The sequence below is a fragment of the Hydrocarboniphaga sp. FW305-C-57 genome (assembly GCF_058783045.1).
This window is the reverse complement of the sequence record NZ_JBYSYG010000009.1, coordinates 112724-214911: the sequence shown is the minus strand read 5'-3', so window position 1 is coordinate 214911 and position 102188 is coordinate 112724. Positions and strand designations below refer to the sequence as shown.

At 65.7% G+C, this 102188-nt stretch carries 91 protein-coding genes (1 of these 91 cut by a window edge); 48 read left to right on the top strand and 43 right to left on the bottom strand.

From position 1 onward, the window contains the following. Positions 1-188: 188 nt before the first annotated feature. A complete protein-coding gene (gene flgM, locus AC3WUM_RS18330; protein ID WP_492412010.1) occupies positions 189-503 on the top strand; it encodes a flagellar biosynthesis anti-sigma factor FlgM in 315 nt (104 codons plus the stop codon). A gap of 8 nt (positions 504-511) precedes the next feature. After that, positions 512-904: a hypothetical protein gene (locus AC3WUM_RS18325; protein WP_492412008.1), complete on the top strand. Its 393-nt coding sequence runs from the start codon at positions 512-514 to the stop codon at positions 902-904. 25 nt (positions 905-929) lie between these two features. Here AC3WUM_RS18325 and AC3WUM_RS18320 read toward each other — a convergent pair whose 3' ends face one another. The 7 genes from AC3WUM_RS18320 to AC3WUM_RS18290 form a co-directional block, all read right to left on the bottom strand. Continuing rightward, entirely contained in the window at positions 930-2501 is a 1572-nt protein-coding gene (locus tag AC3WUM_RS18320; RefSeq protein ID WP_492412006.1) for a long-chain-fatty-acid--CoA ligase, read from the bottom strand. A 247-nt stretch (positions 2502-2748) separates the two neighbouring features. Beyond that, entirely contained in the window at positions 2749-4101 is a 1353-nt protein-coding gene (locus AC3WUM_RS18315) for an MFS transporter (protein ID WP_492412004.1), read from the bottom strand. 40 nt (positions 4102-4141) lie between these two features. Next, a complete protein-coding gene (locus tag AC3WUM_RS18310) occupies positions 4142-6400 on the bottom strand; it encodes a TonB-dependent receptor (protein WP_492412002.1) in 2259 nt (752 codons plus the stop codon). Between the two features lie 215 nt (positions 6401-6615). Continuing rightward, positions 6616-8043 (bottom strand): MmgE/PrpD family protein, encoded by a 1428-nt coding sequence (locus tag AC3WUM_RS18305; RefSeq protein ID WP_492412000.1) that lies wholly within the window; start codon positions 8041-8043, stop codon positions 6616-6618. Position 8044: 1 nt separating this feature from the next. After that, on the bottom strand, positions 8045-8686 hold the full coding sequence (leuD, locus tag AC3WUM_RS18300) for a 3-isopropylmalate dehydratase small subunit (protein WP_492411999.1): 642 nt from the start codon (positions 8684-8686) through the stop codon (positions 8045-8047). Beyond that, a complete protein-coding gene (leuC, locus tag AC3WUM_RS18295) occupies positions 8683-10083 on the bottom strand; it encodes a 3-isopropylmalate dehydratase large subunit (RefSeq protein ID WP_492411997.1) in 1401 nt (466 codons plus the stop codon). The genes leuD and leuC overlap by 4 nt, the downstream gene beginning before the upstream one ends. A 3-nt stretch (positions 10084-10086) precedes the next feature. Then, positions 10087-10977 (bottom strand): isocitrate lyase/PEP mutase family protein, encoded by an 891-nt coding sequence (locus AC3WUM_RS18290; RefSeq protein WP_492411995.1) that lies wholly within the window; start codon positions 10975-10977, stop codon positions 10087-10089. A 205-nt stretch (positions 10978-11182) separates the two neighbouring features. Here AC3WUM_RS18290 and AC3WUM_RS18285 point away from each other — a divergent pair, with 205 nt between their 5' ends. The 4 genes from AC3WUM_RS18285 (at position 11183) to AC3WUM_RS18270 (ending at position 14012) form a co-directional block, all read left to right on the top strand. Then, positions 11183-11848 (top strand): GntR family transcriptional regulator, encoded by a 666-nt coding sequence (locus AC3WUM_RS18285; RefSeq protein ID WP_492411993.1) that lies wholly within the window; start codon positions 11183-11185, stop codon positions 11846-11848. A 254-nt stretch (positions 11849-12102) separates the two neighbouring features. After that, positions 12103-12780 carry an energy transducer TonB gene (locus tag AC3WUM_RS18280; protein WP_492411991.1) on the top strand — a complete coding sequence of 226 codons (678 nt, stop codon included), beginning with the start codon at positions 12103-12105 and terminating at the stop codon, positions 12778-12780. 30 nt (positions 12781-12810) lie between these two features. Next, on the top strand, positions 12811-13539 hold the full coding sequence (locus AC3WUM_RS18275; protein WP_492411989.1) for a MotA/TolQ/ExbB proton channel family protein: 729 nt from the start codon (positions 12811-12813) through the stop codon (positions 13537-13539). Between the two features lie 11 nt (positions 13540-13550). Continuing rightward, positions 13551-14012 (top strand): ExbD/TolR family protein, encoded by a 462-nt coding sequence (locus AC3WUM_RS18270; RefSeq protein WP_492411988.1) that lies wholly within the window; start codon positions 13551-13553, stop codon positions 14010-14012. A gap of 144 nt (positions 14013-14156) precedes the next feature. Here AC3WUM_RS18270 and AC3WUM_RS18265 read toward each other — a convergent pair whose 3' ends face one another. The 10 genes from AC3WUM_RS18265 to AC3WUM_RS18220 all read right to left on the bottom strand — a co-directional run bounded on the left by AC3WUM_RS18265 (position 14157) and on the right by AC3WUM_RS18220 (position 24688). Next, positions 14157-15476, bottom strand: a complete 1320-nt coding sequence (locus AC3WUM_RS18265) for a sulfite reductase subunit alpha (protein ID WP_492412025.1) — start codon at positions 15474-15476, stop codon at positions 14157-14159. Between the two features lie 114 nt (positions 15477-15590). Continuing rightward, positions 15591-16607 (bottom strand): FAD:protein FMN transferase, encoded by a 1017-nt coding sequence (locus tag AC3WUM_RS18260; RefSeq protein WP_492411987.1) that lies wholly within the window; start codon positions 16605-16607, stop codon positions 15591-15593. A gap of 44 nt (positions 16608-16651) precedes the next feature. Further along, entirely contained in the window at positions 16652-17485 is an 834-nt protein-coding gene (locus tag AC3WUM_RS18255; RefSeq protein ID WP_492411985.1) for a DUF4198 domain-containing protein, read from the bottom strand. Between the two features lie 32 nt (positions 17486-17517). Beyond that, entirely contained in the window at positions 17518-18102 is a 585-nt protein-coding gene (locus AC3WUM_RS18250) for a DUF2271 domain-containing protein (RefSeq protein WP_492412023.1), read from the bottom strand. 45 nt (positions 18103-18147) lie between these two features. Beyond that, on the bottom strand, positions 18148-18774 hold the full coding sequence (locus tag AC3WUM_RS18245) for a PepSY-associated TM helix domain-containing protein (protein ID WP_492412021.1): 627 nt from the start codon (positions 18772-18774) through the stop codon (positions 18148-18150). 35 nt (positions 18775-18809) lie between these two features. Then, positions 18810-19493 carry a Fe2+-dependent dioxygenase gene (locus AC3WUM_RS18240; protein ID WP_492411984.1) on the bottom strand — a complete coding sequence of 228 codons (684 nt, stop codon included), beginning with the start codon at positions 19491-19493 and terminating at the stop codon, positions 18810-18812. A gap of 107 nt (positions 19494-19600) precedes the next feature. After that, positions 19601-21970 carry a catecholate siderophore receptor Fiu gene (locus AC3WUM_RS18235; protein ID WP_492411982.1) on the bottom strand — a complete coding sequence of 790 codons (2370 nt, stop codon included), beginning with the start codon at positions 21968-21970 and terminating at the stop codon, positions 19601-19603. Positions 21971-22223: 253 nt separating this feature from the next. Further along, the gene (locus tag AC3WUM_RS18230) at positions 22224-22442 is read right to left on the bottom strand and encodes a hypothetical protein (RefSeq protein WP_492411980.1); all 219 of its coding nucleotides are present in this window, start codon (positions 22440-22442) and stop codon (positions 22224-22226) included. 24 nt (positions 22443-22466) lie between these two features. Continuing rightward, complete coding sequence (locus AC3WUM_RS18225) at positions 22467-23549, bottom strand: fatty acid desaturase family protein (RefSeq protein WP_492411979.1); 1083 nt, start codon at positions 23547-23549, stop codon at positions 22467-22469. Positions 23550-23569: 20 nt separating this feature from the next. Continuing rightward, a complete protein-coding gene (locus tag AC3WUM_RS18220; RefSeq protein ID WP_492411978.1) occupies positions 23570-24688 on the bottom strand; it encodes a ferredoxin reductase in 1119 nt (372 codons plus the stop codon). A gap of 168 nt (positions 24689-24856) precedes the next feature. Between AC3WUM_RS18220 and AC3WUM_RS18215 the strand changes: the two genes are divergently transcribed. The 3 genes from AC3WUM_RS18215 to AC3WUM_RS18205 all read left to right on the top strand — a co-directional run bounded on the left by AC3WUM_RS18215 (position 24857) and on the right by AC3WUM_RS18205 (position 30750). Next, positions 24857-25522, top strand: a complete 666-nt coding sequence (locus tag AC3WUM_RS18215) for a TetR family transcriptional regulator (RefSeq protein ID WP_492411977.1) — start codon at positions 24857-24859, stop codon at positions 25520-25522. A 215-nt stretch (positions 25523-25737) separates the two neighbouring features. Then, on the top strand, positions 25738-30066 hold the full coding sequence (locus tag AC3WUM_RS18210; RefSeq protein WP_492411976.1) for a M36 family metallopeptidase: 4329 nt from the start codon (positions 25738-25740) through the stop codon (positions 30064-30066). 87 nt (positions 30067-30153) lie between these two features. Next, entirely contained in the window at positions 30154-30750 is a 597-nt protein-coding gene (locus AC3WUM_RS18205; protein WP_492411975.1) for a DUF6438 domain-containing protein, read from the top strand. A 7-nt stretch (positions 30751-30757) separates the two neighbouring features. On the opposite strand, the gene AC3WUM_RS18200 is transcribed toward AC3WUM_RS18205, so the two are convergent. After that, complete coding sequence (locus AC3WUM_RS18200) at positions 30758-31663, bottom strand: alpha/beta fold hydrolase (RefSeq protein WP_492411974.1); 906 nt, start codon at positions 31661-31663, stop codon at positions 30758-30760. 28 nt (positions 31664-31691) lie between these two features. After that, positions 31692-32750 carry a phage shock protein operon transcriptional activator gene (gene pspF / locus AC3WUM_RS18195; protein ID WP_492411973.1) on the bottom strand — a complete coding sequence of 353 codons (1059 nt, stop codon included), beginning with the start codon at positions 32748-32750 and terminating at the stop codon, positions 31692-31694. Positions 32751-32976: 226 nt separating this feature from the next. Here pspF and pspA point away from each other — a divergent pair, with 226 nt between their 5' ends. The 3 genes from pspA to AC3WUM_RS18180 are packed head-to-tail and all read left to right on the top strand — an operon-like array spanning position 32977 to position 34348. Continuing rightward, positions 32977-33663: a phage shock protein PspA gene (gene pspA / locus AC3WUM_RS18190; RefSeq protein ID WP_492411971.1), complete on the top strand. Its 687-nt coding sequence runs from the start codon at positions 32977-32979 to the stop codon at positions 33661-33663. Between the two features lie 48 nt (positions 33664-33711). Beyond that, positions 33712-33936 carry an envelope stress response membrane protein PspB gene (pspB, locus tag AC3WUM_RS18185; RefSeq protein ID WP_492411970.1) on the top strand — a complete coding sequence of 75 codons (225 nt, stop codon included), beginning with the start codon at positions 33712-33714 and terminating at the stop codon, positions 33934-33936. Further along, entirely contained in the window at positions 33929-34348 is a 420-nt protein-coding gene (locus AC3WUM_RS18180; RefSeq protein ID WP_492411969.1) for a PspC domain-containing protein, read from the top strand. The genes pspB and AC3WUM_RS18180 overlap by 8 nt, the downstream gene beginning before the upstream one ends. 46 nt (positions 34349-34394) lie before the next feature. Here the strand turns inward: AC3WUM_RS18180 and AC3WUM_RS18175 are convergent, their stop codons facing one another. The 3 genes from AC3WUM_RS18175 to AC3WUM_RS18165 all read right to left on the bottom strand — a co-directional run bounded on the left by AC3WUM_RS18175 (position 34395) and on the right by AC3WUM_RS18165 (position 37902). Further along, positions 34395-35567, bottom strand: a complete 1173-nt coding sequence (locus AC3WUM_RS18175) for a hypothetical protein (RefSeq protein WP_492411967.1) — start codon at positions 35565-35567, stop codon at positions 34395-34397. Further along, positions 35557-36075 carry a sigma-70 family RNA polymerase sigma factor gene (locus AC3WUM_RS18170; protein ID WP_492411966.1) on the bottom strand — a complete coding sequence of 173 codons (519 nt, stop codon included), beginning with the start codon at positions 36073-36075 and terminating at the stop codon, positions 35557-35559. The genes AC3WUM_RS18175 and AC3WUM_RS18170 overlap by 11 nt, the downstream gene beginning before the upstream one ends. Before the next feature lie 105 nt (positions 36076-36180). Then, the gene (locus AC3WUM_RS18165; RefSeq protein WP_492411964.1) at positions 36181-37902 is read right to left on the bottom strand and encodes a vWA domain-containing protein; all 1722 of its coding nucleotides are present in this window, start codon (positions 37900-37902) and stop codon (positions 36181-36183) included. A 151-nt stretch (positions 37903-38053) separates the two neighbouring features. Here AC3WUM_RS18165 and AC3WUM_RS18160 point away from each other — a divergent pair, with 151 nt between their 5' ends. From AC3WUM_RS18160 to AC3WUM_RS18120, 9 genes are all read left to right on the top strand, one after another. After that, positions 38054-38689 (top strand): TetR/AcrR family transcriptional regulator, encoded by a 636-nt coding sequence (locus AC3WUM_RS18160; protein ID WP_492411963.1) that lies wholly within the window; start codon positions 38054-38056, stop codon positions 38687-38689. Positions 38690-38733: 44 nt separating this feature from the next. Beyond that, positions 38734-39549, top strand: coding sequence for a TIGR00266 family protein (locus AC3WUM_RS18155; RefSeq protein WP_492411962.1), 816 nt, complete (start codon positions 38734-38736; stop codon positions 39547-39549). An 8-nt stretch (positions 39550-39557) separates the two neighbouring features. Further along, positions 39558-40661, top strand: coding sequence for a M48 family metallopeptidase (locus AC3WUM_RS18150; RefSeq protein ID WP_492411961.1), 1104 nt, complete (start codon positions 39558-39560; stop codon positions 40659-40661). 49 nt (positions 40662-40710) lie between these two features. Beyond that, on the top strand, positions 40711-42078 hold the full coding sequence (locus tag AC3WUM_RS18145) for a DUF1329 domain-containing protein (RefSeq protein WP_492411959.1): 1368 nt from the start codon (positions 40711-40713) through the stop codon (positions 42076-42078). 131 nt (positions 42079-42209) lie between these two features. After that, entirely contained in the window at positions 42210-42863 is a 654-nt protein-coding gene (locus AC3WUM_RS18140) for a glycine zipper 2TM domain-containing protein (RefSeq protein ID WP_492411958.1), read from the top strand. A gap of 34 nt (positions 42864-42897) precedes the next feature. Continuing rightward, the gene (locus AC3WUM_RS18135; protein WP_492411957.1) at positions 42898-43188 is read left to right on the top strand and encodes a hypothetical protein; all 291 of its coding nucleotides are present in this window, start codon (positions 42898-42900) and stop codon (positions 43186-43188) included. A gap of 40 nt (positions 43189-43228) precedes the next feature. Continuing rightward, positions 43229-43927, top strand: a complete 699-nt coding sequence (locus AC3WUM_RS18130; protein WP_007185804.1) for a response regulator transcription factor — start codon at positions 43229-43231, stop codon at positions 43925-43927. 85 nt (positions 43928-44012) lie between these two features. Then, on the top strand, positions 44013-45374 hold the full coding sequence (locus AC3WUM_RS18125) for an ATP-binding protein (RefSeq protein WP_492411956.1): 1362 nt from the start codon (positions 44013-44015) through the stop codon (positions 45372-45374). Beyond that, positions 45374-46369: a CE1 family esterase gene (locus AC3WUM_RS18120; protein ID WP_492411954.1), complete on the top strand. Its 996-nt coding sequence runs from the start codon at positions 45374-45376 to the stop codon at positions 46367-46369. Before AC3WUM_RS18125 ends, AC3WUM_RS18120 begins: the two co-directional genes overlap by 1 nt. A gap of 10 nt (positions 46370-46379) precedes the next feature. On the opposite strand, the gene AC3WUM_RS18115 is transcribed toward AC3WUM_RS18120, so the two are convergent. The 8 genes from AC3WUM_RS18115 to AC3WUM_RS18080 all read right to left on the bottom strand — a co-directional run bounded on the left by AC3WUM_RS18115 (position 46380) and on the right by AC3WUM_RS18080 (position 54459). Next, the gene (locus AC3WUM_RS18115; protein ID WP_492411953.1) at positions 46380-47855 is read right to left on the bottom strand and encodes an amidase; all 1476 of its coding nucleotides are present in this window, start codon (positions 47853-47855) and stop codon (positions 46380-46382) included. Between the two features lie 8 nt (positions 47856-47863). Further along, positions 47864-48964, bottom strand: a complete 1101-nt coding sequence (locus AC3WUM_RS18110) for an SMP-30/gluconolactonase/LRE family protein (RefSeq protein WP_492411951.1) — start codon at positions 48962-48964, stop codon at positions 47864-47866. A gap of 88 nt (positions 48965-49052) precedes the next feature. Then, positions 49053-49526 (bottom strand): DUF4442 domain-containing protein, encoded by a 474-nt coding sequence (locus tag AC3WUM_RS18105; protein ID WP_492411949.1) that lies wholly within the window; start codon positions 49524-49526, stop codon positions 49053-49055. Further along, entirely contained in the window at positions 49523-50392 is an 870-nt protein-coding gene (purU, locus tag AC3WUM_RS18100) for a formyltetrahydrofolate deformylase (RefSeq protein WP_492411948.1), read from the bottom strand. The genes AC3WUM_RS18105 and purU overlap by 4 nt, the downstream gene beginning before the upstream one ends. Positions 50393-50492: 100 nt before the next feature. Then, entirely contained in the window at positions 50493-51803 is a 1311-nt protein-coding gene (locus AC3WUM_RS18095; protein WP_492411947.1) for a thioredoxin family protein, read from the bottom strand. Positions 51804-51821: 18 nt separating this feature from the next. Beyond that, positions 51822-52571 carry a hypothetical protein gene (locus tag AC3WUM_RS18090; protein ID WP_492411946.1) on the bottom strand — a complete coding sequence of 250 codons (750 nt, stop codon included), beginning with the start codon at positions 52569-52571 and terminating at the stop codon, positions 51822-51824. A 22-nt stretch (positions 52572-52593) separates the two neighbouring features. Beyond that, positions 52594-53643: an SAM-dependent methyltransferase gene (locus tag AC3WUM_RS18085; protein ID WP_492411944.1), complete on the bottom strand. Its 1050-nt coding sequence runs from the start codon at positions 53641-53643 to the stop codon at positions 52594-52596. A 27-nt stretch (positions 53644-53670) separates the two neighbouring features. Next, positions 53671-54459: a DUF1295 domain-containing protein gene (locus AC3WUM_RS18080; RefSeq protein ID WP_492411942.1), complete on the bottom strand. Its 789-nt coding sequence runs from the start codon at positions 54457-54459 to the stop codon at positions 53671-53673. Positions 54460-54495: 36 nt separating this feature from the next. Between AC3WUM_RS18080 and AC3WUM_RS18075 the strand changes: the two genes are divergently transcribed. Next, positions 54496-55029 (top strand): SET domain-containing protein, encoded by a 534-nt coding sequence (locus AC3WUM_RS18075; protein WP_492411941.1) that lies wholly within the window; start codon positions 54496-54498, stop codon positions 55027-55029. After that, the gene (locus AC3WUM_RS18070) at positions 55029-55424 is read left to right on the top strand and encodes an SET domain-containing protein (protein WP_492411939.1); all 396 of its coding nucleotides are present in this window, start codon (positions 55029-55031) and stop codon (positions 55422-55424) included. The genes AC3WUM_RS18075 and AC3WUM_RS18070 overlap by 1 nt, the downstream gene beginning before the upstream one ends. A gap of 3 nt (positions 55425-55427) precedes the next feature. Here AC3WUM_RS18070 and hslO read toward each other — a convergent pair whose 3' ends face one another. The 4 genes from hslO to gatC form a co-directional block, all read right to left on the bottom strand. Next, complete coding sequence (gene hslO / locus AC3WUM_RS18065; RefSeq protein WP_492411938.1) at positions 55428-56309, bottom strand: Hsp33 family molecular chaperone HslO; 882 nt, start codon at positions 56307-56309, stop codon at positions 55428-55430. Positions 56310-56493: 184 nt separating this feature from the next. Then, positions 56494-57942 carry an Asp-tRNA(Asn)/Glu-tRNA(Gln) amidotransferase subunit GatB gene (gene gatB, locus AC3WUM_RS18060; RefSeq protein ID WP_492411936.1) on the bottom strand — a complete coding sequence of 483 codons (1449 nt, stop codon included), beginning with the start codon at positions 57940-57942 and terminating at the stop codon, positions 56494-56496. 12 nt (positions 57943-57954) lie between these two features. Beyond that, complete coding sequence (gatA, locus tag AC3WUM_RS18055) at positions 57955-59409, bottom strand: Asp-tRNA(Asn)/Glu-tRNA(Gln) amidotransferase subunit GatA (protein WP_492411934.1); 1455 nt, start codon at positions 59407-59409, stop codon at positions 57955-57957. Positions 59410-59501: 92 nt separating this feature from the next. Then, entirely contained in the window at positions 59502-59789 is a 288-nt protein-coding gene (gene gatC / locus AC3WUM_RS18050; protein ID WP_492411932.1) for an Asp-tRNA(Asn)/Glu-tRNA(Gln) amidotransferase subunit GatC, read from the bottom strand. Positions 59790-59987: 198 nt separating this feature from the next. Between gatC and AC3WUM_RS18045 the strand changes: the two genes are divergently transcribed. From AC3WUM_RS18045 to lipB, 9 genes are all read left to right on the top strand, one after another. Then, a complete protein-coding gene (locus AC3WUM_RS18045) occupies positions 59988-61025 on the top strand; it encodes a rod shape-determining protein (RefSeq protein WP_007185788.1) in 1038 nt (345 codons plus the stop codon). Between the two features lie 195 nt (positions 61026-61220). After that, the gene (gene mreC / locus AC3WUM_RS18040) at positions 61221-62342 is read left to right on the top strand and encodes a rod shape-determining protein MreC (protein ID WP_492411930.1); all 1122 of its coding nucleotides are present in this window, start codon (positions 61221-61223) and stop codon (positions 62340-62342) included. After that, entirely contained in the window at positions 62342-62836 is a 495-nt protein-coding gene (mreD, locus tag AC3WUM_RS18035) for a rod shape-determining protein MreD (RefSeq protein ID WP_492411928.1), read from the top strand. The genes mreC and mreD overlap by 1 nt, the downstream gene beginning before the upstream one ends. Before the next feature lie 65 nt (positions 62837-62901). Beyond that, positions 62902-64923 carry a penicillin-binding protein 2 gene (gene mrdA / locus AC3WUM_RS18030; protein ID WP_492411926.1) on the top strand — a complete coding sequence of 674 codons (2022 nt, stop codon included), beginning with the start codon at positions 62902-62904 and terminating at the stop codon, positions 64921-64923. Continuing rightward, positions 64920-66056: a rod shape-determining protein RodA gene (gene rodA / locus AC3WUM_RS18025; RefSeq protein ID WP_492411924.1), complete on the top strand. Its 1137-nt coding sequence runs from the start codon at positions 64920-64922 to the stop codon at positions 66054-66056. Before mrdA ends, rodA begins: the two co-directional genes overlap by 4 nt. Continuing rightward, positions 66056-67087, top strand: coding sequence for a lytic murein transglycosylase (locus tag AC3WUM_RS18020; protein WP_492411922.1), 1032 nt, complete (start codon positions 66056-66058; stop codon positions 67085-67087). Before rodA ends, AC3WUM_RS18020 begins: the two co-directional genes overlap by 1 nt. Then, positions 67087-67983, top strand: a complete 897-nt coding sequence (locus AC3WUM_RS18015; RefSeq protein WP_492411920.1) for a septal ring lytic transglycosylase RlpA family protein — start codon at positions 67087-67089, stop codon at positions 67981-67983. Before AC3WUM_RS18020 ends, AC3WUM_RS18015 begins: the two co-directional genes overlap by 1 nt. Before the next feature lie 102 nt (positions 67984-68085). Further along, complete coding sequence (locus AC3WUM_RS18010; RefSeq protein ID WP_492411918.1) at positions 68086-69243, top strand: D-alanyl-D-alanine carboxypeptidase family protein; 1158 nt, start codon at positions 68086-68088, stop codon at positions 69241-69243. Further along, positions 69236-69907 (top strand): lipoyl(octanoyl) transferase LipB, encoded by a 672-nt coding sequence (lipB, locus tag AC3WUM_RS18005; RefSeq protein WP_492411917.1) that lies wholly within the window; start codon positions 69236-69238, stop codon positions 69905-69907. Before AC3WUM_RS18010 ends, lipB begins: the two co-directional genes overlap by 8 nt. A gap of 14 nt (positions 69908-69921) precedes the next feature. On the opposite strand, the gene AC3WUM_RS18000 is transcribed toward lipB, so the two are convergent. After that, positions 69922-70164 carry a hypothetical protein gene (locus AC3WUM_RS18000; protein WP_492411916.1) on the bottom strand — a complete coding sequence of 81 codons (243 nt, stop codon included), beginning with the start codon at positions 70162-70164 and terminating at the stop codon, positions 69922-69924. A 112-nt stretch (positions 70165-70276) separates the two neighbouring features. Between AC3WUM_RS18000 and AC3WUM_RS17995 the strand changes: the two genes are divergently transcribed. Genes AC3WUM_RS17995 through AC3WUM_RS17970 form a run of 6 tightly spaced genes read left to right on the top strand, consistent with a single transcriptional unit; the run spans position 70277 to position 74187 of the window. Beyond that, positions 70277-71101 (top strand): ABC transporter ATP-binding protein, encoded by an 825-nt coding sequence (locus AC3WUM_RS17995; RefSeq protein WP_492411915.1) that lies wholly within the window; start codon positions 70277-70279, stop codon positions 71099-71101. Further along, positions 71098-71865: a lipid asymmetry maintenance ABC transporter permease subunit MlaE gene (gene mlaE / locus AC3WUM_RS17990; RefSeq protein WP_492411914.1), complete on the top strand. Its 768-nt coding sequence runs from the start codon at positions 71098-71100 to the stop codon at positions 71863-71865. Before AC3WUM_RS17995 ends, mlaE begins: the two co-directional genes overlap by 4 nt. Positions 71866-71899: 34 nt before the next feature. Beyond that, positions 71900-72442 (top strand): outer membrane lipid asymmetry maintenance protein MlaD, encoded by a 543-nt coding sequence (gene mlaD, locus AC3WUM_RS17985; protein ID WP_492411913.1) that lies wholly within the window; start codon positions 71900-71902, stop codon positions 72440-72442. Next, entirely contained in the window at positions 72439-73089 is a 651-nt protein-coding gene (locus tag AC3WUM_RS17980) for an MlaC/ttg2D family ABC transporter substrate-binding protein (RefSeq protein WP_492411911.1), read from the top strand. The genes mlaD and AC3WUM_RS17980 overlap by 4 nt, the downstream gene beginning before the upstream one ends. Continuing rightward, on the top strand, positions 73089-73346 hold the full coding sequence (locus tag AC3WUM_RS17975; protein WP_492411909.1) for an STAS domain-containing protein: 258 nt from the start codon (positions 73089-73091) through the stop codon (positions 73344-73346). The genes AC3WUM_RS17980 and AC3WUM_RS17975 overlap by 1 nt, the downstream gene beginning before the upstream one ends. 34 nt (positions 73347-73380) lie before the next feature. Continuing rightward, positions 73381-74187, top strand: coding sequence for an MlaA family lipoprotein (locus AC3WUM_RS17970; protein WP_492411907.1), 807 nt, complete (start codon positions 73381-73383; stop codon positions 74185-74187). Between the two features lie 80 nt (positions 74188-74267). On the opposite strand, the gene purL is transcribed toward AC3WUM_RS17970, so the two are convergent. The 4 genes from purL to AC3WUM_RS17950 form a co-directional block, all read right to left on the bottom strand. Beyond that, the gene (gene purL / locus AC3WUM_RS17965; protein WP_492412019.1) at positions 74268-78095 is read right to left on the bottom strand and encodes a phosphoribosylformylglycinamidine synthase; all 3828 of its coding nucleotides are present in this window, start codon (positions 78093-78095) and stop codon (positions 74268-74270) included. A gap of 151 nt (positions 78096-78246) precedes the next feature. Beyond that, positions 78247-79023 (bottom strand): MBL fold metallo-hydrolase, encoded by a 777-nt coding sequence (locus tag AC3WUM_RS17960; RefSeq protein ID WP_492411905.1) that lies wholly within the window; start codon positions 79021-79023, stop codon positions 78247-78249. Continuing rightward, positions 79020-79355: a DUF1820 family protein gene (locus AC3WUM_RS17955; RefSeq protein ID WP_492411904.1), complete on the bottom strand. Its 336-nt coding sequence runs from the start codon at positions 79353-79355 to the stop codon at positions 79020-79022. Before AC3WUM_RS17955 ends, AC3WUM_RS17960 begins: the two co-directional genes overlap by 4 nt. 72 nt (positions 79356-79427) lie before the next feature. Then, the gene (locus AC3WUM_RS17950; protein ID WP_492411902.1) at positions 79428-81554 is read right to left on the bottom strand and encodes a pilus assembly protein TadG-related protein; all 2127 of its coding nucleotides are present in this window, start codon (positions 81552-81554) and stop codon (positions 79428-79430) included. Positions 81555-81671: 117 nt separating this feature from the next. Here AC3WUM_RS17950 and AC3WUM_RS17945 point away from each other — a divergent pair, with 117 nt between their 5' ends. Both AC3WUM_RS17945 and AC3WUM_RS17940 read left to right on the top strand, forming a co-directional pair. Further along, on the top strand, positions 81672-82493 hold the full coding sequence (locus tag AC3WUM_RS17945; protein WP_492411900.1) for a D-hexose-6-phosphate mutarotase: 822 nt from the start codon (positions 81672-81674) through the stop codon (positions 82491-82493). A gap of 6 nt (positions 82494-82499) precedes the next feature. Next, positions 82500-82961, top strand: a complete 462-nt coding sequence (locus tag AC3WUM_RS17940; protein WP_492411898.1) for a flavodoxin family protein — start codon at positions 82500-82502, stop codon at positions 82959-82961. Between the two features lie 29 nt (positions 82962-82990). Here the strand turns inward: AC3WUM_RS17940 and AC3WUM_RS17935 are convergent, their stop codons facing one another. After that, positions 82991-83881 (bottom strand): LysR family transcriptional regulator, encoded by an 891-nt coding sequence (locus AC3WUM_RS17935; protein WP_007185765.1) that lies wholly within the window; start codon positions 83879-83881, stop codon positions 82991-82993. 119 nt (positions 83882-84000) lie between these two features. Between AC3WUM_RS17935 and AC3WUM_RS17930 the strand changes: the two genes are divergently transcribed. After that, positions 84001-84483, top strand: a complete 483-nt coding sequence (locus AC3WUM_RS17930) for an SET domain-containing protein (protein WP_492411896.1) — start codon at positions 84001-84003, stop codon at positions 84481-84483. Between the two features lie 106 nt (positions 84484-84589). On the opposite strand, the gene AC3WUM_RS17925 is transcribed toward AC3WUM_RS17930, so the two are convergent. Further along, a complete protein-coding gene (locus tag AC3WUM_RS17925) occupies positions 84590-84910 on the bottom strand; it encodes a 2Fe-2S iron-sulfur cluster-binding family protein (RefSeq protein WP_492411894.1) in 321 nt (106 codons plus the stop codon). Positions 84911-85165: 255 nt separating this feature from the next. Continuing rightward, positions 85166-90037 (bottom strand): NAD-glutamate dehydrogenase, encoded by a 4872-nt coding sequence (locus AC3WUM_RS17920; RefSeq protein WP_492411893.1) that lies wholly within the window; start codon positions 90035-90037, stop codon positions 85166-85168. A 243-nt stretch (positions 90038-90280) separates the two neighbouring features. Between AC3WUM_RS17920 and AC3WUM_RS17915 the strand changes: the two genes are divergently transcribed. From AC3WUM_RS17915 to AC3WUM_RS17885, 7 genes are all read left to right on the top strand, one after another. Then, positions 90281-90772 carry a hypothetical protein gene (locus tag AC3WUM_RS17915; protein ID WP_492411891.1) on the top strand — a complete coding sequence of 164 codons (492 nt, stop codon included), beginning with the start codon at positions 90281-90283 and terminating at the stop codon, positions 90770-90772. A gap of 52 nt (positions 90773-90824) precedes the next feature. Further along, positions 90825-93446 carry a DNA mismatch repair protein MutS gene (gene mutS, locus AC3WUM_RS17910; protein ID WP_492411889.1) on the top strand — a complete coding sequence of 874 codons (2622 nt, stop codon included), beginning with the start codon at positions 90825-90827 and terminating at the stop codon, positions 93444-93446. Positions 93447-93648: 202 nt separating this feature from the next. Next, positions 93649-94923, top strand: coding sequence for an EAL domain-containing protein (locus AC3WUM_RS17905; protein WP_492411887.1), 1275 nt, complete (start codon positions 93649-93651; stop codon positions 94921-94923). A 95-nt stretch (positions 94924-95018) separates the two neighbouring features. Further along, a complete protein-coding gene (locus AC3WUM_RS17900; RefSeq protein WP_492411886.1) occupies positions 95019-96539 on the top strand; it encodes a glucan biosynthesis protein G in 1521 nt (506 codons plus the stop codon). A 97-nt stretch (positions 96540-96636) separates the two neighbouring features. Beyond that, a complete protein-coding gene (mdoH, locus tag AC3WUM_RS17895) occupies positions 96637-99153 on the top strand; it encodes a glucans biosynthesis glucosyltransferase MdoH (protein ID WP_492411884.1) in 2517 nt (838 codons plus the stop codon). A 207-nt stretch (positions 99154-99360) separates the two neighbouring features. Continuing rightward, the gene (locus tag AC3WUM_RS17890; RefSeq protein ID WP_492411882.1) at positions 99361-100170 is read left to right on the top strand and encodes a GNAT family N-acetyltransferase; all 810 of its coding nucleotides are present in this window, start codon (positions 99361-99363) and stop codon (positions 100168-100170) included. Continuing rightward, positions 100170-100943: a lysophospholipid acyltransferase family protein gene (locus tag AC3WUM_RS17885; protein WP_492411881.1), complete on the top strand. Its 774-nt coding sequence runs from the start codon at positions 100170-100172 to the stop codon at positions 100941-100943. The genes AC3WUM_RS17890 and AC3WUM_RS17885 overlap by 1 nt, the downstream gene beginning before the upstream one ends. Before the next feature lie 12 nt (positions 100944-100955). Here AC3WUM_RS17885 and scpC read toward each other — a convergent pair whose 3' ends face one another. Then, positions 100956-102188 carry the 3' portion of a succinyl-CoA:acetate CoA-transferase ScpC gene (scpC, locus tag AC3WUM_RS17880; protein WP_492411880.1) on the bottom strand. Its footprint extends 294 nt past the window's final position, so 1233 of the gene's 1527 nt are visible here — the last part of the coding sequence; the start codon falls outside the window, past its right edge; its stop codon occupies positions 100956-100958.

Sequence of the window (102188 nt, the reverse complement as noted above, 5' to 3'; positions counted from 1 at the left end):
ATGGCCCGAGACGGCAAAGCTTTCGAACTCCAACCAGCCTCAGGCATCTTGACCTGAAACACAGTTGCTCTCCCGCAAGCGGGAGAGGGGACCGCCACAACTCATCACGGCGTAACGCCGCCTAAAGTTCCGCCACCATCCGCCGATACGGCTTGCAGACGGCCCCAACGCCTTTTCGAGATCCGGTCATGAGCAACACCATCGATTCCTCCTCCGGCATCAAGCCGATGCTGACCGGCGCCAGCGAGCGCCTGGGCCAGGCGCGTCCGGCGACCGCATCGGCGGCCCCGGCTTCGGCGAGCGGATCGCGCGGCGACGACACGGTGCGGATCACGGGGGACGCCATGCAATTGCAAAGCCTGGAGAAATCCATCGGCGGCGAACCCGCCTTCGACAGCCAGCGCGTCGAAGCGCTGCGCGCCGCGATCGCCGAGGGCCGCTACCAGCCCGACCCGGAGCGCATCGCCGGCAAGATGCTCGGCTCCAATCCGCCGCTGGCCTGAGACGGGCCATGACGACGTCCGCACCGATCGAAACGCTGTTCGACCGGGCCATGCAAAGCCTGCGCGGCATGCTCGACCTGCTCGACGCCGAGCAGCACGCCGTCGCCACGCGCGATGCGCAGGCCCTGCTCAAGCTCAGCCGCGAAAAGGCCTCGCGCCTGCAAGGCTTCGCCGAACTGCAGCACCTGCTGCGCCGGCAGTCGCTGCCCACGCATCTGCCGCTGCAGGATTTCGAGATGCTGCTGAGCCGCTGCGCGGCGCAGAACAAGGCCAACGGCATGCAGATGAACCTGCATCTGGCCCAGCAGCCCGCGACGCTGCCGGGCGTGCGCAGCGAAGGCTACGGAGCGCGTGGCGAAACACGCTACGGCGGGCTGTCCACCTCGCTGGTCTCGGTCTGAGCTCCGCGGCCCGGCCGTCGCCGCGCTACTGCGCGCTGATGCCCGGCCGGCTGCCGCGCAGCTGGAACTTCTGGATCTTGCCGGTGGCGGTCTTGGGCAGTTCGGTGATGATGTGGAACTTCGACGGCGCCTTGAAGCGCGCCATGTTGTCGCGCGCGTAGGCCATCAGTTCGTCCTCGGTGGCCTGCGCGCCCGCGCGCAGCACGACGAAGGCATTCGGCGATTCGCCCCACTTGGGATGCGGCATGCCGACCACCGCCACTTCGAGCACCGCCGGATGGCGCAGCAGCACGCTCTCGACTTCGATCGAGGAGATGTTCTCGCCGCCGCTGATGATCACGTCCTTGAAGCGATCGCGAATCTCGACGTAGCCGTCCGGGTGGATCACGGCGGCGTCGCCGGTGTGGAACCAGCCGCCCGCGAAGGCCTTCTCGGTGGCTTCCTCGTTCTGGTAGTAGCCCTTCATGACCACGTTGCCGCGCGCGACGATCTCGCCCATCGTCTGGCCGTCGTGCGGAACGTCGTTCATCGCCTCGTCGACCACGCGCAGCTCGGCCGCGCCGATCAGCTCCACGCCCTGGCGCGCCTTGATCACCGCGCGCTCGCGCACGCCGAGCCCCGCGTGCTCCGGAACCGCCTCGCAGATGGCGATGAACGGCGTGGTCTCGGTGAGGCCGTAGACCTGCGTAATGGTCCAGCCGAGTTCCTGCTCCATCGTCTCGATGGTCGCCGCGGCCGGCGGTGCGCCCGCGGTCAGCACGCGCACGCCCTTTTTCACGCGCGCACGCTCGTCGGCCGGGCCGTTGGCGATCGAGATCAGCACCGTCGGCGCCGCGCAGAGCATGCTGATGCGCTCCGCCTCGCAAAGACGATAGATCTGCGAGGCATCGACCTTGCGCAGGCACACGTGCGTACCGCCGGCTGCGGTGACCGTCCACGTGAAAGTCCAGCCGTTGGCGTGAAACATCGGCAGCGTCCACAGATAGCGCTCCGCCGGCGTCATCGGCACGTGCACCATGGTGGCGATCGAATTCATCCAGGCGTTGCGATGCGTGATCATCACGCCCTTGGGCCGGGCCGTCGTGCCGCTCGTGTAGTTGATCGAGAGCAGATCGGTTTCCTGGATCTCGACGCGCTTGAAATCGGCCGGGCTCGATTCGACCAGGCTGCCATAATCCAGCCAGCCGCTCTTGCTGCCTTCGAGCGCGACGAAATGTTGCACGCAGTCCATGCGGTCGCGCACGCGGTCGACCATGTCTAGATAATCGGAATGCACGCAGAGCACCTTGCTGCCGCTGTGCGTGACCATGTAGACGAAGTCTTCTTCGGTGAGCCGATAGTTCATCGGCACGATCACGGCGCCGATCTGCGGCACCGCGTAGAACTGTTCGAGATGCTGGTGCGTATTCGGCGCGATGGTGGCGACGCGGTCGCCCTGCCCGACGCCGAGGCGCTGCAGCGCCGCGCTCCAGCGATCGCAGCGGTCGCCGAACTGCGCATAGCTGAGCCGCAGGTTCCCGTCGACGACGGCCTCGCGCGCTCCGTGAACTTTCCGTGCACGACGAAGGAAATCAAGCGGGGTGAATGCGCATTCCATTAGGCTCTCCTAAGCTCGATGAATGTCTGCGGTCGTTATGGGGCGACGCAATTCAACCCGATGTTAGTCGAACATCCGAGCCCTTGTCTGTCCGTCTCCGCCCACGGTCGAGGCCCCAGCCGAGTCCTGGACCGTCATCATCGATCATCGCTCGCCCTTAGACCAAAGTCGTAGGAGCTGCAGAGAAGCCTCCGGCTGCCAGTGCCATCTGCAAGGCGCTGCAATCGGCTTTTTTCGCTGCGCCCGATCAGTCTGAATCGAGCGATTCTTGAGCCTGCACCAGCGCTCGAAGTGAAGCTCTGCCTTGGTTGAGCAGATAAACCCCTGCGCATCCTCCGATGAGGATCGTTACGATCAGCGAATAGCGGATTCCGGCCTCGAAAGCGAAGACAGTGTCTGAGAAAAAGCCGACGAGAAATGGGCCGAGCGAATTCGAGATGATGCCGTTCGCGAGCGTGTGCAGACCGGCGAGGCGGGCCCGTACGGAAGACGGCAAGCCCTCGCCCATCGCAGTAAAGCCCGCAATGGAAGGGATGTATCCGCAGAATGTCGCGATAGGCAGAATCGCCAGCGCCAGCGTCGTATTCGTCGCGAGCAGCGCCAGCACACTGAACACCATGAACACCGCACCGGCGCCCATGCCGATGATGAGAGCCGCGTCCTTCCTTCCCGCCTGACGCAGCCTCGAGATCATGCGGCCGCCCGCGATGCAGCCGACGAGGGTTGCGACTCCGCTCGTGCAAGCCAGCAGGATGGCGGCTTTGAAGCCTGGCAAGCCGTGCACGCGTTCGAAGAAGACGATGTACCACGTCGACAACGTGTAGGCTCCCATCTGCAAAGTGGAAACGCCGACGAAGATCGCGGTCGAGAATCTCCAGTTCCGTTTCAGAAAATCGATCGCTCCCTGATTCTTCGCGCTGGTAGTGCCGGAGGCGTCTGAGCGGCGGCGCGGCTCCTTCATCACAAGGATGATGACCGCTGCCAGGATGAAACCGGGAACCCCCGCGCCGAAAAACAAGGCCTGCCATGGAGCGATTGTGCCGATCAGGGGAAGCGATATTTCTCCAGCGCTATGCAGCTGCCTCAGCAACAGCCCGCCACCCAGCAAGGCGACCAAAGCGCCCGTCGCGCCTGCGCTCATGTAAATGCCAAAGGAGCGCGAGCGTTTGGGCGCATCCACGGCATCGGACAGCAACGACACCGCGAGCGGATGCAGCATCGATTCGCCAACACCGACCAGGGCGCGTGAGATACCCATGCTGATGAACGACGCGGCCAAGCCTGTCGCGACCGTGGCGGCGCTCCAGAACGCAACGGCGGCTGCCATCAAGGAACGCCGGGACATGCGATCCGCGAGGTAGCCGCCGATGGGACTGAACAAGGCGTAGCTCGCGGCGAAGATCAGACCGGACAGCAGTCCGATCTGACTATCGCTGAAGTGCAGGGACTCCTTGATCGGCTTGATGGCGAGACTGAATATCACGCGGTCCGCGAAGCTCAGAAGATAGCCAAAGAACAGCAAGGTCAAAATGACCGTCGCGTCTCGACTGCCGAGCCTGCTATTGGTGCTCGCGCTGGCGGTGCCGTCTGAATTTTTCATGGTGCCTTCTGGCTTGTGTCGGAAACCGCCGAGTTTCGAGTCAGAACTTCACGCCCACGGTCGCCCCGATCACTCTAGGGTCCAGCAGCGATCCTGTCAGTGCTCCGAGCGCCACCGTCTGGAACGAGCGTGTCTTTTCGTTCGTCAGGTTCTTGCCCCAGAAAGTGAGCGTCCAGGCTTCGCTTTCGGGTGAGATGACGATTCGGGCATCGACGAAGTTCGTGGCGGGGCGCACCTCGAGATCGTTGTTGCTGTTGTCGTCGAATATCTTGCTCTCGTAGCGATACTCCGCCGATGCATTGATATCAAACCCGCTCACGCTCGGAAACTGATAGGACGGCGAGGCGATGAACTTGTGCTTGGGCGTTCTCGAAATTCGATTGTCGCTGAAGTCTTCTTCTCCGTCGCGATACTGGTCGAACTTCGCATCGGTGTAGGCATACGACAGATCGAGCCTGAAGCCATGAAACAGTGAAATGATGGACTGGGTCTCGACGCCCTTGATCGTGGCTTTTCCGGCGTTGTCCACGGTGATCGAAAGATCGTCGTTGACGCGGCGCGTCTGCAGATCCTGATAGTCGATGTAGTAGACGGTGTTATTCCAGATCAGTCGCCGCCCGAAGAATTCACCCTTCTGTCCAAGCTCGTACTGAGTGGCGTACTCGGGCTTGAACGCAGTCGCGGCGGCCGCCGCATTGCCGGGGTTGTCCTGGAATCCGCCACTCTTGAAACCGCGGGCGATCTGGCCATAAAGCAGCTGACTTTCGACGGGGCGGAAGTCGAGGCCAGCGCGATAAGTCACCGCACTGAAGGAGGCCGAGTCGCTGACGTCGAAGCGTTCGCGCGCGCGTATCAATGCAGTGCTGTCTTCGTTCGAGACGCGATAGTCCTTCTTGTCGTCGGTATAGCGCAAACCGCCGTAGGCTCTGATGCGCTCACTCAAGGGAACCGTTGCGTCGCCGAAAGCGGCGAAGCTGTCGAGCTTCGCGTTCTGCGCGAAGATGTCCCTGCTGCTCGCGCCAGGAGCGGGAAACGGAGCCGGCAGCGGAATGGTCGTAGTCAGATCCAGAATGGTGTCGCGAACGACTTCCTGGTTGAATTTGTAGAGGCCGACCACCCAGCTCGTCTTGCTCTCGGGTAGCGACGAGAGCCGGAGTTCGGTGCTCCAGAAATCGGTGTCTTCGTCGAACCCGAGAAACGCGCCGATACGCTGAGTCGTCGGATTGCCGCCGTCGGAATCGTAGTAGGAGCGATATTTCAGATCGCGGTAGGAGCCGATGAAGCTGAGCGTACCGAAGCTCAGCTCGTAGTCCGTTCCATTTCGAATGCCCCAGGTATCGCGATTCTGATGCCCGTCGATTTCAGGCGCGCTGGAGTCGCGGTCGGGATTCGGTGTCCACAGCGGTCCGAGCGCGGAATCGGGATCTCGCTCGAACACGTAAGTCGCCGGTCCGTTGGCACGGTCGCGAGTTCCATCGAGCGTGAAGAGCGTGCTCAGCTGGTCCGACAGTTCACTGTAGAGCTGATAGCGGCCGCTCTTGGTGTTTTTGTCATCGAGCTTGCCGCCCGTGTAGTCGTTGCGGACGTACCCATCGTGAGTTCGCACGCTCGCACTCAGGCGCATCGCGGTTCGATCGGCGATCGGCGCGTTCACCACGGCAGCACCCTCGAGCGTGTCGTAGCTGCCAGTGGTCATCTCGCCGCGCGCGGAGAACTCGTCGAGCTCAGGACGCTTGGTGATGACACTGATCGCGCCGCCCACGACGTTACGCCCGTACAAGGTTCCTTGCGGCCCCTTCAGTACCTCGATGCGCTCGATGTCGAAAGCATCGAAGGCCACGGCGGCGGGACGGCCGAGATAGACCTCGTCGACGAAGACCGCCGAACTCGGATCACCCGCAGCGCCCGTATCGGAAGAGCCGATGCCGCGAATGAACGGTCTCGGCTGCGACGCCGGAAACGCGTCGAAGCTCAGACCGGGCGTACGAGACACGACGTCGCTCATCTTCTGGATGCGCGCTTTCTCGATCATCTCGTCGCTGAATGCGGTCACGCTGATCGGAACATCCTGCAAGGACTGGGCACGGCGCTGCGCCGTCACCACGATCTCGGCGATGGCGTCCGATTCGCTTTCTGCGGTGTTGCTCGCGCTTTGCGTTTCGGTCGTGCCTTCAAGCACCGGTTCGGTGAACGGCTCGGTGGCTACGGACGGGCGGTCTTCTGTCGCCTCACCGGTGCTCGTTTCTTGAGAGAAGGCCGGCTGACAAACCGCGGCCAGCAGCGTCGCCACCGAACACATCGCAAGCGTTCGCGGATGGCAGATTCTCTCGCCTCCCTGAGACTCCAAATGACATGACGTTCTTCTCTTCTTCACTGCTCTCTCCTCGCTGTTTTATGACTTTATGTGACGCAGCCGCTCTCACACACCGTGCGGTGGTTTTGTTGGATCGCGGTTCCCGACATCCGATGTCGGTATGCCAGCGCGTCGGCTGGCGACTAAAGCTCAGCTTCGCGTCATGACAGCGCGTTCCGCGCCGGAGCGCTCAGCGATTGCAGCAGCTCATGCGCATTCGCCAGGGATTCCAGTCCCAGCGTCAGGTTCAAGATTTTCTCGCGACGCGAGTCGTCGATCACGTTCGCCATCAGCGCATTGAACTTGTCGACGATTTGCGCATTCGACAGAGGCGGCAACACACCGCGGCCCGTGTTGTGCAGCGTCTCCAGAACCTGGCCATCGCGGAATCTCACGCGCATGCGCGTTTTTCCGCGGCTCATCTTTCCTTCCTGGTCGAAAGATTCGTCGTGATGCGTAAAGACTTTCGGAATGATTTCCCACACATCGTCCCGATCGATCCGATCCGGCGAGAACTGGGAAACCAGCGCGGCTTTATCGAGCATGGTCACCGCCACCGTGTATGCCATGTTCATCTGCGCGCCGATCGGCGTCAGCGGACGGGTCGCCTGCCAGCCTCCGTGGTGATAGACGGCATGCGCCAGATCGACATCGATTCTGTCGATTTCGTGTGCCAGCAGCTTGCGTTGCTCGTCGAGCTTGAGCACCGCATCGATGGCGGCATGGAGCCCGCCCATGGCCGCGTAGGGTTTGACGACGATTCGATCGACTTCCCAGCGCTCACCGATACCGTCGACGATTTGCGAGGCATCCGGTGAATGTCCTTCGCCGAAAGTGGAGAGGAAGCCACCATAGTCGCGATCGAAAACACGCTTGATCCCGGTGTATCCGCCCTTGGCGAGCACGGCCGCATACAAGCCATTGCGCGATGCCATGCCGTGATGCATGCGCTTGGACATGGCTTCGAACTGCGCCGCCATGAGACCTGCGGACTGCGTTGCGGCGAGGCCTAGCGCGTCTTCGAATTGAGCGGCGTCCAGCCCCAGCAGCTTGCCTGCTGCGGCAGCGCTCGCGTGCGTGCCGAACACCGAGCCCGAATGCCAGCCGCGCGACAGCATCTCCGTTCCGTGCAAAGCGAGGCCGACCCTCGGCCCGACTTCGAACCCTGCGATGGCTGCGAGCAGCACGTCGGCGCCACTGGCCGCCCCATCGTGATCGATACAGGAGAATAGCGAGGGCAACACGAGCGAAGCGCTATGCAGCGGAGCCAACGGGTGGAAATCATCCAGCTCGAAGCCCTGGATGAAAGTTCCGTTCAAGAGTGCGGCGGCAGGGCGGGAGGTGTTGATTCCACATCCGATCAACGGGCTGTTTCCCCCGGCCTCGAATTGGGTGACGATCTCGACGGCCTTCTGCGACCACGGCAACTGGGCACCGACGAGCGCACAGCCGATGCCGTCGAGAATGAGGTACTTGGCACGTTCGCGGACCGCAGCCGGAACGGCCTCCAGCGTGAGTTGATCAAGCCAGCGAGCGAGCTGGACCGTCGTCTCTGATGCGGGCTGTTCCCGCGTTGTCGGTGTGCTCACGTTATGACTCGGTAGATAGCGAATGAGAAGGCTCGACCCAAATCCATGGACGCTTCAGTCGATCGGCTGCCTGCCAGTGGTCGATTGCTGAAGTCATCTTCAGGGTCCGGCCGATTTCGTCCAGACCTTCGATAAGGCTTTCGCGCCGCTGCGGATCGACCTGGAACGCAATCTTGTGTCCCGACGGAGCGGTGATTTCCTGCTTGGGCAGATCGACGCTGAAGACGCCGCTCGGATCGGCAGCTTCATCCATGAGCGGCGCGATCGCGTCACTCGGCAACACGATCGGGAGCACGCCGTTCTGGAAGCAGTTGCTGTAGAAAATATCGCCGAAGCTCTCTGCGATGACGCATCGAAATCCGAGTGCCATGATCGCCCAGACCGCAGGCTCGCGAGACGATCCGCAACCGAAGTTCGGCCCTGCGATGAGGATCGACGAGTGGCTGCGTGCTGGCTGATTCAAAACGCACTGGGGGTTCTCGCTGCCATCCGGAAAGTACCGAAGAGCTTCGAACGCATACTTCTTCAGATCCTCCAGCCCAGCTTGAGAACTCAGGCGCTCCACGCGGATGATGACGTCGGTATCGATGTTCGGCGCAGGCAGTGGTGTGGCCCCACCGGTGACGACTGTGAAAGGCTTCATGCGGCGAGCTTCCTGACATCGACGATACAACCCGCCACCGCTGCTGCGGCGGCCATCGCGGGACCCGCCAAGTGGGTTCTCGCGTTGGGTCCTTGTCGGCCGACGAAGTTGCGATTGGACGTCGATACGGCTCTTGCGTTCGGCGGAATGCGATCGCCATTGGCGGCGACGCACAAGCTGCATCCCGGTTCGCGCCATTGAAAACCAGCGTCCCTGAAAATGCGGTCGAGGCCTTCGTGCTCCGCTTGGCGCTTGACTTGCTCCGAGCCCGGAACCACCCAAGCCGTGACGCCCTCGGCAACATGACGTCCCTGAACGATTCGGGCGGCGTCGCGCAGATCGGAGATTCTGGAGTTGGCGCAGGAGCCGATGAAAACCCAATCGATCTTCGTGCCCGCAATGGCCTGGCCCGGATTCAATCCCATGTATTCGAGCGCGCTCAAGGTGGCCGATTTCTCGGATGCGTTCATCTCCAGCAGATCGGGAACGGTGCCGTCGATCTCGACGCTTTGGTCTGGGCTCGTGCCCCAGGTGACCGTGGGGGCGATGGTCGAGGCGTCGATGACGATATCGACGTCGAAGCTGGCGTCGTTGTCGGTGAACAGGGTTTTCCAATGTGCGATGGCAGCGTCCCATTGCTCGCCTTCCGGAGCGAAGGGACGCCCCTGGATGTATTCGAGCGTGTGTTCATCCGGAGCGATCAGGCCATATTTGGCTCCGAGTTCGACCGAGAGATTGCAGATCGTCAGCCGACCCTCGATGTTCATGCTCCGAATCACCGAGCCGCAATATTCGATCGCATAACCGCTGCCGGCCGCGACACCCAGCTTGCCGATCACATGCAGGATGATGTCCTTCGGCGTCACCCCGGCACCGAGTTCACCCTCGATGCTGATTCGCATGTTGCGAGGCATCTGCTGACGCAGCGTTTGAGTCGCCAGCGCGTGGACGATCTCGGACGATCCGACACCAAACGCGAGCGCGCCGAGTCCGCCATTGGTGCAGGTGTGGCTGTCGCCGCAAATCATGGTCGCGCCCGGAAGCGTAATGCCCAGCTCGGGCGCCATGACGTGCACGATGCCTTGGCCCGGCTCCCCGAGTTCGAAGTAGCGGATGCCCCAATTCGACGTGTGCTTCTTCAACAGGTCCCAAAGCATGCCGCCGACCTCGTACGTCAGGCCGGTGCGTCCAGGAGCAGAAGCGACGACATGATCGGGTGTCGCGAAGGCCAGCTCCGGATTGCGCAAGGACAGCTTCCGCTTGGCCAGCTCATCCAGTGCCGGGGCACCGGAAAGGTCATGCAGCAGATGGCGATCGATATGCAGCAGCGCCCAGCCGTCGCCGAGCTCGCGAATAACGTGTGCGTTCCAGATTTTCTGAAAGAGCGTGAGTCCCATCGATCAGCGTCCTTCTGCTGGCGGGACTTGCGCTGCGGCGGTTTGGTAGCGGGTGCGAAGCGCATCCCACTCCGACGATCCCATGCGCTTGAATGCCGTGGCGAGCTCGACGTTGACGGGCAGCGTCGGAGCTTTGCCATCGCATTTGAGTGCACGCAGAAACTCGTCTCCGCGGGAGATGAAGGCTGTCAGCAGCAAGCCTGGGAAGATGGCCAGGCGGTAGCCCATCTCGGCTGCACGACTCATCTCGATGTCGGGGGTCTTCCCCATCGGCACGACATTCAACAGACACGGGCCTTTGACCAGCCGGGGGACGCTGGCCATTTCGTCGATCGTCTGCGTCGCTTCGACGAAGGCCATGTCGGCTCCAGCCTCGAGCGCCGCGTTCACTCGCGCAAGGGCTTCGTCGAGGCCGAGTACCGCTCGTGCATCGGAGCGCGCAATGATTAGGAAGTCCGGATCGGTTCGCGCATCGACTGCGGCGCGGATGTTCGCGAGATACGTTTCCCTCGACACGACTTCCTTGCCGTCGAGGTGACCGCAGCGCTTGGGCGAGACCTGATCCTCGATATGGATGCCGGCAACGCCGCGGACTTCGTATTCCCGCACGGCCCGAACGACGTTCAGCTCATTACCGTAGCCGGTATCGGCATCGGCGATCAGCGGAATCGACACGGATCGAGCCATCACGCCAGCGCGCTCGACCATCTCGGTCATCGTCACCAGGCCATAGTCCGGAAAGCCGTTCGAAGCCGATACGCCAGCGCCGGTCATGTACACCGCTTCAAAGCCAGCCTGCTCGACCAGCCGCGCACTCAGTCCATCGTATGCGCCAGGGGCGACGAGCAAGTTGCCGCGCGATAGTAGGTGTCTGAGCTTCGCAGTCGATTTCATTGCATTCAGTGAATTCTTGTTTTGCGTGGCAGGTGCTAGCCGACGGTCCCGTACGATCCGGACTACTCGGCCCGATATTCATACTGGATCTTCATAAGATATTTAACAAACATTATCCCTGGGAATACAGGCTGTCAACCGTCCCTGGATGGATCATCAAAAGAAATTTTCAGATAATTAGCCGAACAACGGGACAGAACAACCCATGGCTTACCGACGTGCAGAAGTGACCGGCGAATCACTCGTCGAAGTGGCGGTGTCGCGCATCAGACAGCAGATTCGTCGCGGCGATTTGGTGCCCGGCCAGCGATTGGTGGCATCGGAGTTGAGCGAGACGCTCAAGATCAGCGGCGGCCCCATTCGCGAGGCGCTGACACATCTCGCAGGCGAAGGTCTTGTCGAAGTGCAGCCCCATCGCGGCGCGGTTGTCAGGGCGCAATCGACGGCCGATGTGATCGAGATCTTCGAACTGCGCGAAGTCGTTGAAGGTCTGGCGGCGCGCATGGCGGCACGCGCGGTGGCGAGAGGGAAGGCGTCGCCCGCCAAGGTCGAGGAAGCCGCCGCAGCCTGCCGCGTCACGGCGAAGGCCGCGAACTTCCTGGGATATGCCAACGCAAACCAGGCGTTTCACGAGGCCATTTACGAACTCGCGAACAAGCCGCGAGTCGCCAGGTTGGCTTCACAGCTGAGCGATCAGATCGACCGTCTGAATAATCGTCGCCTCGGTCATGCATCGGTGCTGCATCGCTCGGCCGCGGAACACGATGAAATTGCGATCGCGATCGCATCAGGGAACGAAGCGCTGGCGGAAGAGCGCATGCGCCAGCATGTCTCCAGCAGCGGCTCAAAAGTGGTGGGCCAGGAGCTTTAGAGCTTCCTAGAGCCCATTCAAAGCTTAGAGCCGTGCACGGCGCAGCCCGCTTTGAGCATTTGAATTTCATCGCCAAAGGCCGGCCGACTACACGATAGCGCCTCTATTGAAACGGCCGACGGCGGTGTCGTCCGTCCAAAAGTTACTGACTTTCCTGAAACGATCACGATGCATCGAAGGGCTTGTCTTTATTTAAATGCCCCCGCTGTCTATACTTGGGAATCATTCTCAGTTACATCCGTTGGTCCCCTGCGTTGATCGCCCAGCCCGCCGCTCCCGTTTCGTATCGCCCGCTCAACAGCCTGTCGCTCGCCGCTGTCCTCGGCGCGCATGCCACTGCGCTGTTCGCGGCGCTGTACTGGGTGCACAGCGCCCCACCGGCCGAGGAACCGAAGGTGCTGACGGTGAGCATGCTGACCCAGCAGGCCGAGCCGGTGAAGCCGCCCGAGCCGCTGCCGCCATCGCCACCGCCGCCGAAGCCGGTGGAGAAACCCAAGCCCAAGCCGCTGCTCACCTCGCCCAAGCCCACGCCGGTGGCCGATCCGATCATCGCCCCGCCGCCGCCCGTGGACGAGCCGGCCGAGTCCGAGCCGATCGCCGCCTATTCGCCGCCCTCCGAGTCCGAGCCGCCCGCGGAAGCCGCGCCCGAACCTCCGCGCTTCGACATGGCCTATCTGCAGAACCCGGCGCCGGCCTATCCTGCGATGTCCAAGCGGCTGCACGAGGAAGGCACCGCGGTGCTGCGCGTGCTCGTCAGCGAGAGCGGCGAAGCGCTGAGCGTCGAAGTCGACAAGTCGAGCGGCTACTCGCGACTCGACGACGCAGCCCGACGCGCAGTACAACGCTGGAAGTTCTCGCCCTCCCGCCTGGGTGACAAGCCCGTTCGCGGCATCGCCATGGTGCCGATTGTTTTCTCGCTCTCCCGCAGCTAAAACCGCCCCTTCGCCAACCAGAACGACGTCATGGAACCGCAATCCCTCGGCATTCAGCACTTTCTCGGCCAATCCGACGCCGTCTCCAAATTCCTGCTCATCGTGCTCGTGCTGATGTCGGTGGCGAGCTGGTATCTAATCGTCAGCAAGAGCATTCGCCTGGCGCTCGAGCGCCGCCGCAGCGAGCGCTTCCTGAACTTCTTCTGGAACGCCAAGGATCTCGTCGAAGTGCAGGAGGCGGTCGTCAAGCATCACGCCGACGAGCCGTTCTCGCATCTGTCGCATCACGCGATCTTCGCGCGCGAGCACCACGCGCGCTTCGGCGCGAGCCGCCTCGAAGAAGCCGGCAGCGCGGCCGAGTTCCTGACGCGCACGATCCGCAAGGTGATCGACGAAGAGACCGCGAAGATGGAATCGGGCCTCACCGTGCTCGCCTCGGTCGGCTCGACGGCTCCGTTCGTGGGCCTGTTCGGCACGGTCTGGGGCATCTACCACGCGCTGCTCGCGATCGGCATGAGCGGCTCGGGCTCGCTCGACAAGGTCGCCGGCCCGGTCGGCGAAGCGCTGATCATGACCGCCATCGGCCTCGGCGTCGCCATTCCGGCGGTGCTCGGCTACAACTTCCTGGTGCGCTCGAATCGCATGGTGCTCGCGCGTCTCGACACCTTCGCGCACGACCTCTACGCGTTCCTGACCACCGGCGCGCAGTTCGTCGCCGCGCCGCCGGTGCGCGTGGTCAAGTCCACGGCCAGCAACTAAAGGAGCTGAGCATGGCGTTCGGAAGCTTCGGGCACACGCCCAACAAGACGCCGATGGCGGAGATCAACATGGTCCCGCTGATCGACGTGATGCTCGTGCTGCTCGTCATCTTCATCGTCACCGCGCCGCTGCTGACCAATGCGGTGAAGATCAACCTGCCGCAGGCGAGCTCCGAAGTGCTCAAGTCCGAGCCCGACAAGATCGACTTCGCGATCAACGAAACCGGCCAGATCTTCTGGGACGGCGAACCGGTATCGCTCGATCAGGCGATTTCGCGCCTGCAGCAGGCCGGCCAGAAGGAGCCTTCGCCCGAGCTGCACATTCGCGCCGACCGCAACACGCGCTACGAAATCCTCGCGCAAGTGATGGCGGAGGCTTCGAAGGCCGGCGTCAGCAAGATCGGTTTCATTTCCGATCCGAATGGAACCAGCAGCGCACCGGCGGGCAGCGAAGGCGCGCCAGTTAAGCCCTGATGCATTTGCCTTCTCCCTCCGGGAGAAGCTGCCCCGAAGGGGCGGCTGAGGGATTCGCCGTGATCGTGATAGCGAGGCTTCGCTATCCGTGAGAGTCCCTCACCCCAGCGCTCTCCCGGAGGGAGAGGGAGACAGGAACCGCGATCAGTAGACGTCGCGCCGATAGCGGCCGTCATCGCGCAGCTTCTCGACCAGCGTTTCACCGAGCACGTCGACGAGCGCGGCGTGCACGCCGCTCGCCATGCCTTGCGCGCTGCCGCAGACGTAGATCGCGGCGCCCTGTTCCACCCATTCGCTCAGCCGCTGCGCCTGTTCGCGCAGCACGTCCTGCACGTAACGGCGCTGCGCGCCGTCGCGCGAGAACGCGAGATCGAGTTCGGCCAGCGAGCCCTGCGATTTCCAGCTCAGCAGCTCGTCGCGATAGTGAAAATCGTGCGCCGCCTGGCGCTCGCCGAACAGCAGCCAGTTGGCCTTGTGCTGCGCGGCGATGCGCTCCTTGAGCAGGGCGCGCAAGCCGGCGATGCCGGTTCCGTTGCCGACCAGAATCATCGGCCTCGCATCGAGCGGCGCATGAAACGTGGCATTGCGCCGCACGCGGGCACGCACGCTGGATTGCAGCGGCGCCTGCTGCGTCAGGAATCCGGAGCCGATGCCGATGCTGCCGTCGGGCCTGCGCGTCTGCCGGATCAGCAGATGCGCGGCGCCGTCGGAGACGATCGAGGCGATCGAATAATCGCGTTGCGCGGGTGGATCGACCGGCAGCTCGACCGCGAGCACGTCGCCGGCCTGCCAGCGCGTGTTCGCGGGCGGCGCGAGCGCGACGTGAAAGCACGGCGCGCCGAGGCTGCCCGTGTTGAGCACGCGCCGCTCGATCAGCGTCCAGCTCTCGAACCCGGGCTCGCTCCAGACCAGCGGCTCGCCGCCGACGAGCGCGCCGATACGCTGCTGCCAGCCTTGAATCGCCGTCGCATCGGCGTTGTCGACTTCGATGCGCTCGAACAGCGGTGTCGCCCCACGCTCCTGCAGCCAGGCATCGAGCCTGCGTCCCCAGCCGCAATACTGGCTGTAGCTGCGATCACCGAGCGCGAGCACGGCGTAATCGAGCGACAGCGGCGCATCCTGCGTCATCACCTCGCGCACGAAGCGCAGCGCACCGTCGGGCGGATCGCCCTCGCCCGTCGTACTGGCGACGAACAAGGCGCGCTGCGCGGCATGCAGGGTCGGTGCGTCGAGATCGTGGATCGAGATCACGCGCGCGCTCGCACCACCGGCCTGCAGCGCCCTCGCGCTCTGCCAGGCGAGCTGCTCCGCATGTCCGGTCTGGCTCGCATGCACGACGAGCCAGCTCGCATCGGACGCGACTGCATGCGCCTTGCGACGGCGCAGCCACAACGGCAGGCACAGCAGCAGATACAGCGCGACGGCGCCGAGTGCGATGAGCCAGCGCTCGCGACCCGGATCGATCCACTGCGCAGCGCCGGGCTGCAAACCGAACAGGCCGATTGCGGCGATCAGGAGCAACAGCAGCAGAATCGTCGTGCCGACCTGCGTTCTATCGATTTTCACGCGTGCAGAACCTCAAGCTTCGAGCAGGCGGCTCCAGGCCGTGCTCGCATATTCATCGAAACGTCCGCTCGCGCCATTGCGCATGACGAACAGTGCGGCTACGTTTTCGCGCTCGGCAAAGGCCATGCCATCCTGCAAACCGAGCGCGGTCAGCACGGTGGCGAATCCGTCGGCAAGCATGCACTGCGGGTGCACCACGCTGACGGACGCGGGCGCCGGATTGAGCGGATAGCCGGTGCGCGGATCGAGCGTGTGCGCATAGCGGCGCTCGCCTTGTTCGAAGTAGCGACGGTAGTCGCCCGAGGTCGCGACGGCGATGCCGTCGAGCGCGAGCAGCCAGGGCGCGTCGAACGGAGCCTCCGGAACGGCTTCGAGCGTGACCCACCACGGCTGATCGTCGGGCTTGCAGCCTTGCCCGCGCACTTCGCCGCCGACTTCGCAGAGATGATGCGCGAGCCTCAGGCGCTGCAAGGCTTCGCAGAGCCGGTCGACGCCGTAGCCCTTGGCGATCGAGGACAGATCGAGCGCGAGGCCGCCGGGCTGCGTGATCGAGCGCGTCTGCTCGTCGAGCTGCAGGCGCCTCCAGCCGCAGCGGGAAAGCGCTTCGCGAATTTCCGACGCCGAAGGCGGCAGCGCATCGCGCGGTTTTGCGCCGAAGCCCCAAACGTCGACGAGCGCGCCGGCGGCCGGATCGTAGGCGCCGTTGCTGGCGCGTGCGAGTTCGCAGGCGCAATGCAGCACCTCGAAGAAGGGCTCGGGCAGCACCTGTGTGCTGCCGGCTGGCGCGCCGTTGAAACGCGACAACAACGAATCGGCCTTCCAGTGACTCATCTGCTCGACGACATCGTCGAGCTCGGCTTGCAGCAGCTGCTGCAGCGGCAAGGCATCGAGCCGGTCCGGCGGAGCGCATACCGACACGCTCCAGGTCGTGCCCATGCTCTCGCCGTGCAACTGGCGCACGACCGATCCCGGTTCGGGACCGGCCTGCGCGACGGCGGACAGCTGCGGCGGCAGCAGAATGCGGTTCACGAGGAACTCATGGCATCAGCTGCGCCGCATGCGACTCGAGCGAATCAGGGCGACAGCACGTCGAAGATGCCCGCGTAGCTCGTGCGGCGATCGGTGGCGGGCTTCTCGGCGTTCTTGTCGGACACCGAGGCCGACAGGTAATGCAGGCCGGGCTGCGTGAAGTTGAGCTTGAGCAGGCCCTGCGCGTCCGACTTCACGAGCACTTCGCCCATGCTGTCGCGATAGCGCACGCCATCGGCGATCACTTCCACTTCGACACCCGAAGCCGGCTTGCCATCGAGCAGCAGCTTGAACGTCGCTTCTTCGCCGACGTAGAGATCGGTGAACGCCGTCACCGGCACGAGTTCCAGGCCCTTGCCGGTGGGCTTGAGCGCGCCGTCGTTCGGTGCGCCGGCCGTCACGTAGGTGGCGAGCGTGCTGCTCATCTGCGTGACCTTGAGGTTCTTGGCTTTCTTCGGCACTTCCTTGGCGAAGCCTTCGGCGGTGAACTGCGTGCCGCGCGGTGGCCAGCGCTTGTTCTTGCCGTCTTCTTCCCAGCTCGCGCTGATGTTGCTGTTCACGAGCGCGATCTTGTACGTACCGGCCTGCTGCAGCTGCAGGTCGAAGGTGCTGCGCAGCTTGCCCTTGACCGGGTTCTCGGCCGGCACCGTGCTGCCGTCCGGCGCGGTGATGACGATGTTGTCGAGCGGCATGCCGACGTGGTCCTTGACGAAGGGCTGCGTCGAGGCGGCCGCATCGACCGTAACCCACTGGCCGACGCTCAGCGTGGTCTTCGACGGCGCGAGCCAGGGCTTGTGCGCCTGCGCGGCGATCGGCAGCAGCAGCGCGGCCGCGAACAGCGTGCGTCCGGCGGTGAGGTGCTTGAACAGATTTTTCATGTCGTGAATTCCTTGTGTCGAATACGGCCGCTTTACGGCTTGATCGCCAGCGTGATGGCACCGAGTTCGCTCTTGCCGGCAGCCTTGAGTTCCTGCTTGCCCGAAGCCGGCCATTCGAACGGAATGTCGACGAGTTCGCGGCCACCGTCTTCGCGAGCCGCTTCGACGACGAGCTTGTACTTGCCCGGCGCGAGTTCGGCGAGCGGCGCCTTGCCGGTGGAAAAGCTCAGCTTGTGCTCGCCGACCGGACGCGTCGCGCCGGTCACGCCGTCGATCGGCACCGTGAGCTCACGTCCCGTGCGACGCCACCACTGGCGCAGGTCGGGCAGCCACTTGGTGCCGCCTTCGCCGCCACCGGCCTGCGGAGCCGGGCCCTTGGGCGCATCGCCTGCAGCAGCCGCGGCCGGCCCACCCGGACCGCCGCCGCGCTTGAGCTGATACCAGACCGCCAGATTGCTCGCCACGCTGCGATCCTCGCGCTCGAGCCAGACGGCGACGTAGGGACGGTGGTATTCGGCCACGTCGAGCTGCGGAATCTGCACGCTGACATCGAGATCGGCGGCCATCGCGGGCGCAGCCGAAAGGCCGCAGACGGCGATGGAGAGGGGTGTGCGCATGGAAGGCAATTTCATGGTCGGGCTCGTGGCATCAATAAACGTCAATCAATGAATGAACAGCAAGGCCAGCAGCAATGGCAGCAACAGGCCCAGGCCGACGAAGGGCCAGGTACCGACGCGGCGTCTGGCGTGCAGCTGCAACAGGAACAGGCCACTGATCGAAAAGATCAGGCAGGCCACCGCGAACACATCGAGGAACCAGCTCCACACCAGGCCCGAATTGCGGCCTTTGTGCAGATCGTTGAAGTACGAGATCCAGCCGCGATCGGTGCGCTCGTATTCGATCTCGCCGCTGGCCAGATCGACGCTGAGCCAGGCGTCGCCGCCCGGTCGCGGCATCGAGACGTAGAGCTCGTCGGGCGACCATTCGGGGTTGCCCGCGAGGCCGCGCAGCGACCATTCCGCATCGAGCCAGTCGAGCAGCATCGGAGGCAGCGCGCCACCCGCGTCGGCCTGCGTTTCGAGCAGCGCGCGCAACTCCATCGGCAGTTCGCCGTGCAGCTTGGTGATCTGCGGCGAAGTCTTGATCTGCGAGGCGTGATTGAGCGTGATGCCGGTGGCCGCGAACAGGATCATGCCGATCAGGCTGATCGCCGCGCTGATCCAGTGCCACTGCGTAAGCTGGCGCAACCAGAACGAGCGGCGCGCCTGCTGTCTCGCGCTGCGGGCCAAGGCGTCGTGAGTCGACGCCGAAGCGCTCTCGCCGCTCACAGCTCCGCCCAGCGACGCAGCAGGTTGTGGTAGACGCCGGTCAGCTGGACGAGCGATGCGTTCTCCGAACCGACGGTTTGCCTGAGCGACTGAATCGAGTTGTCGAGGTCGAACAACAAGCGGCGCTGCCCATCGTCGCGCACCATGCTCTGGATCCAGAAGAATGCGCCAATCCGCGCGCCACGCGTCACCGGACGCACTTCATGCACACTCGTCGACGGGTACAGAATCAGATGCCCCGCGGGGAGCTTCACGCTCTGCGAGCCGTAATGATCTTCGATCACGAGTTCGCCGCCATCGTACTCGCCCGGATCGGCCAGAAACAGCGTGGCGGAAAGGTCGGTCCGCACACGATACGGCGCCTCGCGTGTCAGGCGCACGGCGGTGTCGATGTGCCCGCCAAAATGCCCACCGCCTTCGTAGCGGTTGAACAGCGGCGGAAACACCTTGAGCGGCAATGCGGCCGCCGTGAACAGCGAATTCTGGGCCAACTGGCGCAGCACGATTTCGCCGAGCTGCTTGGCCACCGGATGCGATTCGGTGATCTGCCGATTGCGCTTCACGGTGGCGGCCTGCGAGCCCGCCGTGACCCGGCCGTCCTCCCACTCGACGGCGCTCAGCACGGCGCGCATCTGCGAAACCTGATCGGCAGTCAGAACATCGGGAATTTGCACCAGCATGGACGTCTCACCATCAAAAACTAGAGTCCCCGCAAGCATGCGGGGACTCTATTCATACCACCAGCCTCGCCACGATGGACGAGAATTTACACAGCATTACATCAAGCTTAGAACGACAGGTTGAGCGTCAGCAGGTACGAACGCGGCGTGCCCGGGAAATAACGCTGGCCCGAGTTGTTCACGCTAGCGACGTAGTCCTCGTCCGCAATGTTGTAGACGTTGAGCTGCAGGCCGTAGTTCGGCGTGATGTCGTACTTGGCCATCGCGTCGAACACGACGTAGTCGTCAACTTTAACAATACCAGTGGTCACATTCGCCAGATTGTTATTAACCGTACGAGTCTGAGTATCGACATAGCGCAGGCCGCCACCGACGGTTAGCGGAATCGGCAGCTTGTACGTGGTCCACAGCGTAGCGTTCTGCTTCGGCGAGAAGTTGATCGCGGCGCCGGTCTGCGTCGACATGGGGTTTCCATCCGGCCCGATCACCGGCGTGCCATCTGCGTTGAACTGCCAAGCACCCTCTTTGACCTTGGCATCCTGGTATGTGTATCCGAAGCTCAACTGCCAGTTCGGCGTGATCTGACCGATGGCGCTGAGCTCCACACCCTCGACTTCGCGCTTGCCGTACTGCGTCACCGTCTGATCTGCTTCGTTGCGCGCAACATCGTTCTTGTTTTCGCTCTGGAACAGAGCCGCCGTCGTCAACAGCTTGCCGCCGAAGAACTCCCACTTAGTGCCGACTTCGAGATTTTTCGACGTCTGCGGCTTCAGACCAGGATTATTGATGTTGGTCGCGGACGTGGTGTTCAGCACGAAACCATCGGTGGCCGGCGGACGCTTGTTGTTAGCAGTAGAAATGTACACGCTGCCACTTGGTAGAGGCTTGAACACCAGGCCCGTCTTGTAGCTCAGCAGATTGTCGGCAAGGCGCCCATGCCCAGGAACCAGCGTTCCAACCGGCAGCGTCGGCTGGGCAGTCGCCGTGGATAGCGAAACGCTATTGGTCTCGGTTTCGAAACGCTCCCAGCGCAGCCCGCCGTTGAGCTGCCATTGCTCACCGAATTTGAGCGTGTCGAACAGATAGAGCGCACCAGTGGTGGTATTGCCATCCGTGTAAGCGCCGTTGGGAGTGATCGCGGTACCCGGCTGGCTGGAGTCCGGGTTATACAGATTGGCAGCGACCTGCCCCGACGCGGCGGTCAAGGTCGGCGTGTACTGCGATTCGTAAATAAATTCAAAACCAGTGCTGATGTCGTGCTGTATTACGCCGGTCTTTACCGTCGTTACGAAACTGCTCTGATTGGTCAGCACCTCGTTCTCGCGCGAGATGCCCTGGCGCGAGCGCCCCTGAGTCCAAGTGGCGGGATCCTGCACCACGGCGTTCGGGCCAGCAGTGTTCGGACTGGCAACCACCGGAGCCTGCAGCGGCGCGGTCATCTCGCGCTCCTGCGACACCTTGCCGTAGCGCGACAGGTTGCGGACCGTGGTGCCCGGCGCCAGATCGTGTTCGATCTTGACCGTGAACATGTTGGACTTGATGTCTTCGAAGTCGGTGTCCAGTCCATAGAAGTTCTTGGTATCGACCGGACGCGCATCGACCGGCGTGCCGGTGGAATTGGTCGGGTTGCCGTTGGCATCGCGGCCTTCGAGGATCAGGTTGCGATAGCCCGAAATGCCGATGGCCGAAACACCGCCGTCCGGCAGGTTGTTCTGGCGCATGTGCTGCGTGAAGATGTAGGTGCGCGTGTCGGTGCCCAGACCGAAAGCGATCGACGGCGCGATGCCCCAGAGCTCGCGCTCCACCTTGTCGCGGCCGGCGACGCCGCCGTCCTGACCGACGAGGTTAAGACGGATGGCGGTCTTCTCGCCGACAAGCTGGTTGAGGTCTGCCGTCGCGCGCGAGCGATCTTCGGTGCCATAGGCGACCGAGCCGCTATAGGCGTTCGACGCGAACGGCAGCTTGCTGGCCAGGTTCACGTAGCCCGAAGCCGAGCCACGGCCGTTGTCGGCGCCTGACGGGCCCTTGGCGATTTCGATCTGTTCGATGTTGAACACATCGCGCGAAGCCGGACCGAGGTCACGCACGTTGTCGATGAAGATGCTGCCCTGCGCATCGAAGCCACGCATGAAGATGGCATCGCCGCTGGTCGAGTTGCCGTTTTCACCGGCCTGGAAGGTGATGCCCGGCGTGTTGCGCAGCGCATCGGCGAGGCTCAGCGAGCCCTGGTCCGCGATGATTTCCTTCTTGATGACCGTGATGGTCTGCGGCGTATCGACGAGCGGCTGGGTGAATTTGGGAGACGAAGCCTTCTCGGGCTTGTAGGTCGTCTCCGCGCTGTCCTGCACCTTCACCGACGGCAACGCCACGGCGCGCTCGTTGGTGGCGGGAGTTTCGGAAGCTTCCTGGGCGAAAGTCGGAACCGCGTAGACCACCAGCGCCGCTGCTGCCAGCGGCGTCAAACGAAACTTCAACATGCGAAAAACCCCCGTGGAATCATTTTATTAGCCCGGGTGTGGCCCGGAGCGCTATGCACGTCTGCGCATTGCAGCGTCTGCCCTTCTCACAAACGAATACGATTCTACATGAGAATCATTATCGAGTAACAGTGGCGTAACTTTCGTTACAGAACTTTACAAACCTCGACTCGACTCCAAAGCGGATGTTCCGGGCATAAAAAACCCGGCGCGGGGCCGGGTTTGGGATGCAGCGAGCGAAGCCGCGGCGCGGTCAGTCCGAATCCTTCTCAGCGGCTGCGCTACCCTTCTTGCTCTCGGCCTTCTGGGCGGCTTCGACGACTTCGAACACGTCGCTGGCCCAGCCGCCCACTTCGCGCGTGACGTCGCGCACCGCGCCCGTGATGACGCCGGTGACGCGGCCGACGCGCTCGGCCCCGGATTCGACGGCCACCTGCAGTACGTCCTTGATGAGTTCCAAACGGCTCGGCATGAAGTCCTCTCGTCGGCGGCCCGGTCAGGCCTGGGCCGGCAGCATCGCAGACCGCGGCGGCAGCGCCAACGTCAGGATGCGCCGGACCACGCTGCCGAACTGCTCGCCGAGCGAGCCGCTGTTGTACGGCAGGCCGTAGCGCTCGCAGATCTCGCGCACTTCGGCCGCGATCTCGCCATAGCGGTGCGCCGGCAGATCGGGGAACAGGTGATGCTCGATCTGGTGGCTCAGGTTGCCGCTCATCAGGTGCAGCAGCTTGCCGCCTTCGATGTTGGCGCTGCCGAGCAGCTGGCGGCGATACCAGCCGCCGCGCGTCTCGTTGTCGAGCGTCGATTTTTCGAAAGTCTCGACGCCGTCCGGAAAGTGCCCGCAGAAGATGATCGTGAACGCCCAGACGTTGCGGATCAGGTTGGCGCTCGCATTGCCCGCGAACGTGAACAGCGCGAACGGGCCCGACAGCGCCGGAAACAGCAGGTAATCCTTGAGCCACTGGCGACGCGTCTTCTTCCAGATGCCGCGCAGCAGCGGCACCGCATCGCGCCAGCGCTTCTTGCCTTCGATAATCTGATCGACCTCGGCGTCGTGCACGGCCACACCGTACTGGAACAGCACCGCGAGCAGAAACGCATACAGCGGGTTGCCGAGATACTTCGGATGCCAGGCCTGCGCCGGGTCCATGCGCAATATGCCGTAGCCGACATCGCGATCGACGCCGAGCACGTTGGTGTACGTGTGATGCATGACGTTGTGCGAATGCTTCCACTGCTCGCCCGGGCAGGCGTTGTCCCAGTCGAAGCTCTTGGAGCTCAGCGCCGGATCGCGCGCGAAGTCGTACTGCCCGTGCATGATGTTATGGCCGATCTCCATGTTGTCGAGGATCTTGGCGACCGACAGCGCGGCGACGCCCGCAATCCAGGCCGGCGGCAGAAAGCCGAGCCACAGCAGACCACGGCCCGCGATCTCGAGATTGCGCTGGACGCGAATCACACCGCGGATGTAGTTGACGTCGCGAGCACCGAGATCGGCGATCACGCGGTTGCGGATCGCATCGAGCTCTTCGCCGAAAGACTGCAGCTGTTCCGCGGTCATCGTCTTCTGGGTCGTCATGGCAAGCGTCCTCGTCGAAATCAAAGATCGAGCGTGACGTCGCCGACGGCGGCGCTCACGCAGAGTTGAATGTCCTGTTCGCCCTCGTCGGAGAGCGTTCCATTGCGCAGATCGCGCACGCGGCCCGAGGTCTTGCGACACAGGCAGCTGTGGCAGATGCCCATGCGGCAGCCCGCGTCCGGACGCAGGCCGGCGGCTTCGGCCTGATCGAGCAGGCTGCGGCCGTCGTTGGCGACGTAGCGCTCGCTGCGCGAAAAAATCAGATCGCCGTTTGCGGAGCCCGGCGCGGCAGCCGGCTTGATCGCGGCGACGAAGCGCTCGTAGCGCAGCCGTTCGGCGCGGCCCTGCTCGCGCATCGCGAGTTCGACCGCATCGATCAGCGCGGCCGGGCCGCAGACATAGGTCGTCGCCTGCGCGAACTCGTCGCCGAGCGCCCGCAACTGCGCGGCCTCGAAGTGACGCGAAGCCGTGCCGGTGCGCGTCTCGACGATGCGGATCGTCCACTGCGGACGCAGCTCGGCGATGCGCTGCAACTCCTGCACGAACAGGCCCTGCTCGCGGCTGCGCACGTAATAGAGCAGCGCGACCGGCTCGCTGCAATGACGGCTCAGCAGGCTGCGCAGCAGCGACAGCACCGGCGTGATGCCGCTGCCACCCGCGATCAGCAGCAGCGGCGATTCGATTTCCGGCAGCACGAAATCGCCATCGGCCTGCGACAGCATCAACACCTGGCCGATCTGCGCGCGTTCGAACAACCAGTTCGACACCCGCCCCTGCCTGCGCACCGCGATTTCGAGGCAGCCATCGGCACTGGCGGGCGCTTCGGAAAGCGAATAGCAGCGCATCAGCCGCACGCCATCGACTTCGACGCCGACACGCACGTACTGGCCGGCACGAAAACCGGTCCAGTGGCGGTTCGGGCGCAGGCGCAGCACCACCGCGTCCTCGGTCGGACGCTGCACGCCGACGATGCGGGCCTTGACCTGATCGACCGACCACAACGGATTCCACTGTTCGATGAAGCGCTCGACGCCGTGCGGAGCCGTCAGCGTGGCGGCGACTTCCGACTTGAGCAGGCGATCAAGACCGCGCATCCAGATTCCGGAAGGCTGCGAGGCGAGCTTGGACAAAGCGGACATGGAGACTCCAGAGAAACTTTTAGTGAACGACTGTGCACAAACTAAAGCAGCCTGGATTAGAATGTCAACACTTGTTCACTTTCGATTCGTAAAGCATCCCTTTTCCCTTCCCAAACCGCCTATACTTCGATGATCAAATCCGCATGGGCTGCGCCCGCCAAGCTTGTAATGAGTGAACGATCGATCACAGAGAAGCTCAGCGAGCTCCAGAGCGCCCGCGAAGGGCGCGGCATGCGAACGCGCCAGGCCTTGCAGGAAGCGGCGCTGCGCATGGTCGAGGGCGATCGCAGCTTCAGCGGCCTGAGCCTGCGCGAAGTCACGCGTGAAGCCGGCGTGGTCCCGACCGCCTTCTACCGGCACTACGCGACGATGGAAGAGCTCGGTCTCGACCTCGTCGCCGAATCCTTCGAAACCCTGCGCCGCATGATCCGCTCGGTGCGCAGCGCGGGCCTGCCGACCGATCGCATCATCCCGAGCTCGGTCGAGCTGCTCGTGAAGCACGTGCATGCGCATCGCCAGCACTTCGGCTTCATCGCGCGTGAGCGCTACGGCGGCTACGCGAGCCTGCGCGAGGCCATTCGCCGCGAGATCCGGCTGTTCGCGGCCGAGCTGTCGACCGATCTCGCGCGCTTTCCGCTACTCGATCGCTGGGCCACCGAAGACCTGCAGATGCTCGCGAGCCTGATGGTCAACGCGATGGTTTCGATCGCCGAAGACATCCTCGATGCGCCGCAACGGCCCGATGCCGAAGCCGACATCATTCGCCGCGCCGAGAAGCAACTCGTGTTCATGACGCTCGGCATTCCGGCCTGGCGCTCGCAGCCGCCACGCTGAACCGAGTCTCAGTTTGCATGCGGGCCGGCGCGCCCGATTGCAGGCTGCAACTATGTTGCGATGCAGCGCGGGTTTTTCCTACATTTCCCTCGTTTTTGACCTAGGAAAAGCCTTCATTCCAGCCGTGAAACGGCGCGGTATAAGAGTGCCCTGCGCGTAGTTGGGACACGCGCTGAAAACCGCTCGCGCGGCAAATCAAGGTCAAGGGAGCCGTAATGAAAAAACTAGTTCTGTGCGCCGCCGTCGCGGCGCTGGCAGGCGCGACTGCTGCGTCTGCCACTCAGCCGGTCTATTCCAAACATGCGAACTTCGATGCGAGCCTGGCCCGCAAGGCCCCATCGACGAGCTCGAGTTCGCTGAGCCGGCCGCAGCGCATCAGCGCCGCCCAGGCTCCCAAAGCCAGGAAAGAGCTGCAGCCGCAGATCAAGATGGCCAGCCAGCCGACGCTGCGCAACGAATCCGACAGTCATCTCGGCGTCGATACCTTCGTCTGGTCCAACGCCCAGGCGGCGGCCACGCCGCTGACTCCGCTCAAGTCCGGTCAGCGTCTCGAGACCGGCGCCCGCAGCTTCCTGTCGCTCAACTCGGCCAAACTCGGCCTGAGCAAAGCCGCGCTTGAAAATGCTCGCCTGGTCGAGCAGCACGACACCCACGGCGGACCCAAGATCGCGCGCTTCCAGCAGACGCAGGATGGCATCGACGTGTTCGGCCGCCAGATCAGCGTGATGATGGATCGCAACATGAAGCCGGTCGCGGCTTCGGGTTACTTCGCGCCGCAGAAGGGCGATGGCGGCTCGCACGGTATCGCCAAGCGCCGAGCCGCTTCATTCGATCTGAGCGTCGCCCAGGCCGTGTCCAAAGCCTTCTCGAATCTCGGCGGCAGCGTCTCGGCGGGCTCGCTGCAGACACTCGGGCAGAAGGGCGCCTACACCCTGCTGCGCGCACCAACCACCAAGACGCCCGGCAAGCTCGCGCTGAACGGTTCGCCGCGCGGCAAGCAAGTGCTCTATCCGCTCGGCGATGAGCTCGTTCCGGCCTGGTACGTGGAACTCGCGACCGCATCGCCGAAGGAACGCGGCAGCTTTTCGTACGGCTACGTGGTGTCGGCCGCGACCGGCGAAGTGCTGTTCCGCAAGAACCTCACCGAGTACGAAGCCTTCACCTATCGCACCTGGGCCGACAGCACCGGCGAAAACCGCCCCTACGACAGCCCTCTCGGCAGCGACTTCCCGACGACCCCGCTGACCACGCTCGATCCGAACTTCGATCCGCCGCGCACGCCGGTGCCGAGCACTCTGGTGACGATCGATCACGGCCCGATTTCGACCGGCGATCCCTGGCTCACCGCTGGCGCCACCGAAACCGTCGGCAACAACGTCGACGCCTACATCGACCTGGTCGGCCAGCCAGGTGAAGACCCCAACTTCGACACCGGCGGTCTCGACGAGGACCTCGGCGATTACCGCGCCACCGTCACCGCGCCGGGCCTGTTCGATTACAGCTACCAGGCCGGCGACAGCCCGATCACCGATTCGGCCCGCCGCAATGCGATCGTCAATCTGTTCTACATGAACAACTGGCTGCACGATTACTGGTACGACGCCGGCTTCGATGAAGTGGCCGGCAATGCCCAGGCCAGCAACTATGGCCGCGGTGGTGTCGAGGGCGACCCGATCCTGGCGCAGGCGCAGGACTGGGGCGGACGCAACAATGCCAATATGAGCACGCCGGCCGATGGCGAATCGCCGACGATGCAGATGTACCTGTTCGACGGCGCGGTCACGCTGGGCCTCAACGTCACCTCGCCGGCACTCGGGGAATTTGACGTCGGCACCGCTTCGTTCGGCCCGACCAACTTCAGCTTCACGGGCAGTCTCACCACCACCACGCCGGCCAACGGCTGCACGACGCTCACCAACGGCGCGGCCGTCGCCGGCAAGATCGCGCTCATCGATCGCGGGGCCTGCAGCTTCCAGCTCAAGACGCTCAATGCGGAGGCCGCCGGCGCCATCGGCGTGATCATCGCCAACAACGCGGCCGGCGAAGCCCCCGGCCTCGGTAGCGACAACACGCTGGCGAACCCGACCATCGGCACGATCAGCGTCAGCCAGGCCGACGGCAGCACGCTCAAGACGGCGATTTCCGGCGGCACCGTGGTGGCCAGCGCGAGCATTCCGACCGAGTCCGATTACGACGGAACGGTCGACAACGGCATCGTCGCACACGAGTTCTTCCACTACGTGAGCAACCGCCTCGTCAACGACGGCTTCGGCCTCGTCAACCAGCAGGGCCGCGGCATGGGCGAAGGCTGGTCCGACGTCGCGGCGCTGCTGCTGACCGTGCACGAAGGTGACGACGCGATCGCGGGCAACGAGAACTTCGGCGGCGCCTATTCGACGGCCGCCTATTCGACCGGCAGTGCCTACTTCGGCATCCGCCGCGCACCGTATTCGGTGAACCCGGACGTGTTCCCGATGACCTTCCAGCACATCGAGAACGGCGTAGCGCTGCCGACCGGCGTTCCGCTCGCGTTCGGCGCGGATGGTGCCGACAACTCCGAGGTGCACAACGCCGGTGAAATCTGGGCCAACACGCTGTGGACGTTCTACGTGGCCCTGCTCAACGACTCGCGCTACACCTTCGCCGAGGCCCAGGATCGCTTCAAGAAGTACATCATCGCCGGCCTCAAGATGACGCCGTTCGCTCCGACCTTCCTCGAAGCGCGTGATGGCATTCTGGCTGCGGCATTGGCGACCGATCAGGCCGACTTCGAGCTGGCCGCGAACGCGTTCGCGAAGATGGGCATGGGCGTCGGCGCCGTCGCGCCGTATCGCCTCGACACCGACAACGCCGGCGTGGTCGAAAGCTACGTCGCGCTCGCAGCCTCGTTCGAAGTCACCGACTACTCGATCGACATCACCACCGACAACGACGAAGACGGCATTTTCGATGCGGGCGAAACCGCGCAGGTTACGGTCGCCATCCACAGCAACGGCACGCGCGACCTCAGCGACGTGGTGACGGCGAACCTGAGCGCCACCGGCAACCTGACGACGCCGGCGACGGTGACGTTCCCGGCGGTCGATGCGAACGGCAACAGCAGCGTGAGCTTCCCGGTCACGCTGACCAGCGCCACGCTCGCGCAGACCGTCAGCCTGACACTGAGCTTCCCGCAGGTCGGCACCTCGGACGATGCGGTGGTCGAGCCCGATGCGGTCACCGCCTCGCTGTCGGTGAACTACGACGTGCAGCCGCAGGCTTTCGATTCCGATGACGTGGAGAACCCGCTGGCCTCGGAATACGACTGGGGCGTGCAGCTGCTGAGCGGCCATCCGGACGTCGGCAACTGGGGCATCGCCGACGGCGATTCGTTCTTCGGCTCGGGGCTGGGCTGGTACATCCCGGACAACGAGCTCGCCTCCGACGCCGTGCTGGTCTCGCCGCCGATCAAGGTCGGAAGCGCCGCATTCACTTTCAGCTTCGATCAGTTCTTCCTGTTCGAGTACGCCGGCGCCCTCGGTGACGGCACGCCGGTCAGCTACGACGGCGGTGTACTCGAAGTCAGCCAGGACGGAGGCCAGACCTGGGCCGATGTGACTGCAGCCGGCGGCAGCTTCACCGAAGGCGGATACAACGGCCTGGTGCTCGCATTCGACGAGGAAAACGGACGCGAAGGTTTTGCCTACCTCAGTGATGAAAACTTCGGCCTCACGACCTCGACCGTGAGCTTCGGCACCAGCCTGGCCGGCAAGACCGTACGCTTCCGCTTCCGCGCAGCCTCGGACATCCTGATAGGCGACTTCGGCTGGTTCATCGACAACTTCCGCTTTACCGGCAACGCCAATCCGCCGTTCGGCGAAGTGGTGGAGAACGGCACCGCCAACTATCCGGTGGAAGTCGTGGTGCCGGCGAACTTCAGTGCGCCCGAACGCACCGCGGGCTCGCTGACGCAGGCCACCATCACGCTCGCGGGCGGCGCAGAGGATCGCAACGGCCTCGCCGGCGTGACCTACGCATGGACGCAGACGGCGGGCCCGGCCGTGACGCTCAGTGGAGCCAATACGGCCACTGCGCGCTTCACCGCGCCCAACATCGCCGTCGACACCAGCCTGACGTTCTCGCTGACGGTCAGCGACGGTCAGTTCAGCGATACCGGCTCGGTGACGGTGACGATCACCAACGTCAACTCGCCCGCGACGATCAGCATCTCCGGCCCACCACGTCTGAGCGTCGGCAACGAGATCGTGCTGAACGCCACCGCGAGCGACGTCGACGGCGCGCTGACTTACCGGTGGTCGCAGGTGTCCGGTCCGGAGCCGCTGTCGATCGGCGGCGCCACCGGCACGACCGCGAGCGCGACGACGAGCAGAGCCGGCATCTACGTGTTCCGCCTGACCGTCACCGACCCTGAGGGTGGCCAGACGTCGAGCGACTTCACGGTCGACGTGTTCCAGCCGATCAAGAAGGGCGGCAGCTTCGACTGGATGCTGATCCTGGCCGGTCTGGCGGCGTTCGGCGCCCGCCGTCGCATCACGCGGCATTGACGGCGAGGCGGTAACGAAAAGGGGAGCTTCGGCTCCCCTTTTCTTTATGCACTGGTCATCCCCGCGAACGCGTGCTGCAATGCCGACATGACGATCCAGACCACTTTCCGCTCGCTGAGCTTGGTATCGCTGCTGCTGTTCGTCTCGTCGTGCCAGAGCGAACCGGCGACGAAGAAACCGCTGCCCGCCCCACCCGATCGCCCGGCTTCACCCGCCAGCGCCCCGCCGATCGGCCGCGTGCCGCGCCTGGCCTCGCGGGATGTGCTGGCCGACGGCGAGGTGATCCGCCTGGATCGCTCGGGCTGCGGATTCGCCTGCCCTTCGTATTCGATCGTGATCCGCTCGGACGGACAGGTGATCTACACGGGCCGGGCACACACCGCCGTCGGTGGGCAGCGCGAGGCGCAGCTCGATCCGAAACAGCTCGGCCGCCTGCTGCAGACGCTCGCGAGCGAGCTGCCGCCGATCGCGGGCCGCTACACGCCGGGCAGCAAGCAATGCGGAACGATGCGCACCGATCAGCCGACGGTGACGCTGACCGCGCGGCTGGACGCCGGCGAGCCGACGCAGTCCGTGCGCTACGGCGGCTGCCCGGGGGCTCCACGCAAGCTCGCCGAGCTCGAGAACCTCGTCGACACGACGGTCGACAGCGGACCGTGGGTCAGCCAGCGGCCGATGTATTGAAAGCCAGCTATTCGCTGTACTCGTTGTACTGCTGGCCATCGACGAAGCCGGCGAACTCTGCGATCCAGCTCGCGATCTCGTGCGGATGGCTCAGCTGCACCCAATGCCCGGCATCGATCTCGCGTCGCCATAGTCGCGGCGCCCAGCGCTGCAGGTCTTCGGTCAGATCGGGCAGCACATAGGCGTCGCGCAGCGGCACGATCAGCTGCACCGGCAGATCGGTGGCGCGCGGCCGCGCCTTGCCGAGCCGGCCACGAATGTTCGCGCGATACAGCTTCACGCCGATCGCGCCGTCGCTCGCCTGCGTCGCACTCGGCGTCGCGCTGACGCCTTCGCGCCAGGCCAGCCACGAAGTCCAGTGCCTGGCCAGACCGCTGCGCCACAAGGTCGGCGCGATCAGCGGAAGCTGGAACAGCCCGATGTACCAGGAATGCGCGAGCTGCCTTGCGGCCTGGCGGATCTTCGTGGGTTCGCGACTGCCCAGGCGCTCGGCGAGCCAGTGCCCGGCGTGATCGAGGCTGGGGCCCGAAATCGTCGTGTACGAGGCGATGCGCGAGCGCAGCGTGTCGTCGACCACCGCTTCCCAGGCCTGGATCGAGCCCCAGTCGTGGCCGACCAGGTGCACGGGCTGCGCAGGACTCACCGCGTCGAGCACCGCCTTCAGGTCGGCGACCAGAAGCGGCAGTGCATAGGCCGACACCGGTTTGGGCTTGCCCGAACGTCCGGCTCCGCGCACGTCGTAGGCGACGACGTTGAAGCGATCGCCGAGCTCGTTCGCAAGGCCGTCCCAGACCGAAGCCGAATCCGGGTAGCCGTGCACGAGCACGAGCGTGGGTTTTTCGGCCGAATGCGGCCAGCGATAGACGGCCAGATCGATCTCGCCGGATCGCACGATCATCATCAACGGATTCATGACGCTTCCTCGTCGGTGAAACGCAGGCTCATTCTTCGGCGCGCAGCAGCCCGTACTTGCGCAGCTGCCCGCGATACTGGTGGTAGGTCAGGCCGAGCAGTTCGGCCGCCTTCTTCTGGTTGTAGCGCGCCGTATCGAGCGCGCCCTTGAGCAGACGCGTTTCGAACTCCGCGACTTCGCGTTCGAAGTCGAGCGGGAAACTCGGCGTCGATTCTCCTGCCGTCGGCTTCGCCGAAGCAGTGGCAGCAGCGACCAGTTGCGCTGCGACACCTGCCTGCGCGCTCGGCAGCACGCTCCTGGGCCGATACGGCGAGGCGAATGGATCGAACTCCATTTGCTCGATCACGCGCCGGGCGTTCTCGAGCCGATACACCGCGCGCTCGATGACGTTGCGCAACTCGCGCACGTTGCCGGGCCATTCATAGGCGAGCAGCTGGCGCTCGGCGGCCGGCGAAAAGCCTGCGAAATACTCACGATCGAGCTCCTTGGCCATGTTCTCGGCGAAGCGCTGGGCCAGCAGCAGGATGTCTTCGCGGCGCTCGCGCAACGGCGGCACGGTGACGACATCGAACGAAAGCCGATCGAGCAGATCCTCGCGAAAACGCCCGGCCTGCGCGAGCGCGGGCAGATCCTGGTTCGCGGCGCCGACCAGGCGCACGTCGACGCTGAGGGTCTCGGACGAACCCAGGCGCTCGAACTCGCCGTACTCGATCACGCGCAGCAGCTTCTCCTGCAGGCGCAGGCTCATGCTCGCGAGTTCGTCGAGAAACAGCGTGCCGCCGTTGGCGAGCTCGAAGCGCCCGACGCGCGGCCGCGTCGCGCCCGTGTAGGCGCCGGCGACGTGGCCGAACAGCTCGGATTCGAGCAGTTCCTCGTTGAGCGCCGCGCAATTGAACTTCACGTAAGGCCGCTGCCAGCGCTCGGACAGGAAGTGCAGCCGCGCGGCGATGAGCTCCTTGCCCGAACCGCGCTCGCCGATGATCAGCACGGGCTTCGACAGCGGCGCCACGCGCGACACTTTTTCGAGTACGGCCAGAAAGTTATCGGACTGCCCGATGATGGGGTCCGGAGCGTCGCGCAGCGCCATGGGCGATCCTGGAAGGTCTTTTTGACGATTATGCCCAACAGATGGCGCGTTCTACCACGACGTGGGAATTCTGGCGCATCCCAGAATCCGATCCCCTATCCCTCTTCGGGATAAACCTAATAAATTCAATTTCTTAATCCGGAGTTCGAAATTGGCACAGGCTTGGCAATACGGAAAGGGCCAAACGAATCCGTATCATCCTTGAAGCACCCCGGAGCTTAGAACCATGGGCATCTTTTCGCGCCTTTCCGACGTCATCAATTCCAACATCCACGCCATGCTCGACAAGGCGGAGGACCCTTCGAAGCTGGTCCGCCTGATCATCCAGGAAATGGAAGACACCCTCGTCGAAGTGCGTTCGACCTCGGTGCGCACGATCGCGCGCAAGAAGGAACTGCAGCGCCTGCTCACGCAATTGCAGATCGAGGCCGACGACTGGGCCGGCAAGGCCGAGCTCGCGCTGACCAAGGACCGCGAGGACCTCGCACGCGGAGCGCTCGCCGCCAAGAACCGCGCGATCGAACAGTTCGCGCTCTACGACAAGGAGCTCGCCCACGTCGAGGAAGAGATCGGCAAGCTCGACGAAGACACCGGCAAGCTCAAGGCCAAGCTCGCCGATGCGCGGGCACGCCAGAAGAGCATCGTGCTGCGGTCGCAGTCGATCAACTCGCGCTTGCGCGTGAAGTCGACGATCAACGACGGCAAGATGCAGGACGCGATGGCGAAGATGGACGCCTACGAAGGCAAGATCGATCGCATGGAAGCGGAGCTCGAAGCCTATGATCTCGGCACGCGCTCGCTGTCCGACGAGTTCGCGCAGCTCGCCGCCAGCGACAAGGTCGAGGACGAGCTGACCAAGCTGCGCGCCAAGCTCGGCAAGTCTTCCGCCGCGTCGGACGAACCCAAGCCGTAGCGCGCGCTCACGGTTTCGTCACATCAGGGAGTCAGGGGGAATCCTTACGTGGAAGATTTGCTTGCCATCATCTGTCTGTTCGTGATCCTGCCCGGCATGGTGCTGTGGTTCATCGACCGCAGATCGCGCCGCAAGAATCAGCAAAGTGAAACCGCGCAGGTCGCCAACGCCGACCTGCTGCGCATCGCCGAACGCATGGAGCAGCGCATCGAGGCACTCGAGAAAATCCTCGATGCGGAAGCTCCCAACTGGAGAAATCGTCATCATGGCTAAGTTTTCGTCACGCATGTCCAACTTCCGCCGCTATCCGGCCGATGGCTACATCGGCGGCGTATGCGCCGGCATCGCCTCGTATCTCGACTGGAACGTTCGGCTGATCCGCGCGCTCGCCGTGCTCACGCTGATCTTCGGCGGCGGCTTTCCGATCCTGCTCGTCTACGGCGTGCTCTGGTACGTGATGGAAGAGGACAAGGGGCCGGCGCCAAGCGGTGACGACAGCTCGCACGAGCCTTACGCGGGCTCCAGCAGCCGCTACGAATCGCGCAGCAGCCGTTATGCGTCGCCGAGTTCGGGCGACATCAAGGCGCGTTTCACCCGCCTCGAACAGCGCCTCAGCAACATGGAAGAGTGCGTGACCTCGAACGACTACGAACTGCGCCGCGAGCTGCGCAAGCTCGGCGGATAGCACACCGCAGTATCGGAGCACCCGCTGCCCGGGGCGACGCATCGCGTCACCCCGGGCAGTTTGCGATGTAGAACACCTCGCTCCCCTCAGCGCGATCCTTCACCACGATGTAAGCGCCCTGCCTCGGAAATACCCAGTATTCCAGTTCGCCGCCATCGGCTGGCGGTAGCGATGGCGGCGCTCCGCACGGCGGCGTGCCTTGCACTCTGGCCTCGCTGAGCTGCCAATGGTTGTTGGTGACGATCAGATCGCTGAGCTCGCGCGGTGGGTTCCAGCTGCGACGAATGCCGACGAGCTTCCAGTTCTCGTCGTAATAGAACTCGATGCTGTTCGGCGTTGGTGAGCCCTGGGACTGGTAGACGTCGAACGCCAATCCGTACCAGTAAGGTGTCGCAGCGTCGGAATCGGCCGGCTCTTCATGCAAGGGCGTTCCATAGATCGCATGCACTGCGCCACGTGAATCGCGCCCGACCTTGATGCCATTGAACAAGGGCTCGCCCCACGCATCGGCCTGCGACTGCTTGGAGGCTGCGGAGTTCGAGAAGCCCGGACTCCCGCTTGGCTCGGCCGCCTTCATACGCGCCGCCGGTCGTGGAGCCTCAGCCGAGGCGATCGAGGGCGGAGCCGATGCGAAAGCAGCCGCAGGTGGCGACGGCATGGACGCTGACGGCGGCGGCGGCGGCGGCGGCGGAGTAGCGTCCTGTATCGCGCTGCGCTTCGCTGCTTCACCTGCCATTCGCAAGCGCTGCTGATCACGCTCGATGGCCGCCTCCGCTCGCCGGGCCTCGCGCTGCGTTTGCTCCTGATACGCACGCTGCGCAGCGCGCTGATGCAGCTCTCGCTCAAGCTTCTCCCGCGCCTGCGTAGCCTGCGCAGCAGCGGATTCAGCGTCGACCGCGCGTTCGTCCACGGATTCGGGAACCCGCATCGCCGCAGGCCGGGCTGGCGCCGGCGCTCGCACCTCGGGCTCACGCCAGAGATCGAGCACGAGCCCCAAGCCGAGCACGAGCGCAGCGGCGAGCGCCATCGGCGCCTGCCAGCGACGTCGCAGGCTGCGACGCGGACGCACGGCCTGCTGCGCGAATGCGAGCACCGCCTCGTCGATTTCTTGCGAAGGCTGCTCGTGCCGCGCTGCACGGTAGGCCTTCGACAGCGCATCGTCGCCGCGCAGGTAGGCCTCGATCTCGTCGTCGCTCGGCAGTTGCGGATCAGAGGACATCGGTCAGCGCCTCGCGCAATCGTGCCAATGCATAACGCAATCGGCTCTTCACGGTTTCACGTCCCACTCCCGTCGCCTGGGCGATTTCTTCCAGGCTCAGTCCACCTTCCTCCTTCATCAGGAACGCCTGCCGCTGCTCGATCGGCAGGCGCGACAGCTCGTGCAGCAAACGCGCGCGCTGCGACGCGGCTTCGGCCTGCGCCTCGGGCTGCTGCTGCGATGGCGCAGCGATCGGCGTGTCGTCGTCGAGTGCTTCGGTCGCGGGCTTGCGTGCCCGCACATGATCGACGAGCCGATGATGCGCGAGTGTGTAGAGCCAGGTCGTGAAGCGCGCCCTGGCTTCGTAGCGCTCGCGCGAGCGCACGACATTGGCCCAGACATCCTGGAACAGTTCCGAAGCCTGGTCCTCGTGCCCGCAGCCGCGCAGCAGGTAGCGATAGACGCCGCCGCGATGCCGGCCGTAGAGCAGCCGAAACGCCGCCACGTCACCCTGGCGATAACGCAGCATCAGCGCTTCGTCCGTCGGACCGGAATCGATGGCACGCGAGCGCGCATCGGCTTCGGCTGATGCAGGCTCGTCGTCATCGTCGGCGGCAGCGATTTCAGGCAGCGCTCACTCTCCAGGCAGATCGGCGCGCGCGCTCTGGCGCGGCGTCAGGCTGTCGGCGAGCTGCACGAGCTGCATGAATTCGCCGACTTCGCCGTTCTCGTCCGCGCCGCGCGCATCAAGGGCCAGCTTCTCGACCGCAGTGTAGTCGAAGCCCTGCAGGTACTCGGAGCCACGCAGCAACTGGCCGAAGCCCGCGACCGCGGCCGACAGCCGGAACGCCGGGCTCGTCGACGCCAGCGAACTGGCGATGTCATGGCGCGTCAGCGCGCGCTCGATCAGACGACTCTGCGCCTGCTGGCCATCTTGCGGGCGCTTGTAGCGCAGGCGCAGATACGCGAGTTCGCCGCTCTTGCTTGGCGCGGCCCTGGAATCCGCGCCGTAACGCAAGGCCTCGATGCGCTCGCCGCCCTCGCCTGCGAGTGCGATCTCGTAGAGCGCGGTGACGCGATGACCCGCGCCGATGTCGCCCGCATCGATCTGGTCGTTGGAAAAATCCTCGCGCCGCAGCTGACGGTTCTCGTAGCCGATCAGGCGATATTCGGCGACCTGCGCCGGGTTGAACTCGAGCTGTATCTTCACGTCGCGCGCGATCGTCGTGAGCGTGGCGCCGGCTTCGCGCACGAGCACTTTCTGAGCCTCGGACAGCGAATCGATATAGGCGTAATTGCCGTCGCCCGCATCGGCGAGACGCTCCATCAATTGCTCGTTGTAGTTGCCGGTGCCGAAGCCGAGCGTGGTCAGTGCGACACCGCTCCTGCGCTGCTGCTCGACACGCTGCAGCAGCGCATCGAAGCTCGTCACGCCGAGGTTGAAATCACCGTCGGTGGCGACGAGCACGCGATTGACGCCGTTCTTGATGTAGCCCTGGCGCGCCATCGAATACGCGAGTTCCAGACCCGCACCGCCGTTGGTTCCGCCGCCGGGCTGCAGGCGTTCGAGCGCCGCGACGATGGTGTCGCGCCGATCGCCCGGCGTGGGTTCGAGCACCACCTGCGTCTGCCCCGAATACGTCACCAGGCTCACGCGATCCTGCGCGCGCAGCTTGCCGGTCAGCAGCTTGAGCGAGGCGATCACGAGCGGCAGCTTGTCGGCGCTCTGCATCGAGCCCGAGGTGTCGACGAGGAATACGAGGTTCGACGCCGGACGCTCGCCGGGCGGAACCCAGCCCTGGATGCCGACGTGCAGCAGGCGCGTCCTCGGGTTCCATGGCGTCGGGCCGATTTCGGTGATCAGTCCGAACGGCGTGTCGCGATCGTGCGGAGCCTCGTAGCCATAGTCGAGATAGTTGATGAGTTCCTCGGCGCGCACCGCGTCCTTCGGCGGCAGCTGGCCCTCGCGCAGAAAGCGGCGCACGTTGGCGTAGCTGCCGGTGTCGACGTCGACGCTGAGGGTCGAGACCGGGTTTTCGGCGACGCGCTGCACCGGGTTTGCGGCCAGCTTTTCGTAGCGCTCGCGTGCCTCGGGCGGCGGCATCGGCGCGGAATGGGACGGCGGCATCACCGCCATCATGCGCGCGCTTCTGGCCATCGACTCGGCGGCGAAGCGACGTTCGCTCATCGCCTGGGCGGCCGCCGCGTCGGCGGCAGGCGACGGCGCCGACATCGCGGCAGGCGGCGGTGGAGCCGGCGGCGGCTCGGCCGCTTCGGGCTTCTGCGAAGGGCTCGAGCAGGCGGCGAGCACCGCCAGGGCGGCGACGCCGGCCGACAACAGGGATCGTGGCAGCATGGAAAACTCCGGGGCATGGACTCGATGCTGTAAACGGAAGGCCGCGCGAAATGGGGTTAAGCGCACGCGAAAACCTTCGGCGTCGTCGGCCGTCGACGGCCAGCTGGCATAATCGCTGCCCTGCTCTTATCGCCCCTCCCCGTACTGACCGATGCCGCGCAAGCCCGCTCACGCGCAGTTCGACACGCTCAAGACCATCCAGGATCGTGCCTTCGAACTGTTCGGCCGTCACGGCTACGAAGGCGTGTCGATCGGCGATATCGCTGCGGCCTCCAAGCTCTCCAAGGGCGCGATGTACTGGCATTTCGAAGGCAAGGAAGATTTGTTCCTGGTCTGCCTGCACCGGCTGCATGCGATCTTCGAAGAGCACGTGATCAGCCCGATGCAGGCGCAGCAGGACGCCATGCTCGGCGTGATCACGCTGTTCCAGGGTTTCGAACGCATGCTGCGTGATCCGCGTGTCGAAAACGGAGTCGCCGGCTACTGGCTGGTGCCGTCCACCCCCGAAACCGCCCGCCTGACCGAAGCCCAGCGCGCGTTCGAGGCCCGCGCCCAGGCCTCGGTGCGCGAGGTGCTCGCCCTGGGGGCGAGCCAGGGCAGTTTCGATCTCGGCGACGCCCTGGAACCGATGTCGCGCGCGATGATCTCGCTGCTGGAAGCCGCCATCCTGGCGCTACGCAACCAAACGCCCGACGAAGTGCATCAAACCACCACGGTGCTCGCGCGTACGCTGTTCAGGGCCTACGCGCGGCCCGAAGCGCTGCAGAAGCTCGCCAGGCTGCTCTGAGCGCAAACCCAGTCAAGACGCGGTTCCAGAACGGAGAAACACCGATGGCGATGGACATCATCGACTACAAGATCTACGGCCACGACATGCAGTTCGTCGAAGTGGAGCTCGACCCGGGCGAAGCCGCGGTCGGCGAAGCCGGGGCGATGATGTTCATGGAAGACGGCATCGTCATGGACACGGTGTTCGGCGACGGCTCGGTGCAGGAGAAGAGCTTCTGGGGCAAGCTCGCCGGCGCCGGCAAGCGGCTCGTCACGGGCGAAAGCCTGTTCACGACCGTGTTCTCGAACCAGGGCCAGGGCAAGCGCAAGGTGTCGTTCGCCGCACCCTACCCGGGCACCATCGTCCCGGTGCTGCTGCCCGAGGTCGGCGGCACGCTGATCTGCCAGAAGGACGCCTTCCTGTGCGCCGCCAAGGGCGTGTCGCTCGGCATCGCCTTCCAGCGCAAGCTCGGCGTCGGCCTGTTCGGCGGCGAAGGCTTCATCATGCAGCGGCTCGACGGCGACGGCCTGGCCTTCGTGCACGCCGGCGGCACGCTCTACAAGCGCGACCTGCTTCCCGGCGAAACCCTGCGCGTGGACACCGGCTGCATCGTCGCGCTGACGCAGACGGTCAGCTACGACATCCAGTACGTCGGCAAGCTCAAGTCCGCCCTGTTCTCGGGCGAAGGCCTGTTCTACGCGGTGCTGCAGGGCCCCGGCACGGTCTGGCTGCAGTCGCTGCCGCTTTCGCGCATGGCCAATCGCATCGTCATGGCGGCCCCGGCGATGGGTGGGCGCAGCCGCGACGAGGGCTCCATGCTCGGCGCCGGCGTGGTCGGCGGCGGGCTGCTCGGTGGTCTGCTCGGCGACGACGAGTAGTTCATCCGGTGCTGCTTTCGATCCCGGGCCGGCTGTTCGGCCCCGAACAGCCGGCCGCGGGCAGCGCGGTCGTTGCGGCGATGGACGACATCGGCCTGCGCATCACCACCGAGGACGGCCGCCACCTCGCACCGACCAACAGCCAGCTGCAGCTGCGCTATGCCGGTTTCGATGGCAAGCACTGGCAGCTGAGCTGGAGCGAGGGCGAGCGGCACTGGGCGCTGCTGTTCGACGATGCAGCCGCGATCGCCGTGCTCGAACGCGAACCGCCGGCCGGGCTGCGCGAGGCCGTCGCAGCGCTGGTCGCGAGCCGGCGGCGCGGCTCGATGCGGCGCGGGCTCGGACTCTCTGCGATCGCGCTTTGGCTCGCGCTGCCGCTGCTGTTGCTGATTTCGCTGTTCCTGGCCGCGCGCCCGCTCAGCGGCTGGCTCGCGGGCTTCGTTCCGCTGGCGCAGGAAGTGAAGCTCGGCGACTGGTTCTTCGAGCGGCAGAAAGCGGACTTCAAAATCGTCACCGGCACGCCCGCGAATGCGGCGCTCGAAGCCATCGGCACGCGCCTGGCCGAAGGCTCGGCGTATCCGTACCGCTGGTATGTCGTCAACGATCCCACGCTCAACGCCTTCGCGATTCCGGGCGGCATCATCGTCGTGCACAGCGGCCTGATGCTCGCGGCCGACAGCGCGGACGAGCTCGCCGGCGTGATCGCGCACGAGATCGAGCACGTCGAGCAGCGTCACAGCCTGCGCGCGATGCTGCGCGAAGCCGGCCTGCGACTCGCCGTCGCAGCCGTGATCGGCGATTTGGGCATCGCCGGAAACGCGGCCGGCCAGCTCGGCAGCCTGAGCTTTTCGCGCGACAGCGAACGCGAAGCCGACGAACTCGGCCTGCAGCGCCTCGCCAAGGCCGGCATCGATCCGGACGGCATGCTGCGGCTGTTCGCCAAGCTCGACGCCGAAGCCAAGGGCAAGGCGCCGCCGGCCTGGCTGTCCAGCCATCCGACCACGCCGGAACGCATCGCCCGCCTGCGCGAGCGCATCGAAGGCTCGCCGAGCGCCCCTCGTCGCCCGCTGGCCATCGATTGGCCGGCCGTTCAGGCCAGCCTCGGGTCTTGAAGCGCAGCCTCGACGACAGTCCGCCCGAGAGCGGGGCCGAGGAGATGCGATGGACGTAATGACAGGCGCATGGCGGTTGCCGCTGCTGACGACGGTCGCGGGCGCCGCGCTCTGCTGCGGCGCTGCGGCCGCCAAGGTCTCGCCCGAAGAGGCCGCCCAGCTCGGCGGCACGCTCACGCCGATCGGCGCCGAAGCCGCGGGCAACGCGGCCGGCAGCATTCCGGCGTGGAAGCCGCTCGAACAGGCGCAGATGCATCGCGGCGACGACCCGTACGCGAACGAGAAGCCGCTCTACACGATCACGCGGGCGAATCTGTCGCAGTACGAAAGCCTGCTCAGCGAGGGTCACCGCCAGCTGTTCAAGACCTTCGACGACTACAAGATGCCGGTGTATCCAACGCATCGGAACGCCTCGTACCCGGCCTGGTTCTACGAGGCGACGAAGAAGAACGCGACGGCGGTCGAACTGAGCGACAGCGGCTATGGTTTCTGCTGCGCGGCGGCCGGCTACCCGTTCCCGATTCCGAAGAACGGCACCGAGGTGATGTGGAATCACATCATGCGCTACAACACGCGCGGCTTTCGCGGCTACGTCAATTCGGCCATCACCGCCCCGAGCGGCGACTACGTGATCGAGCGCAGCTATCTCGAACTCGCCTACGCCTACAACGATCCCAAGGGCACGCCCGAGAAGCTCGGCAACCAGAACCTCTACCTGTTCACCAAGACCGTCGCCCCGGCGAGCAAGGCCGGCGAGGCCACCTTGCTGCACGTGCCGCTCGATCGCATCAAGGAAATCACCGGCGTCTGGGTCTACAACCAGGGCCAGGGGCGTTCGCGGCGCATCGGTGAAGTGGGCTACGACAACCCGCTGCAGGACGGGCTGATGACGCACGATCAGGTCGACATGTTCAACGGTCCGCTCGATCGCTACACGATCAAGCTGATCGGCAAGCAGGAGATGCTCGTCCCGTACAACAGCTATCGCCTGTACAGCGACAAGATCAAATACAAGGACCTCATCAAGGCCGGCCACATCAACCAGGATCTCGCGCGCTACGAGCTGCATCGCGTCTGGGTGATCGAGGCCAACGTCAGGGCCGGCACCAGCCATCGCTACAAGCGGCGCGTGTTCTACCTCGATGAGGACAGCTGGATCGTGCTCGCGCAGGACATCTACGACGAGCGCAACCAGTTCTGGCGCACCGCCGAATCGCACGCGATCAACTTCGCCAACGTGCCGGTGGTGGTCAACGGCGTGCAGGTGCATTACGACCTGCAGTCACGGCGCTACGTGGTCATCAACCTGACCAACGAGGAAAAAAAGACCATCGAATACGACTGGTGGGCCAATGCCGGCTACTTCTCTCCGAACAACCTCAAGCGCTTCGCGACCTCGACAGCCAATGGGCGCTGACCGATCGTTTGAGTCGCCGCTAAGGTTTAGAAAACGCTACAAAAAAGTTAAGGCCTAATTAAGCTGAACGGCCTAGAGTCGCGGCAAGCTTGCCGTCTTTGCGGCAGCCGGATGCTCACAGGAGAGCAGACATGCGTGACCCGAGGCCTTCCCGTATCGTTTCGTCCCCCACCCCATTCCTGACGATCGCTGCGGCGCTCGCCGCTACCCTCGTCTCCCTGCCCGCCGCTGCGGGCAACCGCGACCGCTACGACGATCGCTATTACGGCTACGAGGACCGCGCCTACGGCGCCCAGTACGGCAACGAATACAGCGGCGCATATTCGAGCAGCACCGATTTCGCGCAGGTGATCAGCTCGCGTCCCATCATCCGCCAGGTCGCCGTGAACGAGCCGCGCCAGCAATGCTGGGACGAGCAGGTGACGTATCGCGAGCCGGCCCCGGTGGCCGGCAACAATGCGGCCGGTGCGATTCTCGGCGGCATCATCGGCGGCGTCGCCGGCCATCAGTTCGGTGGCGGCAGCGGCCGTGCCGTCGCCACTGGCATCGGCGCCGTGGTCGGCGCCGGCCTGGGCAGCCATGCGGGCGAATATCGCCGCCCGGCGGCCGTGCGTACCGGTTACGAAACCCGTTGCCAGACCGTCGACGATCGTCGCTTCGAGGATCGCGTCGAAGGCTACGACATCACCTATCGCTACAACGGCAACGTGTATCACACGACCATGCCCTACGACCCGGGCAACCGGATCGCGGTGAATGTGGACGTGCGGCCGGCGCGGTACTGAGATCGGAATCGACGGCTTTCGTAGCGATCTGCACATGACGTCGTCGAAACGCTCCATCGCCGTGCTGTGCCTCGCCCTGAGCGGAATCTGCACCGCCGCTGCGCAGCCGCTCGATGCTCTCGGCAACGGGCGCTTGGCTCCCGACGGATTGATCGGCGGCGGCGACGCCCAGCGCGAGCGACTCTCACCCTCCGACGCCGCCCGGCTCGCCCAGCAGCAGAACGGCGGTGGCCGGGTGCTGTCGGTGGACCGCGGAGCGGATGGATATCGGGTCAAACTATTGAAGAACGGCGACGTTCGAGTGGTCTTCGTCCCGGGCAGCTGACCCGGGTCATTTGATATTGCAAAGATAGAAAGGGAAATAAATGCGAGCTCTCGTCATTGAAGATGATCCGCACCTGCGCGGCCTGGTTTCCCAGTACTTCGCCGACGAGGGCTTTGCCGTCGATGTCGCTGGCGACGGTGAGAACGGCCTGTACATGGCCGAGGAATATCCGGTCGATATCGCGATCGTCGATCTCGGCCTGCCGGGCATCTCAGGCGTGGAGATCATCCGCCGCGCGCGCAAGGCCGGCCGCCAGTTCCCGATCCTGATCCTGACCGCCCGCGACGGCTGGCAGACCAAGGTCGAAGGCCTTGAAGCGGGTGCCGACGACTACCTGGTCAAGCCCTTCCATCGCGAGGAACTGCTGGCCCGTGTGCGTGCCCTGCTGCGCCGTTCGGGCGGCTGGGCCCAGCCAATGCTCGAATGCGGCCCGATCGCGGTCGACACCACTGCAAAGACGGTGTTCGTGCACGGCCAGAGCGTCGACCTGACCGCCTACGAGTACAAGGTGCTCGAATACCTGATCCTGCATGCCGGCCAGGTCGTTTCGAAGGCGACGCTCGCCGAGCATCTGTATGCCGAGGACGAGGAGCGCGACAGCAACGTGATCGAAGTCTTCATCCGTCGCCTGCGCAGCAAGCTCGATCCCGAAGCCACGCTCAATCCGATCACGACGCTGCGCGGCTCCGGCTACCGCTGGGATCTGCCGCGCGGAGCCACCGTAGAAGCCCAGACCTGAGCCCGAGGGCTGGGTGGGCGTAGCTCCTAACTTGGAATCCCGGCGAGCCTCGCCGGCGCACAAGTCCCGGCTTGGAGGCCGGGTCTTGTCGCCGCGCGAGGCTCGCGGCCTGCTGCGCCCGCGTTCGCTGCGAACCCGCCTGCTGCTCGCGGCCTCGCTGGTGCTGGCCGCGTTCTTCGTTCTGACCGGCGTGGCGCTCGAAAGCGCCTTCGGTGAGAGCGCCAGACAGGCGCAGGAAGACAAGCTCGAGAGCATCGTCTATTCGCTGATCGCCGCCACCGCGCCGAATCCGGCCGGCGAACTGAGCATTTCGACCGCCAAGGTGCCCGACCAGCGGCTCACGAGTTCGGCCTCGAGCCTTCAGGCCGTGCTCTACAACGAGAGCGGCATCCCGGTCTGGCGCTCGGTGGCCTTCGGCGACATTCCGGCCGCGCCGACCATGCCGGGCGTCAACGAGTGGCATTTCGAGCATCTGCAGAATCCCGATGCCTTCGCGATGAGCTTCGGCCTGCGCTGGATCGACCAGTCCGACGATCCGCGCCGCTACACCGTGATGGTGATCGAGGACGCCTCGAGCTTCCGCGCCCAGCTGCGCGCGTACCGGCGCGCGCTGTGGACCTGGCTCGCGGTCTGCAGCCTCGGCCTGCTCGGCGTGCAGGTGCTCACGCTGCAGTGGGGCCTGTCGCCGCTGCGCCGGCTCATCATCGAGCTGCGCCGCATCGAGATGGGCCATCAGCCCGAAATCCAGTCCGAATATCCGGACGAGTTGCGCCCGCTCACTCAGGGGCTCAACGCGATGATCCAGAACGAGCGCAACCAGCAGACGCGCTATCGCAACGCGCTCGGCGACCTCGCGCACAGTCTCAAGACCCCGCTCGCGGTCGTGCAGGGCATCGTCGACGAGCCGCAGATCACCGATCCGATGCGCCATACGCTGCGCGAGCAGGTGCAGTCGATGCAGCAGATCACCGGCTACCAGCTGCGCAAGGCCGCGGCGGCCGGGCGTCGCACGCTGGCCGAGCCCGTGCTGATCCGCCCGCTCGCCGAGAAGCTCGCGAGCGCGGTGTCCAAGGTCTATGCGAGCCGCAACGTGCAGATCGACATCGACGTTGATCCGAACACGCGTGTACGCGCCGAAAGCGGCGACCTGTTCGAGCTGATCGGCAACCTGCTCGACAACGCGGCCAAGTACGGCAACGGGCGCATCCGGCTCAGCGTGCAGGTGACCGGCCGTACCTCGTTCATCGAAGTCTGCGACGACGGCCCGGGCTTTCCCGAAGACGCCGAGGAACTGCTCGAACGCGGCGTGCGCGCCGACATGAAGGTTCCGGGCCAGGGCATCGGCCTGGCCGCGGTCTACGATCTCGTCGTCGCCTACGACGGCCAGATCGATCTCGGCCGCTCCGACTGGGGCGGCGGCAAGGTCACGCTGCGGCTTCCGGGCTGATGGAGATTCGCCGCCTGTCCCGGCTCGCGCTGTTCCTGGTCGGCGCCGCCTTGCTGAGCGGCTGCCTGGTCGCCCGCGTGCCGCGCATGATCGAGGCCCACGACGCGGCCGAACGCCTGCCGGCCAAGGGCGACTGGCAGACCGCGCAGGCGCGCAAGATCGTCTCGGGGGGCCTGCAGCGCGAATACTGGATCCAGAAACCGTCCGGAGCGCGCAAGCAGCTGCCGATCGTGCTGTTGCTGCACGGCGGCACGCAGACCGCCGAGGATGTCTGGCAACAGACCAGCCTGCCGACGCTCGCGCAGCGCGAAGGCTTCATCCTCGCGGCGCCGCAGGGCATCGCCAAGCACTGGAACGATGGCCGCGGCAGCACCATCGCGGGCGACAAGGCCTCAACCGCGAACGACGTGCAGTTCCTACGCGACGTCGTGCAGTCGCTGGTGCTCGACGACGGCGGCGATCCGCGCGCGGTGTTCGTGATCGGCGCCTCGAACGGCGGCTTCATGGTCATGCACCTGGCCTGCGAAGCCGGCGATTTGCTGCGCGCGGGCGCGAGCGCGATTTCGAATCTGCCAGTGGCCCAATCGCGCGCCTGCCGCTCGACGAGCGCCCTGCCCTGGCTCGCGATGAATGGCGTCAAGGACCCGATCATTCCGTTCGCCGGACAAGGCGAAGGCGTGGTCAAGCGCGGCGAAGCGCAGCCCGCGCTGCTGTCGGCCGATGCGAGCTTCGCGTTCTGGGCCGACCGCGCCGGCTGCTCGCGACAAACGACGGTGACCCGGATCAGCGACAGCGTCGAGAAGCGCGTGCGCAGCGGCTGCCGCGGCGGCACGCATTCGGAGCAATACGTATTCGCCAATTCGGGCCACGTCTGGCCGGGGCTGGCGATCGTGCGGCCGGTGATCGCCTACACGCTCGGCGGCACCAATCTCGAGGTCGATGCCGGCGAGATCGCCTGGAGTTTCTTCAAGTCGACGCTGACAGCGTCGCACTGATCCGCCGAGCTCAAGCCGGCACCCGGTCGAACCACGGCCTCGCGCGCTCGAGCTGCCCGGCCAGCTGCAGCAGACGATCCTCACGCCCGAACGGCGCGATGAACTGACTGCCGATCGGCAGGTTCTCGCGGCTCCAGTGCAGCGGCACCGACATCGCCGGCGTGCCGGTGAGGTTGGCCAGCTGCGTGAACGGCACGTGCCTGAGGCTTTCGACCGCGAGCTCATCGACGACGCCGGTCTTAAGCAGGAGCTTGCCGAGACCGAGGCCCAGGATCGGCATCAGCGCGATCTGCTGCCAGCGCGGCAAGGCATCGCTGCCGATGGGCAGCGGCAGGCTCGCGAGCGTCGGCGTCAGGTAGAGGTCGAAGCCTTCGAAGAAGCGGCCGAGCGAGCGCGCGTAGAGATTCCAGTCGCGCCTGCGCGCCACGTATTCGCCGGCGCCGATGCTGCGGCCGAGCAAGGCGAGCGTGCGCGTTTCGGCTTCGAATTCGCGGTCGCCCGCGCCCGTGAGCGCCCTGATCTCGGCGACCGTCGCCGCGACCTGGCCGAAGTAGAGCGTCAGATAAGCTTTCGCGAGCCCCATGCCGTCGATCTCGGGTTCCGCGAGTTCGACCCGGTGGCCGAGCGATTCGAGCAGCCTGGCGGTGTCTTCGATCGCCGCGACGATCTGCGCATCGACCGGCAGGCCTAGCGGAGAGCGCGTGCAGACCGCGATGCGCAGCGTGCCGGGCTCCTGCTGCGCGTTCTGTGCGTACGATCCCTGCGGCGCTTCGATGCGAAACGGCGCGCCGACGTCGGGCCCCTGCAGCGCGTCGAGCAGGCGCGCGCTGTCACGCACGCTGCGCGACACCACGAGGTCGCTCGAAGCGCCTTCCCAGATTTCGCCCGCGCCGGGCCCGCAGGGCACGCGGCCGCGCGAGGGCCGCAGCCCGAACAGCCCGCAGCACGCGGCCGGAATGCGAATGGAACCCCCGCCGTCGTTGGCTCCGGCCATCGGCACGATGCCGGCCGCGACCGCCGCGGCCGCTCCGCCCGACGAGCCGCCTGGCGTGCGCTGCAAGTCCCAGGGATTGCGCGTCGGCCCGAACCGCAGCGGCTCGGTGCGCCCCTTGAGCGCGAGTTCAGGGGTGCTGGTCTTGCCGAAGACGATGAGCCCGGCCTCGAGAAAACGGCGCGTGACTTCGGCATGTTGCGCGGGCTTGAAGTCGCGCATCGCCCGCGAGCCCATGGTCGTCGGCACGCCCGCGTAATCCTGGGTGATGTCCTTGATCAGGAACGGCACGCCGGCGAATGGGCCCGACAGGTCCTCCGCGAGCTGACGCCGCGCCTGCTCGGGCATGCGGATCGGCACCGCGTTGATCCGCGGCTCGACGGCTTCGAGCCGGGCCTGCGCGGTGGCGAGCAGTTCGGCGGCGCCGACCTGCCCGCCCGCGACGAGTTCGGCGAGCGCGGTGGCATCGTGGCGGCGGTAGTCGTCGAAGTTCATGCGCCGTTTCAGCAGTCGATCGCGAGCGCCGGCTCCGGCGCCTTGGACTGGCCGGACAGCGCGTCTTCGAGCCTGATGCGGCCCAGGCTCTGCGCCTCGAGGCTGCCGAGGTAGAGCCAGCCGTCGCGCTCCTCGACGCTGGTGATCGGCGCATACGCATCGGCGCCCGAGTAAATCCAATCGGCGACGAGCTTGCCGTCGAGATCGAAGCCCATCACATGCGCTTCGTGCCTGGGCTTGGGGCGCAGAAAGCTCGGCAGGCGCGCGATGATCTTGCGCGCGAAGGCGTTCGGCAGCAGCGAATCGAGCGTCGCATCGCGCGGCCCGTAGATCGCCACCCAATAGCGATCGCGGCCGTTGAAGCTCAGGTTGTCCGCGAAGCCCGGCAGGTTGTCGGCGAATACTTCGCGCTGGCCAGCCTTGTCGCCCGCGATCCAGTAGCGCGTGAGTCGGTATTCCGACATCTCGACCACGACGAGCGATTGCTGGTCGGGCCCGAGCGCGACGCCGTTCGCGAACGGCAATTGCTGCAGCAGCACTTCGGTTTCGTTCTTCGCCGGATCGAAGCGCAGCAGGCGGCCGTGGCGACCGTGCTCGATGACGTCGTCGAGCTGCTTGCCATAGCCGAACTTGCTCGACGCATCGGTGAAGTAGACGAGGCCGTCGCGGCTCACGTCGACGTCGTCGGTGAAGCCGAAATCGACGCCTTCTGCCGAGGTGGCGAGCACGCTCAGATTACCGGCCGCATCGAGCTTGAGCAGGCCGCGTCGCGCGTCGGCGATGAACAGACCGCCGTCGTCCGCGACCGCGAGACCGAGCGGGCGACCGCCGGTGCTGTCGAGCACCTGGCATTCGCCCTTGTCGACGTCGATGCGCAGCAGGCGCCCGTCCGCGGTGCCCGCGTAGAGCAGGCCTTGCGCATCGAAGGCGATGCCTTCGGGGCCGTCGAGCGCGGTGCCGACGCGCTGCACCGAGCGCAGTCGATCGCCTTGCGTCGGTGGCGGCGGCGCCGGAGGCGTCCAGGCCACCGGATCGACCTTCACGGGCCACAGCAGCAGATACCCGATCAGCAGCACGAGCACGGCGAGCGTGCCTTTGAGTATTTTCATCGTCGGCTCTCCCTAGCCGGGCCTGGCGCCCGATCGCAGGGCCGATTCTGAGAGCGACCTCAGGCCGCGTCCAGCGCGACGAAAGTCCCTACTGTTCCTTGCGCAGGCGGATGTAGAGCGTCTTGTTCACACGCGCGACGACCTTGCCCTTGGCGTCCTTGACCTCGACCTGATAGACCGGCTCGAACTTGGCGCCGTCCCGAGTCGCTTCGCGTGCTTCGGCGAACTGCTCCTCGCTGAGCTTGAACGTGGCCGTCACCACGCCGGTGCCCGGACGCACGAAATCGATCTGCGCGGACTTGTCCCAGACCAGATAACCCTTGCCGAGCCGCGCGAACATCATCAGTGCGAAGAACGGATCGGTCATCGCGTAGAGGCTGCCGCCGAAGTGCGTACCGAAGGCATTGCGATTGAACGGATTCATGCGCAGCTCGACGACGACTTCGGAGAAATCGTCGGCCACCTGCGTCACGCGCACGCCGGCGCCGAGGAACGGCGGATACAGCGACATCACGCGCTTGAACAGCTTGGGATTGCTGAAGAGTTTTTCGCGCAGGCTCACGAGAACACCACCGTCTTGTTGCCGTAGACGATGATGCGGTCCTCGACGTGCCAGCGCACCGCGCGTGCAAGTACCTGGCGCTCCATGTCGCGGCCGAGGCGCTTGAGATCGTCGACCGAATGGCGATGGCTCACGCGCGCGGTGTCCTGCTCGATGATCGGGCCCTGGTCGAGTTCGGCCGTCACGTAATGCGCGGTCGCGCCGATCAGCTTCACGCCGTGCGTGTAGGCCTGCTGGTAGGGATCGCCGCCCGGGAACGCCGGCAGGAACGAGTGGTGGATGTTCACGATGCGGCTCGTGTAGTGCTTCACGAACTCGCCCGAGAGAATGCGCATGTAGCGCGCGAGCACGACGAAATCGCACTTTCCTTCGAGCGAGGCGAGCATCTCGGCTTCGGCCGCCTGCTGCGTCTCGGCCGAGAATGCGATGTGCTTGAACGGCACGCCGAAGCCTTCGACGGCGGCGCGCAGATCCGGATGATTCGAGATCACGAGCGGAATTTCCACGCGCAGCTCGCCGCGCGCATAGCGCCAGAGCAGTTCCATGAGCGCGTGGTCGTGCTTGGACACCAGGATCGCCATGCGCGGCTTGTCGGCCGCGAAGTTGATGCGCCAGTCCATCTCGAAGCGCTGGCCCACCACTTCGCCGAAGGCGCGCTTGAGTGCCTCGCCGGAGACGTCGAGGTCGGGCGTCTGGAATTCGAGGCGCAGGAAGAACTTGCCGCCGCTCGGATCGGACGAGTGCTGATCGAGCTCGGTGATGTTGACGCCGTGGTGGTACAGGAAAGTCGTCACCGCGGAGACGATGCCGGGCCTGTCGGGGCAGGTCACGAGCAGGCGGGCGGTGGTTTCAGGCTGGGTGGTCACGGCGAATCGGGCTTGACGGACGGGGCGCGTATTGGACCGGCGCGGCCGGTAATGCGCAAGCCTCTGCCCTGCCTTCTCCGTCCGGGAGAGGGAAAAACGCTTACAGCAGCGCCTTGAGCTTGGCCGCGTCCTCGGGAAACCACGGGCCGTTGGCCTTGAGCGCCTCGGCGACGACTTTCCGGGCCTCGGGCTCGCGCTTGAGCGCCTTGAGCGCCTTGACGCGCTGGGCCGCCACGTTGAGCCGGTTCTGGCCGTAGGCCTTGGCGGCGGCCTGTTCGAGATACGGCAGCGCCTTGGCCGGCTCGCCGCGCTCGACGAGGTTGCGACCGTAGCGATAGGCATAGACGTAATCGTCCGGATACGCGGCGATGAGCTTGGGATACAGCGCGTCGAGCCCGGCGTCGTCGTGCAGCACTTCGAGATACACGCGCCAGTTGTCGGCGAGATTGCGGTCGCTGCCGAGTTTGGCCGACTGCCTGGCGAGCGCATCGGCGGCTTTGCGCAGCACCGCCTCGCCTTCGGCCTTGCGGCCGAGGCCGGCATAGACGTCGTTCAGGCCCAGCACGGCACTGCGCTGGTCGGCGCACAGCGCGCCCTTGCCGAACACGCGCTCGTCGACGAGCTTCTGCATCGGCGCGAGCTGGCTTTCGAGCACCGGCTTGCGCTGCCCGGCCGGCTCCGAAGCCGTGCAACTATCCCAACGGCCGAGCTCGTAAGGACGCTCGCAGCCCAGATCGCCCGCGAACACTTTCGGCGCGACCGCGGCGCAGGCCTGCGCCTCATTGGCCTTGGAGGCGCGCAGCAATTCGAGCCGGGCGAGCAGCAGCTGCACGCCCGCATCGGCGTCGTAGGCCTTGCGCTGGGCTTCGGGCAAGCTCGCGTACCAGGCCAGGCCGCTCGCGTCGTAGCGCGCGTGGTAGGTGTCCAGCGCTTCGCGCGCCGCCCTGAGGCCCTTGGGCTTGGCCGCAGCCGCCTTGAGGTCGTCGAGCGTGGAGCTGCGCTGGAGGATCTCGTCGACCTGGGCGAAGAACTCGTCCTGGCGCTGCTCGGCGAGGATGCGCCCGAGTTCGGCGCCGTCGGGCTTGAGGATCACGTAGCTCGGCAGCGCCTTCACGCCCCAGAGCGTCTTCCAGTACGCGCCTTCGGGGCTGTCGGCGTCGAGCTCGACGACCACGGTCTTGCGTTCGACGGCCTCCCACTTCGGGCCGACGAGCACGTGCTTGGCCATGAAATAGCAGGAGTAGCACCAGGGCGCGTGAAAATCGACGAGCACGGGCGACTTGCGCTCGACCGCCGTCTTGAGCGCGGCGTCGAGCGTCGGCGTGTCGGGCTTTTCGTTGCCTTGAGCCTGGGCGCCGCCGATGGCGAGCAGGGCAAGCAACAGCAGCGGGCGTAGCGAATGGAGCGTCATCGAAGATTCCGAAAAAACCTAGCCCCCGGAATCGCTCAGCGCAGGCAGCGGCTTGGGCGCATCTGCGGGCGGCTCGGCGGGGTACACGATGCGGGCATTGTAGGCCTTGCCGGTGGCCGGATCATGGACGTTCGAGATTCCTCGATATTCCAGCAGCTTCTTAGAAACGGGGTCGTAGCTCAGCTGCAGCGGATCGACGAGCCAGCGCAGCACCGAATCGGGCTCGACGACGAAGCGCGCGGCCGTGCGGCCATCGAACTCGCCGTCCTCGACCCGCTTGGCGCGAAAGCTGTACGCATCGAGATTGCCCGCGACGACGAAGCGGAACGCGAACGGTTTGCGCTGCATGAGGTCATCGAAATGCGCGAGCAGATAGTTGTGGAAGCCCGAATCGGCAGCGGTGTCCTGGCCGATGTCGATGGTCTTGTTCTCGGTCTTGCCCTTCTTGGTCTTGCGCATCTGCACGCGGTTGCCGTCGACCGACAGGATCGCTTCCGAAAAGCCCTGTGGCGGCAGTTCGAAACCGTAGACCGGCACGAACGGATTGCGCGAGAAATCGAGTGTCTTGCTGCCCATGAGCTGATTCTTCGCATCGTAGTAGCGAATGCTGCCGCGCAGCCAGCGACCTCGCTCGAGGGTCTGCTCGTGTACCTCGGTGTACAGATAGCGGCCGCTCTTGAGATCGTAGGCGTAGCCATAGAAGCGTTCGGTCTGCGCGAATGCGAGCGTGCTGAAGAGGGCGAACAGGGTGACGAGCAGAGCTTTCATTGGCTTCCCTCACGGAAAAATTTCATCGCCTGGCAAATCGATAGTGCGCAACGCCCCATTCGTTGCCCTCGGCGTAGCCGAACAGCTCGGCCACGGCCATGTAGAACATGCGCCAGCGCGCGAACCAGATCGCCGACTGATCGCCATAGGTCGGGGCGAACACGCGCAGGATTTCATCCTTGTGCGCGTCCATGCCGGCGAGCCAGTGATTCGAGGTCTTTTCGTAATGGCGGCCATCGACCCACCACTGCTGCTCGAGGCGCAGATCGTCCTGGAAGTTCAGCAACAGGTTTTCCGACGGCATCGTGCCGCCCGTGAAGAAATACCGGCTCATCCAGTCGCTCTGGCCGTGCACTTCGAAGTGATAGGCCAGCAGCTTGTGCGCGAAGATGTGCACGAACAGCTTGCCGTCGGGCTTGAGCCAGCGCGCGATCTTGGCGAGCAGCAGGCCGTAGTTCTTCATGTGCTCGAACATTTCGATCGAGATCACGCGATCGAAGCCGGTCGCGACGCCGGCACTCGCGAAATCGGCCTCGTCGAATTCGACGACGTTGCCGGTGACGATGCGCAGATTGCCCAGGCCGCGCTCGCGCGCACGCCGCTCGATGAACTCGCGCTGCCCATGCGAATTCGAAAGCCCGACGATCTGCGAGTTCGGATAATGCTCGGCGAGCCACAGCGACAGCGAACCCCAGCCGCAGCCGAGATCGAGGATGCGCTGGCCGTCGACGAGCTGCGCGCGCTGCGCGTAGAGCGCGAGCATCTGCTCCTCGGCCTGCGCGAGCGTTTCGCGTCCGCTCGGATAGAAGCAGCATGAGTACTTGAGCCGCGGCCCGAGATGCCGATGGAAGAATTCGGCCGGCACTTCGTAGTGCTGCGTGTTCGCGTCCTGCGTGTTGATCGCGATCGGGCTCGCGCGCAGCTCGCTCAGAAAATCATTGAACCGCCGCGAGCGCAGCTCGCCATCATGAGCGGCTTCGTCGCTCAGGCGGCGGCGCATGAGCTGGCGCATGCCCAGGCGCGTGAGCGTATCGGGAATCAGGCCGCGCTCGCACAAGTCGATGAGGTTCATTCGTTCTTATCGGTGGTCCAGCGAAAATCAGGAAGACTTCGGCGGCAGCGGGACCAGCGCGCTCGTCGTGCGCATGTAGTCGGCGTAGCCGGGTTTACGCCTGGCCATGTCTTCTTCGAGCATCGGCATGCCCGAGAGCTTGGTGAGCATCCAGGCCATCAGCAGCGGCGCGCCGAAGCTGATCCAGCCCCAGGGTGCACCGATCGCGAGCGGAACGTAGGCCAGCCAGTGCAGGCATTCGAAGAAATAGTTCGGGTGCCGCGAATAGCGCCAGAGCCCGTCGCGGCAGACCTTGCCGCGGTTAGCAGGATCGGTGCGGAAGCGCTCCATCTGCGAATCCGCCAGGCCCTCGCCGGCCACCGACACGAACCAGATCGCGGCCGCGAGCAGCCAGCCGATCGCCGGCGGCGCATCGGCTCGCCAGGCTACCGGAATGAAGGCCATCGACGAGAGCAGCAGCGTGAAGACGTTCTGGAACTGGAAGAACCAGAACATGTTGAAGTCGGCCTTGTCGCCCCACTTCTGGCGAAAGTGCGCGTAGCGGAAATCCTCGGGCTTGCCCCAGTTGCGGATGAACAGATGGGTGCCGAGCCGCGCGCCCCAGGTCGCGCCCATCAGCGCGAGCACGAGGCGCAGCGCCGCATCACCCGAGCCGACGGCCGCATAGAACGCCGCGAGCAGGCCGAGCGTCCAGGCCCAGATCGCGTCGACGAGCCCGGCGTTGCGCAGCCTTTTCTGCACCAGCCAGGCGATGGTTTTCGCCGCGATCACGATGATCACCGCGACGCCGAAAGCGCCCATAATGTCCGCGTTCATTCCGAAAACTCCCGCTGCCAATCGTCGACGCCATCCATGTCAGACCTGCCCTTGCGTAGCGCTGAAAGCCCGTCCGCAGCCCGTTCCGAAAACCACAGCGAGGTCTACGTCGCGCCGGCGCGTTACGGCCGCGGCGTTTATGCGGCGCGGCCGTTCGCCAAGGGCGAGACGGTGCTGCGCTTCACCGGTCGCAGCCATACGGGCGCCGAGCTCGACGCCCTGGGCTACACGCCGGGCTATCCGCTGCAGGTCGACCTGGACCGTTACGTGCTGCTCGACGAGCCTCATGTGTTCTGCAATCACTCCTGCGATCCGAATGGCGGGCTCACAGCCGAGCTCGAGCTGCGCGCCGTCCGCGACATCGCCCGGGACGAGCAGATCAGCTTCGACTATTCCACGACCATGCTGGAAGACAATTCGTGGACTTTGGAATGTGGATGCAAGTCGGCGAACTGCCGCGGCCTGATCGAGGACTTCGATCACCTGCCCGAAGCCCTGCAACGGCACCTGATCGCCGAAGTCGGCGTGCTGCCGTTCATCACGCGCGCACTCGCGGCGAGGCGCAGCTGATGCTGCTGGTTCCGCACTACGTCGACCGCAGCCCGATCGAGGGCCTGGGCCTGTACTGCGCGCGCGATCTGCGCGCCGGCGAGCCGGTCTATCGCTACGACTGGCGCTTCGTGATGGTGATGTCCGACGCCGAGGTGCGCGCCCTGCCCGAACCGATGCGCGACAGCGTGCTGCGCTACAGCTTCCGCGGCCGCGGCGCAGTCCGGCTCACGGGCGCGATGTACTACTGCGCCGACGATTCGCGCTACATGAACCACGCCGATCAGCCTTCCACGCTCTGGATCGCAGAGCGCAACGAATACGTCGCCGCGCGCGACCTGCCCTCCGGCAGCGAGCTGACCTGCGACTACCGCGATTTCTGCGAACCGGAAGACTGCGAGTTCGAGCTGCGCTGACGGCTAGTGCCGGACTTCGGAATCCGGCCCCGATTCGTCCGCAGCCCTGAACAGCTCATGTGCCTGGTGCGGCGTGAACACGTGCTCCTGCCCGCAGAACTCGCAGGTCACGCTGACCTTGCCCTGCTCCTGCAGGATCTCGTCGACTTCCTGCTGGCCGAGCGACAGCAGCATGCGCGAGATGCCCGCGCGGCTGCAGCGGCAGACCACTTCGACCGAACGCGGCTCGAAGGTCCGCACCGGGTCTTCGGCGAACAGCCGGCGCAGGATGGTTTCGCCATCGGTGTCGAGCAGCTCGTCGTCGCCGAGCGTCGAAGCGAGCGTCAGCAGATGCTCCCAGTCGGCCTCATTGCCCTGCGCGCTTTCGAGCGGCATGCGCTGCAGCATGAAACCGGCGAGCTTGTCGCCGCGCACCGCGAGCCTGAGCAGCGTCGGCAGCTGCTCGGAGCGCTTGAAATAGCCTTCGAGCGCCTGCGAAAGCGATTCGCCTTCGATCAGCACGACGGCCTGGCTCGCCGGCACGTTGTCGGCGGCGGGCTCGAGCATCAGCGCCAGGATGCCGCCGTAGAGCAGCTCGGTGAATCCGCCCGCGAGATCGGTCGGCGCCTTGGCCATCGTGCGGACATTGAGGTGATGGTCGATCTGCGAGACCAGCAGCTCCATGCGCCGGTCACCCTGGAACTGCAGGTTGATGCGGCCTTCGAAGCGCAGGTGCGTGGCGAGCAGCGGCATCGCCGCCATCGCCTCGCGCATGAGCCTGGCGACATCGGGCGAGTGCGAACGGTGCGAAAAGAATTCGGCCACGCCTTCGTCGATATGCACGATCGCCCCGTGGGCGACGTGGTTGTCGAAGGCGTAGCTCAGCAGCGGGTTCTTGATGGTCATGCGGCGCAGTTTAGCGGGCGCAACCGATAAAGGCTGAACTCAAGAAAGCGGCGAATCAGCGTTGTGAGCGAAGGCAGGTCGCGCGAGGACGGAGCACAAAAACCAGAGCGTACGAGTAGTACGTGAGGATTTCGGGCACGCCCTCGTTCGAGAGGCCGAGCGCAGCAGCTGATCCGCCGCTTTCTCAACCCGCCAGCTTTTCCTTCAGCAAGCGATTCAGCGCCTCGGGATTCGCCTTGCCCTGCGTCGCCTTCATCGCCTGGCCGACGAAGAAGCCGAACAGCTTGTCCTTGCCGCCGCGATATTCCGCGACCTGGCCCGGGTTCTTGGCGATGATCTCGTCGATGGCCTTGGCGATGGCGCCCTCGTCGGTGATCTGCACGAGGCCCTTGGCCTTGATGATCTCGTCGGCGCTGCCCTCGCCCGCGAACATCGCCTCGAACACTTCCTTGGCGATCTTGCCGCTGATGGTCTTGTCGGCGATGCGCGCGACCAGCCCAGCCAGCGCGGCCGCATCGACCGGCGAGGTCTCGAGCGTCAGGCCCTGCTTGTTGAGCAGGCCGAGCAGATCGCCGATGACCCAGTTCGCGCAAATCTTGGCGTCAGCCTTCGAGGCCTTCACCACCGCCTCGTAGTAATCGGCGAGCGCGGCTTCGGCGGTCAGCACGCCGGCGTCGTACTTTGGCAGGCCGTACTGCTCGACGAAGCGGTTGCGCTTGGCTTCGGGCAGCTCGGGCATTTCGGCGCGGATGCGCTCGATGTCGGCGGCGGTCACCACGACCGGCAGCAGGTCCGGATCGGGGAAATAGCGGTAGTCGTTGGCGTCTTCCTTGGTGCGCATCGAACGCGTCTCGCCCGTGTCCGGGTTGAACAGGCGCGTCTCCTGCACGATCTTGCCGCCCGACTCGATCACCTCGATCTGGCGCTCGATCTCGTACTCGATCGCCTTCTCGACGTAGCGGAAGCTGTTGACGTTCTTGGTCTCGGTACGCGTGCCGAACTTCTCGGTGCCCTTGCGGCGCACGGAAACGTTGGCGTCGCAGCGGAAGCTGCCTTCCTGCATGTTGCCGTCGCAGATGCCCAGATAGACGACGAGCTGATGCAGCTTCTTGAGGTACGCCACCGCCTCGGCCGCGGTGCGGATGTCCGGCTCCGAGACGATCTCGATCAGCGGCGTTCCGGCGCGGTTGAGGTCGATGCCGGTCACGCCGACGAAGTTTTCGTGCAGCGACTTGCCGGCGTCCTCTTCCATGTGCGCACGCGTGATGCCGATGCGCTTGGTCACACCGTCGCCGAGCTCGATGTCGAGATGGCCGTTGAACACGATCGGCAGCTCGTACTGCGAAATCTGGTAGCCCTTCGGCAAGTCCGGATAGAAGTAGTGCTTGCGCGCGAACACGCAGCGCTCGGCGATCTGCGCATCGACCGACAGGCCGAACTTGACCGCCATCTGCACCGCGTCGGCGTTGAGCACCGGCAGCACGCCCGGAAAGCCGAGCGTGACCGGATCGGCCTGCGTGTTGACGTCGGCCCCGTAGGCGGTCGCCGCGCCCGAGAAGATCTTCGATTTCGTGCTGAGCTGGCAGTGCACTTCGAGGCCGATGACGGCCTCCCAGCCTTCCTGAATTCCCATTGCTCTTGACCCTTACTTGAACGCTTCGGGCGACTGCTTGTGCCAGTCGGTCGCCTGCTGGTACTGGTGCGCCGCGTTGAGCAGGCGGCCCTCGTCGAAGAAATTGCCCATCAGCTGGAAACCGACCGGCAGGCCGTCGACGAAGCCGCAGCCCAGCGACATGGCCGGAATGCCCGCGAGGTTGGCCGCGATCGTGTAGATGTCGTTGAGATACATCGACACCGGATCGTCGGATTTCTCGCCGAGCTTGAAGGCGACGTCGGTCGCCGTCGGGCCGAGCACGAGGTCCACGCTCTCGAACGCGCGGCGGAAGTCTTCGTAAATGAGCCGGCGAACCTTCTGCGCCTGCAGGTAGTAGGCGTCGTAGTAGCCGTGGCTCAGCACGTAGGTGCCAATCATGATGCGGCGCTGCACCTCGGCGCCGAAGCCTTCGCCACGGCTGCGCTTGTACAGCTCTTCGAGCGATTTCACGCCCTCGGCTCGGTGGCCGAAGCGCACGCCGTCGAAGCGCGCGAGGTTGGAGCTCGCCTCGGCCGGCGCGACGACGTAATAGGTCGGCACCGACAGCGGCGAATTGGGTAGCGAGATTTCCGTGAACGTCGCACCGAGCTTCTTGAAGGTCTCGATCGCCTGGTCGATGCGCTCTCGGCTCGACGGCGCCAGGCCCTCGGCGAAGTATTCCTTCGGCAGGCCGATGCGCAGGCCCTTGATGTCACGGCCCAGCGCGCCGACGTAGTCGTCGACCGGACGGTCGACGCTGGTGGAGTCGCGAACATCGAAGCCCGACATCGCCTGCAGCACGCCCGCGCAATCCTCGGCCGAGCGCGCGACGACGCCGGCCTGGTCTAGGCTTGAGGCGAAGGCGATCATGCCGTAGCGCGACACCCGGCCGTAGGTCGGCTTGATGCCGGTCAGGTTGGTCAGCGCCGCGGGCTGGCGGATCGAGCCGCCGGTGTCGGTCGCGGTGGCGATCGGCGCGAGACCGGCCGCGACCGCAGCCACCGAACCACCCGACGATCCGCCCGGCACGCGCTGCGTATCCCAGGGGTTCTTGACCGGGCCGTACCAGCTGGTTTCGTTCGACGAGCCCATCGCGAACTCGTCCATGTTGGCCTTGCCGAGCATGACCATGCCGGCCGCATCGAGCTTCTCGACGATGGTCGCGTCGTAGGGCGCGATGAACTTGTCGAGCATCTTCGAAGCACACGAGGTGCGAACGCCCAGCGTGCAGAAAATATCCTTCTGGATGAGCGGGATGCCGGTCAGATCGGTGGCATTGCCCGAAGCCAGCCGCGCATCGGCCGCATCGGCCTGCGCCAGCGCGCGGTCGGCGGTGACGGTAATCAGGCTATTCAGTTGCGGATCAAGCGTTTCGATGCGCTTGAGGAAGTGCTGCGTGAGCTCGCGCGAGGAAAACCGTTTGGCGCGAAGGCCTTCGGACAGCTGTTTGATGCTGAGTGTGTGCATGTCTTTCCCGGGAGACGGGAGACGGGAGACGGGAGACGTGAACGCAAGCTGCCCTGCGTCTCCCGTCTCCCGTCTCTCGTCTCCCAGCTGTTTTATTCGATGACCTTCGGAACGAGGTAGAGCCCGTTCTCGGTGGCCGGTGCGATGGCCTGGAACTGTTCGCGCAGGTTCGGCGCGGTGACCGCGTCCGGGCGCAGGCGCTGATGCATGTCGAGCGGATGCGCCATCGGCGAGACCTGCGAGGCATCGACCTTCGAAAGCTGATCGACCAGCGTCATGATGTTCGACAGCTGCTGCGCGTAGGCCTCGGTCTGTTCGGGCTTGAGTTCCAGGCGCGCGAGATGCGCGACCTGACGGATTTGATCTGCACTGAGGCTCATCGTTGGGGATCTTGTTTCCGTGGTATAAATTTCAACTTCGTTTATAGTGCTGCGCTCGTCGCAATCTTACTTGATCGGCTCGTCGATGACCTGATCGGCACCGGCCAATAATCCAAAGCAAGGATGCTTGGGCTTTGCCTCGCTGCAGAGCCTGATCACTGATTCCAACGTTCCTCATTACCAAGCCGACCCCTGCCGATGTTCGACGCCGTCCGCCGCCTATTCGTTAACGACCTTTCCATCGATCTCGGTACGGCCAATACCCTGGTCTACGTTCGCGACGAAGGCATCGTGCTCAATGAGCCTTCGGTCGTCGCCATCCGCCTCGACGCCCGCGGAGCCAAGAAGATCGAGGCCGTCGGTATCGATGCAAAGAAGATGCTCGGTCGCACGCCGACCAACATCAGCACCATCCGCCCGCTGCGCGACGGTGTGATCGCCGACTACACCGTGACGGAGAAGATGCTGCAGCACTTCATCCGCAAGGTGCAGAAGGGCCGCATGATGCGTCCGATGACGCGTGTGGTGGTCTGCGTTCCGTACGGCTCGACCCAGGTCGAGCGCCGCGCGATCCGTGAATCGGTCGAGAACGCCGGGGCCCGCAAGGTCTACGTGATCGAAGAGCCGATCGCCGCCGCGCTCGGCGCCGGCATCCCGATCGGCGACGCCCGCGGCTCGATGGTCGTCGACATCGGCGGCGGCACCTCGGAAGTGGCGGTCATCTCGCTCAACGGCATCGTCTACGCCGAATCGGTCCGCATCGGCGGCGACAAGTTCGACGAGGCCATCGTTTCGTACGTGCGCCGCCAGTACAACATGCTAATCGGCGAATCGACCGCCGAGCGCATCAAGCAGGAAATCGGCACCGCCTTCCCGGGCCACGAGGTGCAGGAAATCGACGTCGTCGGCCGCCATCTGGCCGCCGGCGTGCCGCGCAACTTCACGATGAACTCCAACGAGATCCTCGACGCCCTGCAGGAGCCGCTCGCCGGCATCGTCAAGGCCGTGAAGCAGGCGCTCGAGCGTACGCCGCCCGAACTCGGCTCCGACGTCGCCGAGCGCGGCATCGTGCTGACCGGTGGCGGCGCCCTGCTGCGCGACCTCGACAAGCTCATCTCCGAGGAAACCGGCCTGCCGGTCATCATCGCCGACGATCCGCTGACCTGCGTGGCCCGCGGCGGCGGCATGGTGCTCGACATGCTCGATCGCCAGGGCGACTTCTACAACCTCGATTGATGACTGCACGGATGTGATTTTGCTGTTGCGTCCGTTTTTTTATCCGCAAAATAATCACAAGGTCGGCCCTCCACCGAACCGCTCGTCAACTCGAGGGTTCGGCGATGGCAAAACCACGTTGCCATCGGCGGAAAGCTGCGACTATGCTGCGCGGCAGTTATTACTTGTTGTACAAAATTGCGGAAGGCGCGAGCTTTGAACACCCTGAGCGTCGACCATCGTGACCATCTGTTCCCTCGGGGACCGGGTCTGGGCCTGCGGGCCTTCGCGCTGCTGCTGATCTGCGGCGGGCTGATCTTCGCCGACTTCCAGACCGATCGCCTCGAATCGACCCGCGAAACCCTGGCCTGGGCGCTCGCGCCGCTGCTCTGGGTCGCCTCGACTCCGCAGCATCTGCAGGACGCCACGAGCTATTTCGACAGCCGCGAGCAGCTCGCCGAGGAAAACACCCGGCTGCGCAACCGCCAGCTCGAACTCGAAGCCCAGCTGCAGAAGTTCGATGCCCTCGAAACCGAGAATCGCCGCATCCGCGAGCTGCTCGCCTCGGCCAAGGCGCTGCAGGAGTCGGTGCTGATTACCGAGATCATCGCGGCCAACCAGGACCCGTACGCGCACCAGATCACGCTCAACAAGGGCGCCCGCGACCGCGTCTACCGCGGCCAGGCGCTGGTCGATGCGAGCGGCGTCATGGGGCAGATCGTGCAGGTCAACCCGACCACGTCGGTGGGCCTGCTGATCACCGATCCGGACCACGGCATTCCGGTCGAGAACAACCGCACCGGGCTGCAGACGATCGCGGTCGGCGTCGGCGATGGCCAGGCGCTGCGGCTGCCGTTTCTGCCCGGCAACGCGGACATCCAGAAAGGCGATCTGCTGGTGTCGTCGGCGCTCGGCGGCCGCTTCCCGGCCGGCTATCCGGTGGCCCGCGTCTACGAGGTCAAGCACAACCCCGGCGAGCACTTCAAAGAAGCGCTCGCCTACCCGACGGCCAAGCTCAACCAGGGCCGCCAGGCGCTGTTGGTCTGGAGCGAGAACCGCGAAACCGACAGCGAGACGCTCGTCACCTTGCCTGAAGCCGGCAAGGCCGAGCCGACCGCCCGCGAAAGCCTCGAGCCCGTTCCAGCCAAGCCGGCGCCGGCCAAACCCGAAACCGGCGCCACCGCCGCGCCGCAGCCTGCGTCGCCGCAGCAGGCGGCTCCTAGCACGACCAAGCGGGCAGCCCCGGCCACTGCGACGCCCGGCAAGCCCGCAGCGACGAACTCCGCACCTGCCCCTGCGCAACAGGACTCCAAGAAACCGGCGGCGAATCCGCGCTGATGACCAGCCGTACCGCTCCCCATCTGGGCTTCTGGATCAGCCTGCTGCTGGCCCTGATGCTGCAACTGGTCGGCTTGCCCGAGGGTATCGCCCCGTTCCGACCGCTGTGGATTCCGCTCGTGCTGTCGTACTGGGCCCTGTCCGAGCCGCGCGTTCCGGTGCTGCTCGCCGCGTTCTTGTTCGGCATCGTGCTCGACGTGCTGCTCAATGCGGTGTTCGGCCAGCATGCGCTGGGCTTCGTGCTGCTGACCTATCTGGTCATCAAGCTGCGCGGGCTGTTCGCCATGTTCCCGCTCTGGCAATCGACGGTCGGGCTGATTCCGCTGTGGGCGCTCTATGCCTTTTTGATGTTCTGGATCGACGGCGTCGCCCATCACCGCTCCGACCCGTGGCTGCGCTGGATGCCGGTGATCGCCACGACCATGTTCTGGCCGCTGATCTACGCGCTGATCGACGGTTACGTGCGGCGTCGCAACCGGCGCCAGGAAGAGTGAACCCGCTCGGGTTCGACACGGTCGATGCAGGCATCGTCTAAGCCATCGGTGACGGCACGGGGCACATGAGTCGTCACGACAAGATCAAGGATCTCTACCGCGAGAAGCAGACCTTCGGTGCGCGCACGCTGGTGGCCGCGATCGCCTGCCTGGCGATGGCCGCGCTGCTGCTGTTCCGGCTGTTCAACCTGCAGGTGCTGCAGCAGGACTACTACTCGACGCGCGCCGACCAGAACCGCATGCGGCTGTCCGCCGTCGCGCCGGTGCGCGGGCTCATCTACGACCGCAACGGCGCGGTGCTCGCGCAGAACACGCCGGCCTTCGTGCTCGAGATCGTGCCCGAGCAGATCACCGGCAAGCTCGACGACACGCTCAAGCGCCTGTCCAGACTCGTGCATCTCGACGACACCGAAATCGCCCGCTTCAAGGACCGCGTGCGCAAATCGCCGCGCTATCGCGGCGTGCCGCTGCGCACCAATCTTTCGCTGGAAGAAGTGGCCCGCTTCGAGGTCAACCGCTACGACTTCGACGGCGTCGACGTCACCGCCGGCCTCACGCGCAGCTACCCCTTGGCCGGCACCGCCGCGCACGTGGTCGGCTACGTCGGCGGCATCACCGAGGACGAGTACAAGAACGTTGCCGAAGCCTCGTATCGCGGGCTCTCGCAGATCGGCAAGGTCGGCATCGAGAAGTCGCACGAGAACGAGCTGCGCGGGGAACCGGGCGCCAAGGTCATCGAGGCCAACGCCTACGGCCGGCCGCTGCGCGAGCTCGACTACCAGCAGGGCACGCCGGGTCGCAACCTCGTGCTGTCGCTCGACGCCAAGGTGCAGCTGGTCGCCGAAACCGCGCTCGGCGACTACAACGGCGCAGTGATCGCGATCGACCCGCGCAACGGCGAGGTCATCGCGATGGTGTCCAAGCCGGGCTTCAACCCGCACCTGTTCGGCGAAGGCATCGACGCCAAGACCTACAAGGCGCTGCTGGCCGACCCGGCGCGGCCGCTCTACAACCGGGCGCTGCAGGGCACCTATCCGCCGGGCTCGACGATCAAGCCGTTCATGGCGCTGGCCGGGCTCGAATACGACGTCGTCGACGCCCATCACCACGAGTTCTGCGGCGGCCAGATGTCGCTGCCGAATTCCTCGCGCAAGTACCGCTGCTGGCGCCGTTCGGGACATGGCTCGCTCGACATGGCCGGGGCGGTCGCGCGCTCCTGCGACATCTATTTCTACAACGTCGCGATCAATCTGGGCATCGACCGCATCCACAGCTTCCTCGACCAGTTCGGGCTCGGGCGCTCGACCGAGATCGACCTGCCGCTCGAAAAAGGCGGCCTGCTGCCCTCGCGCGAGTGGAAGCAGCGCGTGCGAAAGGAAGGCTGGTATCCGGGCGAGACGCTCAACGTCGGCATCGGCCAGGGCTACATGACGGTGACGCCGATGCAGCTCGCGCAGATCACCGCGCGCATGGCGATGCGCGGCGGCGGCTTCAAGCCGCACTTGGTGCGCGCGATCCAGGACCCGATCACGCTCGAAACCCGCGAAATCACCCCCGAGCCGCTCGATCCGATCCTCAACAAGCACAAGGCCGATTGGGAAACCGTGGTCTACGCGATGCAGCAGGTCACCCAGACCCAGGGCGGAACCGGCTTCTCGGTGTTCAAGGACGCTCCGTACACGGTCGCCGGCAAGTCCGGATCGGCCCAGGTCGCCGGACTCAAGCAGGACGAGAAAGTGGCGCCGACGCAGGAATCGCTGCCGCTGCACCTGCGCGACCACGCGCTGTTCATCGCCTTCGCCCCGGCCGACAACCCGCAGATCGCGGTCGGCCTGATCGCCGAGCATGGCGGCCACGGAGCATCGGTGGCCGGCCCGGTGGCGCGGCAGATCATGGACCAGTACCTGCTCGGCGAAATCCGCTATCGTCCGCCGGGTTCCACGGCGGGCACGCCGACGCCAGCGGTCGCCGCGCCGCCGCTGCCCCCGGGCAGCGCGCCGTCGAATCCGGATGGCGAAGAGGAGGACGACATCGTCCCTCCGGCTCCCGCCGCACCCGCATCCGGCGCCAACCCGACCGTCCAATGAACCCCTTGCTGCAACCGCTGACCTCGTCGCGTCCGCCGCAGCCCGGCCTGTCGGAATGGTTCGGCCGCCTGCATATCGACCTGTGGCTCATGACGCTGCTGTGCGTCACCTCGCTGGTCGGGCTCGTGGTGCTGTATTCGGCCTCGGGGCATTCGATGCCGCAGGTCGTCAACCAGGCCGAGCGCCTGCTGCTCGGCATGGGCGTGATGGCGATCGCGGCGCAGGCGACACCCGAGATGTACCGCGCGATGGCGCCGTGGTTCTACGGCTTCTCGGCCCTGCTGCTGGTATTGACGCTGCTGCTCGGCGACCACGCCAAGGGCGCCCAGCGCTGGCTCGACTTCGGCTTCATCCGCTTCCAGCCGGCTGAGTTCATGAAGCTCGCGATGCCGCTCGCGGTGGCGAGCTTCCTGCACGGCCAGCCGCTGCCGCCGAGCGTCAAAACCATTGCGCTGACCCTGGTGATGATCGGCGTCCCGACCGGCCTGGTCGCGGTGCAGCCCGACCTGGGCACCAGCATGCTGATCCTCGCGGCGGGCGGCTTCGCGCTGTTCTTCGGCGGACTGGGCTATCGCTGGATCCTCGGCGCGATCGGCGCGATCGCGGCGGCGGCCCCGGTGCTGTGGACGCGCCTGCACGACTACCAGCGCCAGCGCGTGCTGACTTTCCTCGATCCCGAATCCGACCCGCTCGGCACCGGCTACCACATCACCCAGAGCAAGATCGCGATCGGCTCGGGCGGGTTGTTCGGCAAGGGCTGGCTCAATGGCACCCAGGCCAAGCTCGACTTCCTGCCCGAATCGCATACCGACTTCATCTTCGCGGTGTATTCCGAAGAGCTCGGCCTGATGGGCGTGATGTTCCTGCTCGGGCTGTATCTGGCCATCGTCGGTCGCGGGCTCTACATCGCGTTCCGCGCCCAGGACACCTTCCAGCGCCTGCTCGCCGGTGCGCTGTCGCTGACCTTCTTCGTCTACGTGTTCATCAACATGGGCATGGTCATCGGCCTGTTGCCCGTGGTGGGCGTTCCGCTGCCGCTGGTGAGCTATGGCGGCACCTCGATGGTGAGCATGCTGGCCGGCTTCGGTATGCTCATGTCCATACAAACCCATCGGAAACTACTCGCCAGCTGATGCGCAAGGGACTGCGTCGCCTCACTTTTTTCGTCGGCCTGACGATCACCTCGGGTGCCGGGGCCGATTATTCCGGCCATCCGCAGGCGGCACGCCTGCTGCAGCTGCTGTCGGCCCAGCATGGCTTTTCCGCTGCCGAACTCGCGCAGGTGCAGCAGGCGCTGGTCAGCGCGCAGACGATTCCGTCGCTGATCGAGGCCGAGCAGAAGGCGCCCGAGCGCACCGAGACCTGGAGCACCTACTCGACCAAGCGCGTCGACGCCCTGCGCATCAAGCGCGGGGCCCAGTTCATGCTTGACAACCGCGAGCTGCTCGCGCGCGCCGAGATGGAATACGGAGTTCCGCCCGGCGTGATCGCCGGCGTGCTCGGCCTGGAAACCAATTTCGGCCGCATCACCGGCGGCGCCCGCGTGCTCGACGCGCTGGCGACCCAGGGCTTCGATCACCCCACGCGCAGCGCCTTCTTCTTCTCCGAGCTGACCGAATACTTCGTGTTCTGCCGCGATTTCGGCTTTGCGCCCGAATCGCTCAAGGGCTCGTACGCCGGGGCGATGGGCTGGGCGCAGTTCATGCCGAGCAACTATCGCAAGCTCGCGGTCGACTTCGACGGTGACGGCAAGCGCGACCTCTGGAGCGCGGCCGACGCGATCGGCAGCATCGCGCGCTACTTCAACGACTATCGCCCGCAGCTGGCCTGGCGCCGCGGCGAGCCGTTGATCGTGCCGGCGACGATCAAGGGAACGCTGGCCGAGCGCATCGAGCGCAACGGCAAGAACGTCGCCTACTCGGTGCGCGAGCTGCAGCAGGCCGGAGTGATCCCGGCGGTCAAGCTGCCGGCCGACATGGCCGTGGGCCTGCTCGAGCTGCAGCTCGATCCGGCTGGCTCGGCGAACAAGGAATACTGGATCGCCCTGCCCAACTTCTACTCGGTCATGACCTACAACCCGCGCGTGTTCTACGCCATGACCGTGAGCCAGCTGGCGCGCGCGATGACGGCCGAGGCCGCGCGGCTCGATCAGCAGAGCCCGTGATGCCGCCTTTCGCCTTCCCAAGCGCCCTGCGAAACCTGTTGCTGCTGCTGAGCGTGCTCGCGCTCGCCGCCTGCGCTCCGGGTCCGACGCGCAAGACCCCGCGCCCTGCGCCTTCCAAGTCGCGCGTGGTGCCAGCCGAGCCGGCGGCTCCGCCGATCCTCGTCGACGGTCCGCCCGCCAAGGCCGACATTCCGCCGAACCTCTCCGAACTGCCCGACGCGGTTCCGCAGCCCGAACCCAAGAGCCGCTACGGCAATCCCGAGAGTTACGAAGTCTTCGGCGAAACCTATCGCCCGCTCGAATCGGCGCGCGGCTTCCGCGAAATGGGCTTGGCCTCGTGGTACGGACGCAAGTTCCAGGGCCGCAAGACCAGCAGCGGCGAACCCTTCGACATGTTCAAGATGACGGCGGCGCACAAGACGCTGCCGCTGCCGACCTACGCCCGCGTGACCAACCTGACCAACGGCAAGAGCGTGGTCGTGCGCATCAACGATCGCGGGCCGTTCCACAAGGAGCGCGTGATCGACCTGTCCTACGCGGCCGCGACCAAGCTCGATCTGCTCGGCGGCCCGGCGATGGTCGAGCTCGAGGCGATCGTGCCCGGCGAGCCGCTGCCACCGCCGGTCGGAACCCTCGAAGAACTCGCCCAGCCGCCGCCGGCCGGCGCCTCGAACTATCTGCAGGTCGGCGCCTATTCCGATCCGGTCAACGCCAACGCCCTGCTCAAGGAGATCCACAAGATCGGCTTCAAGAACGCCGAGGTCCGCGAGGGGGTCTTCCATGGCGCGCCGATCCACCGCGTGATCGTCGGGCCGTTCGCCGACGAGGCCAGGCTCAAGGCCGCCAAGGGCAGGCTCGGATCGGGCGGTTTCGCCTCGATCCCGGTTCACTACTGAGGCTTGCGTTAAAATTTCGAAACGCCGGCGACGCCTCGCCGCACATCCGAGCGCTTAAAGCCTAGGTTCAAGCGCCTCTCTCCCCCTCACACGCCCGGATCAATGAAGAAACTCCTCCTCGCCGCCGCCCTGCTGTCCACTCCGCTGTGTGCCTACGCGCAGCTCGACAAGATTCCCGAACCGCCGACCATCGACGCCAAGTCCTACGCGGTCATAGACTACGCGAGCGGCGACCTGCTGGTGGCCAACGAGCCCGACGCGCGCGTCGAGCCGGCGAGCATCACCAAGGTCATGACGACCTACGTCGCCTTCGACGAGATCAAGAAGGGCCGCCTGCATTACGACGACGAGGCGCTGATCAGCGAGAAGGCCTGGAAGCAGGGCATCGACAGCTCCGAATCGCGCATGTTTCTCGACGTCGGCAGCCGCGTGAAGATCATCGACCTGCTGCGCGGCATCATCATCGCGAGCGGCAACGACGCGAGCATCGCGCTGTCGGAGCACATCGCCGGCAGCGAGTCGGCCTTCGCCGAGCTCATGAACCAGTACGCGGCCAAGCTCGGCCTCAAGAACAGCCACTTCGTCGACGCCAGCGGCCTGCCCGACCCCGATCACTACACCACCGCGCGCGATCTCGCCCTGCTCGGCCGCGCGCTGATCCGCGACTTTCCCGAGGACTACAAGATCTACTCGGAGCGCGAGTTCAAGTACAAGATCGCCAAGCCGCAGCCCAACCGCAACGGCCTGCTCAACAAGGACCCGAGTGTCGACGGCATCAAGACCGGCCACACCAATGCCGCGGGCTACTGCCTGCTGTCATCGGCCAACCGCAACGGCCGCCGCCTGATCGTCGCGGTGATGGGCGCCAAGACCTGGGCCTACCGCGAGCAGGCCAGCCTCGAGCTGCTCAACTACGGCTACCGCTTCTTCGAAACTGCGACTCTGCTCGGCCCGAACAACCCGATCAGCACGGTGACGGCCTACAAGGGCACCGAAGACAGCGTGCCGGTCGGCACGCTGCAGCCGGTCTCGCTGAGCCTGCCGCGTGGCGCCAAGGAGCGCATCCAGATGCAGCCGCAGATCACCGCCCAGGCCATCGCCCCGATCGCGCCGGGCGCGGTCGTCGGCAGCATCGCCATCAGCCTCGACGGCAAGCTGATCCGCACCGAGCCGCTGGTCGCGCTCAAGGCGGTGCCCGAAGGCGGTCTGTTCACGCGCCTGATCGATTCGATCCGCCTGTGGTGGGCGGGGGGTGCCTGAGATCGCCGGCATCGAAGTCCCGGCGCCGCTGATCCGGCGCCTGGACGGGCTCTCGGAATACGAGAGCACGGTGCAGGCGATGCGCGCCTTCACCGAATCGCGCACGCCCGAAACGCCCGACGAGCTCTGGGTACTCGAACACCCGCCGGTGTTCACGCAGGGCCAGTCCGGCCGCGACGAACACCTGCTCGCGCCGGGCGAGATCCCGGTGGTCCGCAGCAACCGCGGCGGCCAGGCCACCTATCACGGCCCCGGCCAGATCGTCGTCTACGTGCTGGTCGACCTGCATCGCCTCGGCTACGGCGTGCGTTCACTGGTCGAGCGCATCGAGGCCGCGGTGATCGCCACGCTCGCGCGCTACGGCATCCAGGCTTACGGCGATCCGGATGCGCGCGGGGTTTACGTCGACGTCGGCGGCGTGCGATCGAAGATCGCCTCGCTGGGCCTGCGCGTGAGCCGCGGCCGCAGCTATCACGGGCTCGCGCTCAACACCGACATGGACCTGGAGCCGTTCACCCGCATCGATCCCTGTGGATACAAGGGACTGCGCGTGACTCAGATACGCGAACTCGGCGGGCCCGGTATCGACGAGGTGCGCCGCGACCTGACCGACAGCCTGATCGCCGAACTCGCCTCAACGCGCCCCGAGCCGGCCCAAAGCTAAGTGGCCGCTCAGTTTCAGGGCAGCATGATCGGCGCGATCGCGCTTCCCGGAAGCTTGCCCGCATCGAAGCTGTCGGCGCAGCGCGGCGGATGCCCTTCGGATTGCGGACCGGCCGCCTGCACGTTGCGTGTGAGCTTGCAGGCCGGAGGCCGATCGGCCTTGGCGACCGTCTCCTCGCGTGGCCGGGCTGCGCAGGCGGTCAGGGTCAGCGAGAGCAGGCACACGCTGGTCGCCATGAGGCGTATGGCGTCATTCATTGGGAGCGTTTCTCACGTGCAAGCGGTAATCCACCTACAATACGCCGCTTGACGGGCCAGCGTGACCGACCAGTGACCGCGACCGCCCACGGTTTCGAAACCTAAGAACGCGATGAACTCGACTACAGCTCCAACCGATGTGCTGGTGCGTTGCCGTGGCGTGCACTTCAAGCAAGGTAGCCGCGTGATCTATCAAGGGATCGACGTGGACATCGCGCGCGGCAAGGTGACCGCCATCCTCGGTCCGTCCGGCACCGGCAAGACCACCTTGTTGAGGCTCATCGGCGGCCAGTGGCGCCCGAGCGCCGGCACCGTCGAGTTCGACGGCACCGACGTGCACAAGCTCGGCCGTCGCGATCTCTACACGCTGCGCAAGCGCATGGGCCTGCTGTTCCAGAACGGCGCGCTGCTGACCGATCTGACCGTGTTCGAGAACGTGGCCTACCCGCTGCAGGAACACACCCAGTTGCCGGCCTCGATGATCCGCGACCTCGTGCTCATGAAGCTGCAGGCCGTCGGCCTGCGCGGGGCGCGCGACCTGTATCCGGACCAGCTCTCGGGCGGCATGTCACGCCGCGCCGCGCTCGCGCGCGCCATCGCGCTCGATCCCGACATGGTCATGTACGACGAGCCGTTCACGGGCCAGGACCCGATCAGCATGGGCGTGCTGATCCGCCTGATCCGCACTCTCAACGAATCGCTCGGGCTGACCTCGGTGGTGGTCTCGCACGACATCAACGAAGTGCTCTCGATCGCCGACTACGCCTACGTGGTATCGGGCGGCAAGGTGCTCGGCCAGGGCACGCCCGACCAGATCCGCGCTTCGGATTCGGCTTTCGTGCAGCAGTTCCTCAAGGGCGAGCCCGACGGTCCGATCGCCTTCCAGTACAAGACTGCGGCGAGCTATGCCGACGACCTGATCGGAGGCCGCCGATGAGCAAGCTGTTCCACGTCATCTCGGAGTTTTTCGCCGGGCTCGGGCGTTCGATGTTCTTCCTGTTCTCGGTGCTCGTTTCGCTGCCGAAATCGCTGCTCAAGCCGGGCCTGATCACACGCCAGCTCTACATGCTCGGCGTGCTCTCGCTGATCATCATCGTGATCTCGGGCGTGTTCATCGGCATGGTGCTCGCGCTGCAGGGCTATCGCACCTTGTCGCGCTTCGGTGCTTCGGAATCGCTCGGCGTGTTCGTCGCGCTGGTGGTGATTCGCGAACTCGGCCCCGTGGTGACCGCGCTGCTGTTCGCGGGCCGCGCGGGCTCCTCGCTGGCCGCCGAACTGGGCCTCATGCGCGCCACCGACCAGCTGTCGGCGATGGAGATGATGGCGATCGACCCGATCGAGCGCATCGTCGCCCCGCGCTTCCTGGCCGGGCTCATCGCGCTGCCGCTGCTGACGATGATCTTCGAGGTCATGGCGATCGGCGTCGCCGGCGGCCATGCGATCGGCGTCGAGCTGCTCGGCGTCGACGCGGGCAGCTACTGGTCGGCGATCCGTGGCTCAGTCGAGGTCAAGGACATCTGGCAGAGCCTGCTCAAGACCGTGGTGTTCGGCTTCACGGTGAGCTGGATCGCGGTCTATCAGGGTTACACGGCCGCGCCGAACGCCGAAGGCGTTTCGCGGGCCACGACTTCGACGGTGGTGGTGTCCTCGCTGGCGATCCTGGCGCTGAACTTCATCCTCACCGCATTCATGTTCAATTAACAACCGCATCCCTAGCGTAGCGAAGGAAAGCTTCATGCAATCAAGAGCGCTCGAAATCGTCGTCGGTTTCTTCGTCTGCCTCGGCGTGGCGGCCGTGTTCGTCATGACCTTCCGCGTCGCCAGCCTCGACACCGTCGGCAATGGCGATTCGGTCTACCGGGTCACCGCAACCTTCGACAACATCGGCGGTCTGAAACCGGGTGCCGCGGTGACCATGGCCGGTGTGAAGATCGGCCGGGTCCGCGAGATCAAGATCAACCCGCAGACCTTCCAGGCCGACGTCGCCATCGACATTTCGCAGACTTACAACAACATCCCCGAAGACTCGAACGTCAAGATTCTGACCGCCGGCCTGCTCGGCGAGCAGTACCTCGGCTTCGAACCCGGTGGTTCCGAGGACGTGCTCAAGCAGGGCAGCAAGGTTCAGCTGACGCAGAGCGCGCTGGTGCTCGAAAACCTGATCGGCCAGTTCCTGGCCAACCAGGCCGGGCCCAAGGACGACAAGCTCGCGGACGCCATCGGCAAACTCGCGGATTCCATCAAGCCGGGCACCGCGCCCGCAGGAGCCAAACCATGAAACGCCTCTTTCCCCGAATGTCCCTGCTGTTCTCGGCCGCCTCGATCGCCGTTGCCACAGTCGCGGCCGTCGCCGCGCCGGTTGCGCCGGATGAGGTCATCAAGACCGCGCAGGGAACGCTGCAGGCCGACATCTCGCAGAACAAGGCCAAGTACCAGGCCGACAAGCCCGCGTTCTACCAGATGGTGGATTCGCGCGTGACGCAGTATTTCGACACCAAGTACATCGCCCAGACGATCCTTGCGCAGAACTACCGGACGGCCACGCCCGATCAGCGCACGCGTTTCGAATCCGCGTTCAAGAAGATGCTGATCAACTCCTACGCCGACGCGCTGCTGCAATACGCCGACAGCGTGAAGGCCGAGATCCAGCCGGCCAAGATCGCCGACGGCGCCGACCGCGCCACCGTCAACACCAAGCTGATCCGCCCCGACGCGCCGCCCGTGGCGGTGGCCTTCGACATGCGCCAGAAGCCGGCCGGGTCCGACTGGAAGGTCGTCGACATCAAGGTCGAGAACATTTCGCTGGTCACCAATTTCCGCAGCCAGGTCGCCGCGCAGGTCAAGGCCTCGAGCCTCGACGCGGTGATCCAGAAGCTCGAATCCGGCCAGCAGGTCGTTGCGCCGCCGGAAGGGGCCAAGCCCTGATGTCGACCGCGGTCATCGACGGCGAGCTGAGCCTGGGCTCGATGCCCAAGCAGCTCGGCAATCTGCCAAAGCTGCAGGGCACTACCATCGACATGAGCCGTTGCCCGCGCATCGACAGCGCGGGCGCGGCTTTTCTGCTCGAGCTCGCGCGCCGCAACACCCGGGGCGGGCAGAAGCTCGAGGTCATCAACGCCAACGAACAAGCACGCGGTCTGCTGCGCTTCTTCGAGCTCGACGAGGTTTTCGCGATCGTCTGACCGCGACGCGTTTTGGGGGGATTCGATGCAAAGCATGCTGCAAGGGACTGCGCGCCGGCTCGCGGCGCTGATGCTCGCGACGCTCGCGCTGACGGGTTGCGCGCATTCGCCCACCTACGATCCGTCCGATCCGCTCGAGCGCATCAACCGGCCGATCTTCACGTTCAACCAGAAGGCTGACAAGTACGTGCTGCGCCCGGTGGCGGTCGGCTACACCAAGGTGCTGCCGGCGACCGCGCGCAAGGGCGTCAGCAACTTCTTCGACAACCTGTTCTACCCGACGACCATCGTCAACGACCTGCTGCAGGCCAAGTTCAAGCAGACTGGCAAGGACACGCTGCGCTTCGTGCTCAACACCACGATCGGCCTCGCGGGTTTGATCGACGTGGCGACCGGCCAGGGCCTGCCGCGCAACAACGAGGATCTCGGCCAGACCTTCGGGCGCTGGGGCGTGGGCCAGGGCTGGTATCTGATGTTGCCGCTGCTCGGGCCGACCACCAATCGCGATCTGGTCGGCCGCGTCGGCGACAACTGGACCGAGATTCTGCAATACGTCGACAACGTAACCTGGCCCGAGCGCATCGCGCTGACCGGCGTCAATTTCGTCGACAGCCGCTCCAAGCTGCTCGGAGCCGACAACATGATCAACGAGCAGCTCGACCCTTACGTCTTTTTCCGCACCGCTTATCTCGAACGCCGCCGCGCGCTGGTGTTCGACGGCAATCCGCCGCCCGAGGACATGGATTTCGAAGACGAGGACGAGGAGCCGGCTGCCGTGACCGACGCGCCTCCGGCGACCGAACCCGCGGCCGCGGGCCCCGCCCAGCCGCCGGCACCCTAGGCGCAGCGCCGCCGATCGGCGCCCGTCACCCAACAAAAAGCCGGCTCAGCGCCGGCTTTTCGCTGTCCGCGAGGCGAAGCTCAGCCAACCCACTTGCGTGCGTTCTGGAACATGCGGAACCACGGCGTCTTGCCCGCGAAGGCCTGCGGCCACCACGAGCCCGTCACGCCGTGGATCGTGCGCTCGGCGTGCGGCATCAGGATCGTCACGCGGCCGTCGTCGTTGCAGACCGAGGTGATGCCTTCGGGCGAGCCGTTCGGATTGAACGGATACGTCGTCGCCACCCGGCCGTGGTTGTCGAGGTAGCGCATCGCCAGCTGTCCGGCCGCTTTGAGCTTGCGCAGATCGTTCTCGGCGTCGAACACCGCGCGGCCCTCGCCATGCGCGACCGCGATCGGCAGCCTCGAGCCGGCCATGCCGTCGAACAGCACGGATTTGCTTTCGAGCACTTCGACGAGCGACCAGCGCGCCTCGAACTGCTCGCTGCGGTTGCGCCGGAACGCCGGCCAGGCCGCGGCGCCCGGCACGATGTCCTTGAGCGCGGCGAACATCTGGCAGCCGTTGCAGACGCCGAGCGCGAACTTGCGCGGATCGGCCAGAAAGCGCGCGAACTCGTCGCGGCCGCGCTGCGAGAACAGGATGGTCTTGGCCCAGCCCTGGCCGGCGCCGAGCACGTCGCCGTAAGAGAAGCCGCCGCAGGCCGCCAGGCCCGTGAAGCCATCGAGCGAGACGCGGCCTTCGAGCACGTCGGACATGTGCACGTCGACGGATTCGAAGCCGGCCGCGTTGAACGCGTAGGCCATCTCGATGTGCCCGTTGACGCCCTGCTCGCGCAGGATCGCGACCTTGGGCTTCGCCGTGAACACCGCTGGAGCGGCATCGATATCGAAGCTCAGCGACATCGACAGGCCCGGATCGCTAGTCTCGCCGATCGCGTCGAATTCCTCGCGCACGCAATCGGGGTTGTCGCGCAGCAGGGCGATGCGATGGCTCGTCTCGGCCCAGAGCTTGTGCAGCTCGCTGCGCTTGGCCGACAGCAGCGGCTCGCCGTTGCGCGTGAAGTTCAGCGTGTCGCTCGCTTCAACCGGACCGATGTCGGTGATCGCGACGCCGGCCGCCTTGCCGCGACGCACGATGGCTTCGGCGTCGGCTTCGCGCACCTGCAGCACCCAGCCGAGTTCCTCGCTGAACAACGCGGCTGCGGCTTCGCCGAAACCGAGATCGGCCGTGAAGCCGCAATGCCCCGCGAAGGCCATCTCGGCGAGCGTGACGAACAGGCCGCCGTCCGAGCGGTCGTGCAGCGCCAGGATCTGGCCCTTGCCGTTCAAGTACTGGATCAGGTCGAACGCGGTGATGAGCTGCTCGGGATGATCGAGATCGGGCGGCGTCTGGCCGACCTGGCCATAGACCTGCGCGAGCGCCGAGCCGCCGAGGCGGTTCTTGCGGTTGCCGAGGTCGATCAGCAGCAGGCGCGTCGCACCGGCATCGGTGCGCAGCTGCGGCGTGAGCGTCTTGCGCACGTCGGCCACCGGCGCGAAGGCCGAGATGATCGCGGACACTGGCGCGGCCTGCGTCTGCGGCTTGCCGTCCTCGCTCCAAACCGCCTTCATCGACAGCGAATCCTTGCCGACCGGAATCGCGATCCCGAGCGCCGGGCACAGTTCCTGACCGATCGCCTTCACGGCGTCGAACAGGCGCGCATCTTCGTCGCCCTGGCCGCAGGCGGCCATCCAGTTCGCGGACAGGCGCACGTCGGAAAGCTGCGCGATGTGGGCCGAAGCGATGTTGGTGATCGCCTCGCCGACCGCCATGCGCGAGGACGCGGCGGCGTCGAGCAGCGCGAGCAGCGGGCGCTCGCCCATCGCCATCGCCTCGCCCGTGGTCGCTTCGAAACCGGTCGCGGTGACCGCGCAATCGGCGACCGGCACCTGCCAGGGGCCGACCATCTGGTCGCGCACGGTCAGGCCGCCGACCGTGCGGTCGCCGATCGTGATCAGGAACTGCTTCGAGGCGATGCCCGGCAGCTGCAGCAGGCGGCGCGCGGCTTCGTTCAAGTCGAGATTGGCGGTCGCGAGCGGCTCGGTGACCGGCTGCTCGCGGCGCGAGCTGCGCTGCATGCGCGGCGGCTTACCGAGCAGCACGGGCATCGGCATGTCGACCGGCGGCTGGCCGCTCAGCGCGTCTTCGACGACGAGCTGGCGGCGCGCGGTCGCGGTGCCGACGACCGCGTACGGGCAACGCTCGCGTTCGCAGGCCTTGGCGAGCATCTCGAGGCCTTCGGGCTTGAGCGCGATGACGTAGCGCTCTTGCGACTCGTTGCACCAGATTTCCATCGGCGACAGCGACGGATCGGCCGCGAGCACGTCGCGCAGCTGGAACAGCCCGCCGCGATCGTCCGCGTGCACGAGTTCGGGCAGCGCGTTGCTGATACCACCGGCGCCGACGTCGTGGATCGACAGGATCGGATTGTCGTCGCCGAGCGCCCAGCAGGCGTCGATGACCTCCTGGCAGCGGCGTTCGAGTTCGGGATTGGCGCGCTGCACGGAGGCGAAGTCGAGCGCCTCGTGGCTGCTGCCGGTGGCCATCGAACTCGCGGCACCGCCGCCGAGACCGATCAGCATCGCCGGGCCGCCGAGTACGATCAGCGGAGCGCCCTCGACCACTTCGCGCTTCTGCACGTGCTGCGCGCGGATGTTGCCGTAGCCGCCCGCGATCATGATCGGCTTGTGATAGCCGCGATTGCGGCCGTCGGGCGTGATCGCCTCGAAGCTGCGGAAGTAGCCGTTGAGGTTCGGGCGACCGAATTCGTTGTTGTACGCGGCCGCGCCGAGCGGGGCCTCGATCATGATGTCGAGCGCCGAAGCCATGCGCGTCGGTCGCGACAGCGGCGCTTCCCAGGGCTGATCAAAGCCTGGAATGCGCAGGTTGGCGACCGTGAAGCCGGCGAGGCCAGCCTTGGGCCGCGAACCGGTGCCGGTCGCCGCCTCGTCGCGAATCTCGCCACCCGCGCCAGTCGCCGCGCCCGGATGCGGCGAAATGCCCGTCGGGTGGTTGTGCGTCTCCACCTTCATGAGCATGTGCACGGGCTCGTCGTGCCCGCGATAGACGTGATCGGCGTCGGCGAACAGGCGCATCGCCGTATGGCCTTCGACGACCGCCGAGTTGTCGCTGTACGCGGACAGCACACCGCCCGGCGTCGCCGCATGCGTCATGCGGATCATCTGGAACAGCGAATGCGGCTGGGTTTCGCCGTCGACCGTGAATTCGGCGTTGAAGATCTTGTGCCGGCAGTGCTCCGAGTTCACCTGCGCGAACATCATCAGTTCGGCGTCGGTCGGATTCTTGCCGGCTTCGGTGTAGTGCTTGGCCAGGTAGGCGATTTCGTCGGCCGACAGCGCCAGACCCCATTCGCCGTTGGCGATTTCGAGCGCCCTGGCGCCCTGCGCGAGCACGTCGACCGTGCGCAGCGGGCGGCGCTCGGGCACGTCGAAGACGTGTTGCAGCGCCTGCGCGCTGTCGAGCACCGATTCGGTCATCGGATCGTGCAGGACTTTCAGCGCGGCGGCCGGCAGTTCGGCGATGCCTTCGAAAAGATAGGCACGCCCGCGCTCGATGCGCCGCACGCCGGAAAGGCCGCAGACGCGCGCGATGTCGGTGGCCTTCGAGGCCCAGGGCGATAGCGTGCCGACGCGCGGAACGACGAAGCGCGTGAGCCTGGAGGCCGGAAACGAATCAGGGCCCGGGCCGACGAGCTGGCGCAGCTCGGCGAGCGGCGCGTCGTCGGCATCGACGAGATAGAAGTCCAGCACCTGCAAGCCGCTCAGCGCGGGCAGTTGCGGACGCAGATCGTCGAGCAGGCGGTTGAGACGGAAGGAAGAAAGGCTGGCGGTGCCGGGCAGCACGAGCAAGGGCATCGTCGATCCTGCGCAGAAGAGGCGCTTGAAAGAAGGGCGCTATTGTCTCATGCCGACCGCGCTTTGGCAGGCGCCAGGTCAATTCGCGCCAATCGAGACGAGAGCGGCCCCTCGCCGGCATGCCGTAGCAGGACTTGGCAGATCGCTAAATCAACTGCCGCCAATCGAGGCCGCCATCCTGGGCTGCGCAGACGATCCAGTCGGCCGACTGCTGCATCGCCTCGCAGGCCGCGGCGAGCGCGAGCTCGGGCGTATTGTTGGTTTCCGACAGGTGCGTGAGCACGAGATGCTGCAGGCGCGAGCAGTCGATGCTGCGCAGCAGCTCGGCCGACTGGCCGTTGTTGAGGTGCCCGCGCGAGCCGCCGACGCGCTGCTTGAGGCTGTATGGATACGGGCCCGACGTCAGGCTGTGCAGGTCGTGATTGCATTCGAGCATCAGCCCATCGCAGCCACTGAGCACTTCGCGCATGTGCGCGGTCACGTGGCCGGCGTCGGACAGGATGCCGAGCCTAAGCCCGGCGTGGCCCAGCACGTACTGGCAGGGTTCGCGCGCGTCATGCGGCACCGGGTAGGGCTGGACCTCGATCGCCCCGATCGAGAAGCCCTGGTGCGGATTGATGATCCGTACCGCCTCGACATTCGAGTCCTTCCAGGCCAGCGATGTGCCCGTGGTCAGATACACCGTGATCCCGTAGCGACGGGCCAGCCGGCCGACGCCACCGAGGTGATCGCCATGCTCGTGGGTGGCGAGAATGCCGGCTAGCGAGGCGGCTTCGATGCCAAGGCGTTCGAGCCGGGCCTCGGTCTCGCGCAGCTGGAAGCCGCAATCGATCAGCAGGCGCGTTCCGCCAGCTTCGACGAGCGTGCCGTTGCCTCTGCTGCCCGAGCCGAGCGAAGCGAATCGCAGCCCCGAAGCGCTCACTTCTTGGAGTGGTCCTGGTTCATGTACAGCGGAAACGGCGTGACCTTGGAATCGCCGCTTGCGCCGGCGACGATGCGCGCCGGGCCCTGCTTGCTGACTTCGTCGATGCGGATCACCGCATGCAGCGGAACGTAGAAGCGCTCGACGTTCTCGAATTCGGCCTTGAGCTTCTCCTCACCCGGATCGACGACGACCGTCGTGCGCTCACCGAAAACGAGTTTCTCCACCTCGACGAAGCCTGGCATGCCGCCATGGCTGACCTGCTTCGCGTAGACCTCGTAGACCTGGCCCTGGTTGTGGAAGCTGACGCGGTAAAGGCGGGAGACGGTCATGCGAGCTGTGACAATTCATTGAACGAAGGCGGCGCAATTATTGTGCGGCTGCCCTCATCCCGCAAGGCAAGCTCATTCGGCAGGAAGGCAGGCCCTTGGCCCGGTCGAGTTCGGCAGGCAGTTGGTCACGGTCGCGGGGGTATCGATGGCTACGGCGCGCATGAAGCGAGTCGCGGAGCCCACTTCGATGCCGAGAGAAGCCAGCAGCGGCTCGATGATCGAGTCGAGCAGGCTGCCGACCACATCGACGAGCAGCGGCTCCAGCGTGTTGACGAGCGTGGTCGTAACACTGTTGACCAGGGTGCCAAGAATCGAGCTCAAGGCGCTCAACAAACCTGGCGGGTTGTTTGGATCGGTAGTGACCGTGATGCCCCCAGCAAGCGTATGCAGTGTTGAGTCGAGCGCCGATTCGAGCAGGTTCGTTGAAGAGATAGTCTGCGGATTGGCGGCCACACCGGGGGCGGGCGGCAGTCCATCGGCCATCCAGGCTCGCGTGGTGCCTGCGGGCAAATCGCCCAGACGAGTGAAGTCGACGACATCGTCGAGCGGCCGCAAAGCTGGATTGCCGACCACGATCGGGCTCTGTTTCACAGCGTTGACCTTGAGCGACAGCGATCCAAGCGGAATGAACAACACGCTCACCGGCCCCAGATGCACGCCGGTGATAGCTGCCGTGTCGGCGAGTGTCGTGGATTGGGCAGTCCCGATATTGCCGCTGAAACTGCCGACCTGTACTGAAGCGACGCCGGTTGACGCGCTGGTTCTCGCCACGGGGAACCCACCGTTGATTGAAGCGACCGGACAACCGATCTCATCTAGATAGGCCGTTGCAGGATCGACGTTGAGGTCGATACCGAGCTTGACCGGATCGACGCTGAAAGTGCCGAGCGAGGTTCCCAGCAGCCCAAGCAGCGCGTTCAAGAAATCCAGCAATCCATTGAGCCCCGAGACGATGTCACTGACGGTGTTGACCTGCAAACGCACGAGCAGTCTGATCTGCGCGGTACTCGCGGAGGTGGACCCTGGAGCACCCAGAACGGAAACTCGCGGGGGTTCGAGAATCTGCAGGTAGACACGCAGATCGATACCCAACAACGAGTACAGCGAAACCGGAAGCACGATCGGGGTAATCGCACCGCTTGGATCGGCATGCGTCGCCATGCCAAGCGCGATTATCAGATCGAGCAGATTGATCGCGGGCACCGCGGCGCCGACCGCCTGCACGGTATCGCCGAGCACGTTGACGAGCGGAATCGGCGTGGTATTGCCGGAGGCGGCACTGCCGAGCTGATTCAGCAATCCCGTCACCGTGCCGCTGGTGCCGCCGACGATGACCTGGTTTACGAGCGGACTCAGGCCATTGAGCACACCCGGCAAGGTCGTCGAGGTGTTGAGCAGACTGGAGAGGTCCTGTACGTCGACACCGACGGCGGTCGCGAGCATGCCGATGCTCACGTTGGTGCGCGCAAGCCCTTGGTAGTCGAGCGCATTGAGGTTGAGATTGATGCCCGTCGCATTCAGCAGCGGCGGCAGCAGGAAATTCAGGAACGTGATGTTGCTCGAATCGAGCGAAAGCAGGCCCGAACCCACGCCGATGCTGCCGAGCACGGCCTGGCGCGCGGTGGAGGATGCTCGAAGCGTCGCTCCGTTGCCGGACACGAAAGAGGAAATGAACGAAGCCGGAGCCGGCCGCGACAGATTGACACGCACCGAATCGACGAGCGGATCGTCTTCGTTGAGCGGAACGAATACGCGTACGCCGTCGCCAGAACGCGTCTTGATTCTTCCCACCTCGATCGCCGGAGTTCCGTTGACACCCGTCAGCCAGTTCGCCGATCCACCATTGGCCACGACGATCGCCTGGACGCGATTGAACAGGTCATCGGCACCGACGCGAATCCCGTCGCCAGCCGTGCACCCGCTCGCGATCTGAGCTGCCGATACCGCGGCGAGCGTCGCCGTTTTCTGCAGATTGCGCTGAGTGAAGTACAGGCGGCCGACATCGATCGCGATGAAAGTGGCCATGATGAACGCCACGATCGAAACCCCCACCCAGATCGCGACCGCGCCGCGCTGCAACCGGCGGCGATCGAACCTTGGCTTGAATCTCTGGTGGCTTGTGGCGTGCTTCCTGCCCATGACATCTCCCCGACCCGCGCTCGTGACGACCGTGCCGCTTCGGCAGGCGCCGCTCGGCAAGCTTATTTCAGTCCAGCGTCCGCGACGCGTTCGGCGGTTTCCGACGATCGGTTCAGCTCGGTCGGCCAACGGCCCGGGCTTGAGCGCGTCATCGCGGCTGCCTCACTATCCGGGCTTATGAACGCCCTCCTCTCCCGTACACCGATCGTCCTGGCGCACGCCTCCGGCGCCAGCGCCTCCATCGATCCTCAGGGCGCGCACGTGCTGAGCTGGAGTCCCGTGGCCGGTGACGAGCGCCTGTTCCTGAGCGATCGCTCGATCTTCGAGGACGGTGTCGCCATTCGCGGCGGCGTGCCGGTGATCTTTCCGCAGTTCGCGGGCGAAGGGCCGCTGCCCAAGCACGGCTTCGCGCGCAACCGGCGCTGGCAGCTGATCGAGCAGCAGGCGCGTGCGGCGCGCTGGCAGCTGCAAGCCGACGCGCAGACGCTCGCGCTCTGGCCGCATCGCTTCGCCTGCGAGCTCGTCGTCACGCTCGCCGAGCGCGAGCTGCTGATCGAGCTCAATGTCGAGAACACCGACTCGCAGCCGCAGACCTTCACCGCCGCGCTGCACAGTTACCTGCGCGTCGGCGAGATCGCCGATGCGCGCATCGAAGGCTTGCAGGGTCTGCGCTATCGCGACTCCACCCAGGGCACGCGCGAGTTCGACGAGGCCGCCGCGAGCATGGCGATCGTCGGTGAAGTCGATCGCATCTATTTCGACGCCCCGCCGGGCCTGCGGCTGCGCGAAGGCGCCCGGCAGCTGCGCATCGAGCAGAGCGGCTTCGTCGATACCGTGGTCTGGAACCCCGGAGCCGAGCGTGGCGCCGCCCTCGCCGACCTGGAGCCCGATGGCTTCCGCCGCATGCTCTGCATCGAAGCGGCCACGGTCGGACGCCCCGTGACGCTGCAGCCCGGCCAACGCTGGAGCGGCTCGCAGCGCCTCGTCGCCGAGCGCTGAACGCGCATGAGGCAGCGCCTGCTGCTCGTCTACAGCACCCAGACCGGGCGCACGCGCCAGCTCGTCGACGCCGCCATCGAAGGCGCCTCCGAGCTCGCGGACGAGGTGGAGATCGAACTGCGTCCGGCGCTGGAGGCCGGCGTCGACGACCTCATGGCCTGCGCGGGCCTGCTGATCGGCACGCCCGAGAACTTCGGCTACATGAGCGGCGCGGTGAAGGATTTCCTCGACCGCACCTACTACCCCTGCGAGGGCAAGCGCATCGGCCTGCCCTACGCGCTGCTCGTCAGCGCGGGCAACGACGGCAGCGGCGCGGTACGCGCGATCGAGCGCATCGCCACCGGTTACGGCTGGAATGCGGTGGCGCCCCCGCTGATCGCGGTCGGCGAGCCGACCGCAGACCAGCTCGCGCGGGCGCGCGAGATCGGTCAGCTGATGGCAGCGGGGCTCAGCTGCGGGATTTTTTGAGAACCGATCGGATCGCCGACGGCGATGGCTTAAGGCGTCGGCCCCGGCGACCAGACTTCGCGCACGAGATTGACCATCGCGCGGATGATCGGGTCTTCCTCGCGCTCCTTGGCGTAGATGAAGCGCAGCTGCGTCGGCAGGCGCACGTCGCCCCAGAGCATGATCTCGCCGGTGCGCGCGCGTTCGAGCGCCTTTTCCTCGCGCATGAGCGCAACGCCGACGCCCGAGATCGCGAGCGAGCTGATCACCGCCTCGTGATCGGCCTCGACCACGCGCGACGGCTTGAGCCCGTGGCGCTTGAACAGGCCGCGGATCATCTCGTTGTGCGCGCTGATCGGCGGCGGAATGACCCAAGGCTGGGCCGCGAGCTCTTCGAAACTGCCCTTGACGAGGCGATCCTTCCAGCCGCTCGGCACGACGACGCGGAAGATCACTTCGCGCAAGGTCACCGAGGCGACATCGGAATGCGCGAGTTCGCCGTAATAGAAGCTCGCGTCGAGCCCGCCGTCGCGCACCATCTCGAAGGCTTCGCCGGTCACCACGTGGTGGAATTCGATCTCCACGAGCGGATAGCGGCGCACGGTGGCGCTCATGAACGGGGCCACGCGGATGAAGTCCGGGTCCGATACCGTGCCGACGCGCACGATGCCACCGATCTCGCCCTTGATCGCGCGCGCCTCGTTGCGCATGGCCTGCGCGGCGGACAGGACTTTCTCGGCCAGCGGCAGCAGGCGCCGGCCCGCCGCGGTGAGCACCATGCCCGCGGGCGTGCGCTCGAACAGGGCGACGGAAAAGGTATCCTCCAGCGCCCTGATCTGCGCAGAGAGCGCAGGCTGGCTGATGTGCAGCTTCTCAGCAGCACGCGTGAGGTGGCGCATCTCGGCGACGGCCACGAAGCTTCTGAGCTGATACAACTCCATAATGATTCTTTTCGAACGCTTAAATCTTTAATCGCCGCACATTATGCCGGCATCTGGACCGATGCTTGCACGATCGCTCCCCGCAGCTCGCACAATAGACCTTTCAAACTCCGACTTCCATGACCGCAGCCTCCCCGATCGTCGCCCGCCGCTCCCCCATCCACGGTACCGGCGTCTTCGCACGCCGCAAGCTCGCCGCAGACACCCAGGTGATCCAGTACAAGGGAAAGTTGCTGACCCACGACGAAGCCGACGAGCAGTACGGTGACGGCGGCGAAACCGGCCACACCTTCCTGTTCACGCTCAACGAGCAGTACATCCTCGACGCCAACACGCGCGGCAACGATGCGCGCTGGATCAACCACAGCTGTGACCCGAACTGCCAGGCCGTGCTCTACGAGGACAAGAAAGGCGACCCGAAGAAGGATCGCGTGATCATCGAGACCCTGCGCGAGATCAAGCGCGGCGAAGAGCTGACCTACGACTACGGCATCACCCTCGAGGTGCGCCACACGGCGCGTCTCAAGAAGATCTGGGCCTGCCGCTGCGGCAGCCCCAATTGCACGGGCACGATGCTCAAGTCCAAGCAGGCCAAGAAGTAGGATCGGGGCCCGCGGCATCGTCCGGATGCCGCGCCCGACCACCCCCGTGCCCGGCTACGCCGCCTTCACGAAAGGCGGTGGAGCCCGTGCGGCCGGAGCGCTTCGATCAGAACTGGCTGGCCGGCAGCTTCACGGTGAGGCCGTCGTGCTCTTCCTTGACGAAGACCTGACAGGTCAGACGGCTGGTCGGCAGCACTTCGAGCGCGCCGTCGAGCATCATTTCCTCGTCTTCCTGCTTCGGCGGCAGCTTGTCGGCCCACTCGCCTTCGATGTAGCCGTGGCAGGTGGCGCAACTGCAGCAGCCACCGCAATCGCCCACGATGCCGGGGACCATGTTGTCGACTGCGACCTGCATCAGGGACTTGCCGACCGGGGCGTCGACGACGTGATGGGTTCCGTTGTGTTCGATGAAGACAATCTTGGGCATGGCGGTTCTGGCGGTTCGCTGGGAAACGCCCGCCCAGCCGCCGGTGGCGGTGTGGTGTCGGGCGGCTTGGCTTGGATGCCGCGGCCGATGTATGGCCCTGCAAAGCAGGCGCAGGCTCGCTACGCGGCCGGGCATTGTAACCTCGCTGACCGCCGGACCGACAGACGAGCGCCGGCCCGGCCGGCGGATTCGGCTTAGACCGGCACCGCTCTCGTGAGAGGTGAGGCGTAAAAGCGCGCCTCACGCCTCACGTTTTCAGAGCGTGCGCAGCTTGCGCAGTTCGCGCACGGCCACGGCCAGCGCCTGGAAGTCGGCATGGCCGCTGGCCTGCAGTTCCGACAGCCGGTTCAGCGCGAAACGCACGGGACGCTCGTTGGCCGCGATCCAGGCTTCGATGCGGGCCTCGGGCGTGTCGCCGCCCTGGCGCAGGATCTGGCCGGCGAGCCGCCGATGGATGCGATACGCGTCGTCGCGCAGGTTGGTGCGCGCGAGCGCCTGCCAGCTGCCGCCGGCCTTGAGCGCGAGGATCGACGAATGCAGCCAGGGCATGCGCAGGCGCTCGCCGCTCTGGAAGTAGACCGCCGCCGCCTCGCCCAGGCTGACCTTGGCTTCGGCCGCGAGGTCGGCGATGTCGAGCGCGCTGCCGAGCACGCGTGTGTTCGCGAGCGAACGCGCCTGTGTCTCGTCGACGCCGTCGGCCACCGTCGCCGCGACCGCGCGGTCCCATTCCTCGCGATAGCTCGGCGACAGCGGCTCGGGCAGCGCGCGATCGAGCTCGGACACTGCGTCGCGATAGCGGCTCACGAGCTCGCCGACACCGAAGCGCTCGCCGAGCCGGGCGCCGACGATCCAGCCCGTCGCATGCTTGAGCAGGCCGGCGGCGCGCTGCATCAGGCGGTACTGGACGCTCGTGCCCACGCGGTTGTCGAGCGATTCGATCGCCTTCCAGTAGCGATCGCCGTCGAAGATCTCGTGCGCGGCCGCGTAGGCCTTGAGCACCGCAGCGGAGGCCACGCCATGGTCGGCCGACATGTGATGCGCGAACGCGATGCCCATGCGATTGACCACCGCGTTCGACAGGATCGTCGCGATGATTTCGCGCTTCAGACGGTGATGCACGAGCGCATCGCGATAGTGATGTACGAGCAGGCGCGGAAAGTTGTCGAGCAGGTCGCGCTCGAAGAACGGATCGTCGGCGAGGTCGGAATCGAGCGCCGCCGAATTGAGCGAGACCTTCGCATACGCCACGAGCACCGCGAGCTCGGGCCGCGTGAGTCCGCGGCCTTCGGTGCGGCGCTCCTTGAGCGTCTCCTCGTCGGGCAGGAACTCGATCGAGCGATTGAGCAGGCCGTCGCGCTCGAGCATGCGCATGAGCCCGACGTGCTCATCGAGCCGTGCCGCCGCCTCGCGCTCCATCATGCTGATGCCGGCCGACTGCACGTAGTTGTCGCGCAGCACGAAGCGGGCGACGTCGTCGGTCATCGCGGCGAGCAGGGGGTCGCGCTGCTCGCGCGTGAGCTGGCCTTCGCTCATCAGGCGATTGAGCGGAATCTTGATGTTGACCTCGCGATCCGAGCAGTGCACGCCGCCCGCGTTGTCGATCGCATCGGTATTGATGCGTCCGCCATGCAGGGCGTATTCGATGCGGCCCGATTGCGTGAAGCCGAGGTTGCCGCCTTCGCCGACGACCTTGGCGCGCAGCTCGCGGCCATTGACGCGAATCGCATCGTTGGCTCGATCGCGCACTTCGACGTGGCTCTGGTGCTCGCTCTTCACATAGGTGCCGATGCCGCCGTTCCAGAGCAGATCGACCGGCGCCTTGAGGATCGCGTTGATGAGCTCGGCCGGCGTGTAGGTGCCGCGCTCGACACCGAGCGCGGCCTGCGCCTGCGGCGACAGCTTGATGTGCTTGGCCGAACGCGCGAACACGCCGCCGCCTTCGGAAATCAGGCTCGTGTCGTAATCGGCCCAGGAGCTGCGCGGCAGCGCGAACAGGCGCGCGCGCTCGTCGAAGCTCTTCTCCTCGTCCGGATTCGGATCAAGGAAGACGTGACGATGATCGAAGGCCGCGAGCAGGCGAATCTTGCGCGAAAGCAGCATGCCGTTGCCGAACACGTCACCCGACATGTCGCCGATGCCGACGACGGTGAACGGCTGGCTTTGGATGTCAATGTCGATCTCGCGGAAATGACGCTTGACCGATTCCCAGGCACCCTTGGCCGTGATGCCCATCTTCTTGTGGTCATAGCCGACGCTGCCGCCCGAGGCGAAAGCATCGCCAAGCCAGAACTCGTAGTCGGCCGAAATACCGTTGGCGATATCGGAGAAACTCGCGGTGCCCTTGTCGGCCGCGACGACCAGATAGGGATCGTCCTCGTCGAGCCTCACCACGTCGCGCGGGGCGTGGATCGCATCGCCGACGCGGTTGTCGGTGATGTCGAGCAGGCCGCGCAGGAAAGTCTTGTAGCACTCGATACCCTGTGCCATCCAGGCTTCGCGATTGCTCGCATCGACCGGGCGCTTGACGACGAAACCGCCCTTGGCGCCGACCGGCACGATGACCGCGTTCTTGACCATCTGCGCCTTCATGAGACCGAGCACTTCGGTGCGGAAGTCTTCGCGCCGATCGCTCCAGCGCAAGCCGCCGCGCGCCACGCGCCCGCCGCGCAGATGCACGCCCTCGACCTCGGGCGAATACACCCAGATCTCGAACATCGGGCGCGGAAACGGCAGCTCCGGAATCTTGCTCGGATCGAGCTTGATGCTGATGTAGGACTTGGGCTTGCCGTCGCTCGCGGTCTGATAGAAGTTGGTGCGCAGACCCGCGTGCACGACCGAGAGCAGCGCGCGCAGCACGCGATCGGTATCGAGGCTCGACACGCCGTCGAGCGCGACTTCGATCTCCTGCGCATAACGGATTTCGTCGGACTGGCGCTGATCGGCCTGCAGGCGCGGATCGAAGCGCGATTCGAACAGGCGCACGATCATGCGCGCGATGTTCGGCTGTCCGGCGAGCAACTGCTCGATGTCCGACCGGCCGTAAGGCAGGCCGATCTGGTTCACGTACTTGGCGAGCGCGCGCACGCAGGCGACCTGACGCGAATCGAGGCCCGAGGCGAGCACGAGACGATTGAGTCCGTCGTTCTCGGTTTCGCCGATGAAAGTCTGCAGCAGGGCCTGTTCGAAATTGGCCTTCTGCACCGCGGCCGACAGGCTCGAAGCGGGCGCTTCGATGACGAACTCCTGTATCCAGAACGCGGGCGCGTTCTTGGGTTTCACCTCGGTCGGATCCTGGCGCACCACGCGCAGGCCGAAGTTCTCGAGCGTCGGCAGGATATCCGACAGCGCGAGCGAGCTCTGGCGCGCATAGAGCTTCAGGCGCGTGGCGCGCGCGCTCGAACCCGGCGCATTGCCGTCGGCATCGAAGATCAGTCGCGGCAGCAGCGGCTGCTGCTCGGAAAGCCTGAGCAGGTATTCGAGATCGGCTTCGGCGTCTTCGGGCGAAACCGTGTCGGTGTAGGCGAGCGGAAACGCTTCGGACCAGGCGGCGAAGACATCGGTGCTGCGCGCACCGAGATGCTTGCCGAGCACTTCGCGCAACTGTTCACGCCACGATCGCGTCACCGCGATCAGACGCTGCTCGATCTGCTCGACGCTGATCGGGGCATCGGTGCCCGCGGGCGTGCGCACCACGTAGCGCACGCGCGACATCGTGCCGCGCAGCGAATCGACGTGGCGATCGACCGACACACCGCCGAGCATCTTCATGAGCTCGGAGCCGATGCGATCGCGCAGCTCGCGCGAATAGCGATCGCGCGGCAGATAGATCAGGCACGAATAGAAACGGCCGTAGCGATCGCGGCGCAGGAACAGCTTGAGCTGGTGCCGATCGCGCAGCGCGCGGATGCCCATCACCGTGCGATAGAGCTCCTGCTCGCTGCTCTGGAACAGCTCGTCACGCGGCATCAGGTGCATGATCTCGCGCAGCAGCTTGCCACTGTGCGTGTCCTCGCCGATGCGCGAATGACGCAGCACGTAATCGGTCTTGCGGCGAATCAGCGGAATCGTGCGCGGACGGTCGATGTAGACGTCGGAGGCGAAGAAGCCGACGAAGCGGCAGGTGCCGGCGACGCTGCCGTCGCTTCGGTACTGCTTCACCGAGATCACGTCCATGTAATCGTCGAGGTGGATCGCCGCCTTGCGATTGGCCTTGGTGACGACGATCAGACGCGGCGAATCGGCGTATTTGTCGAGCTCGGCCTTCGGCGCGATGAGCGCCGCGGTATCGGCGTAACGCTGGCCCGCGCGCGACAGGCCCAGCGAAGCTTCATCGACTTGAATGAGCTGGGACTTGCCCTCGCCGGCCGGCGCCTGGCGCGTTTCCGCGTAGCCGAGGAAGGTGAAGTGGCCATCGGCGAGCCAGCGCAGGAATTCGCGGCCTTCGGCGAATTCGTCCGCATCGGCGTTCGGCGGCAGGTTCTCGAGGCCATCGGCCAGGCTCAGCGCCTTGTCGCGCATGGCCTTGGTGTCGGCCATCGCCGAGCGCAGATCGTCGAGCGCAGCGCGCAGCCTGCGTTCGAGTTCGGCATAGGCCTGGGCGTTCGGCAGCGGCTCGAACTCCATGTGGATCCACGATTCGAGCCGGCTGTCGGCGCTCGCGCCGATGCTTTGAATGCGCCCGGACGCATCGCGCACCAGCGGCAGGATCGGATGCACGCCCCAGTCGATCGAAACCCCGGCTTCGCGAATCGCGATGCCGACGGTGTCGACGAGAAACGCCATGTCGTCGACGCAGGTTTCGACCGCAGCGAGCGGCGGGCCGCCTTCGACCGGCGGCAGCACGCGCAGCTTGAGCTCACCCGCGGCGCGTGGCTGCGCCCAGGCCCACTGGCGCAGTGCGATGTCGATGAGCTGCTCGGGCGCGCGTGCCTTGAGCGCATCGAGCGAAGAAGTGTCGTAGAAGGCGCGCAGCAGGCCGTTGGTCTGCGGGCGCTCGGGAAAATCGGGGCGCCCCTGGGAGCGCGATTCGAGCTGGGCGAGCAGCTGCTCCTGCTCCTTGCCGCTGTCCTGGTCGGAATCTAGGTATGGCCGCTGCGCTTCGGCAGCAAGGTTCCTGGGATCGTTCATCGGGGTTCTCCGCAGCGGCGATGCGCGGAACATTGCGCATTTAGGCGGTTGGTCGTTGTTCAACAAGCGCGCATCCTAGTCCATCTTCCCTACAGCCCAGAGCTCCATGCGCAACTTGCATCGCGGGCGGAAATCCAGGCGCGCTGTCTATAATTATTGGATCGCCCACGATCCTTGACTGAACGCCCTATGGCCCGCACGATTCCCCGGCAACCGCTTCGGCAATCGTCGCGGCCGCGGGCGATGCAGATCACCACGGCCCGCGGCTTTGCCTATGGGCGGCTGATCTTCTGGCTCGCGCTGGCCGGCTGGGGCTATGCGAGCTGGTTCCTGGCCACGCCGATCGCCGCGAACATGCGCGAGCGCATCAACGACCTGTCGGTGGTGCCGGGCGCCGGGCTGGTCATGCGCGACCCCGAAGGCGTCTTCTATCACGTCAACACCGAAGGGCAGTCGCGCGCGATCTTTCCGGAGCTCGCCCCGCCGGTCTATCAGCAGGCCTGCCTCGACTGCACGCTGGTGACCGGCGAGCAGCTTTCGCAGACCAACGATTTCTGCATCACCGGCGCGCCCAAGAACCTGCCGCAACTCGATTTCGAGATTCCCTGCCACACCTGGGCCCCGCAGGGCACCGGCCGCCGCGTGATCACCTTCGGCCTGTTCATCGCGCCGCTGCTGTTGTTCTGGAGCTTGCGCGCCTTGCTGCAGAAGCAGCCGCCCCGGCCCATACACTGAAAGCGAACCCGGGAAGGATTCCGTCGATGTCCACCGCTGTGACCCTGCCCCGATGAAGGCCGCCTCGCCGTCGGCGCCCGTCCACACCCCCTCGATGCAGCAGTACTTCGCCATCAAGGCGGAGTTTCCGGACACGCTCGTGCTGTTCCGCATGGGCGATTTCTACGAGCTGTTCTACGACGACGCGCGCAAGGCCGCGCGGCTGCTCAACATCACCCTGACCCAGCGCGGCGAATCGGCCGGCGCGCCGGTGGTCATGGCCGGTGTGCCCGCGCATGCGCTCGAGCAGTACCTGGCCCGGCTCATCAAAGCCGGCGAATCGGCCGCGATCGCCGAACAGGTCGGCGAGGTCGGGGCTGGATCATCCACTGTTGTCCGCGCAAGCGCGGACAAGGGGCCGATCCGCCGCGAAGTCACGCGCATCGTCACGCCCGGAACGGCCACCGACGACAGCCTGCTCGATCCGCGCGCGCAGAACCTGCTCGTCGCCGTGCACCGCCAGCGCGAGTTCTACGGCTGCGCCTGGCTGGAGCTGTCGTCGGGCCGCTTCTGCGTGCTGCAGACGAGCAGCGAGGCCGACCTGCGCGCCGAGCTGCATCGCCTGCGGCCGAGCGAGCTGCTGGTCGCCGACGGCGGCGAAACCCTCCCCGAGCTCGGCCTGGGCTCGCTGGCGCGCCCGGTCTGGCACTTCGATCCGGCCTCGAGCTACCGGCAGCTGACGGCGCAATTCGGCACCCAGGATCTGCGCGGCTTCGGCGTCGAAGGGCTGTCCGCGGCGATCGGCGCGGCGGGCGCCCTGCTCGCCTACGTGCAGGAGACGCAGAAGGCGCTCACGCCGCACCTGACCGGCCTGCGCCTCGAACAGCCCGACGAAACCCTGATCCTCGATCCGGCGACGCGGCGCAACCTAGAAATCGATCGCCGGCTCTCGGGCGAATTCGAACTGAGCCTGCTGCACGTCTTCGATTCCAACGTCACCGCGATGGGCAGCCGCGAACTCGCGCGCTGGCTGCTGCGTCCGCTGCGCGATCGCGCCGAGCTGACCGGGCGCTACGATGCGATCGCCAACCTGCTCGATCACGAGCGCGACAACCGTCTGCTGTCGGCCCTGCGCGATCGGCTGCGCAACGTCGCCGACCTCGAACGCATTCTCGCGCGCTGCGCGCTGCGCTCGGCGCGTCCGCGCGACCTCGCCGGTCTGCGCGACACGCTGACCCTGCTGCCGGCGCTGGTCGAGGAGATCGCCGGGCTCGAAGCCCCGCGCCTGGTCGCCCTGCGCGAAGCGCTCGCCCCGCACGAGGCGCTCGCGGCCGAGCTCGCGCTCGCGATCCACGAGCAGCCGCCGCTGACGATCAAGGACGGCGGCATCTTCCGCAGCGGCTACGACGCCGATCTCGACACGCTGCGCCAGCTGTCCGAGAACGCCGACGGCTTCCTGATGCAGATGGAGCAGCGCGAGCGCGCGGCCACCGGCATCGAGACGCTCAAGGTCGGCTACAACCGCGTGCACGGTTTCTACATCGAAGTCGGCAAGACGCATGCGGCGAAGATTCCGGCGCATTACTCGCGCCGGCAGACGCTGACGAACTACGAGCGCTACATCACCGAGGAGCTCAAGCGCTTCGAGGACCAGGTGCTGTCGGCGCGCGACCGCGCGCTCGCGCGCGAAAAGCTGCTCTACGACACGCTGCTCGACCAGCTCAACGCGCAGCTGCGTCCGCTGCAGGCTACCGCGCGCGCACTCGCCGAGCTCGATGTGCTCGGAACGCTCGCCGAGCGCTCGATCACGCTCAATCTCAAGCGCCCTGAACTCGTCGCCGAAGACCGGCTCGAAATCCACGCCGGCCGTCATCCGGTGGTCGAGCGCATGATCGGCTCGGCCTTCGTCGCCAATGGCCTGTGTTTGGACGCGAGTACGCGCCAGCTCGTGATCACCGGCCCGAACATGGGCGGCAAGAGCACCTACATGCGGCAGACCGCGCTGATCGTGCTGCTCGCGCATGCCGGCAGCTTCGTGCCGGCCGACCGTGCCTGCATCGGCCCGGTCGATCGCATCTTCACGCGCATCGGCGCGGCCGACGATCTGGCCAGCGGGCAATCGACCTTCATGGTCGAGATGAGCGAGACCGCGAACATCCTGCACAACGCGACGCGCTGCTCGCTCGTGCTGATGGACGAGGTCGGCCGCGGCACCTCGACCTACGACGGCCTGTCGCTGGCCCGCGCCTGCTCCGAATATCTGGCGACCGCGGTCGGCAGCTATACGCTGTTCGCGACGCATTACTTCGAGCTCACCGAGCTGGCCGGCGCGCTGCCGGGCATCGCCAACGTGCACCTGGATGCGGTCGAGTTCGGCAGCGGGCCGACGAGCAAGCTCGTGTTCCTGCACCAGGTCAAGGCCGGGCCGGCGAACCGCAGCTACGGCCTGCAGGTGGCCGCGCTCGCGGGCCTGCCGCCGGCGGTCGTCGGCAAGGCGCGCACGTATCTGAGCGAGCTCGAACAGCAGCCCAGGAGCCGGCCGGTCAGCGCGGCCCCGGCGCCGCAGATGAACCTGTTCGCGCCCGAGGTTCCGCCCGAACTCGTGCAGCTGCTGCGCGAACTCGACCCCGACCAGCTCACGCCGCGCCAAGCGCTCGACAGCCTGTATCGGCTGCGCGCACTGCTCAAAAAGTAGGCCGGACCAGCGCGAAGCGCGTAAGCCGCCGTTCTCCATTGCCGCGATGTCGGGGTGCGACCTTCGGCCTGGGCCAGCCTACGAAACTCCGTGCAGCCGGCGCGGTTCTCGAACGGCGTTTGCACTAATGCGTCGAATCGGCCCTCAAGCTTCATTCCGCACGGCCGATACCGGTTCTGAATCCTTGCGCCTTCACCTGGCAATGAACAGTTCCGGCTACGCAAAACTGCTGCAATCCGTTGAGTGCTGGAGCGCTCCGACGGCCGCGGCACTCTTCTACATCGACCTCTGCCAGCTGCGTTCGGTCAACCGTCTGGCCTCGCCGCACGTGGCCGACCAGCTCGTCGCCGATGTCGCCCGCTGCCTCAAGGGCTGGGCCGGTCGCGATGGGCTGTCGACGCGACTCTGGAGCGACGAGTTCGTCGCCATCAAGACGCTCGATCACGCGCAGCAGGCCGCCGAGGAGGCCAAGGGCCTGCGCGATGCGCTGACCACGCTGTCGTACACCGGCAGTCACGGCGCGAGTTCGCTCGCGGTGTCGATCGGCGTGGTGCCGCTGCGTCGCCCCTACGAATGGCCGATGCTGCTCGCACAGGCCGAGGACTCCTGCGAGCAGGCCAAGCGTCGCGGGCTCAACCAGATCCATTTCCACACCGGCAGCCAGCCGCTGCCGCAGATGCGCGCCAATTCCGACGCGGTCAGCGAGTTCCGCCGGCTGCTCGAGAGCGGTTCGCTGTCACTGCATCCTCAACCGCTGATCGACATCCGTACGCGCGCACCGCGCATCGCCAAGGCCGAGTTCCTGCTGCGCATCGAGCGCGGACCGAACCACTGGTCGCCGCCGCCCCCGGGCATGATCGAATCGCTGGAGTTGCATGGCCTGTCGACCGAGCTCGACGAGTTCTCCTCACGCCATCTGCTCAACTGGATCGACGATCATCGGCCGGCGCTCGATCGGCTCGACTCGGTCTCGTTCAACCTGTCGGCCTCCTCGTTCATCGACGGCATGTTCATGGGCAAGCTCTACGACGAGGTGCGCCATGCGCAGGTGCCGCCCGGAAAGCTCTGCATCGAGATCACCGAGACCGCCGCGATCAAGCATCTGAACGTGGCGGCCGAGGCCATCCTCGATTTCAACCGGCTCGGCTGCCGCTTCTCGCTCGATGATTTCGGCGCCGGCCTGTGCTCGTTCGGCTACCTGCATTCGCTGCCGGTCGACGAGGTCAAGATCGACGGCCGCTTCATTCGCGACCTCGCCACGAGCTCGGTCTCCGAGAAGATCGTGCGCGCGATCTATCAGGTGGCCCGCGCGACCGGCAAGACCACGGTCGCCGAGTTCGTCGACGAGGCCGCCAAGCTCGCGGTGCTGCAGGACATCGGTTTCGACTACGCGCAGGGCTGGCTGTTCTACCCGGCGGTGACGCCCGAGAAGTTCATCGACCTCGTGATGGTGGAAAGGCGCGTCGCGACCCGCTGATCAGTGCTGGTGCTGAACCGGCCTGGCGGCATTGTTCAGCTTGGTTCCGTAAACTGTCGCGTCGTCGCGTCCGCCCCCCGTTCATGGAACCCAACATGTCGTATCGGAAGCCCGCAGTCGCGGGTCGGCTTCTCGCATGGATTTGCGCCCTGGCGGTCATGCCGGCCTTCGCCTTCGGCCTGGACGACGTGGCCCTGCGCGCCAAGGCGCTCGCCGAGCAGCCCTACAAGAAGCCCGAGAACACGCTGCCGCGCGAACTCGCCGAACTCGGATACGACCAGGTCCGCGACATCCGCTTCAAGCCCGACAAGGCGCTCTGGCGCAACCGCAAGCTGCCGTTCGAGGTGCAGTTCTTCCATCCGGGCGGGGTTTACAACCTGCCCGTCAAGATCAACGTGATCGGCAGCGGCGGGGTCAACCCGCTGTCGTTCGACGCGGCCGACTTCGATTACGGCAACAACAAGCAGCTCGACCCGACCAAGCTCAAGGACGTCGGCTTCGCGGGCTTTCGCGTGCACGCCAACGTCAACAAGGACGACTACAAGGACGAGGTGCTCGTGTTCCAGGGCGCGAGCTACTTCCGCGGCCTCGGCAAGGGCCAGCGCTACGGCCTGTCGGCGCGCGGCCTCGCGGTCGATACGGCGCAGCTGTCGGGCGAGGAGTTTCCTTACTTCACCGAGTTCTGGCTGTCCTGGCCCAGCGCCAAGGACGACCATCTGGTCATCTACGCGCTGCTGGATTCGCGCCGCGTGACCGGCGCCTACCGCTTCGAACTCAAGCCCGGCGACACCACCGTCGTGAACGTCGATGCGCGCATCTTCCCGCGCGAGAAGATCGACAAGCTCGGCATCGCCCCGCTCACGAGCATGTTCTTCTTCGGCGAGAACCAGCGTCCGCAGATCGAGGACTACCGCCCCGAGGTGCACGATTCCGACGGCCTGCTCGTCAACACGGGCTCGGACGAATGGATCTGGCGCCCGCTGTCGAACCCGCGCCGGCTGCTCGTGACGAGCTTCTCGACCACCAACCCGAAGGGCTTCGGCCTGATGCAGCGCGACCGCGCGTTCAGCAGCTACGAAGACCTCGAAGCGCGCTATGACCTGCGGCCGAGCGCCTGGGTGATGCCGCGCGGCAACTGGGGCGAGGGCCGCGTCGAGCTCGTGCAGATTCCGTCGCCCGACGAGACCAACGACAACGTCGTGGCGTACTGGGTCTCGGATCACCCGCCCAAACCGGGCGATTCGATGAACGTGTCGTACGCGATCTCGTTCCAGCGCAACGACCTCACCGCCCCGCCGACGAGCTGGGTCACGCAGTCGCGCCGCGGCCACGGCTGGACCAAGGAGGCCGACAACACCATCCGCATGATGGTCGACTTCGAAGGCCCGAGCCTCAAGGGCCTGGACAAGGATTCGAAGGTGTTCCCGGGCCTGTGGCTGTCGGACAACGGCGAGCTGCTCGAGCGCCAGGTGAGCCCGAACGAGGCCACCGGCGGCTGGCGGCTGTCGTTCCGCTTCCGCCGTATCGACCCCGAGAAGCCGGTCGAGATGCGCGCGTTTCTGCGCCGTGACCAGGAATCGATTTCCGAGACCTGGAGTTACATCCTCGCCCCGTAGTACTCGCGCACCGAACCTTGCCTGAGGCCGTCGGAACCCAGGGCTTTTCCCGAAAGAGAGCCAGACGATTCATGTTGCGCTGCCGCACAATAAGCCCGTGAACGACGCTCAGATCCCCCCTTCCGCCATTCCCCAGGCCGGCCGTCTGCAGGCCTACGTCGAAAAGCTGCGCCTGTCGGCCGACCGGCGCGAGCGCCTGCTCAACGAGGCACTCGCGAGCGCCGAACCCTGGGCCCAGCTGCACCGCGAAATGAGCCGGGCGCCGGCCGAGGACACCGCCGACCCGGCCTGGCAGTCGATGCCGCAGCGCCTGTCTCAGCTCTGGCCCGAGAGCCACGGCGAGCGCCAGGACGAGCAGATCGCCCGCGTGGTGCAGACCGACAACCACGGCCGCACGCGCCTGCACACGATGCCGCCGATCGAGCGCGCGTTCATGAAGCCGCGCCCGTGGGCGAACAACCCGCTCAAGCGCTGGTGGCGGGCGAGCTTCGGCCGTCGCGGCCGCTTGGTTTCGCGCCAGGAGTTCGACGAGGACGTCAAACCCGATGCGCCCGATCCGGTCGGCCGCTGGCAGTGGGCCGGCCTGTTCCGCCGGCTGATCCTGCTCGGCTTCGTGCTCGGCCAGACCTATCTGGCGGTCTACCTGATGACGGCCGTGCTGCCCTACCACGGCAGCCACTGGCTCGAGATGATCATCCTGGTGCTTTACGCGATCCTGTTCGCCTGGGTCGGAGCCGGATTCTGGACCGCGCTGATGGGCTTCTGGTGCCTGCTCGTCGGGCGCGACAAATACTCGATCAACGGCACCACGCCGGCCGACCAGCCGATCGCGCCCGAAACCAAGACCGCGATCCTGGTGCCGATCTGCAACGAGGACGTGCCGCGCGTGATGGCCGGCGTGCGCGCCACCTACGACAGCCTCGCTCGCACCGGCAAGCTCAAGCACTTCGAGTTCTTCATCCTGTCCGACACCTACGACGCCGACACCCGCGTCGCCGAACTGCAGGCCTGGCTGACGATGTGCCGCGAGGTCAACGGCTTCGATCACATCCACTACCGCCGGCGCACGCATCGCATCCGCCGCAAGTCCGGCAACGTCGCCGACTGGTGCCGCCGCTGGGGCAGCCGCTTCAACTACATGATCGTGCTCGACGCCGATTCGGTGATGTCGGGCGATTGCCTCGTGCGCCTGACCCAGCTCATGGAAGCGCATCCGTCGGCCGGCATCATCCAGTCCGCGCCGTGGGCGGCCGGGCGCGACACGATGTACGCGCGCATCCAGCAGTTCGCCACGCGCGTCTACGGCCCGCTGTTCACGGCCGGCCTGCACTTCTGGCAGCTCGGCGAAAGCCATTACTGGGGACACAACGCGATCCTGCGCGTGGCCCCGTTCATGCGCCATTGCGCGCTGTCCAAGCTGCCCGGCAAGGGCTCGATGTCGGGCGAAATCCTAAGCCACGACTTCGTCGAGGCCGCGCTCATGCGCCGCGCCGGCTGGAGCGTCTGGATCGCCTACGACCTGCCCGGCTCGTGGGAGGAGATGCCGCCGACCTTGCTCGACGAGCTCAAGCGCGATCGCCGCTGGTGCCAGGGCAACCTGATGAACTTCCGGCTGTTCCTGACGCGCGGCCTGCATCCGGCGCATCGCGCGGTGTTCATGACCGGCGTCATGGCCTACCTGTCGGCCCCGCTGTGGTTCCTGTTCCTGGTGCTGTCGACCGCCCTGCTCGCCGTCAACGTGCTGTCCGAGCCGGTCTACTTCAGCCAGCCCTACCAGATGTTCCCGAACTGGCCCGAATGGCATCCGGAATGGGCCGCGCGCCTGTTCGGCGCCACCGCCACGCTGCTCTGGCTGCCCAAGCTGCTCGCGGCGCTGCTGTTCATCCTCAAGCCGAGCCAGTGGCGCGGCTTCGGCGGGCCGGTCCGCCTGCTGCTCAGCGTGGTGCTCGAATCGCTGTTCTCGGCCGCGCTGGCCCCCATCCGCATGCTGTTCCACGCCAAGTTCGTGACCCTGGGCCTGCTCGGCGTGGCGATCACCTGGAAGTCGCCGCCGCGCGACGACGCCGAAACGCACTGGATCGACGCCTTCACGAATCACTGGGGCGGCACCGTGCTCGGCCTGGTCTGGGCCGGCTTCGTCTACTGGCTGCAACCCGAATTCCTCTGGTGGCTGCTGCCCGTGGTCGGCTCGATGATCCTGGCGATTCCGCTGTCAGTCTGGTCCTCGCGCGTGAGGCCGGGCCGCTGGCTGCGTGACAAGCGCTTCTTCCTGATTCCCGAAGAATCGCTGGCCCCGCGTGAGCTGCGCTGGATGCGCCTGGCCCTGCGCCGCAACCGCCGCCACAACCCGGGCTTCGTCGATGCCGTGGTCGATCCGGTGCTCAACGCCGCGCTCGCCGCCGAAGGCATTCCGCGCCTGCGCCTGCCGGCCCAGGCACGCCAGCTGCGCGACCAGCTCATCGAAACCGCGACCACCGAAGGCCCCGACAAGATCAGCAACAACCATCGCAACCTGCTGCTGTCCGACCCGATCTCGCTGTCGAGGCTGCACACGCGGATCTGGACGACGCCGACGGCGGATCGCGTATGGCCAGTTGCCAAGGCAGGCGCGTGAATCCGGCCTTTACGCGCTCGGGATCGTGAGCCCCAGACTCGGCTGAGCACCGCAAACGCGCGACTTCGCCGCGCGATTTCAGCAAGTGATCCGCCCGCTGCTGCACCTTGCAAGGCGGGCCGCAATGTCAACAAAGCGTCACGTCGCGTTCATGTAGCCTCAACCTCTCATCCATAGAGTGCGCCGCAGTAGATTGCGGAGCATTCCATGTCGTCCATCCTGAGTTCCGTCGTGGCCCCGGTGATCATTCGTGACGAGCAGCCGCGTGGCGAAGCGCGCTTCGCGGTGAGTTTCGCGACCACGGCGGCCGAAATTCTTGAAAGTCAGCAGTTGCGCTACCGCATCTTCGCCGGTGAACTCGGCGCCCAGATCGACGGCGGCGACGAGCTGGCCGATCGCGACGAATACGACGCCTTTTGCCGTCACCTGATCGTGCGCGAAACCGCGAGCGGCCGCATGGTGGCCTGCACGCGCATTCTCACCGACGACCAGGCCGCGCGCGCCGGCGGTTTCTACTCGGGTTCGGAATTCGATCTGTCGATGATCGATTCGCTGCCGGGCCGCGTGATGGAAATCGGCCGCACCTGCGTGGATCTGGAATTCCGCAGCGGCGCGGTGATCGCCACGCTCTGGCAGGGCCTCGCGGCCTTCTTCACCCAGCACGGCTTCGATTACCTGTTCGGCTGCGCGAGCATCGGCCTCGAAGACGGTGGCGCGCAGGCGCATTCGATCCTGCGCCAGGTGCAGGACAAGTACATGGCGCCGGGCTACCAGCGCGTGCGTCCGCACTATCCGCTGCCGCTGCCGGACGGCACGCCCGCGCAGAAGGCGAAGATGCCGCCGCTGCTCAAGGCCTACGTGAGCCTCGGTGCGAAGGCCTGCGGCGACGCGTACTGGGATCGCGACTTCAACTGCGCCGACGTGTTCATGCTGCTCAACGTGTCGGACATCTGCCCGCGCTATGCGCGTCATTTCCTCGGTATCCAGCCTGCCGAGACCGCGGTCGGTCACGCCTGATGGCGCACCTGCTTCTGGCCGTGCGCTGCCTGCGGCTCGTTCTGCATCTGCTGCTCGGCATGCTGCTGGTCGGTGCGGTCGGCCTGGCTCGCGGGCGCGTCAGGCCCGAGCCGCTCACGCAATGGTGGAACCAGCGCCTGTTCGCGATCTTCGACCTGCGCATCCGCATCCACGGCAAGCCGGTCGACACCGGGCATCTGACGGTCTCGAACCACGTTTCGTGGATCGACATCTGCTTGATCGCCTCGTGCGAGCGCACGCGCTTCGTGTCGAAATCCGAGGTGCGCCACTGGCCCATCGTCGGCTCGCTCGCGACTGCGGCCGGCACCTTTTATCTCAAGCGCGGACGCGGCGGATCGCGACCGCTGATCACGCAGCTCGTGCCGTATCTGCAAGGCGGCGGCAGCCTCACGCTGTTTCCCGAAGGCACGACGACGACGGGCGAATCGGTGCTGCCGTTCCACTCGCGCCTGTTCGCCGCAGCGATCGAATCGAATCGCCCGGTGCAGCCCGTGGCGATTCGTTACGGGCTCGCAGCCGATGGCCGCAATATCGCGCCTTACGTCGGCGAGGACGTGCTGTTCGACAACATCGTCGAGCTGCTGCGCAACCCGGGCCTCGAGGCCGACGTGTTCTATCTGCCGGCGATCGCGGCCGGCGCGCACGAGCGCGATGCACTCGCGGCGGCGACGCGCAGCGCGATCGAGAAGGCCTTGCTCATGCCAGCCAGCATCAGACCGCAGGTCGTCGCCGATCGCCGATTGGCTGCTTGAGCAATCGATCAATCACGCTGCAGCCGCCGCCCTGGCTTTCGGCTTGGCAAGCTGCGGCAGCATGCTGCCGGTGTCGCGATACGCGGCGTGCATGAAGAACGCGCGGTCGAGCACGTGCGGCGTCTGGCCGCCGAGCTTGAGCGCATCCTTGAAGTAGTCGGAAAGCAGCGTGCGATAGCTCGGATCGACACAGTTCCCGATGATCAGCGGAGCGCGCTCGCGCGGAGCGAGCCCGCGCAGATCGGCGAGGCCGTGTTCGGTGACGATCAGGTCGACGTCGTGCTCGCAGTGATCGACGTGCGTGACCATCGGCACGATCGACGAGATGCGTCCGTCCTTGGCCGTCGACTTGGTCACGAACACCGACAGGTAGGCGTTGCGCGCGAAATCGCCCGAGCCGCCGACGCCGTTCATCATGTGCGTGCCCGAGACGTGCGTGGAGTTCACGTTGCCGTAGAGATCAGCCTCGAGCGCGGTGTTGATCGCGATCAGGCCCAAACGGCGGATCACTTCGGGATGGTTCGAGATTTCCTGCGGACGCAGGATCAGCCGGCTCTTGTAGCGCTCCAGATGCTTGAGCACGTCCATCTTGGCCTGCGACAGCGTGATCGACGAGCCCGAGGCGAACGTGAGCTTGCCGGAGTCGAACAGGTCGAAGGTGCTGTCCTGCAGCACTTCGGAATACATGCTCAGGTTGTTGAAGCGGCTGTCGATGAAGCCGTGCATCACCGCGTTGGCGATCGAGCCGATGCCGGCCTGCAGCGGCGCGAGGCTCAGCGGCAGCCGACCCTTGTTGACCTCGTGGCCGAGGAATTCGGTCAGATGGCCCGCGATCGCGGCCGTGCCTTCGTCCGGATCGGTGACGCTCGCGCAGGAATCCGGACGGTCGGTGATGACGATCGCGGCGATGCGCGAAATATCCACCGGAATGAACGGCAAACCGGCGCGCGATTGCGGCGAAGTGACCGGAATCGGTTCGCGATACGGACGGCGCGTCGGAATGTAGATGTCGTGCAGGCCTTCGAGCGAGGCGCTGTGGCCGATGTTGAGCTCGACGATGATCTTGTTCGCGAGCAGCGCGAAGGTCGCCGAGTTGCCGACCGAGGTCGTCGGCACGATCTCGCCGTTCTCCTTGATCGCGACGGCTTCGACGATGGCGACGTCGATCGGCCCGATCTGGCCCGAGCGCAGCATCTCGACCGTTTCGGACAGATGTTGGTCGACGAACATGACCTTGCCGTCGTT

Excerpts from the sequence above, each read along its gene's own strand:
- AC3WUM_RS18080 (WP_492411942.1), bottom strand. The coding sequence starts at position 54,459 with ATGAACGCGGACATTATGGGCGCTTTCGGCGTCGCGGTGATCATCGTG.
- hslO (WP_492411938.1), bottom strand. The coding sequence starts at position 56,309 with ATGACCATCAAGAACCCGCTGCTGAGCTACGCCTTCGACAACCACGTC.
- AC3WUM_RS17930 (WP_492411896.1), top strand. The coding sequence starts at position 84,001 with ATGACCGCAGCCTCCCCGATCGTCGCCCGCCGCTCCCCCATCCACGGT.
- gatC (WP_492411932.1), bottom strand. The coding sequence starts at position 59,789 with ATGAGCCTCAGTGCAGATCAAATCCGTCAGGTCGCGCATCTCGCGCGC.
- AC3WUM_RS18015 (WP_492411920.1), top strand. The coding sequence starts at position 67,087 with ATGCCGCCTTTCGCCTTCCCAAGCGCCCTGCGAAACCTGTTGCTGCTG.
- AC3WUM_RS18255 (WP_492411985.1), bottom strand. The coding sequence starts at position 17,485 with ATGAAAAATCTGTTCAAGCACCTCACCGCCGGACGCACGCTGTTCGCG.
- mrdA (WP_492411926.1), top strand. The coding sequence starts at position 62,902 with ATGAGTCGTCACGACAAGATCAAGGATCTCTACCGCGAGAAGCAGACC.
- AC3WUM_RS18155 (WP_492411962.1), top strand. The coding sequence starts at position 38,734 with ATGGCGATGGACATCATCGACTACAAGATCTACGGCCACGACATGCAG.
- AC3WUM_RS18230 (WP_492411980.1), bottom strand. The coding sequence starts at position 22,442 with ATGCCGAGCCGTTTGGAACTCATCAAGGACGTACTGCAGGTGGCCGTC.
- AC3WUM_RS18275 (WP_492411989.1), top strand. The coding sequence starts at position 12,811 with ATGGAACCGCAATCCCTCGGCATTCAGCACTTTCTCGGCCAATCCGAC.
- AC3WUM_RS17955 (WP_492411904.1), bottom strand. The coding sequence starts at position 79,355 with ATGACCGTCTCCCGCCTTTACCGCGTCAGCTTCCACAACCAGGGCCAG.
- AC3WUM_RS18130 (WP_007185804.1), top strand. The coding sequence starts at position 43,229 with ATGCGAGCTCTCGTCATTGAAGATGATCCGCACCTGCGCGGCCTGGTT.
- flgM (WP_492412010.1), top strand. The coding sequence starts at position 189 with ATGAGCAACACCATCGATTCCTCCTCCGGCATCAAGCCGATGCTGACC.
- AC3WUM_RS17925 (WP_492411894.1), bottom strand. The coding sequence starts at position 84,910 with ATGCCCAAGATTGTCTTCATCGAACACAACGGAACCCATCACGTCGTC.
- AC3WUM_RS18010 (WP_492411918.1), top strand. The coding sequence starts at position 68,086 with ATGAAGAAACTCCTCCTCGCCGCCGCCCTGCTGTCCACTCCGCTGTGT.
- AC3WUM_RS17940 (WP_492411898.1), top strand. The coding sequence starts at position 82,500 with ATGAGGCAGCGCCTGCTGCTCGTCTACAGCACCCAGACCGGGCGCACG.
- AC3WUM_RS17975 (WP_492411909.1), top strand. The coding sequence starts at position 73,089 with ATGTCGACCGCGGTCATCGACGGCGAGCTGAGCCTGGGCTCGATGCCC.
- AC3WUM_RS18045 (WP_007185788.1), top strand. The coding sequence starts at position 59,988 with ATGTTCGACGCCGTCCGCCGCCTATTCGTTAACGACCTTTCCATCGAT.
- AC3WUM_RS17905 (WP_492411887.1), top strand. The coding sequence starts at position 93,649 with ATGAACAGTTCCGGCTACGCAAAACTGCTGCAATCCGTTGAGTGCTGG.
- AC3WUM_RS17980 (WP_492411911.1), top strand. The coding sequence starts at position 72,439 with ATGAAACGCCTCTTTCCCCGAATGTCCCTGCTGTTCTCGGCCGCCTCG.
- AC3WUM_RS18165 (WP_492411964.1), bottom strand. The coding sequence starts at position 37,902 with ATGCTGCCACGATCCCTGTTGTCGGCCGGCGTCGCCGCCCTGGCGGTG.
- leuC (WP_492411997.1), bottom strand. The coding sequence starts at position 10,083 with ATGGGACTCACGCTCTTTCAGAAAATCTGGAACGCACACGTTATTCGC.
- AC3WUM_RS18205 (WP_492411975.1), top strand. The coding sequence starts at position 30,154 with ATGACGATCCAGACCACTTTCCGCTCGCTGAGCTTGGTATCGCTGCTG.
- gatB (WP_492411936.1), bottom strand. The coding sequence starts at position 57,942 with ATGGGAATTCAGGAAGGCTGGGAGGCCGTCATCGGCCTCGAAGTGCAC.
- AC3WUM_RS18250 (WP_492412023.1), bottom strand. The coding sequence starts at position 18,102 with ATGCGCACACCCCTCTCCATCGCCGTCTGCGGCCTTTCGGCTGCGCCC.
- AC3WUM_RS18135 (WP_492411957.1), top strand. The coding sequence starts at position 42,898 with ATGACGTCGTCGAAACGCTCCATCGCCGTGCTGTGCCTCGCCCTGAGC.
- AC3WUM_RS17900 (WP_492411886.1), top strand. The coding sequence starts at position 95,019 with ATGTCGTATCGGAAGCCCGCAGTCGCGGGTCGGCTTCTCGCATGGATT.
- AC3WUM_RS18290 (WP_492411995.1), bottom strand. The coding sequence starts at position 10,977 with ATGAAATCGACTGCGAAGCTCAGACACCTACTATCGCGCGGCAACTTG.
- AC3WUM_RS18120 (WP_492411954.1), top strand. The coding sequence starts at position 45,374 with ATGGAGATTCGCCGCCTGTCCCGGCTCGCGCTGTTCCTGGTCGGCGCC.
- AC3WUM_RS18070 (WP_492411939.1), top strand. The coding sequence starts at position 55,029 with ATGCTGCTGGTTCCGCACTACGTCGACCGCAGCCCGATCGAGGGCCTG.
- AC3WUM_RS17920 (WP_492411893.1), bottom strand. The coding sequence starts at position 90,037 with ATGAACGATCCCAGGAACCTTGCTGCCGAAGCGCAGCGGCCATACCTA.
- AC3WUM_RS17935 (WP_007185765.1), bottom strand. The coding sequence starts at position 83,881 with ATGGAGTTGTATCAGCTCAGAAGCTTCGTGGCCGTCGCCGAGATGCGC.
- pspF (WP_492411973.1), bottom strand. The coding sequence starts at position 32,750 with ATGGCGCTGCGCGACGCTCCGGACCCCATCATCGGGCAGTCCGATAAC.
- AC3WUM_RS18270 (WP_492411988.1), top strand. The coding sequence starts at position 13,551 with ATGGCGTTCGGAAGCTTCGGGCACACGCCCAACAAGACGCCGATGGCG.
- AC3WUM_RS18075 (WP_492411941.1), top strand. The coding sequence starts at position 54,496 with ATGTCAGACCTGCCCTTGCGTAGCGCTGAAAGCCCGTCCGCAGCCCGT.
- AC3WUM_RS18225 (WP_492411979.1), bottom strand. The coding sequence starts at position 23,549 with ATGACGACCCAGAAGACGATGACCGCGGAACAGCTGCAGTCTTTCGGC.
- AC3WUM_RS18320 (WP_492412006.1), bottom strand. The coding sequence starts at position 2,501 with ATGGAATGCGCATTCACCCCGCTTGATTTCCTTCGTCGTGCACGGAAA.
- AC3WUM_RS17885 (WP_492411881.1), top strand. The coding sequence starts at position 100,170 with ATGGCGCACCTGCTTCTGGCCGTGCGCTGCCTGCGGCTCGTTCTGCAT.
- AC3WUM_RS18220 (WP_492411978.1), bottom strand. The coding sequence starts at position 24,688 with ATGTCCGCTTTGTCCAAGCTCGCCTCGCAGCCTTCCGGAATCTGGATG.
- AC3WUM_RS18310 (WP_492412002.1), bottom strand. The coding sequence starts at position 6,400 with ATGTGTTCGGTGGCGACGCTGCTGGCCGCGGTTTGTCAGCCGGCCTTC.
- AC3WUM_RS17945 (WP_492411900.1), top strand. The coding sequence starts at position 81,672 with ATGAACGCCCTCCTCTCCCGTACACCGATCGTCCTGGCGCACGCCTCC.
- AC3WUM_RS17915 (WP_492411891.1), top strand. The coding sequence starts at position 90,281 with ATGCAGATCACCACGGCCCGCGGCTTTGCCTATGGGCGGCTGATCTTC.
- AC3WUM_RS17995 (WP_492411915.1), top strand. The coding sequence starts at position 70,277 with ATGAACTCGACTACAGCTCCAACCGATGTGCTGGTGCGTTGCCGTGGC.
- AC3WUM_RS18315 (WP_492412004.1), bottom strand. The coding sequence starts at position 4,101 with ATGAAAAATTCAGACGGCACCGCCAGCGCGAGCACCAATAGCAGGCTC.
- AC3WUM_RS18090 (WP_492411946.1), bottom strand. The coding sequence starts at position 52,571 with ATGAAAGCTCTGCTCGTCACCCTGTTCGCCCTCTTCAGCACGCTCGCA.
- mutS (WP_492411889.1), top strand. The coding sequence starts at position 90,825 with ATGAAGGCCGCCTCGCCGTCGGCGCCCGTCCACACCCCCTCGATGCAG.
- AC3WUM_RS18180 (WP_492411969.1), top strand. The coding sequence starts at position 33,929 with ATGGCTAAGTTTTCGTCACGCATGTCCAACTTCCGCCGCTATCCGGCC.
- AC3WUM_RS18095 (WP_492411947.1), bottom strand. The coding sequence starts at position 51,803 with ATGACGCTCCATTCGCTACGCCCGCTGCTGTTGCTTGCCCTGCTCGCC.
- gatA (WP_492411934.1), bottom strand. The coding sequence starts at position 59,409 with ATGCACACACTCAGCATCAAACAGCTGTCCGAAGGCCTTCGCGCCAAA.
- AC3WUM_RS18110 (WP_492411951.1), bottom strand. The coding sequence starts at position 48,964 with ATGAAAATACTCAAAGGCACGCTCGCCGTGCTCGTGCTGCTGATCGGG.
- AC3WUM_RS18000 (WP_492411916.1), bottom strand. The coding sequence starts at position 70,164 with ATGAATGACGCCATACGCCTCATGGCGACCAGCGTGTGCCTGCTCTCG.
- AC3WUM_RS18140 (WP_492411958.1), top strand. The coding sequence starts at position 42,210 with ATGCGTGACCCGAGGCCTTCCCGTATCGTTTCGTCCCCCACCCCATTC.
- mlaD (WP_492411913.1), top strand. The coding sequence starts at position 71,900 with ATGCAATCAAGAGCGCTCGAAATCGTCGTCGGTTTCTTCGTCTGCCTC.
- AC3WUM_RS17890 (WP_492411882.1), top strand. The coding sequence starts at position 99,361 with ATGTCGTCCATCCTGAGTTCCGTCGTGGCCCCGGTGATCATTCGTGAC.
- mlaE (WP_492411914.1), top strand. The coding sequence starts at position 71,098 with ATGAGCAAGCTGTTCCACGTCATCTCGGAGTTTTTCGCCGGGCTCGGG.
- AC3WUM_RS18175 (WP_492411967.1), bottom strand. The coding sequence starts at position 35,567 with ATGTCCTCTGATCCGCAACTGCCGAGCGACGACGAGATCGAGGCCTAC.
- AC3WUM_RS18160 (WP_492411963.1), top strand. The coding sequence starts at position 38,054 with ATGCCGCGCAAGCCCGCTCACGCGCAGTTCGACACGCTCAAGACCATC.
- AC3WUM_RS18235 (WP_492411982.1), bottom strand. The coding sequence starts at position 21,970 with ATGTTGAAGTTTCGTTTGACGCCGCTGGCAGCAGCGGCGCTGGTGGTC.
- AC3WUM_RS18285 (WP_492411993.1), top strand. The coding sequence starts at position 11,183 with ATGGCTTACCGACGTGCAGAAGTGACCGGCGAATCACTCGTCGAAGTG.
- leuD (WP_492411999.1), bottom strand. The coding sequence starts at position 8,686 with ATGAAGCCTTTCACAGTCGTCACCGGTGGGGCCACACCACTGCCTGCG.
- AC3WUM_RS18145 (WP_492411959.1), top strand. The coding sequence starts at position 40,711 with ATGGACGTAATGACAGGCGCATGGCGGTTGCCGCTGCTGACGACGGTC.
- rodA (WP_492411924.1), top strand. The coding sequence starts at position 64,920 with ATGAACCCCTTGCTGCAACCGCTGACCTCGTCGCGTCCGCCGCAGCCC.
- AC3WUM_RS18240 (WP_492411984.1), bottom strand. The coding sequence starts at position 19,493 with ATGCTGGTGCAAATTCCCGATGTTCTGACTGCCGATCAGGTTTCGCAG.
- AC3WUM_RS18215 (WP_492411977.1), top strand. The coding sequence starts at position 24,857 with ATGAGTGAACGATCGATCACAGAGAAGCTCAGCGAGCTCCAGAGCGCC.
- AC3WUM_RS18115 (WP_492411953.1), bottom strand. The coding sequence starts at position 47,855 with ATGAACTTCGACGACTACCGCCGCCACGATGCCACCGCGCTCGCCGAA.
- AC3WUM_RS18325 (WP_492412008.1), top strand. The coding sequence starts at position 512 with ATGACGACGTCCGCACCGATCGAAACGCTGTTCGACCGGGCCATGCAA.
- AC3WUM_RS18020 (WP_492411922.1), top strand. The coding sequence starts at position 66,056 with ATGCGCAAGGGACTGCGTCGCCTCACTTTTTTCGTCGGCCTGACGATC.
- mreD (WP_492411928.1), top strand. The coding sequence starts at position 62,342 with ATGACCAGCCGTACCGCTCCCCATCTGGGCTTCTGGATCAGCCTGCTG.
- AC3WUM_RS18210 (WP_492411976.1), top strand. The coding sequence starts at position 25,738 with ATGAAAAAACTAGTTCTGTGCGCCGCCGTCGCGGCGCTGGCAGGCGCG.
- AC3WUM_RS18085 (WP_492411944.1), bottom strand. The coding sequence starts at position 53,643 with ATGAACCTCATCGACTTGTGCGAGCGCGGCCTGATTCCCGATACGCTC.
- AC3WUM_RS18200 (WP_492411974.1), bottom strand. The coding sequence starts at position 31,663 with ATGAATCCGTTGATGATGATCGTGCGATCCGGCGAGATCGATCTGGCC.
- pspA (WP_492411971.1), top strand. The coding sequence starts at position 32,977 with ATGGGCATCTTTTCGCGCCTTTCCGACGTCATCAATTCCAACATCCAC.
- AC3WUM_RS18170 (WP_492411966.1), bottom strand. The coding sequence starts at position 36,075 with ATGCTGCGTTATCGCCAGGGTGACGTGGCGGCGTTTCGGCTGCTCTAC.
- AC3WUM_RS17970 (WP_492411907.1), top strand. The coding sequence starts at position 73,381 with ATGCTGCAAGGGACTGCGCGCCGGCTCGCGGCGCTGATGCTCGCGACG.